Consider the following 90057-nt stretch of genomic DNA (forward strand, 5'->3'; position numbering starts at 1 on the left):
CGCCGTAATCGCCGGGGCGTCGGGCGCGGTCTCGGTGGCGGCTTCCGTCGCGGTGGGCGCGACTACCTGCGGCGCGGGCGTCGTGGCGAGCGGCGTAGGCGTGGGCGCGTTCGGCGTGCTGATGCTGTGCTCCGGCAGGTTGTCCAGCGCGGTGCCTGAAGCATAGGGCGAGACGTACATCAGCAGATCCATCGTGAGCGTGGCCTGCTGTTCGCTCTCGGTGATCGCCACGTTGCCAAACACGAGGCTTGGCGCAGACGCTTCCTTGATCCGCACCATGAACTGCATCAGGTACGTGACTTTGCCGGACACTTCAAGGCTGAAGGTGCGCACGCTGTAGGCCGTCGTTTCGACGACCTCGGCGGGCGGTTGAAGCTCCAGCTTGACGATCTCGACCTGGCTGTCTTTGGCGTAGACATACAGCTTGTCCAGCATGCTGTCGGCCTGGGCGGAGGTCAGAAACACGCTGCCTGCGTCCGCGAGCCGGTTGTCCATGCTGATCATTTGCGCGTTCAGCACTTCGGCTTCGCCCTGCCGCGCCGATGCGGTCGCCGTGACGGCGGCGCTGTTGGCCGCGATCTCCGTTTGCATGTCGCCGTGCGTCTGCCATTTGGGCATTACGGTCGTGATGCCAAACGCAGCCAGCCCGACGAGGATCGCGGCGATGAGCAGCAGGGGCAGCAGGTTGACCAGCTTGCTCCCAAGCGAAAACGAGCTTTCTTCGAAATCGTTCATGAGTCCCCGGATTTTAACTCGGCCAGTGCCACGAACTCGACGTACCGGACGCCCGGGTTCGGATTCGCCAGTGTGAACCGCGTGACGTTGGGCTGCGGCGTGGCCGTCATAGCGGCGTCGGTGGGGGCGGGGGTGATGTCCGGCGCGATGCTGACGGCCAGCGACTGCACGCTGACGCGGTCGAACAGGCCGGAGCTTTCAAGCCGGTTGACGTATGAGATGACGGTTGGCTCGGTCCAGGCCCGGCCTGCGATCACGATCTGCTGGCCGGTTTGCGACACGCTGAGGATGATCATGTAGTTTTCGTTGTAGTTCCCCAGGCTCGCCATCACCACCGGCCACACGACGTGGTTGTTCGTCAGGCTCGTCTGCACGGCGTCAATGGCGCTCGCGTCTTGCAGCTTCTGCGTGAGCGCCGCGCCGATCTCGCGCTCCTCCGCCGATTCGGGCGGCTCGTTGGCGAGCTGGAACTGGCTGGTTGCCAGATCGTTTTGCAGCGTCTGGTTGTCTTGCTCGATGGTCCTCGACAGCAAAAACAGCGGCACGAACAGCGCGGCGATGCTGAGCACGATCAGCCACTTGATGATCGTGCTCAGGTGACCGTTTTGTGCCTCTTCTTCGACCGGTTCGTCAATGGGTTGCGTCGGTAACGTCACCATACACCTCACGCCACGAATGGCGGGCTGATCAACACGGCGAGCAGAGCGCCGAGGCATAAGAATGGCGCGTACGGGATCCGGGTCTGAAGCTGGGCGCGTTTGGTGGCCAGCCAGAAGGCGATGAGCACGCCCGCCGAGCCGGTGCCCAGCAGCAGCGCCCACAGCACGCCCGGAAAACCAAACGTCACGCCGATGAACACGGCCAGCTTGACGTCTCCGCCCCCCAACTGGCCCGGCCTCAGCCACGCCGTCAGGAAAAAGATGGCGCCTGCCATAACGCCACCTAGCAGTATATTGAGAGCGTGGTCTGGCACAAGCAGCCAGTGCGCCGCGGCCCCGGCGGCGATGGCCGGATAGATGACCACGTTGAGGATCAGGCGATAGTTCCAGTCGATCAGGGCGATCAGCGCCAGCAGCGCGACCAGGACCATATAGGCCGCGCTCTCGCCCGTTAGCCCATAGCGGTGCCACAGGGCCGCGAACGCCGCGCCGCATCCCACCTCGACCGACGCGCGCAGCGCCAACTGTCCGCGCTGGCTGGCGGTGGGCCGGAGCCCAAGCCGGACGAGGGCGGGCCAGCCCAACGGGTGCGCCCCACGCGAGGCGAGTACAGGAGCCGCTGCGAAGCGCGGCAGCACATCGGCGGCCCAGCCAACCAGCCACCCGGCCAAAAATCCGAGCAAAAATGTCACGACGATCATGCGTGCCTCACGGCAAATGATAACGTGAAACGATATACGGAGGCGGAACGGACGGGGGCGAGTTAGGTCGTTCGCCCCTATATCGATAACGGTCAGGAGACGCGCAGCGTGCCCGGCAGCATAATGACGAATTCCGCGCCGGACTCTTCGAGATTGCGCGCGTGGATCGTTCCCCGGTGCGCCTCGACGGTCGTGCGGACGAATTCCAGCCCCAGGCCGATGCCCGCGCCGTCCTGCATCGACTTCTTGCGGCGGAAGACCTTGTCGAACAGGTGCGGCAGGTCTTCTTCGGGGATGCCCGGCCCCGTGTCGCACACGCGGATGAGCACCTCATTGGCGCCGAAGCTCAAGGTGACCGAAATGTGCGCGCCCAGCGGCGAATATTTTACGGCATTATCGATCAGGTGAAAGACGCTGTGGTAAAGGTGTGCGCCGCTGCCAAAAATCGAATAGGGCAGGCCAACCACCTGCGTTTGCAGCACCTGGAGTTTTTCGTCCGCAGCCGGGCGTTGATCGTCGGCGGCGCGCATGACGATCTCGACCAGATCGCACGGGTTGTGGTTAGTGGTGTGCGTCTCGGTGAGCTGCGTCACGGCCAGCAGTTGTTCCAGCAGGTGGTGCACGTCGTTGCTGGACGCGGTGATGTTTTCGGCCAGATAGAGGATGTCCTCGTCGTTTTGCCCGTAGGTGCTCAACATCCCCGTATAGCCGAGGATGGCGTTGAGCAGCGGCTTAAAATCGTAGGCCAGGGCATAGTTCAGCGCCGTCACGATCTTCGTGTAGCGGGTCAGCGCGCTGCTGGTCGATTGGAACAGCCGCGAGTTCTGCACGGCGACGGCGGTGAAATCCGCAATGGCGGTGATGACCTGCTTGTCGTTGCCGGAGAAGCGCTCGCCCTGTTGGTGATGCGCCGCCGTCAGCACGCCGAAGGTCACGCCGCCCAGCGTCAGCGGCAGGCACATCAGCGTCTCGACGAGATAACCGGTCTTCATCTTGACGCGCAGCTCGTCCGATTCGCGGTGCACGTTGAGCGGCTTGCCGGTCTGGATCACCTGGCCCACCAGCGAATCGGCCACCGAGAGCCGGAGTGCGTTCGGATCCTCGTTTTCGAGGCCGCAGCCGACTTCCAGGCACAGGTCGCCGTTTTGCTCATCGACGAGCCAGATCGCGGCTTCGTCGGCGCTGGTCAGCGACATGGTGAGCTGGACGGCCTGGTTGAGCACGTCTTTTGTGTCGAGCTGCGCGCCGATGGCTTTGAGCGCGTGCACGATCACGGTGGCGACGTCGTCGTTTTCGCGCGATTTGTGCATCTGCGCCGAGGGCCGCTCGATGATTCGTACGATGAATTCGAGCTTGCCGATCGTGAGCAGATCGCCGTTGGACAGGCTGTAGGGCGTGTTGACGCCGATCGAGCGCCCGTTGAGCCACGTGCCGTTGGTGCTGCCCAGGTCCACGATGTAAAGCCGCGATTCCGTCGGGCGCAGCATCGCGTGGCGGCGCGACACGCCGAGGTCGTCGGCGTCGTAGGGATCGAGCGACACGAATCCCGGCGTTTCTTCGCCGCGCCCCAGCACGATCTCGTCGTTGATATCCAGCCCGAAGCGCCGCGCGGGGTCGAAGACCAGATCGAAGCCCACGCGCCAGATCGGGCCGGAGCCCTCACCAAAGGCGATGTCGTGCGGGATCGGGCGGTACTCGATGCTGGGCTTGGACAGGTGTAGATTCCACAGGCGCTCCTGGCGAAGCTCAGTCGTAACCTGACGAACGACTTTATCGGATGCGTTTCCCATATCAGTGTTCCTCGTCCGCCGCGGCAGGCGCTTGTGTATTCAATAGACTTGATATCTGACCCGCAAAATTAACCAGGTCGGACGTATTGACGGTCGAGAGGTTTTCCAGCAGGGCGGCGTAGGGACTGTTGCTGCTGTCATCGTCGAACACGCTGGAGAGCAGATCCCGCATGTCCGCCGACACGCCATCTTCGTTATTTTCCTGATGGTCTTCCTCGGGCTTGGCTTCGGCGGTCCCAAAGCTGAGCTTGCTTCGGTCTTTGCCTTCGGCCCTCTTGGGCGCTTCGGGATCGGCAGCGCTGGCGGCGCTGGCAGCGGCGGCTGGAACGAACTGCTTTTGCTGTTCGGCCTGCTGCGCGGCGATCTGTGCGGCAGCGATCGCCCTGGCTTCTTCGCGCTGGACCCGTTCTGCTGCGCGCTGCGCTTTGCGGCGCGCCGTCGCCTTGCGCATGCTGGTTACTGCCCACAGCAGCAGCGCGAGGGTGAGCGGGGCTAACGCCGCGCCGACGCCCAGGAGAATGGTTTGGTCGTTGAGGATCATTTCAAATAACGATGACACGCTAGCCTCCCCCAACCGGCGGGCATCGCCCACCGGATTTTGCCTTACATGGTCAGGATGCCCGCCACCAGGGGCGGCACGACCAGGAAGCAAATGCCTGAGATAAAGATCGTGAGCGCCAGATAGAGCGCGCCCTTCAGTTTGAAGCCGCCGTCGCTGAGGATGGTGGCGGCTGCGCCGATGACGGCCAGCAGCAGGATCATGACGGTGGTGATCATGTTCAAAAATTGAAGCTCGGCGGGCGAAAACGACGCCATCGCCATGTTCATGCTCGCCTGCCCCTGGTTGGCCGCGTCACCGGTCGGCATCAGCGTTTTGATCACTTCGGCGAAGTTCAGCACGATCGACATCACGAAGACCATCAGGCCCGCGACCACGGCCTGCATGACGGTGGTGAGGCCCGCAAACGTCCCGGCCACCAGCCGCCGCTTCGCGCGAAGCTGTGCGGTCTTGGCGGTGAACAACGAGCACAGGAACCCGACGCGCTCCGGGTCGCCGCCCATTCGGATTGCGCCGTAAAAAATATCGGTGACCTCGCTGATCAGCTTGCTGCCGGATTCGACACCGAACTTCTTCCAGCAGATTTCCGGCTCGACCAGCGCTTGCAGACGCGTGCTCAGCCGCAAAATGTCCGGTTCCAGGGTTGGGAACGAGCTGAGGTCGATCAACGTCAGCGCCTGTTTCATCGTTGTGCCGCTGGACGTCGCCATGCCCCCTGCCGAACGCAGGAATGTGCTGAATTCCTCGTCCTTTTTGGTCGTCTTTTTGTCACTGATATAGCTTATGACGCCGACCGGAACGAGCATGGAGGCGACCAGGATCAAGATCCAGCCGATCGGCAGACCGACCAGATTGAGCACTGAGGCTCCGGCGAAGGCCAGCGGCCCCAACATGCGTGACAGGCTGAGCGCGCGCCGCTGCTCCGGCGAGCCATCCGCCGCCTTCACGGTCATCACTTCCTGGGGCGCGGACCGCCAGATGATCCAGGCCCCGAACCCCGCGATGACGACGCCGGTAGCGATCAGCATCGTCATGACCGTCGAGTCCATCGAGTAGATCATGGACGAGATCACCTGAATGATGACGATCAGCGCGACCGAAATGGTGATCGAGGTGAACGCGTTGGTCCACTGCTTCATCGCTTCGAGGTTGCGCTCGTACTTGTTTTGATAGTCCTCGGCCTGCACGTTCGCTTCGCGCGCCAAAAATTCGGCCATCGGCTCGCCGGAGCGCAGCGCGTCCGAAAAGCGAAGCAGGAAGCTTTTCATGTTCTCCGACTTGGCCTGCACGCCGATGCGGCGGCACGCTTCGGGGTAGTCGTAGCGGAACTCATCGACCAGCGTGTTGATGGCGACGAAATACTCGGCGGCTTTGGAGTGCGCCTGCGCCGCCACCTCGAACGTCTTGCTGCGCGACAGCCCGGCAGCGGCCATCGCAGACATGTAGGTTAGTTGGTAGAACAGGTCGAACGGCGGAACCACGCTAAAGGAGGTTTTGTCGCCGTGCTTCACAGAGGATTTGGAAGAACTCATCGAAATCCGTGACCCCCTTTTCTTTGTGGAGTTTTTCGAAGATGCGGGCGCGCCGCTTGACTTCGTCGTAAATGGACTTGCGCTTGTGCGGCGGGATGCCGCGCCGGATGGCGATCACCTGCTCCAGCAGGTAGCTGTTCATGTAACCGGGGAACTCGAACGTGTCCGTGGTCGGGTTCCACCGGAACGCTTCCAGAAACGAAAACGTCTCGGTCACCGGGTCGTAGCCGATGATCTCGTTCACGCTCAGCACGCGGCGGGCCATCTTGCCGTTGCTCAGGCGGACGGCTTGCTGGATCACCGCCAGATGCAGGTTGTCGATGTACGTCTTGGGGATGTTGATCGGCTCGCCGGTGAGACGCTGGATCAGCTTTTCGACCGAGTCGGCGTGGAACGTGGACATCACGCCGTGGCCGGTCTGCATGGCCTGGAACGCTACTACCGCTTCGATTGCGCGGATCTCACCGACGATGATGCGGTCGGGGCGCTGGCGGAGGGCCGCTTTAAGCAGCTCGAACATGCCCACTTCGCCGCCCTTGTTCTCCGCACCCATGCTGCGCGTCACTTCCTGGACCCAGTTCTTATGCGGCACGTGGACTTCGGGCGTGTCCTCGATGGTGACGATCTTGGCGTCGGGCTTCAAAAACGTGTTGATCGCGTTGAGCAGCGTCGTTTTACCGGAGGCCGTCGCCCCCACCACGAACAGGTTCAGCCCTTCTTCCAGCATCAGCGACAGGTACGCCGCGATCATGTAGTCGAGCGAGCCGAACCCGATCAGCTCCAGAACGCTGATCGGCGTGCCGCTGAATTTACGGATGGTGAAGTTGCTGCCGCGCTTGGAAATCTCGCGCCCGTAGACGATGTTGATACGCGAGCCGTCGGGCAGCACCGCGTCCACCAGCGGGTTGCGCACGGTGACCGGGTGTTTGATCCACTCGCCCAGCCACACGACAAAATCGTCCACTTCGTCATGGGTCGCAAAAACAATCGAGGACTGGACACTTTTGAACATTTTGTGCTCGACGAAGATGTGCCCCACGCCGCTGCAGCTAATATCTTCGATGAACGGGTCGAGCAGCAGCGGTTGGAGCACGCCCAGCCCCACCTTGTCGCGCAGAATGCGGTAGCGCACGCCCTCAAGTTCTTCGGGTGTTACACAAATTTTATCGGGACGGCGCGATCCGTTGGCCGGGCGGCGCTGCGTGGTGCAGAAATAATCGATCAGCTGAAGCAGGAGCTTGCGCTTTTCTTCTTTGTCTTCCAGCCGCCCGATTTCTTCCGCCCAGCCGATCAGCTTCTCATCGACCTGCGCGACGAGGTGATCGACGCTGACGACCGTCGTCGGCTCGATCGGGATGTAGTGGTTGCGCGCGCCGGTCGCGTCGGGATAAATGTGGACGTACAGCCCGTCCTTGATGGGGTAGATCAGGTTGGGCGGGTCCATTTGCCCCATGTTGCGGTTGGGCTTGGAGAAGTACTTCGGCATGCCGATCTCATCGATCGGAACCTGGCGCAAATATTCGGCCAGGAACGGCGACTGCTCGCAGGGCAGCCGCAGGTCGTGGGGCAGGCTGTCAAGAAACTCCTCGGTGACTCGTGGAGCGGTTTGTTGATCGTAGGCAAAAGGCAGTCCAGTTTGCGCCATTGATCGTTAGCCTCGCGCCTTGCTGATGGGAATAACGCGCATGCCCCAACCGGGCTCGACTTCAAACCCGACGATGGCGCCCGTGCTGCTGGCCGCACCCCGGATCTTGACGACTTGCAGCAGCTTCACCAGCCGCTGCCCGTCCTGTTCGGAGCGCAGCTGCAGGTGAGCGTCGCACATGGATCGGATCGGATTGATGAACTCCGAATCCATCGCGTCGGAATGCAGCACGATGATGATGGTTACGCCTTCGGATGTCAGGCGCTTGCAGCCCTCGAAGAAGCGGATGGTATTTTTTTCGTCGGTCGAGTGGATGATCGCGGAGGTGAACGAGTCCACCACGATCACGTCGCGCGATTTCTCCTTGTGCATCGCCTGGAGCAGCAGATTCGGCGCTTGATCGCCCAGCGCGCCCAGCTCGATCGGGTAGATGCGCAGCGCGCCCAGCAGCAGGTGATCGAGCACGTCCAGGTCGATGCTCTGCATCTGCTTGACGAGGCTCTTGACCGTGTTTTCGGTGGTGAAGACGGCGGCGCTGAAGCCGTCTTGCAGCGATCCCCAGGTGATCTGCTGCGCCAGCACCGATTTGCCGGACCCGGATCCGCCTTCGATCAGGTTCACGGAGTTGATCGGGAGGCCGCCGCCCAGCTTGCCGTCGAGTTCCTCGTTTCCAGACGAGATCACCGACTTATTTTTGGTTTTGGGTTGGTCGTCGCTCTCAGACATATCCGTGTCCTCGATGGTTACCGCAAAGTGGTTACCCCAGGCTTGGGCTGATGTTCAGCGTGTACGTCCCGATCCGGGTTTCCCCGTCGGTGATGGTGAACGAAAAGCTGTCCGCCGTTTCACCGGTCCGGGTGTAAATGAGCCGCCCCGCGTCAATATCGGCCTGGGTGAACGTGTGCAGGTTCAAATAACCTTGTTCCGGCTCGGTGGCGATCTTGTAGGTGAGCTGTTCCGGCGTGTTGTCTGCGTCGTTGGCTTGCAGCCACACGGACGTGATGACGCCCGCGTTCTCGCTGCCCACCGGGAAATCGGTCGCGCTGGGCGTGAAGGTGGGCGGCTCGCTGATGCCGATGTTGAAGGTCTGGCCTTCTACGGTGTCCTGCCCGTCGGTGACGCTGAACGTGAAGCTGCCGCCGCCGCTGCTGGTATGCGTGTACACGACCTTGCCCGCGTCGATATCGGCCTGTGTGAAGGTTTCGACGCTCAACGTGCCTTGCAGCGCGGACGTGTCGGTGACGGTGTACACGATCTCGTCGGGCGTTTCGTCGTCGGTGGCGCTGAGCAGATCGCCCGTGATCGTTTTGCGGCCCAGCGGCGCGACGGTCAGCGGCGAGGTGGTGACGGTGGGCGGCTTGTTCGCCTGGAAGTTGATCGTAATGCCGACGCCGTTGGCGGTCGCCAGCGCCACTTCGACCGGCGATCCCTGCACCGCTGGCGGGGATACCTTGATCCACAGGACCAGTTCTTCGCCGGGGTTCCACATGCCTGGATCGACGGATTCTTCCGCCCGATCAGAGGCGTCCAGGTAAATGTGCGCAGACCACGATTGCAGCGCGAGCAGATCCTGGGCCATTTCGGGATCGGCGTTGATGTTAAACGTGGTATCGAGCGTCAGGTACTGCACGCGCAGATTCCCGCTGTCGTAGCGCGCGATGACGTCCCACTGCTCGAAATCTGCCAGACGCACACTGCCGCTGTTGCGCAGGGTTACCTCGAACACGGTACGGTTACGCGTCGTTTTGGCCTCGACGAGTTCGAGGGCGGTGTGCATCCGGTCGGCCATCCGATCGCTGATCTCGCTCTGCGTCTGGCTGATCACTTCCTGCGACGCGATCGCCGCATGGCTCAGGCTCAACGCGCCAAAAAGCAGAACGAAGATGATGATGAAGGCCGAAAGAACGTTTTCCATCCCTTACAGGCTCCAGAAATACTCGCTGTCGATCCCATTGGGCATGGTGACCTTCAGGAACTGCTGACCGGCTTGCAGCGGAGCCTGGTGAATGGTGATCGCCAGGGTCGCCGTCGGTTCCCAGTCGGTCGCGTTGACGACCGTGGCGTCCCAATAGGTTCCTGTCGTCGATTCGCTGGCGTGCGGGATGCGCTTGAAATTGCCCTGCGGCCCGAAGAATATGTCCAACCGCTCGATCCCGGCGTAGGGGAGGCGCGTGTCGCCCACGTTTTTGACCCAGACGAACACCTCGATGACGCCGTTGCCGTTGGTGTCCTGTACCGCGCCGTTGGTCCATTCGGCGGCGGCGTGCACGATCGTGATCTGGCTGCGGAGCCGGTCGTTCTGCTGGTCCGCCATGTTCACGATGGCGTCGCCGCCCTCGACGATGGCGGGGTAGGCAACGTTGAACAGCATGACAGCCATGACCATGCTGATGACGATGAGCATGGCGGTCGTAATTGCCTTATCCATTCTTGTCCCTCCACGACGACGCAGCGCCTGAGTCCTGGATGCCTGCGATCAACCGGGCGATAAGGTTCGGGGTGACGCCTTCCTCGTCTTCCTGTGAGGTATCTGCGGGCTGTTGGGGAGAGCTTGTGGGCGCGGGCACATAGTCGCCGTTGTCGCCCGCCTCGACCATCGCGATCGTGACGAGTTGGAGCAGGGTGTCTTTGACGTGCTCCGAAATCCGTTTTTCCTGCGCGTACTGTTTGATCAGCATACAGGTATGGTCGGGACCCATCGAGTTCACGCGCTTGAGCGTCCATTCTTGAAGCTGCGTCAGGGTGGCCCAGTCCGCTTCGGTGATGGGGATGCCCTCATCCAGCGTCGGCGGCAGGTCGTCGTCCACGATAAAAGGCCGCGTATTGCTTGCGGACGAGCCGGTCTCGTAGTGATAGGACGCGGTAGAAGACGGGCGTCGTGGATTTTCCGGCGGGGTGACGAACCCGTCCGGGTCGGTGACGTTCCAGGCCGGGTTGCTGCTCGAACGTGCCGGGGCGTCCATGTGGATGTGGGTGGAATGGTGCGCTTCCGGTTCCGGTCGCCGGGAATAACGGGGCGCTTCCGGCTCGGTGTACCGCGAACCGTACGGGCGATCCGGCTCCGCGCGGCGCGGCGGTGGGGTTGGCTCCGGATCGGTATAGTAGGACTGTTCCTGCTGCCGCTGCCACGACGGTTTGGGCGTCTCCGGTTCTTCATAGCGCGGGCGTGTGGGCATCGGCTCGGGATCGGCGTACCGGGGTTGAGGCGGCAGCGGATCCGGCTCGGCATACCGGTGCTGCGGGGGCAACGGCTCCTGGGCCGCGTAACGCGGCGGGAGCGGCGGTTCTGGTTCTGGCTGTCGCGGGCTGTTGGCTGGCGCGGTGAGGTTGTCGAGCGTAACTTTGCGAATGACGGCGGGCGGGGGAGTCAGAATCTCCGGTTCTTCGGGTAGATCGATCGCCTGTTCCGGCTGCACCGGCACGGTGACGACCTGCGCGGCTGGTTTGGCGGGGGGTGAAGAAATCTCCGGGACGGCGGCGCTGTCCGCCCGTAGGGCAGGATATTTGTTGGTAAGGAGATGCTCCTGTATGTCTAACAGGGTTGCCTGGATTTGATTCTTGAGGATTTGTACTTCTTCTTCGAGCATTTGAACTCGGTGTTCCAGGTCCATCGCCTTACTTCCTTTGGTCGTACCGCTATCCCGGAGATATGAAAAATCGCCCCACCGGCACGGCCAAGTTCGGGTGGGGCGATTGTCCATCAGCTCTATTCAGAGCGTTAAGACCGTGATGAATTGGTTGTAGGCTTGGCCGTGCCTGATTTATTCGTTTTGTTTCGTAAGCTGCATAACCGGGATGGAAGGGGGTGACCGGCTGGTTAGGACCGGTCACCAGTTGTACCGTCGGTTAACTACCGGAGTTCCATCACCGTATCAAGCGCTGCGGGTGTAGTGCGGGTGATGTTGAGCACAGCTCCCGACGGGGGTTTGACTTCCAGGGTGAACTCGGTGTTGGCGGCCAGGCTCACGCCGGTGGGGATGGTCACGCTGATCTCGACCAGTTCACCATCTTCGAGCATGCTGTCGCCACCGGACGCTTCGTCGGAATTGTAGACCAGGAAGGTGGGCGTCCAGGTTGCAACTTCGTTGTTCGACGCGTCACGGTAGCTGATCACGACCTTCGAAGTGGTGCCCAGGTCAATCGCTTCGCCGCCCGAGGCCAGGGCCATCGTGAAGTCGACGCTGCTGACTGCCGAGCCGTCCGAGTTGGCGATGACAGCGCCCTTGACGGCCATCGAGGACTGCACGTTTTCGAGGCCCGAGTAGATGGCGGCCTCGCCCTTTTCCGTCGAAGACGAACCGGCGGACAGAATGGTGAAAGCGAAAACGGAAGCGACGACTACGAAGGCGATTAGGATAATAGCAGTTTCAAGGGCGGTCTGGCCGCTCTCATCGTTATGAAGGGTTTTGAAATTGAACATTGTTGGTCTCCTGTTAGTTGGCTTGCACACGGTAGTGTTTGCTGCACTCACTTATTAGGTTAGGACCGAAGAATTAAATGGGAATAAAAAACGGATCTAAAGCGTTATATTTCCTGAAATGTTCACAACTTTAAGACAATTTGAGCCGCTTATTATGTCCCAAGAGCCGCAGGAAAAACAGTGGATCGAGGCCCCTTCTTTGCGATCTGATGCTGAATTTACGGGGAAAATTGAGGCATTTCGGGAGGCCGGTACGGATCGCGCTCCCAAAACCGGGTGCGGTTGCTCGCAGTCACCGCGACACGATACTTCATTAATTTTTTGTTTATTTAGACCGCAAAACCGGGCTTTCGTGCGAAATTTGCGCGCGCAGACCAATGTCGAAGGACGCCGATTTTTAATCGCCTCGTTCCATCGAGGACGGCGGGCGGCGCTCTTGACAGCCCCTCTGATCTGTGTTAACTTGCATATGTTACCGATAACACACAATATTGTTTAGGTCGTTCAGGCGGCGGATGACATCCGGTCACTCGCTCGGCCAGAGGGTCGGGGACCTGCAATGAGCACAATCGCAGACGTAGCCAGGCGCGCGGGCGTTTCCAAGATGACGGTGTCCCGTGTGATCAACGATTCGGGATACATCAGCCAGGAGACACGCGAACGCGTCGAGCAGGCGATCTCAGAACTGGGATACATTCCGAACGCGCTCGCTCGCAGCCTCCGTTTTAAGCAAACCCGCACGATCGCGCTGATCCTTACCGACATCACCAACCCCTTCTTTACGACTCTGGCGCGCGGCGTCGAAGACGTGGCGAGCGAACAGGGGTTCAGCGTCATTTTCTGCAACACCGACGAATCCGAAAAAGAAGAAGCGGAATATATCAACGTCCTGCTGCAAAAGCAGGTCGATGGGCTGCTGCTGGTTCCCACCTCCTCCACCGAGGACGCGATCGCGCCCCTCCGCGAGCAGGGGCTGCCGTTCGTGCTGCTGGACCGCTACGTGCCCGGCACGCGGCTGGACAGCGTGCGCGGCGATTCGATCCACGGGGCCTATGCACTCATGCAGCATCTGCTGGATCTGGGCCACCGCCGCATTGCGGTGCTCAGCGGCCCCGCCGAAGTGACCACCTCCGTGGACCGCGTGGAAGGGGTCCGGCGGGCGGCGCACGATGCCGGGCTGGAACTCGATCTTTCGCAGGTCTATTACGGGCCGTTTTCGCTGGAGGGCGGGTACGCGATGGCGACGCAGGCCCTGGCCGCAGAGCCGCGCCCCACGGCAATTTATGCCATGAACAACTTCATCGCCATGAGCGCGCTGCGCGTCGCGCGGGAGATCGGGCTGCGCGTGCCGGAAGACCTGTCGGTGGTAACGTTCGACGATCTGCCCGCCGCGTTTGTGGCCGAGCCGTTCCTGACGGTGGCCGAGCAGCCCGCGTACGAGATGGGCCAGCAGGCCACGGCGCTGCTGCTCGATCGCCTGTCGAGCAAAGGCCCCACCGAGCCGATGGAAATCATCCTCCCGACGCGCCTGATTGTGCGTAAGTCGAGCGGGCCGGTTCCGGCCTGATGCGCCAGCAGCATAGACTGTTTCGTCGAGTCCAGGGTGTTGGATTTTTCGAGAGATATATTAAGGAGAACTTTTGATGTCTGACAATGCAGCTTCCCGGCCTTTTTCTCCTGCCGCCGACGGCGTCGATCCCGCCCAGGTGCCCACGCGCACGCTGCATACCGGCGCGCGCATCCCCGCTGTGGGATTGGGCACGTTTGGCTCGGACCGCTTCTCCGGCGAAGATATTGCACAGGCCGTGTTGGGCGCGATCGAAGTCGGCTACCGGCACATCGACTGCGCCTCGGTGTATGGCAACGAGCACCTGATCGGCCACTCGCTGCACGCGGCGATGGCGGGCGGCGTCAAGCGCGAAGACCTGTGGGTCACGTCGAAGGTGTGGAACGACATGCACGACGATGTGCTGCGCTCGTGCGAAAAGTCGCTGAAGGATTTGCAGCTCGACTACCTCGACCTTTATCTGGTGCACTGGCCGTTCCCCAACTTCCACGCGGTCGGTGTGGACGTGAGTTCGCGCGACCCCAACGCCAAGCCGTACATCCACGAGAACTATATGAAGACGTGGCGGCAGATGGAAGATCTGGTCAAGCGTGGGCTGGTGCGCCACATCGGCACGTCGAACATGACCGTGCCCAAGCTGAAACTCGTCCTGCGTGACGCGGAAATCAAGCCCGCCTGCAACGAGATGGAGCTGCACCCGCACTTCCAGCAGCCGGAGCTGTTCCAGTTTGCCGTCGATAACGGCATCGTGCCGATCGGCTTCTCGCCCATCGGCTCGCCCACTCGCCCCGACCGCGACCGCACCTCGGACGACACGGTGGACATCGAAGATCCGGTGATCGTGAAGATCGCGCAGGATCACGGCGTGCACCCGGCGGTGATCTGCATCAAGTGGGCGGTGCAGCGCGGGCAGGTCCCGATCCCCTTCTCGGTTCGCCGCAACGAATACCTGAGCAACCTGCGCTGCGCGGTGGAAGATCCGCTCTCGGATGCGGAAATGCAGGCCGTCGCGGGCATCGACCGCGACTGTCGCCTGATCAAAGGCCAAGTGTTCCTGTGGAAAGAAAACCAGCCCTGGGAAGACCTGTGGGATCCGACCGGTGAGATCACTCCGGCCTGACGCGCGGATCGTCTGCGTAGAGTCCGGCCAAAGAGGGGGGGATCCGTGGCGCATCGTTATCTCATAACCATTGACGTGGGTACGTCCAGTACCAAAACCGCGCTGTGGGACGAGGCAGGTCGCACGCTGGCCGATGCCTCGTCGGCCTACCCGCTGCGCCGCCCCGATCCGCTGTGGGCGGAGATCGAGGGCGCGACGTGGTGGGCGGCGGTATGCGCCACCGTGCGCGAGGTGATCGCGGCGGGCGGCGTCGATCCGCGTGACGTGGCGGGCATCGGCATCGATGCCGTCAGTTGGACGCTGATCCCCGTCGATCGCGCGATGAACGCGCTGGCCCCGGCGATGATCTGGCTCGACCGTCGCGCGGGCGCGGAAGCGGCCCAGCTTCAGGCGCTGCCTGAGGCCGACCGGCTGGTGAGCCTGAACGCCAACCCGCTCGATCCGGCTTACATCACGCCCAAGCTGCTGTGGCTGAAGGCGCACCGCCCGGACGTGTTCGACGCGGCGTACCGGTTCCTCGACGCGACCGGCTACATTGTCGGGCGCTTCACGGGCGAATTCGTGTGCGACACCACGCAGGCCTACGGCTATCACTTCTTCGACATGCGCCGCGACGTCTGGGATGCCGGTGCTGCCGGTACGATCGGCGTGCCGCTGGACAAGATGCCGCGCCTGTGCCCCAGCACGGAGATCGTCGGCGCGGTGACGGCGCAGGCCGCCGCCGATACGGGCCTCGCCGCCGGGATTCCGGTGCTGGCGGGCTGCCTCGATGCGGCCTCCGGCGCGCTGGGCGCGGGCCTGACGCGCCTGGGCCAGACCAACGAGCAGGGCGGACAGGCGGGCGGTATGGCCGTCAGTCTTGATCGCGTCGTGGTCGAGCCGCGCCTGATCTTTTCGCACCACGTCGTGCCGGGCCAGTACATCTTGCAGGCGGGCACGGTCGGCGGTGGATCGCTCGGCTGGTTCCGCGACACGCTCGGACAGGTGGAAGCCAGCGCGGGCGCGCTGTTGGGGCGCAGCCCGTTCGAGCTGTTTAGCCAGCAGGTCGATGCGGCCCCGGCGGGCGCGCACGGCCTGATCTTTCTGCCGTACATGGCGGGCGAGCGCACGCCGCTGTGGAGCAGCGTGGCGCGCGGCGTCTTTTTCGGCCTGTCCTACACCACCACGCGCGCGGATCTGCTGCGCGCGATCATGGAGGGCTGCGCCTTCGCCGTCTACGACAACTTGCAGATCGCGGAGGAGCACGGCGTCCACGTGACGGAATACCTCGGATCGGGTGGGGCGACGCAGAGCGCCGTCTGGTGCCAGATCAAGGCCGATATCTACGGGCGTCCGTTCATCGTGGCGCGGCGTGCCGACGGCGGCGAAGGCGGGCACAGCCTGGGCCTCTACGCGCTGACCGCGTTCGCCGTAGGGCTGGCCGACGACATCGGCGCGTGTGTGGAGCGCCTGCTGCCGCAGCGGCAGGTCTACGAGCCGTCGCCGGAGCATCACGCAATGTACGAAGACCTCTTTGGGGTCTATCGCAGTGTATCGCGCAAAGCATTGGATGATTTCGAGCGCCTGGACGCCATCGCGCGCAAGCACGGGCTGGCGGGGCAGGCGATCTGATCGCATGACGTGTGTGATAGGGACAAAGTGAACGACCATGAAAGCAGTCATTCTCGAAAATAAGGGTGTGATGACCTACCAGGACGCGCCTCAGCCGGAACCGGCACCGGGGCACGTGCTGTTGCAGGTCAAGGCCGCCTCGATCTGCGGCTCGGACATCAAGCGCTTTGCGGAAGGCCACCGCATGTACCCGCTGATCCTCGGCCACGAGGTCGCGGGCGTGATCAGCGCCGTGGGTGCAGACGTTGATCCGGCGCTGGTCGGCCAGCACGCCGCGATCATCCCGGTCGTGCCGTGCTTCGAGTGCGAGGAATGCGAGCGCGGCTATTATTCGGCCTGCCACAGCTATTCGTTCATCGGGTCGCGGCAGGCTGGCGGCTTCGCGGAGTACGTCGAGATCCCGACGCGCAACGCGCTGATCTTGCCCGACGATCTGCCGTTCGAGAAGGCGGCGCTCATCGAGCCGTCGACCGTGGCGCGGCACATGCTCGATCTGGGGAACTTCCAGGCGGGGCAGTCGGCGGTAGTGTTTGGCGCAGGCTCCATCGGCCTGATGACGGTCCAGTGGCTGCGCATCCTGGGCGCGAGCCTGATCGTCTGCACGGACATCAGCGACACCAACCTGGAGACGGCGCGCACGCTAGGCGCGCACGTCACGCTGAACCCGAAGTCGGCGGACGTGCCAAGCGAGATCCGCAAGCTGGCCGGGGATGGTGTGGACGCCGCATTCGAGGCGTCGGGATCGCCCCACGCGCTGCTGCAAACGATCGAGGTCGTGCGTCCGCGCGGCGTGGTGGTGCTGGGCGGCAACCAGCCGAAGGACGCCACCTTCCCGTCGGCGTTCATCGAGAACATGATGCGCAAAGAACTGACGCTCGTGGGCTGCTTCATGTCCTATTCCGCGCCGTTCCCCGGCCACGAATGGACCGACACCGTGAACGCGCTGCGCAGCGGTGCGCTGGACATGGACACCATGATCTCGCATCACTTCCCGCTGTCTGCCGCGCCGGACGTCTTCGCCAAGATCGCGTCGCACGAGCTGGCACACCGCAAGATCATCCTGCTGCCGGAAGCACAATAGCCCATACCGGCCTTGTTTGCGCGGGCAGTCAGGGCGCATAATACGCCCCGGTCAATGGGGCTGTGCCAGCGGGGCGCGGCGGTTCCCCTCCTACACGGGAGGGTATCACGATTGAGGACACGATGATTTTATGCGTCAACCCGAACGCGGCGATTGATAAAACCGTCATCGTTCGGTCCTTCCAGTTGGACGAGATTCACCGCCCGGAACAGGTCATGGCGTTTCCCGGCGGCAAGGGCTGCAACGTCGCTCGCGCGCTGAAGACGCTCGGCGACCAGCCGGTCGTGACGGGCTGGGTGGGCGGTTTCGCCGGGGGCTTTATCGAGGCGGGCCTGCGCCGCGAAGGGATCGAGACGGCGTTCGTGCAGACCGATTTCGAGTCGCGCACCTGCCTGTCGATCCTCGATCCCGATCGCAACACGCTGACCGAGATCTACGAGAAGGGCGAGCCGGTCCCGCCGGAGCAGGTCGAAGCGCTGAAGGTCCGCTTCCGCGAGGTCGTGGCGACGTGCGCGGCGGTGACCTTTTCGGGCAGTCTGCCCGCGGGCGTGCCCACCGACTTTTACGCGCAGTTGATCGCCATCGCGCGCGAAGCGGGCGTGCTGGTGCTGCTCGACAGCAGCGGGGACGCGCTGCGGCAGGGTGTCGCCGCCAAACCGGATCTGATCAAGCCGAACAAAAAGGAGTTCAGCGATCTGGCGCAGCGTCCGCTGACTAGCCTGAACGATTACGCGGCAGCGGCGGCGGACATTTCGGCGCACTACGGCGCGGTCGTGGTGCTGTCGATGGGGCCGGACGGCGCGCTGGCGGCCAAGGGGCGCGACGTGCTGCATGCCCGCCCACCGCAGGTGGACGCCAAAAGCGCAGTCGGGTCGGGCGACTGTATGCTGGCCGGACTGGCGTATGGGCTGACGCACGGCTTCACGCTGGGCGAAGCGATCCGGTACGGCGCGGCGGCGGGCACAGCCAACACGCTGCGCCTGGGCGCTGGGAACTTTGCGCTGGAAGATTTCGAGCGTATCCGCCCGACGGTCGAGATCGTGCATTACTAGCAATCTGACGGCGCAGGATAAACCGTGGTTTGTCCTGCGCCGTAGGGTGAAATCAAATGGTTTTTGGTAGATACTTATGCCTAAGGATATTTATGCTTCGCGCAGTGAGGCTCTAACCGGAGCGTGTTCCTTTGTTCTGAAGCCGGTCGGGCGCGGCGCTGCCGGGTTGGGCGCGCCTGAAGCCCATCGTTCCGTTCCTGGTCGGCATCTCTGCCGGGGCGTGCCCGGCGCGTGGCTCACATTGATTTGACACCGTATCAAACCTATGATATGTTACCGTTATCATGTTATCGGTATCACGTTATCATCAATAACCATTTGAGCATTGCTCGCTAATTTTTTGCACGCCGCTGCCCCCGATTTGGGCGCTTAGACTCAACACCCTGGCCGTGAAAACGGCCCAAATCGTCAACTTAGTTTATTGCTTCACAGAGGACATTTTATGACCGAACCTTTAGTGGTTATGGAAGGTGTCGAAAAGACCTTCCCTGGCGTGCATGCGCTTTCCGACTGCAAGTTCGAGCTGCTGCCGGGTGAAGTTCACGCGCTCGTCGGGGAAAACGGGGCCGGAAAATCGACGTTGATGAAGATCCTCTCCGGCGTCTACTCCAAAGATTCGGGCCGGATCCTGGTGCGGGACAAAGAAGTTGAAATTCACAATCCGCGCGCCGCGCAAAACCTGGGCATCTGCATGATCCATCAGGAACTCAACCTGATGCCCCACCTCACCATCGCTCAAAATATCTTCATCGGGCGCGAGCCGCGCCTAAGTGTGCCATTTATGCTCGACCAGAAGAAGATCAACGAGCAGTCGCGCGAGCTGCTGGAGCGGCTGCACCTGAAGCTCGATCCGCGTACGAAAGTCTCGGAGCTGACCGTTGCCAAGCAGCAGATGGTCGAGATCGCCAAGGCGCTGTCGTTCAATTCCGACGTGCTGATCATGGACGAGCCGACCGCCGCGCTGACCGAGTCCGAGATCGATGAGCTGTTCCGCATCATCGGCCAGCTGCGTGAGCACGGCGTGGGCATCGTCTACATCAGTCACCGCCTGGAAGAACTGGCGCGCATCGCGGACCGCGTGACGGTCATGCGCGATGGCCGCTACATCGACACGGTGGATATCGACAAGGTGACCATCGACCAGATCATCAGCATGATGGTCGGGCGCACGATTTACGAATCCTCGCCGCAGGTCCCCGAAAACGCCAGCGAAGACATCGTGCTGGAGGTGCGCAACCTTAACCGGGGGCGCACCCTGATCGACGTCAATTTCCAGATCAAGCGCGGCGAGATCGTCGGGTTTGCCGGGCTGATGGGCGCGGGGCGCACGGAAGTGGCGCGCGCCGTCTTTGGCGCGGACCCCATCGACTCCGGCGAGATCTACATCGAGGGACGGAAGGTTCACATCCATCACCCCCGCGACGCGGTGCAGCACGGCATCGGCTATCTGTCCGAAGACCGCAAGCGCTACGGGTTGACGCTCGATATGGACGTGGAAACTAACATCGTGCTGGCTTCGTTCCGCAAATTCCTCGACCGGATGGGGTTGGTCGATCGCTCGAAGATCCGCGCGGCGGCGTCGCACTACGTCGATGCGCTGACGATCAAGACGCCCAGCTTGCAGCAGCGGGTCAAGAACCTGTCGGGCGGCAACCAGCAGAAGCTGGTCATCGCCAAATGGCTGACCGCCGACACGCAGATCCTGATCTTTGACGAGCCGACGCGCGGCATCGACGTGGGCGCGAAGAGCGAAATCTACAAGCTGCTGAACGACTTGGCCCGGCAGGGGAAGTCCATTATCATGATTTCATCGGAGCTGCCGGAAATCCTGCGCATGAGTCACCGCGTGATCGTCATGTGCGAGGGACGCATCACCGGCGAGCTGCCCATTGAAGAAGCCACTCAAGAAAAAATTATGCAGTATGCCACCCAGCGCGGCGGCATCATGCACACCAACGGTTCCACTCCCATGAAGGCGTCAGCATAGGAAAACTAAAATGGATATTTCTGTTGCTCCCAAACAAAAGACCGCTCCTCGTTCGCTTTTTCATTCTGATGCCACCCGGCGACTGCTGGCCTTCGGCGCGCTGATCGTGCTGGTGGTGGCCTTTTCGATCGCGTCCGAGAACTTCTTTACGTTCAACAACATCAAGGGCATCTTGCTGGCGACCTCGGTCAACGGCATTTTGGCGATCGGCGTGACATTCGTGATTATCACGGGCGGCATCGACCTGTCCATCGGTACGGTGATGACGTTTTCGAGCGTGATGGCTGCCGTGGCGATTACGAATGAGGGCCTTCCGGTTGGCGTGGGTGTTGCGGTGGGCATCGGGACCGGCGCGCTGTGCGGCCTGATCAACGGCGTCGTCATCGCGCGGATGAAAGTGCCGCCGTTCATCACCACGCTGGGCATGATGTACATCGCCAAAGGTCTGGCCCTGATCATTTCTGAGCTGCGGCCCATCTACTTCACCGACTCGCCTGCGTTCCGCGAGATTGCGATGGGATCCATCCTCGGCTCCGTCATTCCTGAGTTCGACATTCCCAACGCGGTGTTGGTGATGTTCGGCGCGGCGCTGCTGGCCGGGTTTGTGCTGTCGTCAACGATTTTGGGCCGCTACACCTTCTCGATGGGCAGCAACGAGGAAGCCACCCGCCTGTCCGGTGTCAGCACAGTCCTCTGGAAAACCGCCGTTTATACGCTGGGCGGCGCGTTTGCCGGGCTGGGTGGCGTCGTCATGGCGTCCCGCCTGAATTCGGCGCAGCCCGCGCTGGGCCAGGGTTACGAGCTTGACGCGATCGCCGCCGTGGTGATTGGCGGCACGTCCCTCAGCGGTGGCGAGGGCAGCATCATGGGCACGATTATCGGCGCGTTCGTGATGAGTGTGCTGGTGAACGGCCTGCGTATTATGTCGGTTCCCCAGGAGTGGCAGACGGTCGTCACGGGCGCGATTCTGGTCGGCGCGGTCTACATGGACCTGATTCGCCGCCGCGCCGCGTAAGGTGTCGGGCACTCCGGTTAAATTAGAGCTTTTGTTGAGCGCTAGAAGCTGCGTATCGCCAGTGAAAGGAGGCCATCGGGGCGGTTTGGGGACGCCAAAGCAGCAAAGTTAGCACTCGCCGTTCGTAGGTCCGCGTTTAAACGAAGGACCCTAGACAAGCACAGCACATCAGCGCTTCGTTTTGGACCGCAGTAAACAAATAAGGGAGATTTGGCATGAAATCCACAAGACTGTTATCTGTTCTGTTCGCCCTGGTGCTGGCCCTGGGGATTTCCGTGGGTGTTGTGTACCCGCAAGGCCCCGATGAAACCCCCGCCGCGACTGAAGAGCCGGAAGGCCGCGTGCCGTACTGCACGGAAGACATCCGCGCGGAGCTTGAAGCCCAGGATATTTACATCCCCGTGATCTCCAAAGGCTTCCAGCACCAGTTCTGGCAGGCTGTGAAGAAGGGCGCTGAAATGGCTGCGGAAGACTGCGGCGTGACCATCACGTTCGAAGGTCCCGAGACCGAGGCGATGGTCGACAAGCAGTTGGAAATGCTGCAGACCGCTCTGGACAAGAACCCGGATGCGCTCGCGTTTGCCGCCCTGGACAGCAAGGCAGCCATCCCGCTGCTGGAGCGCGCCCAGGAAGAAGGCATCCCGGTGGTCGGTTTCGACTCCGGCGTTGACAGCGACATCCCCGTGACCACCGCTGCGACGGACAACGTGGCTGCTGCCGCGCTGGCCGCTGACATGATGGCCGAGCTGATCGGTGGCGAGGGTCAGGTTGCGGTGATCGCGCACGACCAGACCAGCCGCACCGGTATCGACCGCGTGGACGGCTTCAAGACCCGCATCGAAGAAGAATATCCCGACATCGAGATCGTGGACATCCAGTACGGCGCTGGTGACCAGCTCAAGTCCACCGACCTGGCGAACGCCATCATCTTGGCGCACCCGGATCTCAAGGGCTTCTTCGGCGCGAACGAAGGCTCGATCATCGGCGTGCTGAACGCGGTGACCGAACTGGGCATGGAAGGCGACATCGTGGTGATCGGTTACGACTCCGGCGTGCAGCAAATGGAAGCGATCCGCGCGGGCACGGAAGCGGGCGCCATCACCCAGGACCCGATCGGTATCGGCTACTACGCAGTTGAAGCGGCGGTCAAGGCGCTGCGCGGCGAAGAGCTGCCCGAAGTTATCGACACCGGCTTCCACTGGTACGATGCGACCAACATCGACGACGAAGACATCGCGGCGCTGCTGTACGAATAAGCCTCGAACTGTCTGACGTCTCAGACACCCGCGCCCCGGTCGCCTGATCGGGGCGACAACACACGGCCTCCCAGCAATTCGGGAGGCCGTGGCGTTTGTACGGCGTGTGCCGGAAAAAACGGTAGGGGCGTATTGCGATACGCCCCTGTTGTTTGCTTTGTTAGGTAGGGCAATTCATGAATTGCCCCTACGGATCCCTTTTCTTTTATCTCTTATACCGTCGTGTTCGGGCCGCGACGCAGATCCTGCCACGGACCGCCGTCGGTGAACCGTTCCGGCTCCAGCACCTTCGGGCGCGGATCTTCGGCCTGATCGAGCTGGAGCACCATCCAGCGCGGGTAGGGGATGCCGGGGTTGGACACGGCGTCCAGCTCGCGCAGATCCTCGTCGGTCAGCTTGAGGTCGGCGGCCTTGATGTTGTCGTCCAGGTGTTCCAGGCGGCGCGCGGCGATCAGCACGCTGCTGATCGCGGGCTGAGCCATCGCCCAGGCGATAGCGACCCGCGCCGGGGTCGCGCCGTGGCGGTCGGCGACCGCGTGCAGCGCATCCACCACGTCGTAGCCCAGCTCTTTGTCGAACGGCACAAACTGGCCCGCTTCGGCAAAGCGCGTTTCGGCGGGCGGCGGCTGGTTGCGGGAATATTTCCCTGCCAGGAAGCCCCCTGCCAACGTGCTCCACACCAGGATGCCCATGCCCGAATACTTGGCGAAGTCGATCCATTCGTGTTCCAGCCCGCGTCCGACCAGACTGTAATACATCTGGGCCGTCACGAACTTTTCGAGGTGCTGTTCGTGCTGGATACCGAGCGCCGTCGCGGCCTGCCACGCCATGTAGTTGCTCAGGCCGATATAGCGCACCTTGCCCTGGCGCACGAGATCGTCCAGCGCGCGCAGCGATTCTTCGAGCGGCGTGTTGGAGTCCCAGCCGTGAAGCTGGTACAGATCGACGTGATCGGTTTGCAGGCGGCGCAGGCTGGCCTCGATCTCGCGCATGATGTTGACGCGCGTCGCGCCGCTGTGGTTGAAGTTGGTATCGCTCATCGGCAGGCGGGCTTTGGTCGCCAGCACGATCTCGTCACGGATGCCCTTGATCGCGCTGCCGACGAGGATTTCGCTTTCGCCCCGGCTGTACACGTCGGCGGTGTCGATGAAGTTGATGCCGCGATCCAGGGCGAACTTGATCATGTCGTTGGTCGCCTGCTGGTCGAGGCGGCCCACGTTCATCGCCTCGCCGAACTGCATCGTACCCAGCCCCAGGGCGCTGACGATCAGCCCTGAACTGCCTAACCTTCGATATTCCATGATGTTTATCCCTTCGGCCCCAAAGAAGTAAATAATCTGAAGCCTACTGTAAGCCAGTCAAAGGGAATGCACAAGCCTTTGAGACGCCTGCCGCTCAGGACCCCGAACGCACGTAGTCCGCCAGCATCGCCAGTTCTCGCTGGTAGATGCGGCGCAACGCGATCGGCGTGAACCACCGGTCCAGGGTGGAGCCTACCTGAGTATCGGTTGCAATCGTCACACGGGCCTGCTCGCCATTGCCCTCCGGCTCTACGGTGAAGGTCGTGATGACGCCCGCGTTGGCATCCGTTTCGACCAGCACGCGGCCCGGCTCCGGCTCGCTGACGATCATCTGATAGGTGCGCTTGGACCCCATGATGTCCATTTGCACTTTGATGACGGTTCCCGCGCCTTTTCCACCTTCTTGAAGGATGAGCGAAGTGAAGTAGGGCCGGGGCAGAATGGCCGGGTGCCCGATCCGATAGTCGGCCAGGATCGTATAAACCATCTCCGGGCGTGCCGGGACAATTCCCGATACTTCGACATGAACGGTACTCATAATTCCTAGCTCCTTCTAACTGCTTTCCCGCCCGGTTCGATTGAATGCCGGGCATTATGCCTGATGGCTCATATATACACAGATCGGGTCAAAAGGGCGAACGCCGCAGAAACGTAAACCTCCCGGCTCTGAGGGGCAGAGCCGGGAGGTCGGGGCCGGTGATACTATCAGCGGGCCAGGTCAGTCAGCGGTGGCAGGTGCTTCTTGTTCTCCCCGTACTTTGGCGAGGATCTGGCGGTAGTTGAAGACTGCGAAGTCCACGCCAATGTATCCGGCAACTTTCCAGGCCACAATCAGCGCCAGGGCGACGACGAAGAGCATCGGGTTGGTGCTGGCGGAACCGGCCATCATGTAGTTCCAGTTCATCACGGCGCCGAACAGTGCGGCGATGCCCACGAACGCCCCGATGATAAGGGCGATACCGACCAGCAGCTCGCCGTAGACGACCAGTTTGGCAAACCAGGTGTAGGTGCCAGCGTCCAGCATGGACTGGATGAACGAGCGATACCAGTCGAAGGCGATGGGCGCGCGGCCCGTTTCAGGAATGGAGACGGCGTTGGTCCAGTAGCCCTTGAGGGCAACACCCGTCTGCGTCCATGCGGGGTCACTGATCTTGTGCTGGGCCGCTTCAATCCACTGCCAGCCGAGCCAGATGCGGATGGGCAGCCACAGCAGCGAAGCGCGACGATCGGTGAACAGACGTTGGAACAGCGACGGCCCTTCGAGTGCGTTAGTGCTGCGACGAGAAGCGGTAATCGTAGCCATGATCCTGTGTTCCTCCGTGAAAAGACGTTGTGTGCGTCTGAAGTCTGTGTGCTGGTGTTTGGTGTTCAACCTTCAATGTTGACACCAGTATAGAGCACCGGAGGGACACCTTGTAGCGGGGAAAACCCGCTTGCCGAGGGGCGAATGTCAGGGAAACCCTGACTGTTTTTCGCCTTACTGCTCGTCCAGCAGCCCGCGCGCCAGCGCGTCGCGCACGAGCTGCGCGCGCGTGCTCAGTCCGAGCTTTTCCATGCCGCGCGCCCGGTATGTTTCGACCGTTTTTACGCTCAGCGCCAGTTGATCCGCGATTTCGGTATTGGTGTAGCCCAGCGCCACCAGCCGCAGCACGTCCGCTTCGCGCTTGGACAGGGCATCCCACGGGTTGCCGCCGCTCTCGGTGGGCGTGACGCTGGCCGGTTCGTTCGCTTCCAGGTTGAGCAGCTTTTCCATCATCGCGGAGTGCACGTAAACTTCGCCGCGCATGACGGCGCGGATGGCGTTCAACAGCTCGCTGTCCACCGCCTTTTTGAGCACGTATCCGGCAGCGCCCAGCGCAAGCGCCTGTCGCAGATGGCTTTCGTCCTCGTGCATGGTCAGCACCAGCACGCGGCTGCTGGGCGCGACCTCCTTGATCGTGCGCAGCACTTCCAACCCGCCCAGCCCCGGCATCGTCAGGTCGAGCAGGATCAGGTCGGGCAGTAGATCCTCCGCCAGCGCCAGGGCGCGCGCGCCGTTGGAGGCTTCGCCCACGACGTTCAAATCGGGCTGCGCGTCGAGCAGCAGCTTGAGTCCGGCCCGCAGGATCGCGTGGTCGTCGGCGAGCAGAATACGTGTCACGTTAGCCTGGCTGTTGGTTGCCATGATCGGATGTTCCTTGAGCGGGTGAAAAGGCGGGGATCTCGACAAACAAGCTCGTGCCGTGCCCCGGCTCAGACTCAATTTTGAGCGTGCCGCCCAGCAGTTCGGCCCGCTCGCGGATGCCGAACAATCCCAGGTGCTCGCGGCTGCGCCGGTCCATGAGATCCGGCGACATGCCGATCCCATCGTCTTCGACGATCACCAGCGCCTTCGTGTCGCGTCGGTCGATCATCACGCTGACCGTGTGCGCCTGAGCGTGCCGCGCGACGTTGGTCAGGGCTTCCTGCACGATGCGGTACATGGTCGTTTCCACTTCGGACGAGAGCCGCTGCCCGTCGATGCCGTGAATGCTGAGATCGATCGTGAGGTTATAGCGTGCGCGGTAGTCCGCAACGGTCTGCCGGAGCGCGGCGGACAGTCCCAGATCGTCCAGCACGCTCGGGCGAAGCTGCCACGCCAGCCCGTGCACTTCTTCCAGCACGTCGCTCACCACCTGCCGCAGATCCTCGGTATGCTGGCGCAGATCCTCACCGCCGGACTGCTCCATCGCGTGCAGCCCGACCAGCAGCGAGGTCAACGACTGGCTGGTGCTGTCGTGCAGCTCCCGCGCGATCCGCCCCCGTTCCTCTTCCTGCGCGGCGATCACGCGGCTGACGTACTGCGCGCGCAGTTCTTCACGGGCGGCCCGTTCTTCTTCGGCCTGGGCGAGCGCCCCGGTCATGGCGTTGAACGAGACGGTCAGCCGCCCGATTTCGTCGTTGGCCCAGGGCGTGACGCGCTGGCTGAGATCCCCCCTGGCGACGGCCTGCGTCGCTTCGACCAGATTGCTGATCGGGCGGGTGATGATCCAGGTCAGAAACACCGCCGCGGCAATGCCCGCCAGCGACATGATCACGCTCGTCACGATAAGCTGGCGCGTGACGGTGCTAACCGCGTTTTGCAGCTTTGCGTCCGAAAGCCCCACGTGCACGGTGGCCGTGGAGCCATCCGCCAGCGTGAAGTGTTCCGAGACGTCCAGCACGTGCGCATCGCCAATGGTACGCCAAACCGAGATGTGGTGATCCCCCCCTGCCGACGGGTTGGCACCCAGCAGGTCGCGGGGTACGCTGCCGCTGCTACCCAACAATGTGCCATCTGCCGCCGTCACGAACAGGTACGCGACCTCCGTGTTATGGCGCGCGTCGGAATAGTGCGCTTTCGTTTCATCGACCAAAAAGTTCAGGTCGGCGCTTTGGCCCGCGTTCATCAGATTTTCGGCGCTGGTTGCCACGTGAGACGTGATCGAGGTGGCCTGTGTCCTCAGATCCTCGTGCAAGATCTGCGTCATCGAGCGGCGCACCTGGACCGTGACAAAAACGCTCAGCAGCAGCACGATGCCCAACACGATACCCAGCACTTTTGTTCGTACGCTAACCGCGCCGAAGATCGCCCAGAAACGCTGGAACGCGGACGAGCGAAGCACGTTGTCGATTGTCCCGGAGGAAGTCCGTTTCACGAGGGGCCGCGATTCTATACCTTCGACGCCGGTGAAGCGCCTGGGGTTGAGATCAACTTCATCTTTTTTATTTTAACGGTTTGGGGCGTGCTTTGCCATTCGGGGCGCGGCGATCAAAAAGCCCGCCACAGCGGGCGGGCTTCTGACAGCCGGAATGCAAGGTGAATCTTACGCGTCCAGATCCGCGATGAGCTGCTTGCCCTGCTTCATCACATCTGCGAGGCTGGCCTGGTCGGTGAGGAACAGCGAGGCCATGTCCTCGACGGCGGTCTGCGCTTCGGCAACACGCGGGTGGAACGGGCGCGCGGCCATGACGTTGGCTTCGCTGTAGCGGCCCATCGCCTCGACGATCACGTTGGGCTTGTCCGCGAAGTATTCCAGGATCGAGGTGCGCGGCATGACGAACCACGACTGGCCCTCGGCCAGCTTGGGCGCGTTTTCGGGCGAGGTCAGGAACTTGATCAGTTCCTTCGCGCCGTCGGGGTTGGGTGCGGACGCCGGAAGCGAGAAGCCCCAGCCGCCCCACCAGCTCTTGCTGCCCGCTGCGCCCGCCGGAGGCAGTTCGATCGCCATCTTGCTGGCGTCGAACCAGTCGGTGTTGCCTTCCGCGACGCTCTGGAAGAACGGCCACTGGCGCATGAAGGCCACCTTGTCGCCCATGTACAGCTCGTTCTGGGCGGTGTAGTCCTGGTTGAGCGCCGTCTCCGGGAAGATCTTGTGCGTGTGGATCATGTCGTAGAGGAACTGGAACGCTTCGGCGGTGCCCTCGTCGAAGTCGAAGACGCTGCCGCCCGACTGCGACGCGAGGTACGCGCAGTACACATACAGCAGGCCCGGCTTCACCAGACCGTCGGTCGTGCCCCAGACGCCGCTCGCGGAGTCGGTGAATTCCTTGCCCAGCTCGACCATCTCATCCCAGGTCGCCGGGCTGCTGACGCCCTTCTCCTCCAGCCAGTCCTTGCGGGTGAAGAAGTAGCCGATGGCGAACTCGTGCGGGACGCGGTAGCGCTGGTCCTCGTAGCTCAGGAACGTGTCGATCTGGCCCTGCATGCTCTCCGGGAAGTCGTCCCAGGTTTCCTGCGGGATGATGTCGTCCAGCGGCATGATCCAGCCCGCGCGGATGAACGTGGGGGAGCTGTCGTCCGCGTCGCTGATGACGTCTACGGGGCTGTTGCCCGCCGCGAACGCGGTGCTGTACTTGGTCAGCATGTCGTTGCCGCTGACCGGGCCGCCTTCGAGCTTGACCGTCAGGCCGGTGGCCGATTCGAAGTCCGGCAGGATGGCTTTGATCGCGTCGTGGGCGAATTCCTGGATGGCGAGCACGACCTCGTCCTGCGCGTGGACAACGCGCGGCGCGAAGATGCCCTGCTGTGCGATTTTGCCGCCGCTGACGGCTGCGCCTGCGATTGCCAGACTGGTGCCCTTAATGAATGTACGGCGAGAAAAACCCTTCTTAGCCATGTTGTTGCCTCTCCTGATGTCTAAGTTTCGGTAAGTATTGTCCGGCGCGAGCAATAGGGTGCGAACCGGCTCACTCGATGGGCATCCAGGGACCGGGCCGGAGGCCGCCTGGACGAACTACTCTTTGACGGTTGAGCAAGAAACGACGGATCGAATTTCGGAGCGTGTTTAGTACCTCCCATACTCGTACACGGTGTCGAACAAAGTCAGGATGTTATCGGCAGGGACGTCGTGCTGAATGTTATGTCCCGCCGCGAAGACGAAGCCGCCACCCGGCATAAAATCGTCGAGCAGGCGGCGCGCGGCATCACGTACCTCATCCGGCGTGCCGAACGGCAGCACGTGCTGTTGGTCGAAGCCGCCCCAAAACGTCAGGCGATCTCCGAACGCGCGCTTGAGCTGCTGGCGGTCACCCATACCCGCCGCCAGGGGCTGAACCGGATGCAGCGCGTCCACACCGCCGTCGATCAGGTGTGGAATCAACGGCACGACGCCGCCATCGGTGTGGTGCCAGATTTTTGCTTCCGTCCGGCTGTGGATGAAATCCCACAGCGCGCGATCGCGCGGCCAGACGATCCGGCAGTACAGATCCGGCGAGAGCAGCGGCCCCGCCTGCGCGCCGATATCGGAGCCTGTCATCACCACCGATACGTAAGGGCCAACTCGTTTGAGCGTCTCGTCCATCAGCGCCATCTGGTAATCCAGCACGGCATCTAACAGCGCGGCGGCGAACGCCGGATCGAGCACCAGATCCTCGAAAAACTGCACGAAGCCGCGCAGATACCACGCGAATTCGAACACGGAAGCGCACACGTTGGCGATCACGCCGTACCCGGTCGTCTCGTACAGGTCGCGCACGCGCGCTTCTAGCCCGGCGTAACGGGACGGATCGCGCGGGTCCGGCCACCGGAAGCGCGCAAGGTCGGCGGCGGATTCCGCCCCGGCCAGCGGGTGACCCACGAAATCGTAATACCACAGGCGGCCATCCGGCCCGTAGGCGGCTTTGCGCCGGATGCCGAACGCATCTTCGTACGTGTCGTCGTCCAGCTCGATATCCGCCCAGCCCGCCGGGGCGCTCAGGTGCGCATAGCGCGTATCGACGTGCAGTCGTTCCAGCAGCGCCTCGCCGGGCACGACCGCTTGCAGCACGCGATCCATCAGCCCAGCGTCGGGGCAAAAGCCCACCCGTTCCTCAAGCGCCGCGCTGGCCCCGGTCGTTAGCGTCGTGGCGATGCCGCCCAGATCGATCGGGACGCGATCCGGCTCGCGGTGGTTCAGGGCGGCGTTCAGCCGGTCGCGTGCGTTCATGAGGCGTAAACGCAGCGCTTGGCTTCGTCGGCAAAGGCGGCGATCAGGTCCGGATCGGCGTCGAAAAAGTGATCGGACGGGCTGAGAATATAGCCGCCGTGCGGCCCGGCCTGTTCGAAGCAGCGGCGGACTTCGGTGCGCGTTTCCTCCGGCGTGCAGTTCTGGAAGTAGTGACCCTGGTCGAAGCCGCCGATCATGCACACGCGCTCCCCGATGCGCTGCTTGGCCTCGGCCAGCCGCGTATCGCCGCCCATGTTCGGCGGGGTGAACGTCTCCATCGCGTCGGGACCCATGTCCGCGATGCGTTCCAGAATGGGCATCATGCCGCCGCAGGTATGGTAGACGATGCGCTGCCCGACGCTGTGCGCCAGATCGATCAGTTCCTTGTCGTAGGGCGCGACGAACTCATCGAACAGCTTGGGCGAGATCACGGTCGAGGACGCCGCGCCGCCGCCCAGCTCCAGCAGATCGTAGCGCGCGCCTTTCAGCGAGCGGATGAACGTCTTTTTGCGCTCCTGAAGGATGCCGATCAGCGCGTGAATCCACTCGGGATCGTCGTACGTCTCGTAGATGATGCGCTCCGTGCCGATCAGTTCGACCGCATCCTGCCAGCAGCCCGGCTGCCCGTAGATGTCGAAGTAGCAGATGTGGCCGCGTACCAGCCCGCGCTCGCCGAAGGCCTCCGCGCGCTGGTTGACCGCTTCCACGTCGCAGGTCGGATGCGTCACGAATTCCGCGATCAGGTCGATGTCGTTCTTTTCCTTGACCAGCGGCTCGACTACCCAGTCCGTGTATTCGTTGCCTTGCAGCACCATCGAAAGCGTGCCCTTGGGCGTGACGAAGTTGTAGCGCGTGGTCTTGTACTGGTCGTTCGGGATCGACTCCGGCTCGATGCGCCAGTTGTCCGAGACGACGCGGTGCGTGTGGTCCAGCGGGTGAATGAAGGTCTGGTTCGGATCGAAGTACTCGCCCTTGCTGGCGTCGGCCTTGTAGGGCACGGTCCACATCATCGCGTCCAGCCCGTAGCGATCGTAAAATGCCGGGTAGGGGATGCCGCCCATGTATTTGTCGAGAAAATAGAGCATGACGTGATGCGTCGTTGTCGGCAGGCGATCCGGCACGCCGCCCGTGAGGGCGGTCAGCATACGTTGGCGGGACGTCATTTCGGCCATCGATGCGTTTCCCTCCTACGCCGGAACCAGTTCCAGCGTGATCACTTCGCCGCCGCGCGCCTGGATGGTGGCGCGGCCTCCCGTCATTTTGAGCGTTTCCTGGCGCTCTCCGGCCATGTCGGTGCGATACGCTTCCGCGACCGGTATCCCGACGGTGACGGTCCCTTCGACCGGCTCGCGCGTGATGTTGTAGCAGCGCACGATCAGCGTATTGGCCTCGCTGCGGCGTACGGCGCTCAGGACCAGCTCCGGCGGATCGATCTGCACGAGGCTGAATGACGCGGGCAGACTCCCGCCGCGCGGCCACGGGATCGCCGTGACCCGTGCCGGGTCGTCGCGCGTGATGTTCATGTCGTGCAGTTCCAGCCCGGGATGCGTATCGGCGCGGCGGCCCAGGACCGGCGCGTTGTAATTCTGCGCGGCCTGGAACACGGCTCCCCAGCCGTCCGCGTGCGGCAGAATCGCGTAGTCGTACGCGTAGGGGCCAAAACACTGTGCGCCCGGCGTGGGGACCAGCGGCCCGGCGGCGATGCGCCGCACCCACAGGTCGTCGCGCGAGAGCCACCCGACCGCGCGCAGCAGCGTCAGCGCGATCGTGCCGTCTTCGGTCACCTCGACCGACGGCAGGCCCTTGTTCAGGATCGCCAGCCCGTGATCGCCGTCGCTCAGGTCGGTGAAAGTGCGCTGGTGCATGAGCGCGGTGGGATCCTCCACCCAGCCGGTCGAATCGGGCAGCTTGAGGTCGCGTGCGGCGACCATGAACGATTCATCCACGTGCGCCTGCTCGACGTGCAGCCCGGTCGGGAAGTTCACCGTCAGCTTGTGGTCGCGCGCCCGGTTATCGATCTCGGTGTGGATGAACACGCCCGGCTGCCCCGCATAAAGCCGCACTTCGCTGACGATGGGCAGCGGGACCGTTTCCCCGGCGCGGCGCGTGCGGTCGTCCGTCAGGCCGACGGGCAGATCCAGCGTGCGCTCGATGCGGAACGCCGCGCGGCACGGCCCCGCCTCGATGCGGGTGATCGCCGCGTTCGCGCCCACGGTCGAAATCGTCTGGCTGTGCTCGGGCAGGGGGCAGAAGCTGTACTCGTCGCCCGTGTCTTCCACGTCGAAGAAGTGATGCAGGCCGGTGTAGGTTTGGCCGGTCTGCTTGTCCAGCAGGTTCAGGCTGCCGTCCGGCTGAATGGCGACGGCCAGGAAGCTGTTTTCCATGCCGCGCTCGTAGCTTTCCAGGTCCGTACCGGGCGCGGCGGCTCCGGCGGCGGGCTGTGCGAACAGGCTCGTATAGCCCATCGCGGGCAGGTCGGCGGGCAGCAGCACGCGCACCACGTGCTTGCGGTTGGCCTTGAGCACTTCCATCCAGAAGCGCTCCTGGTCTTCGATCACCTGATGCGGCACCAGCGTACCGTCCGCTGCAACGATCTGGAATGCGTCTGCGATGGGATCGTCGTATTCGAACTCGATGGTCGCCTCGGCCACTTCGCGGCGCGCCCAGCCGAGCGGGTTGAACAGCAGCACCGGCACGCCGTTCTGCGCGCTCATGTCGGCCTGCCGTGCGATCTGCCGCAGGCTGTCGCGCACCAGGATGTCGGCGATCTGCCGCGACTGGCTGAAGCGGTACGCCATCTCGTGATGGACCTCGTCGATGCCGCTGCCGTACATGTCGTCGTGCGGGTGGTTGAGCAGCAGCCATTTCCAGGCGTGCGCGGCGAGGCCGGGTGTGCCTTCAGGGATGTCCGCGCCCGACAGCCACGCCAGCGCGGTCAGCGGTTCCATATAGCGTTCGAGCAGCGTTTCGCCCGCGTGGTTGGCCTGCTTGAGGTGGATGCGCGTGGAATAGACGCCCTGCAGAATCTCCGAATAGCGGCCCCAGCGGAATTCCCCCTCGAACGTGGGCAAATTCACGCCCGCGTCGCGCACGGCGGCCAGATGTTCCGCCAGCGTGCCGTGATGGATCGTCGTGTCGGGTAGGGCGGCGTTCGCGCGGCGGATTACTTCCGGCATACGCGGCTCGGCTTCGGCGTGGTCGATGCCGTTCATGAGCAAAATCGTGCCGGTGTTGGTCATCGGCTTCAGCTTATCGATGGCCTTTTCGATCTTCTCCTGCGCCAGATCTCCGTTGAACAACATCTGCGAGACGTCGCCCCAGTGGATGCCATAGCCCAGGTTCGTGACGTTGTGATAGCCCCACGGCATCAGCACGGCGGTGACCTGCGATCCGTCCGGCGCGCACCACTCGAACTCGGTGCCCAGGCGGTCGCCTTCCGCGCCCATGCCGCGCCAGAAGAACGCGTTATCCAGGCCGAAGCCGCGCAGAATCTGCGGAAGCTGCGCGATGTGCCCGAAGCCGTCCGGCACGTAGCCGATGCGCATCACGCCGCCGTAGGGTTCGCCCATTTTGTGGCCGAGCGCCAGGTTGCGGATCAGCGCTTCGGGGCTGACCAGGAACTCGTCGGCCAACACGTACCACGGCCCGACCTGAATGCGGCCCGACTGGCAGTAGGCTTGCAGGCGCGCGGCCTGTTCGGGGCGGATTTCGAGATAGTCTTCCAAAACGCTCATCTGGCCGTCAAGCATGAACACCCGGAAGTCGGGATCATCGTCGAGGGTATTCAACAAACGGTCGATGAGGCGGACGAGGCGGGCGCGGAATTCTTGAAATGTGACGTACCAGGCGCGGTCCCAATGGGTGTGGCTGACGAGCGTGGCGCGGTAGGTGGGCTGCACCATAAGGAACCCTCTCAGGTTTAAGTAACCCGGTGACCACGGTGCTCCGGTGCAAAAAGGGTCAGGCTCGCAAGAGGGCCGGAGCCGCCGGGCAGGGATAAAGAGCAGAAAAGCTGTCTATAAGAATGAAATCCAGCGCATCTTATTGTATAGACAAATTTAGTATAGTTCTGGGGGCTTGTCAAGAAGGGGCCGATCTCCGACCGTAACAGCGCGCGGAAGTTGCCTTCGACTGCTTTTCGATGGCGTTTGTTGACAGAACCATTAGATCCTCGCATAATGAAGTTGTATATACAATTTCGTTCTCTGGGTGTGTATCGTCCATTACGTACTTAGTTCACTGCGCTGCACGATGATGCACATCACTTTCATCCGTCCGGGCCCAAAGCGGGTTGCTCTCGCTGGTGTTTGGCCCGCAGAAGGATTTCTTAAATGTTTGACTGGTTTGACACTTCTGTCCTCACTTTGTTTAGTACGGTTGTCATCACCCGGTTCTGGCTTGTCGCTGCGCTGGCAGCGCTGATCCCGGCGTGGTGGGCGCGGCGCAAAAACTTTAGCGCCGGGCTGGTGTATGCGATCGCGGCGGGCGGTGCGATTGCCGCCAGCGAGATCGTCCATTCGCTGATTCCCGGCGCGACCCAGACGTTTGAGCGCGGCGAGACGCCCAGTGCGGCCTACACCATCTGGACCGATCCGAGTTTCCGTGCCGACTTCGGCCTCGTGTTGATCCTGGCCGTGCTCGCGCTGCTGGTTATGAAGGGCATCGCGCGGCTGCGCCAGGACGAAACGTCGGACGTGGTCAGCCGCTGGCGTACCAGCGCGGTCGGCAGTGCGGTCGTGTTGGCGCTGCCGCTGGTCGCGTGGGGCTGGGCCGTGGGCAAGCTGTTGTTTCAGGCCAGCTACGGCGACATCGTCCTGCCGCTGATCGGGTTTGCCGCGCTGATGGTCGTGGGCGGCGTGGTGACTGTCCGGCTGATCGGTTGGCAGCGCAATCTCGGCCTGCTGGTGCTCAGCGGCGTGGTGATCGCGCTGCAAGTGTGGTTCAACAGCACGCGCGGCCCCGCTTCTATGTTTGAATCGAACGGGTCCGTGCCGTTTTACATGCCGCTGATCCCGATCATCCTCGGCGCGCTCAGCGCCCCGCTGCTCGTGACGCGCTGGCGCAAACAGCAGATCGTGGCGCTGGGCTGGCAGGTGGGCGCGCTGGCCTGGACGACGGCGGCGGTCGGCTGGCTGGCGCGCTTCCTGGGCTTCTACGACTATCAAAACTCGTTCGCCTTCGACCTGGGCACGGTGCTCAATGCGCCCATTCGCGTGCTGACGGCCCTCAGCGCCTACTATTACGATCTCGTCCCGCGCGAGCTCGCAGACGACGTGAACGCGGCCAACGCGGGCAAGTGGGAATCGACGCTGGCCGTGTTGGCGGGCGCGCTGGTCCTACTGTGGGTGATGTGGCGTGCGGCGGCGCTGCCCGCCCGCTCGAAGCCGCGTACGCTGGCCGATACGCTGGAGCGGGTGCGGCACCCGCAGTTTTCGCTCAGCCAGCGGCGCTACGTGCTGGCGTTCTCGCTGATCCTGCCCGCGCTGGCGCTGCGCACCTTCACCACGTTTTACCCGTTTTTGCAGACGGTGGCGCTCAGCGTGCAGAAGTACAACCCGGCCTTCCCGCCGCGCCAGTACATCGCGCTGCGCAACTTCGAAAAGCTCTCCACCGACCTCGTCGTGCGCGAAAGCCTGGAATTCACCATCCTGTTCGTGTTCATCTCGACCTTCTTCCAGGTGGTGCTGGGGCTGGCGATCGCGCATCTGCTCAATGCCAACTTCAGCCTGCGCGGGTTTGCGCGCACGGTCAGCCTGATCCCGTGGGCCGTGCCCATGGTGGTCGCGGCGATCGGCTTCCGCTGGATGTTCGACGACCAGTTCGGCATGATCCCCGACCTGCTGCGCCGCCTGTTCAGCTACCAGGGCACGTGGCTGGTGGACCCCGAACACGCGCGCATGGCGGTGACCTTCGTCAACGTGTGGAAGAGCACGCCCTTCGCGGCGCTGCTGTTACTCGCCGGGCTGCAAGGTATTTCGGAAGATCTGTACGAGGCGGCAAAGGTGGACGGCGCGAACTGGATCGACTCGCTGCGCTTCATCACCGTGCCGATGCTGATGCCGATCATCGTGACGATCAGCATGTTCCTGCTGGTGTGGCAGCTCGCCGCGTTCGACCTGCCCTTCGCCATGACGGGCGGCGGGCCGGGCTTCTCGACCACGGTGCTCGCGCAGAAAATCTACCTGGAGATCAACTCGCTGAATTACAGCTATGCGGCGGCGGTCAGCATCGCGCTGGTCATCGTCGTGACGGTTATTGGCGGTCTGGGACTGGTCGCGCTGCGCCGGTCGGAAGTTTCAGCCTAGGAGGGCGGCGCTGCGATGACGACTCAACCCCTGGTCGAACGTGTGAATGGAATCGGGCGCGAGCGGCGCTCGTGGCTGGAACGCCACAGCGGCAAGATCGCCGTGTATCTCGCGCTCGTCGTGTTCGTAATCTTCATCTGCTTCCCGTTTTACTACATCGTGATGTCTTCCATCACGCCGCGCACGGATCTGTTCAACATTCCGCCGTCGTACTGGCCCAGCAGCCCCACGCTGGAAAATTACCGGCACATGATCAATGCCGTGCCGTTTTTGACCTACCTGCGCAACTCGCTGATTTTCGCGGTGGGATCGTCGGTGGTGTCGGTGATCGCCAGCGCGATGGCGGCCTATGCCCTGGCGCGCATCAAGTTCCCCGGCAGCAACATCGTTTATATGCTGCTGGTGATGTCCAGCGCGCTGCCGCAGATCGCCGTGCTCGTTCCCATGTTCGAGACGTTCCAGAGCTTCAGCCTGATCAACACGCACCAGGGCCTGATCATCCTGATGAGCAGCCTGCTCATGCCCTTCTCGATCCTGATCCTGGTGTCGTTCATCATGCAGATTCCGGTCGAGATCGAAGAGGCGGCGCTGATCGACGGCGCGAACATCGTGCAGGTGCTGACGCGCATGATGGTCCCGCTGCTGCTGCCCGCGCTCTCGACCATGACCATGATCAACTTCATCATCAGTTGGAACGAGCTGCTGTACCCGCTGGTGTTCGCCCAGCGCGATGTGACCAAGACGCTCAGCGTGGCGCTGGTCGAGCTGTCGTCGGATGCCTCGACTTACACGCGCCCGTGGGACATGCTCAGCGCGCTCAGCGTCTTCATGGTGATCCCGGTGCTGCTGCTGGTGCTGGCCGGGCAGCGCATGATCATCGCCGGGCTGTCGCGTGGGGCGGTGAAGTAGGCGAGGTTGGCGCGATGGCGGATCGTTTGACTTCACGCGAGCGCGTGCTCGCCGCTTTTGACCACACGGAGCCGGACCGCGTGCCCGCGTGGTTGGGCGCGTCGCCCGCGTTCCGTGCAAAAGCGGTGCGCGAGTTGGGGCTGTCCGATGACGAGAGCCTCTCCTACGCCGTGGGTGACGACTTCCGCCGCGTCTATGCGCGTTACGCCGGGCCGGACGAATTTTCGCCCGACAAGAATCTGCCGCCCGGCGTGACGTACCGCTCCGTGTTTGGTATCCTGCGCCACGGCTATGAGGGCGGCCAGCCGCTCTTTCACCCGCTGGCGAAGGCCGAAACCGTGGCCGACGTGGACGCCTATCCCTGGCCCGATCCGGCCTGGATGGACGTGTCGCAGATCCGGGCGGATGCGCAGCGTTGGGGCGGGCAGTACGCCATGCTCGGCGGGGAGTGGGCCCCGTTCTGGCACGACGCGATCGATCTGTTGGGCATGGAAAACCTGCTGATGAAAATGTTCGACGCGCCGGAGGTGGTCGAAGCGGTGCTGGCGCATACTGCCGCCTTTTACGCCGCCGTCAGCGAGCGCACTTTCGAGGCTGCCGGAGATGCGATCGACATCTTTTTCATCGGCAACGACTTCGGCTCGCGCAACGGCCCTTTGATCGGCGTGAAGCAGTTCGAGCAGTTCCTTTTGCCGCCGCTGCGCTCCCTCATCGACCTGGGACACCGGTATAATATGAGAGTACTGATGCACTGCTGCGGCGGGTTCGCGCCGCTCATCCCGTCCCTGATAGACGCCGGGCTGGACGGGCTTCAGGCGCTTCAGCCCAACTGCCGGGGCATGGACCCGGCGGCGCTCAAAGCCGAGTTTGGCCGCGACCTGCTGCTGATGGGCGCGATCAACACGCAGCTTTTGATCGAAGGCACGCCGGAGCAGGCGCGCGCCGAGACGCGCCGCATCCTTGAGATCATGATGCCCGGCGGCGGGTACGTGGCGTGCCCCAGTCACGACTATGTGCTGGGCGAGACGCCGGTCGATAATATCATGGCGGTTTACGAGACGATTCGCGCGTATGGGGACTATGGCTAAGACGTTTTTGAGTGGCAGCCTGTTCGGAGCCAATGGGGGCGACGGTTCATCTGTGTCGCCCTTTTTCCGGGTGATAATTTATAAGAATGAAATCACGAATATCATGAATTTAGCCAGAAAACCCGCCCATCCAGGTGGGCACGCCGAACCGGATCGCATGGAACTATCACAAGGTGAGGAGACAGCATCATGACGGAGCAGCACGAGCACATCACGATTGAGCAAAACGTAGAAATTTTGAAGCGTTATGCCTACCTGGAGCGCGCGTGTATGCGCACCCTGGCGGGCTGGCTGGCTGGCGTCCCGGAATGGGACGCGAAGAATCTGTTTGGGCTGCATATCTGGGAAAGCGCCGACGCCGCCAACGAGCTGCGCGCCCGCCTGCGCGAGCTGCGCAACTACCAGCCGGAGCGTAATCTCAGCCCCACGCTGGAACTGGTCTTTAAGGAACTCGATTACGCGCAGAACACGGCGGAGGTGATCGCCAGCGTGTACCTCGTGGTCAAGAAGGCGCTGCGCGACGCGTATCGCTCTCACCCGGACGCGACGTGGTCGGAGTTCGACAATCCCACGGTGAAGATCACCGAGAAGATTCTGCCCCAGGCCGAGCAGCAGGTGGAATGGGCTGAGGCGTTCTTCGAGGCGATCAAGCCCGACTATTCCGGCTGGGAAGCGTGGCAGGCCTACATCGCCGGGCTGCTGGAAGCCGACGGCGGCGTGACCGGGACCGGCCCCAAGCGCGAGCCGCCGCAGCGCCCGGCGGACGAGCGCCCGCTGCTGCTGCCGTGGGCGACCTGCCAGCGTATGCCCAACTGGCCGATCTTCGACCCGTCGGCGGACGTCCAGCCCGACCGCGAGCTTGAGCCGGAGGAGCACCGCATCTGGCGCTTCAAGCACTACGTCAACGAGATGACGGCCTCCGAGACGCTCGGCTCGATCCTGTGGATGACGCCCGAAATGGAATGGGAATACCAGCACAACGTCTCGCGCCACCTGTGGGACGAGATCCGGCACAGCCAGCTCGGCCAGTCGCGCGTGCAGCAGCTCGGCATGAAGGTCGAAGACGTGCCGCAGGTCGTGCAGATCTACAACGTCATGATGACCCTGCCCGCCGTGGAACAGTACGCGCTGCTGACGACGGTCATCGAGCCGAACGGCATGCCCGAAAAGCGCGCCAACCGCGAGCACTGGGAGGAAATGGATGACGAGATCTCGGCGGCGGCGGTCAGCTACGACTGGAGCGACGAGAACTTCCACGTGCGTTGGGGCCAGAAGTGGACGCCCGTGCTGCTCGAAACGTACCACTACGACGAATCGCCCGCGCAGATCAAGGAGCGCATGGAAGCCTGGCTGGTGGAAAACACGCCGGTCAAGATGCAGCAGAAGCACGCGCACGGCGAATATTAGACCCGCAATTTTGTTTCTCCGCAGGGGCGGGGCTTGCCCCCGCCCGCAGTCGGGCGGACGCATACCGGCCCCTGCGGAACCACTCCCCAACAACAGAAAAGAGTTACGCTGCGGAGGCACACTTCATCATGGCAAAAGCATTACCCACCTCGGCGAAGATGAACGAGCAGGCGCGTGTAGACAGCGCCTCGAAGATCCTGAAGCGCTTTTATGTGGCCGAGCGCACGCTGATGCGCACCCTCGGCGCGTGGTTCGTCGCCACGAGCCAGTGGGATCTCAAGCGCCAGCTTAGCGCGGATATGTGGCAGACCGCCCAGCACGCCGATGTGCTACGCACGCGCGTGTTGGAACTGCGCTACCCGCGCCGCGACGTCGATCGCAAGTACGACGCGCAGGTATTGGCGCTCATGGCGGAAGTCGCGAAAGCTGCCGGCACGCGGGAATTTATCGCGGGTGTGTATGACGTGGTGATCCCCGCGCTGGTGCAGAATTACGAGGCGTACGCCGCGCGCACGGACTGGCTGGACGACGCGCCGACCGTGTATCGCGTTCAGCACATTCTGATCGACAAGCAGATGCAAACCGCCGCCATGCGGTCCCTGCGCGAGCAGGTGTACGAGGGCGACGAGCCTGCGTCGGTCGAGCAGTGGCGCGACTACCTGCGGCAATATCTGGCCAGCATCGGCGGTTTCGATGGCCTGGGCGAAGTCAGCGATCCGCCGGAATCGCACCCCTGCGCCGGACGCCCCGCGTTCGACGTGCCGCGCACCGTGGAGCGCGATCCGCGCTGGCGGCCTGCGCTGTTCCACCTCCCGCACGAAAACAAGTACGATGCGGTGGGCCGCGAAGCCTGGAAGCGCATCGAGGCGCTGGATAAGCGCGTGGCGATGCAGGTCTGGTCCGCCATCAGTCACTTCAACGAAATCTGGGCGGCGGAAGTGCCCGCTTCTGTGATGTGGGATCTCGACAGCGAGCCGTGGGACTTCTACATGGATCTGGCGCGCTGGACCTGGGACGAGACGCGTCACAGCACGATGGGCTGGCGCGTGCTGGAAGGCTGGGGCTGGGACGTGCCGGATCTCGTGCCGTGGGCCAATGCGCTCTACAACTCGACCGGCAGCACCCCCGCGCGCCAGCGGTTGTCGCTGCTGCACTTCTACGAAGAAGGACTGCTGCGCTCCGGCACAAAGCAGATCGAGCTGAAGATCCTCGAATCGGCGCAGGACGATAACAGCTCGATGGATATGGACTACGACTGGGCCGACGAAGCGATCCACGTCAACTACGGCTATACGTGGCTCAAGCACCTGCTCGGCGACGACAAAGCCGGGCGCGACGAGCTGAAGCGCCTGACCGACGAGGCCCGCGCCAAACACGCCGACTTTGTGCTGGCGCACAAGGACGATCCGAATGCCTCGCTTGCGCCGTACTTCGAACGGCTGTACCCGGTCGTACAGGCCATGCTGACCGACGTTCCCGACGATGGGCTGGACGTCCATTGGGCCCCGGTCGCCGCCGACGAAGAGGTCCTCAAGGAGCTGTAACCGCGTGCCACTCGTAACCTTAGTCCAGACGGGCGTGAGCTTCGAAGCCGGAGACGACGAGACGATCATGGAAGCGGCGGAGCGGGCCGGGATTTTCATGGTCCATAGCTGCCTGAGCGGCACCTGCCGCTCGTGCATGACGCGCGTGATCAGTGGCGAGGTCGAGCACGACCCGGAATATCTCGATGATCTGAACATCGACGACTATGAGGTCGAAGAGGGCTACCGCCTGTTGTGCAGCGCCTTCGCCCGCACTGACGTCGAACTCGACAAATAACCGTATTGCCGGGAGGATGGCCCATGAAGCTGATGATCTTTCGCGCATTTTGGGGCATGACCGGATCGACTGCCGAGCAGATCGACCGCATCGCGGCGGCGGGGTATGACGGCGTGGAAGGCGCACCGCCGGATCCCAGCGAGATGCCGCGCGCCGAGTTTTTGGACCGCCTGCGCCAGCACAATCTGGCGCTGATCCTGGGCGCGCAGGTGGATTCGCGCGAGCAGATCGAGCCGGTCCTGATGCGGCTGGCGGAATATGGCCCGCTCAAAATCGATCTGCACAGCGGGCGCGATGCCATGTCGCGCGACGAGGGCTGTGCCTACTTCGAAGAGGCGCTGCGCGTCGAGCGCTCGATCGGCATCCCGGTCGCGCACGAGACGCATCGCGGGCGGCTGTTCTTCTCGCCCTGGGACACAGCGTATTATCTGCGCGCGTTCGAGAGCTTGAAGATCGTCGCGGACTACAGCCATTGGGTCAACGTCTGCGAGCGGCTGCCCTTCGACCAGACCGACGCGATGGACCTTGCGAATAACCGCGCGATCCACGTGCACGGGCGGGTGGGGTATGAGGAAGGGCCGCAGGTTCCCGATCCCGCCGCGCCCGAATATACCGAACATCTGGCGTGGCACGAGCAGCAGTGGCAGTCGATTCGCGGCTTCCGCCAGCAGGCGGGCGATGAGGTGTTCACCTTCACGCCCGAATACGGCCCGCCGCGTTACCTGCACACGCTGCCCTATACCGACGTGCCTGTCGCGGATCTGTGGCAGGTGTGCCTGTGGGCGGCGAATCGCGCCCGTCACACCCTGGCCTAGCGCCCATCGACCGCCACTTGCCGCCGTACCTCTCTCCGATCCCCTGGCAAGCCAACCGATAACCGTCACCGGGCGGGCTAAACAGCCCGCCCCCGGCCTCTGATTGCCCGGTTTTCTGATTTTGCACAAATATGTCTAGACGAGATCGGGTATTCTTGCGCTATAATGTCTATACAAGTACTTTGGCTTTTGTACATTAAAGAGAGATTCTTATGGCAGACGTGATCGAAATTGCGGTTCCCTTTGACGAAATCGAGGCGCGCCGCGAGCGCGTGGAGAAAGCGAAGCGGTTTGAAACCCCCGACCGCGTGCCCGTCATTCCCGCCGTGGCGCATCGCGTCATGATTCCCCGGACCGGTATCTCCTTTCGCGACTACTACCGCGATCCCGAAACGATGCTGCGCGCGCAGATCCTCGGCCAGAAGTGGCTGCTGGAAAACGTCCGCACCGATTCGCACAGCATCACGGGGGCGTGGGCCGGGGCCTGGACCGACTTTCAAAACACGTTCGAGGCGGGCAGCCTGGGTGTCGAGATCCATTTTCCCGATGACGACATCCCCTGGGTGGGCGAAGGCTGGGTGAAGGACGACGCCGATCTGCCCAAGCTGGAAGCCATCGACTATGTGCATACCGGCATCAACGCGCGGCAGGTCGAGTTTCGCCGCCGCATGATCGAAGTGGCCGACAAATACCCGGTACGCTTTCAGGGCGGCCCGGTGTTTTACCCCGGCGCGAACCCCTGGCTGACCAACACCAGCGACGGTCCGTTCGGCGTGACGGGCGACGTCATGGGGCAGGTCGAGGCATTCACCGCCGTGTACGAGCGGCCCGACTTCCTGCGCGAAGTGATGCGCATCGTCACCGGCAAGATGATCGAGTGGCTCGATTTTTGCGTGGACGAAATGGGCCTTGAGCGGCCCGTCAACTTCGCCTGGACGGACGATCTCGCGGTGTCGATGTCGGCAGAGAGCTTCCGCGAGTTCGCGCTGCCGTTCAACCAGCAGATGCGCTACCACTTCGACGGGCGCGCCAGCTTGCATATGTGCGGGCGCTCCGATCACCTGCTCGAAATCTTCCGCGACGACCTGAAGATCGATGAATTCCAGGGCTTTGGCTATCAGGTCAACCTCGACCGGGTGGCGGAGGTCATGGGCGGGCGCGTGGTGCTGATCGGCAACGTGAACCCGATGTTGATCCAGAGCGGCACACCCGACGACGTGCGCGAAGCGACGCGCCGCGTGATCGAAAAACTGAAGGACAGGCGCGGTCTGATCATTCAGGACGGCAGCAACATCCCGCCCGATGCGCCGCTCGAAAATGTGAACGCAATGATGGAAGCCGCCGAGCTGTACGGGCGGTACGACTGATTTGTCCCCGGCATTCTTCTCACAGGATGGATCTTTCTATGATACAGTTGGACGACACAACGCTTGAAAGAATAAATCGAAATAAAGCGTTTATGACGCGCGTATGGAACCTCGAAAACGACGAGCGACCCGGCTTCATCATCGGCTACGTCGGCCCGCGCATGAAGGGCGGCACGCCTGTGCCCAGCGCGATCTTCTCCACCGAGGGGCCGGATTCCGTGCGCGATCGCCTGCATGATCCCGAAAAGTTCTTGCAGGCCCAGCTTACCGAGATCCGCGCGCAGCTCCAGCTTCAGGGCGATTATGTGCCCTCGCTGTGCCCGGCGATCGGCGTGGTGGGCATCCCCTCCGCGTTCGGCGGCGAGGTGATCTGGTGGGATCACGACCTGCCCGCCGTGCGCCCTGCCATCGGGGACGATCCGATGGCCGTGTACGACCTGCCCAAGCCCTCGATCCGCGACGGCGAACTGGGCCGCATCCTCGACTATACGCGCTATTTTGCCGAGCAAACCGGCGGCCAGATCCCGATCCGCCTGGGCGACCTGCAAGGCCCGCTGGACAACGCCGCGCTGATCTTCGGCCATAACAACTTCCTGATGGCGACGCTCACCAATCCCGAGGAAGTGCATCACGTCATGGGCATGGTCACCGACCTGATGATCGAGTTCATCCACGCCCAGCGCGACGCCGCGCGTGAGTTCGGCGCGGATTTCGTGCCCAGCCTGCACCAGCCCTGGCTGCCGGACGGCTTTGCGGTGGGGGTGTCCAACGACGAGTGCGTGATGATGTCTTCCGACATGCACAAGGAATTTCACATCCCCTACCTCAACCGGCTGGCGGAGGAATTCGGCGGCATCTACCACCACTCTTGCGGCAAGTGGGTCCACCAGTTCCCCAGCCTGGAGGCGATCCACAACCTGCGCGGGCTGGAGTTCGGCGCGAGCGAAGCGACCTATGAGCCGGTGCTCGATCACTTCAACGGCAAGGTATTCACGTCCTGCCGGATCGGCTTGCAGCGCGATATGAAGTTCGACGGCATGGCCGACTTCGTGCGCAAGGTGCTGGCGAAAGCGAAGACGACGCGCGGCTTGTTCATCAACGTGGACGTGACCAACGGCATCGTGGGTGACGATTGGCCCGAAACGGATCTCGATGAGATCTATGCCCTGCTGGGAGCGAACTAACGATGGCGAACGTCCTACCTCACAACGCGCCGCAGGGCTTTGACTGGGTAACCCGCCTCAAAAGTTGGGATCTGGATGGTTCCGTGCTGCGCCTGACAGTCGATACGGCGGCAGGCGCGCAGGCCTCGCTGACCTTCCAGGCGCTGACGCCCGCGATCTGGCGCTTCACCTTCGTTCCGCCGGATGCCGAACCCGATCCGCCCACCCCGATCGTCGTCGCGGACAAGACGCCCGGCGTGTCGCTGTACGTCGAGCTGACGGATACCGGGATCGTCGTGCGCGGCCCGGCGCTGGCACTCGCCATCGACCGCGATCCCTGGATGATCCGCTGGCTGGATGCGGACGGGCGCGACATCGCGCGCGAAAACCCGTCCGACATCGACGGGCTGGGCCGCCCGTTCGTGCTGCCGCTGGGCTACGTGCGCGGCGCGGACGGCGTGACCGCCGTCACCGAGTCGCTGCACCTGCGCCCCGACGAGCACCTGTTCGGCCTGGGCGAAAAGTTCACCCCGCTAGATAAGGTGCAGCAGCGCATCGTCACCTGGACGCAGGACGCGTTCGGCTCCACCAGCGAGCGCTCGCACAAAAATATCCCGTTCCTGATCAGCACGCGCGGCTACGGCCTGCTGCTCGATACCGGCGCGCGCGTCACGTGGGATCTGGGCAACGTCTCGTGCCAGTCCTATACCATGACGCTGGACGCGCCCGCACTGGACGGGTATCTGATCTACGGCCCGACGCCCGCCGAGATTCTGGGCCATTACACCGCCCTGACCGGGCGCGCGCCGCTGCCGCCTAAGTGGTCGTTCGGGCTGTGGATGTCTGGCGCGGGCACGTACCGCGACCGGGCCGCGATGGAGGCGCTGGTCGCCGGGCTGGACGAGCACGACATCCCGGCGGACGTGATCCACGTCGATACGTGGTGGCTGCGCTGGCGGCAGTACTGCGACTTCCGCTGGGATGAAGAAGCGTTCCCCGATGTCAAGGGCTTCACGGATGCACTGCACGCAGCAGGTTATCACCTGACCGTGTGGGAGCACGCCTATATTTCCGTCGAGAGCGACCTGTACGCGGTGGGCGAGCGCGAAGGCTACTTCCTCAAGCGGCCCGATGGCTCCGTGTACGTCATCGACTACGGCCTGTCGCTGGCTCCCCGGCCCGACGGCATCGTGCGCGTGGCAACGCCGGAAACGTCGTGGAACGCGCCCGTGGCGATCATCGACATGTCTAACCCGGACGCGGTGCGCTGGTTCCAGGATCTGCACCGCCCCGCCATCGCCAGCGGCATCGACGCCTTCAAGACCGACTTTGGCGAAGACATCCCCGAAGACGCGGTGTTTTTCAACGGGCAGACGGGCCGCACCATGCACAACCTGTACCCGCTGCTTTATAACCAGGCCGTGACCGATGTCGTGCGCCAGGAACGCGGCTACGGCCTCGTCTGGGCGCGGTCGGGCACGGCGGGCAACCAGCGCTTCCCGGTCTGCTGGTCCGGCGATCCAGCGGCGGACTTCGACAGCCTCGCATGCACGGTGCGCGGCGGCCTGTCGATCGGGCTGTCCGGCGTGCCGTTCTGGAGCCACGACATCGGCGGCTACCGGGGCATGCCGTCGCCGCGCCTGTTCGTGCGCTGGGCGCAGTTCGGGCTGATGAGTTCCCACAGCCGGATGCACGGCGACAGCCCGCGCGAGCCGTGGTATTTTGGGCCGGAAGCGACCGAGATCATCCGCCGCTACGTCAAGCTGCGCTACGCGCTGTTCCCCTATCTCTACAGCCTCGCGCACGAGGCGCACCGCACCGGCCTCCCGGTGATCCGCGCCATGCCGCTGGCTTTCCCCGGCGATCCGAGCGCGGTCGGCCAGGATCTCCAGTACATGCTCGGCCCGTCGCTGCTGGTCGCGCCCGTGGTGGATGACTCGGACGCGCGCGCTGTTTACCTGCCCGCCGGAACGTGGATCGATTACTGGACCGGGCAGGCGATCGAAGGCCCGGCGCATATCGTCGTGAAAGCGCCGCTGGATACGCTGCCGCTGTTCGTGCGTGGCGGCGCGGCGATCCCGATGATGCCGCCTGCCAGCCGCATCCCTGCAGGGCGCATCGACCCGCTGATCGTGGCGGTATACCCGCACGGCAGCAGCAGCTATACGCTGTTGGAAGATGAGGGCGAAACGGCGCTGCGCTACGAGGAGCACGACGGTACGCGCATCTTCACGCTGCACGGCGACCAGCCGCGCGCGGTGATCGTGCGGCCCGTGGGCTTCGGCCCGCTGAGCGACGTCCGCGTGGTAGTCAACGGCCAGCCTGTCGAGGTCGATCTGCATCTGCACCCAGACGGGATCGAGATCCACCTGGACGGTGTGCGGGAGGCGGAGATCCGGCTGTAGCGGAAAGATCGGGTTGATGGGGAAGGGCGGCGCGATGCCTGCGAGGTTATGCGCCGTCCTTTTTATGTCAGTAGGCGGCGCTGTCGAGCGTGGCTTCGTCGATTTCCGCGCCGCACGAGTTGCGGATGATCAGGCGGGTGGGCAGGATGATCTGCTGCCACGTGGTCGCCGTGCCGTTGATGCGCCGCACCAGCGCTTCGACCGCCTGATAGCCCATTTCCTGCGCGGGCTGCTCGACGGTCGTCAGCGGCACGTCCAGGTGCATGGTGAAGTCCAGGTTGTCGAACCCGACCACGGCCAGATCCTCCGGGATGCGCAGCCCCAGCTCGCGGGCAGACTTGTAAACCGCCAGCGCCAACTGGTCGTTGACGGCAAACACGGCGGTAACGCCCGGCGAGCGGGAAAGAAACTCGCGCAGCGGCTCGACCGCGACGCTCGGATAGCCCTCGACCTCGCACGTCAGGACCGGTTCGTAGGGCAGGCCGGACTCGACCAGCGCCTGCCGGTATCCCGCCGCGCGCTGTTCCAGGCTGATCGACGGATCGCGCCACGAGACAAGGCCGATGCGCTCGTGCCCCAGCCCGATCAGGTGCTGCACGGCGCGCAGCGCTCCGCCGAAGTGGTCGGACATCACGTAATCGGTGGGCAGGCCGCGCAGATAGCGATCCACCAGCACCAGCGGATAGCCGGAACGCACCATGCGTTCGATGCCATCGGTTTTGAGCGAATTGACCGGGTAGAGGATGATGCCTGCGAGCTGCTGGTTGACCAGATCTTCCAGCACTTTGTTCTGGCGTTCGAGGTTGTTTTCCGCGTGCTTGAACGTGATCGAAAGATCGTGCTCGGTCGCTGCGCGCTCCGCGCCTAACAGGATGGTCGAGACAAACGAGTCGCGCACGTAGGGCACGACCAGCCCGATCTGGTTGGTGACCAGTCCATTTTCGGTCTGCTGCGTTTCGCCCCAAATGACGAACGTGCCACGACCCTGTTCGCGCCGCACGAAGCCCTCGGCTTCCAGCTTCGCTAGCGCCTGCCGGACGGTCCCCCGCGCGACGCCAAACTCGATGCACAGATCCGGCTCGGCGGCCAGATTCGAGCCCGGCGGAAAGTCTCCGTTGAGGATCTGGCGCATCAGAATTTCGCTCACCTGCAAGTAGAGCGGGATACCGTTGTCACGTTGTAGGGGAGCGTTCATCAGAGCCTCGTCTCACACGGTCGAATAAGCATCATAAATAACTATTAATACCACCACTAGACCAACCTTCTAATTCTGCGAGAAATCGGGCGGATGTCAAGTATTAAAAGTAATAGCCGTGGCTACGATTTTCCTTATCGCGCGGCTACCAGTGCGGAGCAGTGCCCCAGGTGGCGGGCATTTGTTGTCTATTGAAATTTGTTATTGTCTATACAAATTATTGTCTGCCAATTTTAGACGCTTGTCAAATATGTTCTGAACGGCTTCTTAAGGTCGTTGTAAGGGGCTGTCTGGCAAAAACATAACGAAATTCCCCTGGATCGAGAGCTAATCTTGACGGGGGTACGAAGTTGACTTATAGTTGAACGTAAGATGTATAAACAAGTTTGGCCCAGAATGTCTAAACAAATTGCGGCGATTCGGTTCTGAACCGCCGATCCTGCGCCCCGACTGCTGACTGCGTTAGGATCACAATGCATTTTTACAGTTTTGATTTGAACGATCCGATTTTTGATCTGGGGGGATTTCGCCTGAGTCTTCAGGTGATCACCCTGGAAAACGTCTATGGCCTCGATCCGTCCGGTATCTCCACGGCGGATAACGGCCAGGTCTGGCGTATGCAGTGCATCGGGCTGCGCTGGGCGGGCGGCCAGCAAACCGCGCCCGGCCAGATCGAGCTGACGGCCCGGCGTGAGGGGCCCGACCGGCTGCGCCTGAGCGTCCGCGCCACCGCGCCCCATAAGATCCGCGCCATCAAAATCATCCTGCGCGACCTGTCCGAGCTTCAGGTCCTCGATCCGCTGGACGCGCCGCAGGCCGTCCCGGCGGATGGCATCATCGAGCGCTACCCCAATAAGCTCCGTCTGCCCCTGCTGCTCGCGTCGGACGGCGCGGGAACGCTCGGCGCGCGGTGCGAAGATCCCCAGGCGCGCGCCAAGCGGTTCGCGCTCTACGCCGAGCGTATGGGGGCGCTGGCGGGCTGCTGGGCGATGGAGCTGATCCACGAAGAGGACGCGCGCCACTTCGACACCACGCTGGCCGCGCCGGACTGGATCGTGGCACGCGGCGTGACGCCCGACGCGTTCCGCGCCGAACAGCTTGCCTACAGCGAGTCGACGCTGGGCCTCGTCCCCTGGGAGCAGCGCACCGACGTGCCGGACTGGGCGCGCGATCTGCGGCTGTGCCTGACGCTGCACGGCATGCACTGGTCGGGCTACGTCTTCAATACCTACGACGACATGCGCCGGATCATCGACTTCGTGTGTGAGCGGATGGACGGGCGGCACGTGCTCGCCTATCTGCCCGGCTGGGAAGGTCGCTACTACTGGCAGTACGGCGACTTCCGGCCCGAGCCGCTGTTGGGCGGCGAAGACGGGTTCGCGCGGCTGTGCGACGCGGCAGCGGCACGCGGCGTGCACGTCATGCCGATGTTCGGCGGCAACTGCGCCAACGCCTGGGACCCCAATTTCCACACCTTTGGCCCCTCCTCTTATATGAAATCCCCTACCCGCAACGTGTTCCACGGCAACCAGCCCGATTGGGATCTCAGCCGTGCGCACGACACGGGCTGGCAGGCATGGCTCAATCCCGGCGCGCCCGCGTGGCAGCGCGAATTGAGCGAGCAAATCCTGGGGCTGATCGCGCGCCACGGCTTCGACGGCGTGTTTTTGGATACGGTCGAAGTGTGGACCAACGATCCCGATTTTAACCTGCGTGAAGGCTACCGCCAGCTTGTCAACCGGCTGCGTGCGGATCATCCCGATCTGCTCGTGGCGGGGGAGGACTGGTGGGACGGCCTGCTCGGTATCTTCCCGCTGTTTCAGCGGTCCGGCCCGTGGCGGCAGGTCCCGGAGTGGGTGGGCCGCTATGCGCGCCTGTTCGGGCATATCTGTGAAGGCGATCCGAACCGGGGCAGCACCGGGGTGTTCGAATCGGGCTGCGCGACCTACGTGCCGCTGCCGGATCGCGTCCCCTATCTGGCGACGATCGCGTTCGTGGATGGCACATTGGAAGGGTCCCGCGCTGAACTTGAGCGCGTCGTGAATACTGTCCGGGCCCGGTGACACGCGACTGCCCATGTGGCTCTGCCACTTAAGCAACATCGCCCGCGCGTCAGTTTAGGCTGCTGAAAGGAGGCCTATCCGAATCCACCGCCCTTCGCATCCCTGAAAGTTGTTCTTCTAGAAACGCGTTTCTTTGCAAGTCAAGCTCAAGACGGAGGATTACATGTACGCTCGGAAATGGTCATTGATTTACCTCAGCGTGATGATGATCGTCGTCATGCTGGTGGGCATTGCGTCGGCTGGCATCACCAGCAAGCATGCCTTCGCGCAGGACAAGGTCAAGATCACGCTCGGGTCGTGGGACGATGAAAACGGCAACGTGCGGCATCAGGCCGCTGTGGATGAGTTCATGGCCGAAAACCCCGACATCGAGGTTGAGATTCTGCCCAACCCCGGTGGCGACTGGCACAGCAAGGTTCTGACCTGGATCGCGGCGGGCGAACTGCCGGATGTGTACATGGCAGACTCCAGCTACGTGCCGCTGTACGTTGAAGCGGGCGGCCTCGCGGACCTGCGTCCGTACGTCGAAGGCGAAAGCGGCTTCGATCCCAGCGAAGTCTTCTATCAGAGTGTGTACGAAAACGGCTTCTACCAGGGCGATCCCTACGTGCTGGCGAAGGACTACAGCACGGTTGCGATCTATGCCAACAAGAAGCTGTTTGATGCCGCCGGTATCGACCTGCCCGAAGAAGGCTGGACCTACGACGATCTGCTCGACATCGCCATGCAGTTGACGGTGGACGCCAACGGCAACAACGCGGCCAGCCCGGACTTCGATCCTGAAAACGTCGCCCAGTACGGGATGGACAACCGTGGTGGTTGGTGGCGCAGCTTCCAGAGCACCGTCTACTCCTTCGGCTCGCACACCATTGCGGACGACGGCAGCACCTTCGACGGCTACATGAACAGCCCCGAAACGATCGAAGCGCTCCAGTGGATGAGCGACGCGATCAACGTCTACCACGTTGCCCCGACCTCCGACTGGATCCAGGCGCTCCCCAGTGGCGTGATGCCGCTCTTCCTGGAAGGCCAGATTGCGATGGTCTTCGGTATGGGTCCGTGGTATCAGGACATGCTCGAAGAGCAGCCCGGTTTTGAATACGCGATCCTGCCCATGCCCACCGGCCCCGGTGGTCATCACGGCGCGGTCTGCTGGGCAGGTTTCGGCATGGCCCCCACCAGCGAGCACCCCGATGAAGCGTGGCTGCTGCTGAAGGCCCTCGGCACGGAAATCGGCCAGCGCCAGTACAGCCAGCACGCGCTGTCCTCCATGCCTGCGATGATGGAAGGCAAGACCGACGATCCGTTCTGGTCAACCTTCATCAAGGAAGTGGAATACCTCGACTCGCTCGACGACCTGAAGAGCCCCTACTATCTCCAGTGCATTGGCGACCCGGCCTTCACCGCGGTGATCTTCGGTGACGACGGCGCTGATCTGGACATCGCAGACTACATGAACAACACGGTCGTGCCCGAGCTGGACGAGTGCCTCCAAACGGCCTCGGTGGGCGCTGAGTAACCCTCTCTTTCGTACCGGATCGGGGGCGCTGCGTGCAGCGCCCCCGACTCACGTGTTTAGGCGGTAATGCGCCACTGATCTACGTCCTCCGCTTTGGCTGCCCGCAACCGGGATGGCGCTGTGACTGCCGGAGGAGAGGCCGAAGAAAGGCTAGTCTATGAGTGTGCGAAGTGTCGCTTCTACCCGAACGTCCCGGTTCAGTCCGGCGACGCGCGAGGCGCTCACCTTCTACGCGATGGTTTCCCCCTGGATCATCGGGTTCCTGGTGTTTGTCGCCTATCCGTCGCTGCGGTCGCTCTATTTGTCGTTCACGCACTATCTGGTCGGGCGCGATCCGTCCTGGGCGGGATTCGACAACTTTTCGCGCATGGCGCACGATGCCAACTTCTGGCAATCGATGAAAGTGACCGGCCTGTACGTCCTGGGCAGCGTGCCCGGCAGCACGATCATTGCCATTGCAGTGGCGATGCTGCTGGCGCAAAACATCCGGGGCGTCAGCGTATGGCGCACCATCTATTTCCTCCCCTCGGTGGTCAGCCCCGTGGCGGTGGCCGTGCTGTGGTTCTACGTTTTCAACCCCGAATACGGCCTGATCAATACGCTGCTCGACTACATCGGCATCAACGGGCCGGGCTGGATCTTCGATAAGGACTGGGCGCTGCTCACCGTCGTATTCATGAGTTGGTGGACGGTAGGTGGCCAGATTGTGATCTATCTTGCCGGGCTGAAAGGGATTCCAAAGGAACTGTACGAAGCGGTATCGGTGGACGGCGGCGGGCCGTGGGCCAAGTTCCGCCACATTACCATTCCCATGCTCAGCCCGACCATCTTCTTTAACGTGGTGCTGGCCCTGATCGGCGCATTCCAGATCTTCGAAGGCCCGTGGATTCTCACCAGAGGTGGGCCGGACGACGCCACATTGACCTATATGCTCAACCTGTACAAGCAGGCGTTCGAGTTCGGTAATTTCGGGTACGCGTCGGCGTTGGCCTGGATGCTGTTCGTCATCATCATGGTCTTTACGCTGCTGGTGTTCCGGTCGTCGTCTCTGTGGGTTTATTACGAAGCTGAGCGGAAGTGAGCCATGACTACAGGTTCGACTGAAAAGACTCAGCGTCCCTCCACGGGAATCGGCAAGCCGCCGTCGCTCCGCCTGTCGATGTCAACCGGGCACGTGCTGGGCAAGATCGTCAGCTACACGATTCTCGTGCTGGGCGCGGTGGTCATGATTTTCCCGCTGTTCTGGATGCTGACCGCCAGCTTCAAGCCGGAATGGCAGATCCTGACCACGCCGCCGATCTGGATCCCCTCCGAGTGGGAGCAGGTGCGTGCGGGTGATACGACCAAGCAGTTCCCGATGTGGTACGCGACCACGCCGGATGGCAACAAGACGACTGTCTTTGAGATCGGCACGCGACGTTATACGTCCGTCGCGGACGTGACCCGGATCGAGGGCCTCGTCTCCGTCCCGTCCGGCGATCTGACCGACGCGAAGCCCACGACCGTAGACGGCGTGGCGCTGAATGTCCGCACGTGGAAGTCGCCGGATGGCGAGCGTAAGGTCGTCGCGCTGGCGCGGGACGGGGATAACCTCGTCGTCGTGCCGGTCGAGTCGCTCGAAGGGCTGTCCGAGCGCCGCCCGCTGGACGAAGTGAACTCCCGTGATCGGGCCAACGTCGAAATTGACGACGTGCGCTATACGGGCCGTGCAGCGGACGAGGAAGGCGGCGTGCTGGTCCAGGTGGGGCCGGAAACGCAGCTTGACGTCGTTGCCCCGCGCGAAGTGGCCGAAGCCGCATTCCTGGCCGACGAAGACGCCCCGATCGATCCCGAGTTTTTCCCCATCGGTGATACGGAGCTGGAGCTGTACCGGCTCAAGGATCACCCCGAAGACGAATGGTACGTGCTGCTCAGCCTGGAAACGTGGCAGCCGATCATCAATCTGGACGAGCTGCAAGGCAAGAGCTTTATGGTGACCGCCGACCGGCTGGCCGGTAACGCCGCGCCGCGCATCTTCGGGGATCTGTCGCTGCCCGTGGATGTCGTCACGCTGGACGACGGCAGCACGCAGGAAGTGATCGTGGTCGATCACCTCGAAGACCGCTATCTCGTGCTGCCTTTCGATTCGCTGGACACGCTGCGGCTGGTTCCGGTCAGCAGCAACCTGGGCGATCCGTTCATCCAGCGCGTGAACGAAGTCCCGATCCGTTACATCGACGACTACCAGGACGCCAGCGAGCAGGTGAGCGTGGCGCTCATCGGAGATCGCCAGACGAAAGCGCTGGTTGCGCCGCAGTCGTCCATCGCCAACGTGTTCGACGTGCAGAGCCGCTCTCTAAAGCGCGTATTGCACTTCCGTCTGCGTTACGAAAACTACACCGAGGCGCTGTCGAAGAATCTGGGCGGCGCGACCTTCTTCACGTTCTTTAAGAACTCGGCCATCGTCGTGGCGCTCAATCTGGTCGGCCACTACTTCTCGGTGATCCTGGTCGCCTACGCGTTCGCGCGGCTGCGCGCGCCGGGCAAGAACATCCTGTTCATGGTGCTGCTATCGACCATGATGCTGCCGTTCCCGGTGCTGCTGATTCCGACCTACGAGATCTTCAACTCGTTTGGCATGCTCAACACGCTGTGGCCGCTGTTTATCCGGTCGTTCTTCGGCAACGCCTTCCTGATCTTCCTGCTGCGCCAGTTCTTCATGAGCATCCCGCGCGAGCTGGAAGAGGCCGCCGTGATCGACGGCGCGAACACGTTGCAAGTGCTGTGGAGCGTGATCTTGCCCCTCAGCAAGCCCGCGCTGGCGACGATCGGCATCTTCACCTTCTGGTGGAACTGGAACGCGTTCCTTGAGCCGTTCGTGTACATCAACAGCGTCAAGAACTTCACGGTGTCGCTGGGTCTGGCGTTCTTCAAGGGCCAGTATGTCTACAACTTCCACTGGTTGATGGCCGCCGGAATGGTGGCGATCATCCCGATGATCCTGATCTTCTTCTTCGCCCAGCGGTACTTCATCGAAGGTATCCAGATGTCCGGGCTGAAGGGGTAGAATCGAGCATGGCGTTTGCGTAGGGGCGTATCGCAATACGCCCCTACACGAAACCCCGTATCCCCTGGCCGGGGAACGTGGCGGGTGTTTACCCGTAGGGGCAATTCATGAATTGCCAAATCCCCGGTTCTTATGTGTCTCCCCTCTCCAATCCGATTGGAGAGGGGCCGGGGGTGAGGTTTGGCGGTTCAACTTAATGGCTTGAGTGGGTGATGATGGCGAAAAAACAACGTTCGGAACCGGATGTGTTGTTTGCCGGGCGTGCGCCGGGCGTGCTGGCGGTGGTGATGCTGCTGTCGGCGGTGGGACTGGCGTATGAAGTGGCGCTCACCCGGCTGTTCTCCCTGATGTTCGAATACCATTACGTGTTCCTCATCGTGTCGATCTCCGTGGCCGGGCTGGGCGTCGGCGCGGCGCTGGCGACCCTCTTTCTGCGCCAGCGCGACACCCCGCTCGACTGGTCCGATCTGGCGAATGGCACGCTGCTGATCGCGCTGCTGCTGGTTGGCACGATGGCCGTGCTGCTCACCCTTTCCTCGGCCAGCCTGAAGATCGTCGCGCTGACGGCGGCGGTGCTGCCGTTCATCGGCATCGGCTTCGTCAATTCGGCGCTGTTCGCGCGCTTCGCGGAAGCAGGCGGCACGCTTTACGCGGCGGATCTGCTCGGTGGCGCGGTGGGCATTGCCGCCGTGCTGGGGCTGGTGACGTGGCTGGGCGCGTTCGTCACGTTGGGCGCGCTGGGCGTAGTCTGCGCGCTGGCCGCGCTGATCCTGGCCTGGATCGGCGGTGCGCGCAGGCTGCAAACGGGCGCGGCAGGCGCGGCGGCGGTGCTGGCGGTTCTGCTGGCGTTGAACGCCTGGGGCAATTGGCTGGCGTTTTCACCCGCCGATCTGGACGACACCCCGCCGGACAAAACCATGATGACCGTGCTTCAGGACCCGGATGCGCGCCTCGTGGAAACGCAGTGGAGTCCCTTTGCGCGGCTCGACGTGGTCGAAACGAGCGACGAGGCCGTGCGCTACGTCTTCACCGACGCGGGCGCGGGCAGCATCATGGTCGGCTACGACGGCGACGATCAGGACGTGGCGTGGCTGAAGAACGAGATCGCCTACCTGCCGTTCACCATCGCGCCCGAAGCAACACAGAACGTGCTGATCCTGGGATCGGGCGCGGGCAAAGACGTGCTGATGGCGCACCTCACCGGGGCGGAGTCGATCACGGCGGTCGAGATCAATCCGCAGATGATCGACCTCACGCGCGACTACGGCAGCTACAACGGCGACATCTACGATCTGCCCGGCGTGCGGACCGTGGCGATGGATGGCCGCAACTTCGTGGATCGCACGGGCGAGCAGTTCGACCTGATCTACGCTAACCTCGTGTACAGCCAGGCCGCCACGCCCGGCACGTCCGCGCTGGCCGAAAACTACGTCTACACGCAGGAAGCCCTGCACAGCTATTGGGATCGCCTCAGCGACGATGGGCGCATCGCGTTCGTGGCGCACCACGGCATCGAAGGCATGCGGCTGGTGGTCGGTGCGCTGCAAATGCTTCAGGACGAGGGCTACTCGCTTCAGGAAGCGTTGGAGCACGTCGCGCTGGCCTCGCTGACCTACGGCGACGCGCAGGCCAAAACCAGCGTCGTGATCGTCATGCGCCAGCCCTGGTCCGGTGATCTCGTCAACCAGTTCGTGACCGCCGCGCACAACCGCCAGACGGGCGTGCTGTACATCCCGATCTACCAGGAAACGGGCTTCGACGCGCTGGAACTGGGCGCGATGACGCTCGATGAGTTTATCCGGGACAACCAGGAAGAAGGCTACGACTACACCCCGACGACCGACAACTGGCCGTTTTTCTACCAGTATCAGGAGGGCCTGCCCGCGCAGGTCAGCGATCTGCTGTTCATCAGCCTGATCCTGGCGGGCGCGTACCTGTCGTGGGCGATTTTCTTCTTCGTCCGGCGCGACGGCGGCCAGTGGAAGCGCGCCGCGATCACGCCCTATTTCGCGCTGCTCGGCGCGGCGTTCCTGCTGGTCGAGACGCCGCTGATCCAGCGCTTTAACCTGCTGCTGGGCCAGCCGTCGTCGTCGCTGATCGTCGTGATCGGCGCGTTGCTGGCGGGCGGCGGTCTGGGCAGTTTTCTCAGCAGCCGCCTGGGGTTGATGCGCCTGCCGCGTTTCGCGCCGCTGGCGGCGTTGGGCGTGGCGGTGCTGGTCGCGCTGTCGCTGGTGATCTATCCCGCCCTGATCGACGCGGCGCTGCCGTGGTCGTTCGGTGCACGGGTCGCCGTCACGGTGATCGCGCTGCTGCCGCTCGGCCTGTTGATGGGCGTGCCGTTCCCCAGCGGGCTGCGCGTGGCGAGCGCCGCGGATCCGCGCGGCGTCTCCGCATTCTGGGGCGCAAATGCGATCCTGTCCGTAGTGGGCACGGCCCTGGCGATGGCGCTGGCGGTCAAGTTCGGCTTCGCCGTGACACTGCTGACCGGCGCGGTGCTCTACGCGCTGGCGGCGCTGCTGGCCTACGTCACGTGGCCGCGCGTGCTGGCACGCTAAATGAGCGTATGTGGTAGGGGCGTGGCTATACGCCCCTACGAAACCCCCAACTCTCGCTTGTCTCCCCTCTCCAATCGGATTGGAGAGGGGCCGGGGGTGAGGTGCTTTTTAACCATTCCCTTTTTATCCCTGATCTGAATCCAAAGTGAGCCAGAATACGATGCGCCAATGGCAGAATGAGCTTGCAGAAGTGCTCGCCCTGGACGGCGAGTGGACGTTCCGCCTGGAAGACGAATCCGGTCCGATCACCGTGCCCGGTGCGTGGGAAGCGCAGGGCTATGCCCGCCGCGCCGAGGGGCCCGCGTTTTACGAACGTACGGTGACCATCCCGGCGGCATGGACCGGGCATCGTGTGCAACTTCAGTTCGACGCGGCGAGCTACCACGCCGAGGTCGCAGTGAACGGGGTCGTCGTCGGCACGCATACCGGCTCGTGGACGGCGTTCGCGTTTGATGTGACCGGCGTGATTCATCCCGGCGAGACGAACACTATTGCCGTGACCGTGATCAAGCCCGGCGGCTCGTTCGGCCTGCGTGAGTCGCTGGCCGGGTTCCTGCCCGATGTCGCGCTGATGTTCGGCGGGCTGTGGCAGTCCGTGCGGCTGGTCGCGTTCTCTGGCCCCGCGTTGAGCAGCGTTATGGTGCAGGCCAGCGCTGCCGCGCAGACGATCACCGTGGAAGCGGACGCGCACGACGCCGCCGGACTGGATGCCGCGCTCGATGTGATCGGGCCGGACGGTACACACATCGCACGCTGGCAGAGCGCGCTCGACGGCGACCGCGTGCAGGCGGCGATCCCGCTGGACGCAATTCGCTCCTGGTCGCCGGACGATCCCGCGCGGTATACGGTCGAGATCGCATTGGTCGGGCCAGATGGGATGCCGCAGGCCCGCGCCCGTCGCGTGACGGGCTTCCGCGCCCTGGATCACCAGGAGCAGCTGCTGCGCCTGAACGGCACGCCGGTTTGTCTGCGCGGCGCGCTGAGCTGGGGCTGGTATCCCGATCTGCTGTGTCCCGCGCCGGACGACGCCACCATCCGCGACGAGTTTCGTCGCGTGCGCTCGCTCGGCTACAACATGGTCAAGCTGTGCCTGTTCGTGCCGTCGCCGCGCTATTTCGAGATCGCGGACGAAGAAGGCGTGCTGCTCTGGCTCGAACTCCCGCTGTGGCTGCCGGAAATGACGCCGCACCTGCGCGCCCAGGGGCCTATCGAGTACGCGGACATCGCCGCGCAGGTCCACCATCACCCATCCATCGTGATCTACAGCCTCGGCTGCGAGTTGGAACGCCACGTGGACGCGGAGTGGATCGCAGAATTGAACGCGGTCGTGCGCGGGCAGGTGAGTGACGTGCTCGTGTGCGACAACAGCGGCTCCGGCGAAGCGTACGGCCTGGAAGGCGATCTCGCAGATTTCTACGACTACCACTTTTACGCCGATCTCCAGTTCTTCCGCCCGCTGGTGCAGCACTTCCACCGCGATTGGCGGCCCTCGCGTCCGTGGATCTTCGGGGAGTTTTGTGACATGGACGAGTACCGCCGCCCGGACACACTCGCCGCACAGTTCGGCGGGGCGCTGCCGTGGTGGGCGACGGAGCAGAACCCGATCCACCCGATCAGCAAGCTCGCTTACAGCCAGCAGGTTGAGCGTATGGCCGCGCTCGATCTGGACGTGGACGGCGCGGCGCTCGAAAAACTCTCGCGCCAGCAGGCGCTTGCGGTGCGTAAGTTCGTGCTGGAAGCCGTGCGCGCCGCGGATGGCATGGGCGGCTACGTGGTGACTGGGCTGCGCAATACGCCGCTGTCGACGTCGGCCATGTTCGACGACGCGGGCCAGCCGAAGGTCGATCCGGCGGCGTTCCGGCGCTTCAACGCCGATACCGTGCTCGCGTTGGGACGCGGGCGGGCGCGCCAGTGGACGCGCGGCGGCGATCGTCCTGCCCCGGGGGAGCCGTACAACTTCGCCGCCGGGAGCCGGGTCGCGTTGCATGTCATCCTGTCGCACGCGGGCGATTCGCTGCGGTTGAGCGATCTGCGCTGGCACGTGGCCGGGCCGGACGGCGGCACGATCGCAGAAGGTGTGCAGACACTTAGCGGGGTGTTCGAGGCCGGACGTCCGCGCGGGGTGGCGCAGATCGCCTTCGGTGCGCCGGAGACCGCCGATCCGCTGACGCTGCACCTGCGCGTCGCGCTCGACACGGATCGCGGCCCGGTCGAAAACGCGTGGCCGTTGTGGATCTTCCCCGCGGTGGCGGCCTGGCCGGATGGCCTCGCGCTCTACGATCCCGCCGGAAAGCTGGCCATGTTGGACGATCTCGCGGCGTCGGCGGCGCGCATCGACGCGCCCGCGCCGGACTACCGCGCCATCGTGTCGAGCGCCCTGGACGGCGATCTGCGCGCTTATCTGCGTGAGGGCGGGCGCGTGCTGTTGGTGCAGCAGGGCGACCGTCCGCTGCCTGCCGTGGCGGTCCCATTCTGGCGCGAGTCGCTCAAGCTGCTCGCGGATCACCCGGTGATGAACGTGTTCCCGCACGACGGTTACGCGGACGTGCAGTTTTACGGGCTAGCGACGGATTGGGCCTTCGAGACGGACGCGCTGCGCGCTGCTCTGCCGGACGCCACCGCGATCCGCCCACTGATGCGCCGCCTGGATGCGCGTCTGTTTACGCTGGGCGAGTACCTGTTCGAGGCGGAAGTTGGGCGCGGGCGGCTGATCGCGTCCACGCTGCGCTTCCACGGCGGCCTGGGCGACCAGCCCGTCAGCCTAGGCAGTAATCTCGCCGGGCGCTGGCTGCTGGCGCGTTTGATCGCATCGCTGCTGTGACTAAAGGAATGATGATGGACCTCAAATTTGGCGTAATTTCGCCCCAGGACTGGGGCCTGCCCGTGACCGCCGATCCGTCTGCGGACGTGATCGCGGCGCTTGGTGCGTCCGAAGCGGATCTGGCTGCGCGCGCGCGCCACGCGACCGAAACGTGGCTGCCGCAGATGTTCGACGCGCAGACCGGCGCGTTTTACGGCTATTTCTCCGTGCGGGATGGCTACCGCGAGCCGCCGCAGACCTCCAACCTGATCGCGCCGTGGCAGCTCATGGCGGCCTACGACCGCACCGGGAACGCGGGTCTGCTCGACATGGCGCGGCAGTCGGCGGAGTGGTTCTACACGCACCACGTCACCGATCACCCGATGGCGGTGGTGGCGGGCGGCGTGCGCGACGGCGTGGCGACCGATCACCTGTGGACCAAGTTCGCTGGGGAAGAGATCGTCACTTGCCTGGGGCTGCACGCGCGCACCGGGGAACCGCGCTGGCTGGATCGGGCCGTGCAGGGTGGGCGCTACCTGATCCAGGCGCGGCGGCACGGTTTCGCCCCGCGCTACGAGCTGTCGAGCGGGCGCTGGCTGGCGCTCGGCTGGGATTCGTGGGGTCGCGCGGCGGAAGCGGCGGCGCTGCTGTGGCAGGCCCTCGGTGATGCGCGCTGGCTGGACGAAGCAGTCGCCTGGGGCGAGCATGGGCTGGCGATCCAGGCGGCGAACGGCACGTTTTACCTGATCGACGGCGAGTATTACAACACCGATCTCGCCGCCGACGAGCTGCGCGCGCTGACGTTTCTGTACGAGGCGACCGGGCGCGAGCCGTTCCTGATGGCCGCGCGGCGCTTCGCGGATTGGCACCTCGTGCAGCAAACGGACGCGGGCGCATGGCCGCTGACCATCGACGCCGACGGTAACGTGGTCATGCCGATCGTCGGCCCCGGCGACGTGCCGAACATCGCCGGGGCGCTGCTGCGGCTGCACGCCGTCACGCACGACACGGCCTATCTCGACGCAGCGGTGCGCGCCATGCGCTATTCCCTCTCGCAGCAGGTCACGCCGGACGGCAACCACCCCTACCGCGACGATCCGCGCGCGCAGTGGGGCTTCTGGTCGTGGGACCCCTACTACGACTACACGCTCTCCCCCGATCAGGCCACGCACCACGCGCGCGGCATGTGGTTCCTGATCGACTACCTGCGCGCGGAGGCTGCCCGTTCATGACTGCCGTCACCCTCCGCAACCGGCGCATCTGGCTGGGCGACGAACCGCACGCGCTGCTCAGCGGCGAGGTGCACTTCTGGCGGCTCGATCCGCTGCGCTGGCGCGACGTGCTGCGTCAGGTGCGCGCGCTGGGCCTGGACCAGATCGCGTCCTACGTCTGCTGGGACTATCACCAGACCGGCGCGGGCGCGTTCGACTTCACCGGGCGGACCGCGCCGCAGCGCAATCTCACCGGCTTTCTGGACGAGGTCGCTGTGCAGGGTCTGCACCTGCTGATCCGCCCTGGCCCGTACATCTACAGCGAATGGGCCAACGGCGGTCTCCCGGCGGACGCGGCGCGCGTGCACCGGCTCCATCCCGACTATCGCGCGGCGGCGGGGGAGTACATCGCCGCCGTGTGTGAGGCCATCCGGCCCTACCTTGCCACGCGCGGCGGCCCGATCTGGCTGGTGCAGGCCGAAAACGAGCCGGATCCCTGGCCGCACATCTACGAGGCACAGTTGGGACTGGGCAGCACGCCGGGCCCCTTCCACGACTTCCTGCGCGCGCTCTATGCGGGCGACCTTGACGCGCTCAACGTGGCATGGGAAACAGCCTACACCGCGTTTGAACAGGCGCGCGCCGTCACCGCTCCCGGCCTGGAGGCGCGCGGCTACACGAATCGTTACCTGGATTTCGTGCGCTTCCGGCACTGGTGCACGGCGGAGGCAGTGCGCTGGACTGCCGCGCAGTTCCGCGCGGGCGGGATCGACGTGCCGCTGCTGGCGAACGTCTACACCACCAACGGCATCCAGAACTGGCGCGAACTGGAATCGATCTGCGACGTCGCCGGGCCGGACGCGTACCCCACCGCCGGGTTCCGCGCGCCGGACGAGCACCGGACCTTCCTGCACACGCTGGTCTATACCTGCGCGTACTCGGCTCTGCCGTGCATCCCGGAGCTTCAGGCGGGCATCTGGGACGGCGGGCAGTATGCGGCGGGCGCGATCACGCCCAACCACTACACGCTGACGGCCCTTTCCGCGCTGATGGCGGGCATCGTCGGCTGGAACTGGTACATGCTGGTCAGCCGCGACAACTGGCTGATGAGCCCCATCAGCGAGCTGGGCCACACACGCCCCAACCTCTACGCGGCCTTCGCGGAGATCGTGCGGCTGTTCCGCGCCATCGATCCCCCCGCGTTGGAACGGCTCGCCTCGGCGGCGGTGACGGTCGATCCGCTGCACCAGACGGCGCGCCTGCCCGACCGGAGCAGTGATGTGTTGCGCGCGCTCTACGACGCGGATATCACGCTGGACGCCTTCGATGTCGAGGCGGGCGAACAGACCGCGCCGCTGCTGTTTTACGCGGGCGGAGCATGGCTGAGCGCCGCCGGGCAGGATCGCCTGTTGGAGTTCGTGCGCGGCGGCGGGACGCTGGTGCTGTTCCAGGAGCAGCCACGCCAGGACGACACCCTCCGGCCTCTTTTGCGCTTCGATCTGCCGCTGCCCACGGCGATCCTCGGCGCGGCGGCCCCGCAGCGCCTGGCGATCCGCCTGGGCGACTGGGCCGTGAGCCTGAGCAGTCCCGCGTTTTTCGTGTACGGCGACGTGCCCGGCGAGCCAATCACCGCTGAGCGCATCGCGGACGAGATCCCGACCGGGGACGAGCTGGCCGTGCACGTGAGTCTGCCCGTCGGCCTGACGTATACCATCGGCTGGCGGCAGGGGATCGGCGCGGGGCAGATCGTGGTCCTTGGCGTGCAGCCGTCGCCCGATCTGGTCGCGGCGCTGCACGCGTGGCTGAATGTGCCGATCCCCTGCCGCGCGCGGACCGAACACGTGCACACGGCGCTGTTCCGCCGCGGCGAGACGTTCGTGCTGATCGCCGTCAACCTGAGCGACGAGGCGCGCCACGCGGTCGTGGATCTGGACCGCGCGCGGTTCGCGCCGGGACCGTGGGCGGTACGCGACCTGCGTACGGATGAGGTCAGCGTGACACATATCCGCCTGTCCGGCGCAGTGACGCTGCACCTGCCGCCCCGCGACGGCACGATTCTAACCCTTGAGCCTGCCTGATACGCTGCGAATAGGAGCAGATACAATGAGTCAAGAGCTTGTAACGCCCACCGACGGCATGGTCATCACGCAGGATACGCGCTTTGCGCCGGGCGTGTACCCGCTGCCCAACGGCATCACCATCGGCGCGGACGGCGTCACGGTCGAAGGCGAGGGCGCGATGATGGTCAGCGGGACGCGCACGGGCGTCGGCGTAACGCTGGACGGTCGCCGCGACGTGACGCTGCGCGGCCTGTCGATCTCCGGCTACTACAACGGCGTCCGCGCCGATCACTGCCGGAACGTCACGGTCGAAGCCGTGCGCGTGCGCGAAACGGCGGAGGTAGATGGCATCACCACGTTTTTGTACCTGTGGACGCCGGTCGAAGACGCCTACGGCGGCGCGATCCTGTTCCACGACGTGCAGGGCGGGGCCGTGCGCGGCTGCGACCTGCAGCACCAGATGAACGGCATCATGCTCTACGACTGCGGCGGCCTCACGGTCGAGCGCAACAACGCCTCGTTCAACAGCGGTTGGGGCGTGTATCTCTCCGCGTCGAGCGACAACGTGATCCAGGACAACCAGCTCGACTTCTGCAACCGCGTGTTTCGCCGCCCGGACGGGACCGTGCGTGTTGAGGCGGACTCCGCCGGGATCGTGCTGGTGTACAGCTCGTCGCGCAACCAGTTCCTGCGCAACAGCTGCCTGTGCGGCGGCGACGGCATCTTCGTCGCGGGCTACGATCACAAGGGCCACCAGGGGCCGTGCAACGACAACCTGTTCGAGGACAACGACTGCCGCCTCAGCCCCAACAACGCGATCGAATCTACCTTTTCGCGCGGCAACATCTTCCGCCGCAACGATTGCAGCCGCTCCAACTTCGGCATGTGGATGGGCTACTCGTGGGATAACGTGATCGAGGACAACACCATCGAGTTCAGCCGTTGGGCGGGCATCGCCATCGAGCACGGCTTTAACTTCACCATCCGCAACAACCGCATCCGGCTCAACAATGAGGGCATCCGCCTGTGGACGCGCGGCGGCGGCGTGCTGCCCTACTGGCCGGGGCACGAGGTGTGTTACGCCTTCGCCATCGAGGATAATCTGTTCGAGTCCAACCGCACGGCGTTCCACGGTTACACGGGCGAGGAGGCGGAGGGCGTGCAGTGCCGCGACTTCACGCTGCGCGGCAACACGATCCGCGACAACCGGATCGGCGTGCGCTTCGCGGAGGTGCACGGCTGCGCGGTGGAGGGCAACACCTTCGACGCAAACCTGGACGTCGCTGTGCTGCTCGAAGACGATCCCGGCGTGACGGTGGGCGACAACACGTACACGGCCAACGGCGAGGACGTGCGCCGCGCCGCGCGCAAGCACGATTTCCAGAAAAACCTGTAGGGTACCGTAATTCGTAGGGGCGTATCGCAATAGCCCCTACAGATCCCGTAGATTGTGCCTATCTCCCCTCTCCAATCCGATTGGAGAGGGGCCGGGGGTGAGGTGCTCTGTGTCCCGCGATTATCCCTGCGTCGCGGGCGTGAACTCCGTCTCGTCCAGGATCAGCGGCTCGCCCGCGCGCAGGATCTGCCGCCCGGCAGGCGTGATCACCGGGATGGGGCCGTCCGCCGTGCTCAGCGTGATGCGCCCGCCTTCCACCACGACGTAGACGCGCTGCCCGTGCCAGACCAGCTTGAACGCCACGCGCGTCCACTGCTCCGGCAGGCGCGGCGCGCCCAGGAAGCGCACGCCGTCTTCATCGAGCGCGGCCTGGCAGAAGCCGTGCACCACCGCGATCCACGCACCGCCCATCGCTGCCGTATGCACTCCCAGGTTCCAATGCGGCCCGCTGCCTTCCAGGTCGAGCATGGCCGTCTGCATGAAGTAGCGGTGCGCCCATTCCGTGCGCCCGATATCCGCCGCCACCAGCGCATACGCCATCGGGCTGAGGCTCGAATCGTGCGCGGTGCGCGGCTCGTAATACTCCCAGTTGGCGCGTTTGACCGCCTGCGAATAGCGCTCGCGCAGCAAATAGAGCAGCAGCACGACATCCGCCTGTTTGATCGCCTGCGTGCTCTGGAACGGTCCCAGCGGCCCGCCGGGGTGCCGGTCGGGGTGATCCAGCCGGGCGCGCACCACGTCCGGCGGCGCGTCCTCCAGCCGGAAATAGCCGTCGAACTGCTCGATCAGCCCTGTCGCCGGGTCCGGTTCGGGCACGTAGAGCCGCGTGGCGATGTCCTGCCAGCGCGCCATCTCCACCTCGCTCAAGTCGAGATCTGCGCGCATCCGTGCCGCGCTTTCGGGATCGGCTTCTTCGGCGCGGTCGAGCAGGTCGAGCGCGAGATCGAGGCTGGCCTGCGCGGTGGCGTTGGTGTAGGCGTCGTCGTCCACGCGCTCGTGATACTCGTCCGGCCCCAGCACCGTCAGCAAATGGTAGCGGCCCTGCGCATCCTTGTTCATGCGCGAGGCGAAGAAGCGCGCCACTTCGCACACGATCGGCAGCCCGTCCGCCAGCAGAAAGTCGAGATCGCCCGTCGCGTCCACATACGCGCGCACGGCGTAGGCGATGTCGGCGGAAATGTGGATCTGCTCGTCCGCGAAGTAGCTGCGCGTCTTTTCGCCCGTGAACGGATCGTCGAAGACGTACAACGCGCACGTCTCGTCGCCCGTTTCCTGGCTCTGCCACGCATAATACGCGCCCGCGTACCCCAACCCGCGCGCCTTGCGCCGCGCGCCGTCTAGCGTATACGTGCGGTAGACGAGGCTGCGCCGCGCGTACCCCGGCTGCGTGGCGGTGAAGAACGGCAGCACGTACATCTCGTAATCCCAGAAGATCGATCCCCAATAATCCTGCCCTTGCAGCCCGCGTGCGGAGATGCTCACTCGTTCGTCGTGGGGCGCGTTCGCCAGCAGGTGGAACAGGCAGAAGCGCAGCGCCGCCTGCGCCTCACCGTCCCCCTCGATCACCACGTCCGAATCGGCCCACAGCGCCGCCCAGCGATCCGCGTGCGTCTCGCGGACCGCCTCGTAGCCTGCTGCCCGCGCCTCGTCCAGTTCCGCCCGGCAGTGCGCGTCGAGATCGCCGGACGTGAAGCGGCTGTCGTACACTGCGACGAACTTGTCCAGCGTCACCGGTTGATCCGCACGCAGGGTGAATCGGTAGGCCGCGGCGCACTGGGAGCCGGCCGTTTCCCCGGTCAGCGATCCGCCGTCCATGCCATGCTGGGTGTGCGCCGCCATCACCACGACCTCATAGACCGGCTCGATGGTTAGCGCGCGCGCCAGCAGGTCGGCGTTGTGCGCCTCCACTTCGACCGCGCGGAAGTGCCCCTCAGCGAAGCGGTTGGATACGCCCGCATCGATCTTGGAATCGAGTGTCACGGCGCAGTCGCCGCTGGCGCTCAGCGTCCACCGGATCGCCCCCAGGTGCAGCCGGTCCATGCTCACCAGCCGCTCGCTGTGCAGCGTCACACCAATTCCGCTCGCGGTCTGCCACGCGATCTCCTGCAGCAGCAGGCCCCGGCGCATATCCAGCGTGCGCGTATAGTGCGCCGCGTTCGCCAGATCCAGCGTTTCGCCGTCCACGCTCAGTGTCATCGGCGTCCACGCGGGCAGGTTGATGATTTCGCGCTTCAGAACGTCGCCGTCGGGCGTGTCGTAAATGCCGTTGATGTGATGCCCGACGATGCCGGGCACGTCCAGCGCGGCCCATTCGGGCGCGCCGCGCGAACTCATGTAGCCGTTCGCCAGCGCGAACACCGTCGCCTTGCGCACCTCGTCGCCGGGCGTGTACGGCGCGGTGTCGATCAGGGTGAAGCCGTCATCCGTAAAGGTATAGATCGGGGGCATGGGACCTCAAAACCTGGGTGGCAAAAGGATGTCTGATCGCGGCGACAGGTGCACCGCCACGTCCGCCGATCATAGCGCGGCGAACGCAGATAGCAAGATGCTAAGAGGCCGGGAAGGGCGGTCGTACGGCTAAAATTGGTCTAGATCTCCGGGGGCGGAAACGAGGGGGACACAGGCGCAAAAAAGGCGGGTCTCAGGCCCGCCCCGTTGTTTGCACGCGGATGGCTCTACTTTGACGGTGAATGCTCCGCGCCGTCGTCCGGCGCGAAACGACCGGGCCGCTGTTTGAACGCATAACTCTTGAACTGGTCGGTGTGCGTCTTGGACCACAGCGTCACGTCGCGGTCGAGGTACCCCGCCCGCCCGATCATGTGCGCCGAGACGGGCGACGTGATCAGCATGAAGATGATGATCGCAAACGCTTTGGCGATCGCCGCGCTCTCGTCGAAGTGAATCATGCAGGCGATCATCAGCGAGCCGATGCCGATCGTGCCCGCTTTGGTCGTCATCGACATGCGCAGGAACAGGTCCGGCATCCGCAAGATACCCAGCCCCGCGATCAGGCAGAACACCGTGCCGATCAGCAGGAACAGGTAGGTCAGCACGTCTCGAAGGATCGGCATCCAGTCCACGTCAGGTTTTCCTCACTTCGATGTAATACGCGAACGCGATGGTTCCCAGGAACGAGGTCAGCGCCACGACCGCGACCACGTCCAGCAGCACCGCTTCGTCGGTGACGATGGCGAACAGCGCGATGATGCTGATCGTCAGCGCGGAGACGAGGTCCATCGCCACCACGCGGTCGGCCAGACTCGGCCCGATCAGCAGGCGGTAGAACGCCATGACGAGGCCCGCGACCAGCGCGGTAAACGTGACCATCACCAGCAGGTTATCGAGCGTCATTCGAATAACTCCTGCACGCGCTTTTCGAACCCCTGTTTGATCGAGCGCTGGAATTCCTCCACGTCGTCCACGTACATGCCGTGTACGTATAGCGTCTTTTTGTCCTCGGAAATCTCCAGCGAGAGCGTGCCCGGCGTCAGCGTGATCAGGTTCGCCAGGATCGTGATCTCCAGGTCTCGTTTCAGGTCCAGCGGCACGGCGACGATCGCCGGGCGCATGTACAGCCTGGGCGTGATAACCTCGTACGCCACGTGCAGGTTGGCGATCAGCAGCTCCCACAGGAAGTACAGCACGAAGTAGATCGCCTGCCACACCTTTTTGACGTACGACCCGCTGCCGACGGCGTCGCGCAGCAGGACCAGCAGGAAAAACGCCAGCCCCAGGCCGAAGAAAAAATTGGTCTCGTTGAACGTCCCGGTCAGGAAGGTCCAGGTGAGCGCCAGGGCGATGTTGAGCAGCAGAAATTTCATCGCGGTTAACTCCCCAGCACGGCGGCGAGATAGTCGGACGGATCGAGAAGCTGCTCGGCGGCGCGCTGCACCAGGTGGAAGACTGGCTCGGCAGCGATCCCCAGCGCAACGGTGATCAGCGCCAGCGTGATGACCGGCACGAGCATGAACCAGATCGAGCGCGGATCGCCGTCCGGCGCGCTGTCGGGTTCGGCCCCTTCCGGCTGCTCCTTGAGGAACGCCTCGTTCCAGATCTTGATCATGGAATACAGCGTCCACAGGCTGACGAACAGCGCTGCCGCCACGATCAGGTAATCCTTCGCTTCCAGCCCGGCCCGCACCAGCATGAACTTGCCCCAAAAGCCGGAAAGCGGTGGCAGCCCGGCCAGCGACAGCGCCGGAACCAGGAACAACATGCCCAGCGCGGGCTGCGTCCGGTAGAGGCCGCCCAGTTTCTTGAGGTCGTAGGTGCGTTTCAGCCGGTTGACCACGCCGCTGATCAGGAACAGGTTCGTCTTGGCGACGATGTTGTGCACCATGAAATAGATCGCCCCGGCCAGCGCCAGCGACGAGAACAGCCCCAGCCCCATCAGCATGTAGCCGATCTGGCTGACGATGTGGAACGCCAGCAGGCTGCGCAGGTCGTACTGCGCCACCGCGCCGAACACGCCCGTGATCATTGTCAGCGCGGCGACGACCAGGATAAGCTGGTGTACGCCGTCCATGCCCTGCACGAAGATCAGCGTGAAGACACGGATCAGCGCGTACACGCCCACCTTCGTCAGCAGCGCGGCGAAGATGGCCGAGACGGAGATCGGCGGGGTGTGGTACGACACCGGCAGCCAGAAGAACAGCGGGAAGATCGCCGCCTTGATGCCGAACGCGACCAGCATCATCATCGCCAGCGCCAGCACGATGCCCTGCTGTTCGACCAGCGGGGTCTGCTGGTGCAGGTCGGCCATGTTCAGCGTGCCGGTGATCGCATAGAGCATGCCCGCCGCCAGCAGGAAGATGGTCGAGGAGAGCAGGTTGATCGTCACGTACTGAATCGAGCTGGCGAGCTGCGCGCTTTCGCCGCCGAGCGCCAGCAGCACGAACGAGCTGATCAGCAGCACCTCGAACCACACGTACAGGTTGAAGATGTCGCCGGTCAAAAACGCGCCGCAGACGCCCATCAGCATGATGCTGAACAGCGGGTAATAGCCGAAGCGCTCGCGCGGATGGTCCATGCTGCTCAGTGAGTAGAGGATCACCAGGAAGCCCATCAGCCCGGTGATCAGCACCATGATTGCGCTGAACAGGTCCGCCACCAGCGTGATGCCGAACGGCGCGGCCAGCCGCCCATCTGCGTCGCCTGGATGCCGTCTTCGGAGATGGTGAGCAGCAGCACGATGCCGGTGACCAGCAGCGCGCCCATGCCCACCAGCGTGATCCGCTGCTGCCACGCGACGTGGTTCCACAGCAGCAGGCCGAGGATCGCGGTGCCGAAGGGAATGACGATTGGGAGTACGAGTAGAAGGTCCATGGCCGTCGCTTATGCCTGCTGCGTGCTGAGCACGTCAAAATCGTCCACGTGGGTGATGCGGTGCGCGCGTTTGATCAGCACGATGGCGAACGCCTGCACGCCGAAGCCGATCACGATCGCGGTCAAAATGAGCGCCTGCGGCAGCGGATCGCTGTACGGCTGCGTGAGCGTATCCGCGCTATGCTCGATCAGCGGCGGCGCGTTGCGCGTCAGGCGGCCCACCACGAAGATCACGAGGTTCGAGGCGTGCCCCAGCAGCGACAGGCCCAGGATCAGCTTGAACAGGCTGCGCCGTAAGATCATGTATACGCCAGCGCCATACAGGACGCCGATGACGATGGCCAGGACGATTTCCACGGCTATGCCTCCTGTTCCTCTTCCATCAAAGAGAAGATGACGAGCAGCACCACGCCGATCACGACCGTATACACGCCCGTGTCGAACAGCAGCGGCGTGCTCAGCTTGCCCACGCCCGGATATTCCGTTTCGCCCCACTGCGAGACGAGGAATCCGCCGTCCAGCACCAGCCCCAACAGGCCGCTGACCAGCGCCATCGCCAATCCCGTGCCGATCAGCACGCGCGGATCGACCCGCACCGTGCGCCGCGCCGATTCCACGCCGTTGGCGATCGCGTAGATGGAGAACGCCGATGCCGCGATCAGCCCGCCGACGAAGCCGCCGCCGGGCTGCTGGTGGCCGCCCAGCAGCAGGTAAATCGAAAACATCAACTGGAGCGGGACCAGATACCGAATAGCTGTTTGGAGAATCAGCGACCGCATTAGCGCCCCCGTTCCTCTTCTTCCATAGGCTCCGGCAGGCGTTCCTCGCCGGGCTTGGGTTTGTTCAGGTTCAAGCGCAGCAGCGCGAAGACGCCGATCGCTGCGACCGATAGCACCGTGATCTCGCCCATCGTGTCGAAGCCGCGGAAGTCCACCAGGATCACGTTCACCACGTTATGCCCGTGCGCGGCGAGGTAGCTCATCCTGGCGAAGTACGGCGACAGCCGCGACTCCATCGGCACGGTCAGCACGACCAACGTCAGCACCGTCATCGTCACGCCGACCACTACCGCCAGCACGGCATCCATGCGTCGCGCGGACGTGCTCGAAAGCTGCTTGAGCTTGGGTAGGCGGTAGATGACCACCACGAACAGGATCACCGTCAGCGTTTCGATGGCGAACTGCGTCATGGCGAGGTCCGGCGCGCCGTACAGGATATAAATCAGCGTGACGCCGTAGCCGACCACGCCCAACGTGGCTGCTGCCGAGAGCCGCTTGTTGAGCTGCGTGACGGTCAGCGCGGCAGCGATGATCACGCCCGCGATGATCAGCTCGTAGATGCGCACGCCGGAGCTGTGCAGCAGGTTGTCGAACTCGATTTGTGTGGCGAAGACGTAGCCCAGCGCCGCCACCAGCGTGATCATGATCACGCGGATGTACTGGCGCAGGTAGGCCGTCAGGATCACGCGGCTGCCCGCCGTGGCGGCGTCCACCGTGCCGTGAATCGCTTCGGAATATAGGCGGCTCGGCGCGATGGCGGCGCTTGCGCGGCCCAGCGGGGCGACCGCTCCGCGCAGCCGGGGCGCACCGACGTAGAGCGCCAGCCCGCCCAGGATCGTGACGCCGCTGAGCGCCAGCATCGTCGTGAAGCCGTGCCACAGCGCCAGATGCAGATGCACCTCCTCGCCGTGCACCGCCTCCACCATGCGTTCCAGCACCGGCTCGTAGGCCGTCAGCGCCACGCCGATCGCCAGTCCGAGCGCGCCCAGGATCAGCGGCGCGGCCCACATCGTCACAGAGACCTCATGCGGCGCGTGAGGCGATTTCAGCTTGCCCCAGAACGGGCGGATCGCGGCCAACCCCGCCGCCGTGACGTTGAACAGGTTGCCCACCAGCGCGACCGCCGTCATCAGCGCGATCCAGCCGTCAGTGTCGTGCAGATGCAGCGTGCCCTCGTAGATCAGTTCCTTTGCCGTGAAGCCGAGCAGGGGCGGCAGTCCGGCCATCGAGAGCGCCGCCAGCGCCGCCGCTGCCGCTGTCATGGGCATGGCGCGCCGCAGCCCGCCGAGGTCGCCGATCTCGCGCGTGCCCGTGCCGTGATCGACGCTGCCCGCCACCATGAACAGCGCGCCCTTATACAGCGCGTGCACCAGCAGGAACATCAGCGCGGCGGTGATCGTTTCTTCCGTGCCCAGCCCCAGCAAAAACGTCATGATGCCCAGCGCGCTGACCGTGCTGTAGGCCAGAATCTGCTTGAGATCCGTCTTCTGCCACGCGAGCCAACCGCCCAGCAGCATCGTCGCCGCGCCCGCCGCCGTGACCAGGACGTGCCATTCGTCCGTGCCGCCCAACGCCGGGTACAGCCGCGCCATCAAATAGATGCCCGCGTTGACCATCGTCGCGCTGTGCAGGTAGGCCGAAACGGGCGCGGGAGCTTCCATCGCCCCAGGCAGCCAGAAATGGAACGGGAACTGTGCGGACTTGGTGAACGCGCCCAGCAGGATCAGCACCAGCGCGGCGGTATACCGGCTGTCGGCCTGAATCGCGCCGCTCCGCCCGACCATCTCAGAGATCTCCCACGTGCCCGCGCTCAACGAGAGCAGAACCAGCCCGGCCAGCATGAACAGGCCCCCGGCGCTGGTGACGATGAGCGCCTGGCGGGCCGCTTCGCGCGCGGCGGCTTTTTCGCTGTAGAAGCCGATGAGCACGTACGACGTGAAGCTGGTGAGTTCCCAGAAGATGAACAGCAGGATGATGCTATCGGCCAGCACGACGCCCAGCATCGACGCCATGAACAGCGTGATGACCGTGTAGAAGCGCCCGGTGTACGGGTGGCCGTGCAGGTACGCGCCGCCGTACAGAAACACCAGCGTGCCGATGCCGGTGATGATCAGCGCGAAGACCAGCCCCAGCCCGTCTGTGCGGAAGGTCAGGTTGACGTCCAGGCTGGGAACCCAGTCGATCGCTGCCGTGACGATCTCCCCATCAGCGATCCGGCCCAGCAGACTGGCGAAATAGATAAATAACGAGAGGGGAAGCAGCGCGACGATCCAGCCTGTTTTTTCGCGTGCGAGCCGGTAGAGCAGGGGAACTGCGGGCGCAGCCGCAAACCCAGAGATGACAGCCAGCGACATGGTTTAGCCAACTCCTTCTTACTTTGCAGCAGCGCCGTGCCAGAACATTCCGGCTGCCGGATAGCCGCATACCTTCCACCCGTGCCGCGATTGGAAGGATCACTCAAACCGCTGTGTGTGCCGCGACCTGTTGGAGTGCCATCGGGGCTGCGGGTCCGGTGCAGGCTGATGGCGGTTGTGGTGACCGGTCTTCCGCACGGGCCGCGTGGCCCGAAATTACCGATCTTTTATCGTGCGCTGTTAGACGCTCCATTGTAGGTAGGTCGCTCAGGCTCTACATCATTGTTTTTCCTAGAAATATTATATTTATTTTTAGGCATGTTGCCCAGCATATGAATTGGTTTAACGAAATTTATTCTGGCAGTTGAAATGGTAATTCAATGTTAAAGATTTATTTTATTCCAATTTTTGTGCATGTTGCCTTAAATACGCCGTTGCAACTTCGTCCAAGCCAACCATTTTGGGTGACACAAATATCTCTTATTCTAGGGCACAGTGCACTTCGCCCATAAGGAGGAACGGACATGGTTTCGCTGCGGAACATGAGGGAACGTCTGCACGCGCACCACTTTCTGGAACGCTTGGTCATCAGGACGCTGGCAATTTTTGCCCTATATGTTCTGGTGACCTCCATCATGCCAACGACTGCGTTTGGCCAAGGGCCGGATGTCCCTGACGCTACCATCCCGGTGAACACTGTTTGGACCCTGGTCGCCGCTTTCCTGGTCTTCTTTATGCAGGCGGGCTTTCTGGCCCTCGAAGCTGGCGTGTGCCGTCCGCGTGAGACGGTCAACCTCCTGCTGGAAGACTTCATCGACGTTGCACTGACTGGCCTGGTCTTTTATCTGTTCGGATTCGCCTTCATGTTTGGTGAGGGCGGCAAGTTCATCGGTACGACGGGCTTTGCTCTCACCGGCCTGGGGGGGTGGGATCAAACCTACGTAAGCGCAGGATACGATTTTGGTGTGCCCCTTGGCGCCTTTTGGCTCTTCCAGTTCGCGTTTGCTTCGACCGCTGCGACCATTGCTTCCGGCGCGATGATCGGGCGGACCGGTTTCTGGGCAAACCTGGCCTACACCACCCTGGTGAGCGGCCTCATTTATCCGATTGTCGGCCATTGGCTCTGGCATCCGCAGGGCTGGCTGGCGACACGCGGCGCGCTTGACTTCGCGGGCAGCACGGTTGTGCACACCGTGGGCGGCTGTGTCGCTATCGCAGGGGTGATCGTGCTCGGGCCGCGCCTGGGCCGCAAGTTCGCCAAAGACGGTGGCGGGCCTATGCCCTACCACAACTACCCTCTGATCACGCTGGGCACGTTGATCCTGTGGTTTGGCTGGTTCGGCTTCAACCCGGGCAGCACGCTTAGCGGCATGAATACCTCAGCGATTTCGCTGATCGCGTTCAACACGAATCTCGCTGCCTGCACGGGGGCGCTGGCCGCCATGTTCCTGGCCTGGGCACAGACCAAAAAGTGGGATCTGGCCTATACGTGCAACGGCGCGCTGGCAGGGCTGGTTGCCATCACCGCACCCTGCGCGTTCGTTTCGCCCGCTTCCTCGGCGATCATCGGTCTTGTTGCGGGCGTCATTGTCGTACTGGTCATCCAGGCCGAGGAGCGGCTGGGCCTTGATGACGTTGTGACGGCTTTCCCGGTGCACGGCGCAAACGGCATTTGGGGCACCCTGGCAATTGGGCTTTTTGCCGAAAAAGGCTACCAGTTTACGCTGGCTCCCGAGTCGCAGGTTGACGGTCTGTTGTTCGGCGGGGGTCTCAGCCAGCTCGGTGATCAGCTTGTCGCCAGTGCGTCAGGTGTGATCTTTGTCTTCGGCATCTTTATGGCCTTCTTCCTGCTTCTGAAGGCTGTCGGAGTGCTCCGCGTTCCGGCGGCAGTCGAGATCGAAGGGGTGGATCTGGTTTTGCACGGGGTTCCGGCGTACGGTGGCATGCTCGTTGATTCCAACGACGGCACGCCCACCAGCATGGCGGAAAGCCCCGGCCCGCTAAAGGTTGGTCCCGCCGCATCGGGGGCTGATTGACATTAGAGGTGATACCCTAGCACAGATTGGCGAACACCTGACTCGGGGGATTGCAGGGCGGGACTTGCGCCGTCGCGTAGAGGGCGCAGGCCCTGCCTTACAACCAGGGGGGACCGCCGGGCTGTGTTAGAGCAAGCTGACAAGCCAATCTAAGGAGAGTACGATGAAATACCGCAGAATCCTGAGAACGTTGCTCGTCTTTGTGATCGCTATGACCGCCGCGAATGCCTTCGTGAAAGTCACCTTTGCTCAGGGAGATGATGGTCTTGAAGAGCTGACGCGCAATCTTGATACGGTCTGGCTGCTTATCACAGCGTTCCTGGTGTTCTGGATGCAGGCTGGATTCGCACTCGTCGAGGCCGGTTTTACTCGCAGCAAGAACATCACGAATATCCTGATGAAGAACCTGTTTGACTTCGTCATCGGGACCCTGGCCTTCTGGGCCGTCGGTTTCTCGCTCATGTTCGGTGGTTCGGGCAGCTTCGTTGGCGGCAGCGAATGGTGGTTCCTGAGCGATATTCCCGATATTTATCCGGGTCTGACCGTACCGTTCTACGCGTTCTTCTTCTTCCAGCTCGTCTTCGCCGCAACTGCCGCCACGATCGTGTCGGGCGCGATGGCCGAGCGCACGGAATTCAAGGGCTATCTGATCTACAGCGCGGTGATTTCGCTGGTTATTTATCCGATTGTCGGTCACTGGATCTGGGGCGGCGGTTGGCTCGCCACCCGTGACACGGCTTTCCACGACTTCGCAGGCTCCACGGTCGTGCACTCGACGGGCGGCTGGCTGGCGCTGATGGGTGCGATTACGCTTGGTCCGCGCCTCGGTCGCTTCGGCAAAGACGCCAAGCCGATGCCTGGTCACAGCATGACCATGGCAACGCTTGGTACGTTTATCCTGTGGTTGGGCTGGTTCGGGTTCAACCCCGGCAGCCAGCTCAATGCGGATGCGGCCAGCATCTCGCTGGTGACGGTCAACACCAACACCGCTGCGGCGGCAGGCGCGCTGACGGCGCTGCTGATCGGCTGGTTCCTGCAGGGCAAAGCTCAGCTTGGTTGGGGCCTGAACGGTGCGCTGGCGGGTCTGGTCGGTATCACCGCCCCCTGCGCGGTCGTGACGCCGTTTGAGTCGATCATCATCGGCGCGGTGGCGGCGGTCGTGATGTACGCGGTCGTGGTCGGCCTTGAGAAGATCGGCATCGACGATCCGGTGGGCGCGGTCGGCGTGCACGCTGGCGGCGGTGTCTGGGGCACGCTGGCGGTGGGTCTGTTCGCCAACACCGAATCGGTCTCCGGCCTGTTCCACGGCGGTGGCGCGGATCAGCTCATCACGCAGATCATCGGCATCGCAGCCGTCGCGGTCTTCGTCGTCATCTGCGGCGTGATCCTGTTCAACGCGCTGAAGGCGATCAAGTGGCTGCGCGTCAGCAAAGAAGGCGAGCTGATGGGCCTGGACCTGCACGAGCACGGGATGCAGGCATATCCCGAATTCGTGAGCGGCGACTAATTCGCTCCTTCGAGGCCCCCGGTCTTGACCGGGGACTCTCTTTCACAGCCTGAAAACGCCGAGGGCGGTGATCGCAATCACCGCCCTCGTGTTTTGTCGTTATCCGGTACGCCCCATGGGCGATCCGCTTATTTCTTGTTCAGGCACGCCCACCCGCTGCCGCGTTCGGTGTTGACCCACAGCGGCAGGCTGAGGTAATCGTACGTCTCCGTGCGCCAGCCCGGACCCTGCGCGATCTCGCCCGTCAGCAGGTGACGCCACTCGCCCGCGGGCAGGTAGTAGGTGACTTCCCCGCTCGGCTTGAAGACCGGCGCGACCAGCAGCGCCGGGCCGAGCATGTACTGTGTGTCCAGCGGACGGCAGGTGAGGTCGTCGGGGAATTCGAGCACCATCGCGCGCATCATTGGCCAGCCGTGCTCGTGCGCTTCCCGCGCCACGTCGAGCAGGTAGGGTATGATCTCGTTCTTGCGGTGGTTGAAGAAGCGCAGCACGTCGATGGAGTTGTCTCCGAACAGCCACGGCATACGCGCGCTGTCGCTGCCGTGCAGGCGGCTGTGCGACGAGAACAGCCCGAACGCCACCCAGCGGTTGTAGAGGTCCGCCGTAGCGGTGCTGGTGAAGCCGCTGATGTCGTGGCTCCAGTAACCGAAGCCCGACAGGCCCAGCGACAGCCCGCCGCGCAGCGTTTCGGCCATGGAGGGATACGTCGCCAGATTGTCGCCGCCCCAGTGCACGGGGAACTTCTGGTTGCCGCACGTCGCGGACCGCGCGAACACCACCGCCTGATCTTCGCCCTTCACCCGCTGAAGCAGGTCGAAGACGGTCTGGTTGTACAGGTACGTGTAGTAATTGTGCATCCGCTCGGGGTCCGAGCCGTCGAAGTAGGCCACATCGGTGGGGATACGCTCGCCAAAGTCGGTCTTGAATGCGTCCACGCCCATGTCGAGCAGCGCTTCGAGCTTGCTCGCGTACCACGCGCACGCGTCGGGATTGGTGAAGTCCACAAACCCGATGCCGGGCTGCCACTGATCGACCTGGCACACGCTGCCGTCCGGCGCGTGCAGCAGGTAGCCCGCCGCCATGCCTTCGTCGAATAGCGGCGACGCTTCCGCGATGTAAGGGTTGATCCACAGGCAGATCTTGATGCCCTTCGCCTTGAGGCGCGCAAGCATCCCGGCGGGATCGGGGAAGTTGCGCTCGTCCCACAAAAAGCTGCACCACGTCAGCTCGCGCATCCAGAAACAGTCGAAGTGGAAGACGCGGATCGGGATATCCAGTTCTTCCATGCGCTCGATGTTGTTCAGAATGTCCTGTTCGTTGTAGTTGGTGGTGAACGACGTGGACAGCCACAGCCCGAACGACCATTCCGGCAGCGTCGCCGGGCGTCCGCTCAGGGCGGTGTACTGGTCCAGCGCATCTTTGATCGTCGGCCCGCCGAACAGGTAATAGTCCAGGCTGTGCCCTTCGACGCTGAACTGCGTGCGCTCCACGTGGTGCGACGCGACCTCGAACGACACGAGGCCGGGGTTGTTCACCAGCACGCCGTAGCCCTGGCTGGTGACGTAAAACGGCACGTTTTTGTACGCGTATTCCGACGTTGTGCCGCCATCCGCGTTCCAGATATCGACGACCTGCCCGTTTTTGACGAACGGCCCGAAGTGCTCGCCCAGGCCGTACACCGTCTCGCCCACCTGCAAGCTGAGCTGCTCGCGGATGTACGTCTTGTCGTTCTGGCTAAACAGGCCCGCCGCCTTCAGCTCGCTGGCGGTCATCGGCTGGCCGCCGCGCAAAAAGTTTAGCTGCCACTCGCCGCTGGTCGGCACTTCGACCGACAGATCGCCGCTGCGCAGCCATGCGTGTGTCTCGTCGCGCCCGATCTCCGCCGCTTCGTTCGCCAGTGAATAATCCAGATCGAACACGGGCAGCTTCGGGCGCTGGCCCTTGAAGTGCGTGTACTGCACGCGGATCACGTTTGGCAGCGGCGAGGTGAAGCGCACGGTGATGATCGCCCCATCCAGAAAGTCGCTGCGGGTTTCGACCTTACGATAGTAGGTAGTCACGGTTAGCGCGCCGGGCTCCGTTTGCACATCGGCGACACTCACCGGATAAATGGCTTTTGTACCGGGCAGCAGCCGCCAGTACCCCTCGTCAAACTTCATTCACCGATTCTCCTTCATAACACGAGTTATAACCGGCCAGCGCGCCATCTTGCGGACCGCCGGAACATTGTAGCAGGTTCTCGCCGTTTTACGCGGCGTTGTTACTTGATGCTGCCCGCCGTGACGCCGCGTGTCAGCGTGCGCTGGAACAGCAGGAAAAACACGATGCATGGCAGCAGGCCGAGCAGCGCGGACGCGCTCGACGTGGTGGCGTCCATGTTGAACTGCCCCTGGAGCACGGCGATCGCCAGCGGCACCGTCTGGTTCGAGGTCGAAACCAGCAGGATCATCGGCAGGAAGAATTCGTTCCAGGTCCAGATGAAGAAGAACACGAACAGCACCTGGAGCGTGGGCATGCTGATCGGCGCGACGATGCGGAACAGCAGCTGCACCTTGTTGCAGCCGTCGATCAGCGCCGCTTCCAGGATCTCGCGCGGGAAGGTCGTCAGCACCGAGGTCAGCAGGTACGTGCCGAACGCGCTTTGAATCACTGTCATGACCAGGATCACCGAGATCCGGTTGTTGTAGATGCCGAAGTACTTGGCGAAGTAGTACAGCGGGTAGGCCAGCGCCTCCTGAGGCAGCGTGTTCGCCATCAGGAAGAAGACCAGGAACGCCACCCGCCCGCGCACGCGGCCCACGCCCAGCGCGAACGCGTTCAGCAGCGACAGCACGATCCCCATCACCGCCACGGAGACGGCGATCACCGTGCTGTTATAGAGCTTGTTGGTGAAGTCTACGCGGTTCCAGAAATCGACGATGCCCTGCGTGTAGAGGCCGCCCGGCAAACTGAGTGGGCCGCTGTTCGCGTATTCGACCGGCGTCTTGAAGGCGTTGATGATCACGATGGCGAACGGGAACAGCATGACCACCATCAGCGCCAGCAGGAAGACCAGCGCCAGGATTTTGCCCAGCGGGAACTGCGACGGACGCCGTACGGCGGTCCTGGGGAGATCAGAACTGATCGACGTCATGTTAGATCGCCTCCTTCAGTTCCTGCCGCGACTGCGCGCTGATGAACAGCACCGTCAGCAGAATAATGATTGCGGTCATGATGGTTGAGATAGTCGCGCCATAGCCCACGTTGGCCTTCTCGAAGAAGTTCTGGTAGGCGAAGTACGACGGCACGATCGTTGCCCGGCCCGGGCCGCCGCGCGTCAGTACGAAGATCTGCGCGAAGATCTTCAGCGAGTGGATCAGCGTCATCAACACGACGACGAAAATTTCGGGCCGGATCTGGTGGATGGTGATCTTGGTGAACTTCTGCATCCAGTTCGCGCCGTCCACCGAGGCGGCCTCGTAAATGTCGGGATCGACGCGCTGCAGCGCCGCCATGAAGATCACCAGCGGATAGCCTAACTGGAACCACACCATGATCCCCATCACGGAATACATCGCCGTGTCGGCGCTGCCCAGCCAGTTGCGCCCCTCCAAACCGATCCCGGTCAGAATCCAGTTGAGCACGCCCCATTTGGGCTGGAGAATCCAGCGCCACACCACGCCCGCGATCGCTACGGGCAAGATCTGCGGCAGGTAATACGTGGCGCGGAAGAAGCTGGCGACGCCCTTGCCCAGCTTGTTAGCGACATAATCGTACAAGAAGGCAGACAGCAGCAGCCCGGCGATGGTCGGAATGATCGTCATGGCGACGATGACATACAGGTTGTTCTTGAACGACGCCCAGAACGTCTCGTCGTGCATCGCCTTGTCGTAGTTATCCAGCCCGATCCAGGTGGGCGAAGTGATGCCGTTCCACTTGGTGAAGCTGATGCCGACGTTCATCATGAACGGCAAAATGATGATGAGCAGCAGCGCCAGCGCACCTGGAACCAGGAACGGCCAGTAGCCCTTCGTAAGCGGTGATCCCTTGGATGTCATGACCGTGGTCCTTGTGAAGGCGGTGCTCCCAGTGCCCTGAGAGCACCGCCTTTAAATATTAGATCGTGCGAAGATGGAACGGTGCGGACCGTCTTAGCCGAGGTCGAGCGAATCGCGGTATTCGAAGTACGGATCGGCGATGAAGTCGAGCATCTCGTCCGGCGACATCGTACCGGCGATCAGTTCCTGCACGCCGGAGACCAGCACGTCGTAGTAACCGGGCGCGGGCCAGTCCGGGTAGAAGGCGATGCCGTCATCAGCGATGATCGTGTTGAAGTTGGCGATCAGTTCCTGGATCTTGGGATCTTCGATCTGTTCCAGGTCGGCGTTGATCGGGATGCCGCCTTCGTTGCCGAGGATCGACTGGATCTCGGGCGAGAGCGTGATGTCGATGAAGTCGTAGGCCAGGTCTTTGTTCTTGGCGTTGGTCGGGACGATCCAGATGTTGCCGCCCGAACCGGCGTTCAGCGCGTTGCCGGGGAACAGGAACGTGCTCCACTCGAAGCTCGTGATTTCTTCCATGAAGCGGCCATACCACCAGCTGCCGGAGATCATCATCGGGAAGTCGCCGTTTTCAAACGAGACGCCCATATCTTCCGCCGGAAGACCGGTCGCGTCTTCGCTGATGTAGCCCTTGCTCACCCAGTCGGCCATCTTTTCCGCGCCGAAGGTGAAGGCCGCGTCGTGGAAGTCCACGTCGCCCTGGTAGAGCTGGTAAGCGTTCACCCAGTCACGGTCGGCCTGGCTCAAAACCAGTTCGTAGAAGATCTGCTGCGCGGGATATTCGGTCGCGCCGACGGCCAGCGGGGTGATGCCCGCGTCCACGAACGTCTGCATCGCGGCTTCGAACTCATCGAGGGTGGTGGGAACTTCCACGCCGTTCGCTGCGAACATGTCCTGGTTGTAGTAGACCATGACGTATTCGCCGTAGTTGGTCACGCCGTACCAGGGGCCGGAGCCCATGATGCCGTTTTCGTAGCGGCTGGTGGTTTGCAGGCTCGGGCTGAGGATCTGGTCCCACCCGCGCTCAACGGCCACGTCGGTCAGGTCGGTCAGCAGGCCCTGCTGCGACAGGAAACCGGCGGTGGCGTTGCCCTTGTTGTATTCCATCACGTCCGGCGCTTCGTCGGAGTTGAGGATCATCGGGGCCGTCTGGCGGATTTCTTCAAAGCCGCGGCTCTCGAACTCAACCTTGACGTCCGGGTGGGTTTCTTCGAACTTCGCAATCGCGGCGTCCCAGGCCTTGCCCATCGCGCCGGTAGGGGATTCATAGTGCCACAGCTTGAGGGTGCGCTGGTCCTGCGCCTGGGCCGTGGATGAAACCTGCGGCGCGACGACCATGATCACTGCCGCGGCGACCAGAAGTAAGCTCAGCATTTTCTTGCGCATGTCAAGTCTCCTTGATTAGAGAGAGGATCACTAATTACCTAAAACAACTTACTGACCTGCGGTACTCGATAGCCCTCCTTTCGCTGAGCATGTCATCAGCGTATGCGTGGTGTCCTTTCTCGGGATGAGTTGGTTCTTTGGCGGGCAGGGATCGTCGGGCTTGGCCCGGTGCTGCTCCGCACGACCAGACGGCACGGGATCAGGGCCTGAGGATCGGCCTCGGTCCGGCCTTCGAGTTGGTGAATGAGAAGTTCAACGCCCCGGCGGCCCATGTCGGTCGTCATGGGTTCCAGCGCCGTCAGCGGCGGGATGATCATCTCGGCCATGCCTGCCGCCGAAACGACCACGACCAGCGAGAAATCGTCCGGCACGGACCATCCCCGCTCGGCGATGGCCTGCAAGATGCCTGGTACGGCGCGCTCGTTCATGCTGATGATGGCGGTCAGGTCCGGGTGCGCTTCGATCAGCGCGTTAAACGCGTCGTAACCCGCGTTCAGGCTGGTGCGGCACAACTGCGAGACGCCGTTCAGCTCGCGTTCCTGCGTGATCTGCTCGAACGCGGCCTGCGTGCGCACGACCGGGCCATAGCCCGCGCTGAACGCCGATTCGGACTGGTTCACGAACGCGATCGCGTGGTGCCCCAGCCCGGCCAGATGATCGATCGCATCCTGCATGGTCTGGTGGAAATCGATGTCCACGTAGCCCATGCCGTCCACGTCGTCGCAGCGCCCGATCATGCTGAACGGGAAACCCACTTCGCGCAGCATGGCGACGCGCTTATCGTGCCGGTGCACTTCCATCAGCACCACGCCATCGACCAGCCCCTGCTGCGTGAGCTGCGTCAACTCCGGCAGATCGTGCATGTCGTAGGCCCACAGCACGAGGCTGTACTGGTTTTCTTTGGCGGCGTTGGCCGCGCTGGTCACGAACTCGAACTCGGTGAAGCCCAGTCCGCGCTCTGAATTGGGGAACAGGAGGGCGATGATGCGGCTGCGTTTGCTCGCCAACCCGCGGGCCAGGGCGTGAGGCTTGTACCCAAGCTCGTCGATGGCTGCGAAGATGCGTTGGCGTGTTTCTTCAGAAATGGGGCGCGTTCCGTTGAGGGCATAGGACACGGTGCTTACGGCAACGCCAGCGCGTTTTGCGACGTCGGTCATGGTGGGCATGAGGAGCCTCGAAGACTGAAGACTAGTTGTGAATCGAAACGTATAGTCGAAACGCATAGTCGAAGCGTTTCGATAATATCGTGCCACAACTTGACCGCCCTTGTCAAGAGGGTTCGCCCAAACAGTTTCGAGCGGCCAGGTTTCAGTGGTCAGCCAACGCGAAAAGAAAAAGCCGGGGTCCTGAGCGATTTTGCCCTTCGTAGGGGCAGGGCTTGCTCCGCCCGTTTTCCCCTTCCCTCGTGCAAGCGAAGGAAAAAACAATACCCAGGGCGGGTTACAAACCCGCCCCTACAAAACCCTGCCGAGAACTTCCTATCTCCCCTCTCCAACTTGATTGGAGAGGGGCCGGGGGTGAGGTGTGTTTCCCCACAAAAAAACGCCCGCCGCCGTTCATCCGGCGCGGGCGTTTCATGGTCAAAACAGCGCTTACCGTCAGCGCGCCAGCCAGCCGCCGTCTACGGGCACGATGGCGCCATTCATGTACGCGCCCGCCTCCGAAGCCAGCAGGATCACGATGCCCTTCAGGTCGGCGGGCGTGCCCCACCGCCCCGCCGGGATGCGCCCCAGGATCGACTCGCTGCGAGCGGCGTCGGCTCGCAGGGGCGCGGTGTTGTCGGTCGCCATATAGCCCGGCGCGATGGCGTTCACGTTGATGTTGTATCCGGCCCACTCATTCGCCAGCGCGCGGGTCAGGCCCGCGATCCCGCTCTTGGACGCCGTGTAGGACGGCACCAGGATGCCGCCCTGGAATGACAGCATCGAGGCGACGTTGATCACCTTGCCGCCGCCCTGCTCGCGCATGACGCGCGCCGCCGCTTGCGTCAGGAAGAAGGCCGCGCGCAGGTTGATGTCCATCACCGCGTTCCAGTCTTCTTCGCTGAAGTCCATCGCCGGGGTGCGCCGGATGATGCCCGCGTTGTTGACCAGGATGTCCAGCCGTCCCAGCCCGTCCACGACCTGCTGCACGCAGCCGCGCAGATCAGCCGCCGACGCGGCCAGCAGGTCCACCGACAGGTTCAAGAAGTGGCGGCCCAGCGCCTCGACCAGCGCGCAGGTTTCGTCACAATCCGGCGTGCGGTCCAGCCCGGCGATGTCGGCTCCGGCCTCGGCCAGCGCGACGGCCATGCCCTGACCCAATCCGCGGCTGGCGCCTGTCACCAGCGCGACTTTTCCGTGTAGATCGAACAGTTCCAGCCCCATTAGATTCGTCTCTCGCTCTCTACAGCAGGCTGTCCATTGCCACGGGGTCCATGTCGGAGAAGGTCTGGTTTTCGCCCGCCATCGCCCAGATGAACGCGTAATTGCCCGTGCCCACGCCCGCATGGATCGACCAGCTTGGTGAGATCACGGCCTGCCGGTTGCGCACGACGAGGTGCCGCGTCTCCGACGGCTCGCCCATCAGGTGAAAGACCACATTGTTATCGGCAACGTCGAAATAGAAGTAGACCTCCATGCGCCGGACGTGCGTATGGGCGGGCATGGTGTTCCACATGTTGTTGGGTTCCAGCAGCGTGACGCCCATGACAAGCTGGCAGCTTTTTGCGCCGTCGGGATGGATGTACTTGTAGATCGTGCGCTCGTTGGAATGGCTGATGTCGCCCAGGTGCTGCGGCGTCGCATCGCTGATCGGGATGTGTGTGGTGGGGTAGCTCGCGTGCGCGGGCATGCTGCTCAGGTAAAAGTACGCGGGCTGCGCCGCGTCGTCGCTGGCGAAGCTGACCTCCTGCGCCCCTTTGCCCACATACAGCCCGTCCAGGCGCTGCATGGTGTAGCGCCGGCCGTCCACCGTCACCGACCCGGGACCGCCCACATTCACCACGCCCAGCTCGCGCCGCTCCAGGAAGTAGGCCGCGCCCAGTTCCTTCGGATCGCCCGCCAGCGTCAGCGCGCCGTTCGTGGGGCACGCGCCGCCCGTGATCACGCGGTCGATGTGGCTGTAGACCAGATTGATCGCGCCTTCGCTGAACAGGTTGTCAATCAGAAACTCGCTGCGGAGCTGGTCGGTCGTAAAGGTCCGCACGTGCTCCGGGTGGAAGGGATACCGAATTTCCATAACGTAAAGCTCCTTTTATGTGCGCTCAGTCTGCCGTGACAGACGTGGAAAACAGATCTAAGTGGCGGTCGAAGTGGCGCTTGAGCACCGCGTCATAGCGATCCTCGTGGGCGCGCAGCAGGGCGCGCAGCGCGTCGCCGTACTGGTCGAGCACGGACCCAAACGTGACGTGCAGCACCTGCCGCGCGTCGAACTGGTCCAACAGGCCGGGCAGCGCCCCGTCGCTCAGATCGGCGGTCGGGGGGACGCGCTCCAACTGCGCGGAGACGTGATAGGTGGCGCGGTCCGTCTCGTAGCGCGCGCGGGAAAAGTCGAGCACCTCGCGGAAGGCCGCCGGATCGATCTCCGCCCAGACGCGCAGCGCTTCCAGATAGCTCGTGCCCGCCGTTTTCAGGTGCACCGATCCGTGCGCGTGCCGCACCGCCAGCGGGTACACGCTGAACTTATCCGAGCCGGAATGCAGGCTGAGCTTATAGCCGCCGAAGACGTGCATCACGGCGGCGTGTCCGGCCAGATTGGCGTCCAGCGCGGCCAGATCGCCAATATAGTCTACACCCTTCTCGAACCGTCCGACGAAGCGCGGCGCGAGGCTGACCCACACGATCCCCAGGCGGCGCATCTCGGCGGCGATGTAGTAGTGCTCGTGGATGGTGCTGGGCGTGTCCGTCTCGTCGATCGACACTTCGAAGTCGAACGGCTTGCTGCCCATTTGCTTGCTCAGGTGCGCGGCCATACGCTTGACGTGCGCCACCGCCGCGCCGTATTTTGCCGCCGCCCGCAGCAGCGTTTCTTCGTCGAAGGTCAGCGCTTGCGTGCCCAGGTCGATCGTCCGGCTCATAAGGCGCGCTTCCAGGTCGGCCAGGGAGGTTTCAAGTTCCGCCCACGGCAGCGCCGCGACCTTCTCGCGCAGCACGGCGACCGGATCAGCGTTGGCCGCGTTGTCTACGTAGTCGCTCGGATCGACCGTGAAGAACGAGTAGCCCGCCTGCACGAACGGCGCGATGTCTTCCGGGCGCTTCAGGTGATCGGCGTCCGCGCCCCAATCCTCGCGCCAGCCCGCCTGGAACGCACCCCACATGGCGTCGTCGATCACTTCCTGCGGCGTGCGGCCCGTGCGGGCGTTTTCGCGCACGGACTGCTGCGCGAAGATCGGCGCAATGCCCGTGCCCGCGACGGCCTGGACGTGGCCCGGCGTGGCGAGTCCCAGGCGATCCCCGAAGCCCGCCGACGTACGCAGCCCCAGCGGAACCGGATTCAGCCACGGCAGCCGGGCGCGCAGCGCGGCGGCGTTAAACGGCGTCAGCGGAAAGAGCGTCACGCCTTCGCCCGCCGCCTGTCCGCCCTCGAAGCCGTTGGTCTCGCCTTGCACGGCGAGCCACTTCTGGCCGCTGGCCGGGTCGCGCACGAGGCTGTACGTGGTGCCGGGCTGCTCCACGACGGAAGCGGGATAAGCGGGCAGTCCGTGAAGGGTGTCGGGTGTCACGGTCGTTTACTCCTCTGATCGATACCACGATAACGGGAAAACAGCGGCATTACACAACAGGCGCAGCCTGGATCGCGGCAAAACCGGCAGGCGCGGGATGGAACGAACCGGCGTGGCGGCGGGGCACAGCACTGGAATGGTCGAGTCATCGTAAAATCTTTCGGTCGGGCGCTGCGCCTGCCGCCGGTCAACCCGGCAGAAGGAGAGGTTTGAACGCCGCCTGAGAATGAAGTATATTGATCGCGCGGATAACACCCGGCGCGCCATGTAAATTGCGCCGATGTTAGCGCTAACTCATTTATCAGTGTAGTCTGTTTTTGCCTGCTGTCAACCGCACTCACTGCCAGGGGATCGCCATGACCCGGCGTCGCACACGCATCACGCTAGACGACGTTGCCCGCGAGGCGGGCGTGTCCACAATGACCGTTTCGCGCGTCATCAACAATTCGGGCCGCATCAGCGACGCCACGCGCGAGCGCGTGCGCGAAGTGATCGCGCGGCTCGATTATCGCCCCAGCCGCGCCGCGCGGGCGCTGGTCACCAGCCGCACGATGATGATCGCCGCCGTCGTGCCGGACATCACTAACCCCTACTTTTCCGAGATCGTGCAGGGCATCGAGAGTGTCGCCTGGGAGCAGGGCTACAGCGTGCTGCTGGTCAACACCGACGAGACGCTCTCGCGCGAGCGGGCCGCGTTGGGCCAGCTCGAAGACTCGACCGTGGACGGCCTGATCGTGTGCAGTCCTCGCCTGCCCGACGACGAGCTGAATTCGCTGCTGGCGCGCCATCGTTTCGTCGTGACGACCAACCGCATTGTGCCCGAACATCTCGCCAGCGTGGTCATTGCCCACGACGATCTGCTCCAGCGCGCGCTGCGGGGCGTCGATCATCTGGTGGCGTCCGGCAGGCGGCGCATCGCGTATTTCCCGCTGCGGCGCACGCATGGCGTTGAACCGGCGGATTACCTCGCGGGGCTGGAGGCGCGCGGCCTGGAAGCGGATCCCGCATGGTGCGTCGTCTGTGCGCCCACCTGGGAGGCCGGATACGCCGCCGGGAAGGCTCTGCTCCTTGAGCACCCGGAACTCGACGCGGCGGTCGGCGGCAACGACCTAGTCGCGCTGGGTGTGATGCGCGCCGCGCTGGAACTGGGGCGGCGCATTCCCGACGATCTGGCTATCGTCGGTGGCGACGACATCCTGCTCGCCAGCCAGGTGACGCCCTCGCTGACCACGTTCCGCGTGCTCAAGGTAGAGACGGGCCAGATGGCGGCGCAGTTGCTGTTCAAACGCATGGCGGGCGACACGCGCTACCGCGAGCACCGCTTCACCGAGGAGTTCATCCGCCGCGACAGCGCGCCCTAGCGGGCTAGAAGCAGCAGTTAGCAGTTAGCCACAAGCGACAAGTCGCTCCCAGGTTTTCCGTAGAATGGGCTTGGTCCGCCCGCTGCCCGCCTACACGATCGCGCGAAATGCACCTCACCCCTGGCTCCTCTCCAATCCGATTGGAGAGGGGAAAAGGGGCCGGGGGTTAAGGGGTGAGGTGAGCCTGACCCTACGCCGGAGCTTTCTAACCGTTACCACCGATCGTCCGACTCCCTTTGGGTAAACTGACCGTTGTTTGGCTCCCGCAGAAATGGTAATCATTAACTCAGTGACGGCGATAACCGGACAAGGATGTATGGATACGTTCAACAGCGCACGGCTCGCTCTGGAAGATGGGAGCGTCTGGCCTGGGACCGCCTTCGGCGCGACCGGGACGCAGCCCGGCGAGGTGGTGTTCAACACCAGCCTCACCGGCTATCAAGAGATCCTCACCGACCCGAGTTATGCGGGGCAGATCGTCGTAATGACCGCCCCGCAAATCGGCAACACCGGCATCAATTTGGACGATCACGAAGCCCGCCAAGCCTTTTTGAGCGGGCTTGTTGTTCGTGATCTCAGTCCGCGCGTCTCCAACTGGCGATCCAGCGCGACCCTGCCGGACTGGTTGGCCGCGCAGGGGCGCATCGGCATCAGCGGCATCGACACGCGCGCGCTCACCCGCCGCCTGCGGTCGGGCGGCACGCTCAAGGGCATGATCAGCACCGACGCGGCGCTGTCGGACGCGGATCTCGTCGAGCAGGCGCGCCGCTGGCCGGGCCTGGACGGCGTCGATCTGGTGCAGGCCGTGTCCTGCGTGGAGCTGTACAACTGGACCGAGCCTGCCGATCCGCAGTGGGAGACGGCGCGCGTGGAGGCGGCTCCGGCGCGGTTCCACGTCGTCGCCTACGACTTCGGCATCAAGCAGAACATCCTGCGGCGGCTGGCGGCGGCAGGCTGCCGCGTGACGGTCGTGCCCGCGCTGACCC

The 90057-nt window shown here is 63.5% G+C and carries 67 protein-coding genes and 2 pseudogenes; 31 read left to right on the forward strand and 38 right to left on the reverse strand.

The window, feature by feature from the left end; translation table 11 throughout:
- The 12 genes and pseudogenes from V7116_RS03090 to V7116_RS03145 all read right to left on the reverse strand — a co-directional run.
- Positions 1-735, reverse strand: a pseudogene (locus V7116_RS03090) (hypothetical protein); the annotation flags it as partial.
- Positions 732-1391 (reverse strand): PilN domain-containing protein, encoded by a 660-nt coding sequence (locus V7116_RS03095; protein WP_324390317.1) that lies wholly within the window; start codon positions 1389-1391, stop codon positions 732-734. The gene V7116_RS03095 and the pseudogene V7116_RS03090, both read right to left, overlap by 4 nt.
- An 8-nt stretch (positions 1392-1399) precedes the next feature.
- On the reverse strand, positions 1400-2095 hold the full coding sequence (locus V7116_RS03100; protein ID WP_324390319.1) for an A24 family peptidase: 696 nt from the start codon (positions 2093-2095) through the stop codon (positions 1400-1402).
- Positions 2096-2187: 92 nt separating this feature from the next.
- The gene (locus tag V7116_RS03105) at positions 2188-3885 is read right to left on the reverse strand and encodes an ATP-binding protein (protein ID WP_324390320.1); all 1698 of its coding nucleotides are present in this window, start codon (positions 3883-3885) and stop codon (positions 2188-2190) included.
- A gap of 1 nt (position 3886) precedes the next feature.
- A complete protein-coding gene (locus tag V7116_RS03110) occupies positions 3887-4444 on the reverse strand; it encodes a hypothetical protein (protein ID WP_324390322.1) in 558 nt (185 codons plus the stop codon).
- A 44-nt stretch (positions 4445-4488) separates the two neighbouring features.
- Complete coding sequence (locus V7116_RS03115; RefSeq protein WP_324390324.1) at positions 4489-5976, reverse strand: type II secretion system F family protein; 1488 nt, start codon at positions 5974-5976, stop codon at positions 4489-4491.
- Positions 5927-7621 carry a type II/IV secretion system ATPase subunit gene (locus V7116_RS03120; protein ID WP_324390326.1) on the reverse strand — a complete coding sequence of 565 codons (1695 nt, stop codon included), beginning with the start codon at positions 7619-7621 and terminating at the stop codon, positions 5927-5929. The genes V7116_RS03115 and V7116_RS03120 overlap by 50 nt, the downstream gene beginning before the upstream one ends.
- A gap of 6 nt (positions 7622-7627) precedes the next feature.
- Positions 7628-8347: an ATPase domain-containing protein gene (locus V7116_RS03125; RefSeq protein WP_324390328.1), complete on the reverse strand. Its 720-nt coding sequence runs from the start codon at positions 8345-8347 to the stop codon at positions 7628-7630.
- Between the two features lie 31 nt (positions 8348-8378).
- Entirely contained in the window at positions 8379-9536 is a 1158-nt protein-coding gene (locus tag V7116_RS03130; RefSeq protein WP_324390330.1) for a cadherin-like domain-containing protein, read from the reverse strand.
- 3 nt (positions 9537-9539) lie between these two features.
- Positions 9540-10049: a hypothetical protein gene (locus V7116_RS03135; RefSeq protein ID WP_324390332.1), complete on the reverse strand. Its 510-nt coding sequence runs from the start codon at positions 10047-10049 to the stop codon at positions 9540-9542.
- Complete coding sequence (locus V7116_RS03140) at positions 10042-11232, reverse strand: hypothetical protein (RefSeq protein WP_324390334.1); 1191 nt, start codon at positions 11230-11232, stop codon at positions 10042-10044. Before V7116_RS03140 ends, V7116_RS03135 begins: the two co-directional genes overlap by 8 nt.
- Before the next feature lie 239 nt (positions 11233-11471).
- Positions 11472-12041: an archaellin/type IV pilin N-terminal domain-containing protein gene (locus tag V7116_RS03145; protein ID WP_324390336.1), complete on the reverse strand. Its 570-nt coding sequence runs from the start codon at positions 12039-12041 to the stop codon at positions 11472-11474.
- A gap of 559 nt (positions 12042-12600) precedes the next feature.
- On the opposite strand from V7116_RS03145, the gene V7116_RS03150 reads away from it, so the two are divergent.
- From V7116_RS03150 to V7116_RS03185, 8 genes are all read left to right on the forward strand, one after another.
- The gene (locus V7116_RS03150; RefSeq protein ID WP_324390338.1) at positions 12601-13608 is read left to right on the forward strand and encodes a LacI family DNA-binding transcriptional regulator; all 1008 of its coding nucleotides are present in this window, start codon (positions 12601-12603) and stop codon (positions 13606-13608) included.
- 76 nt (positions 13609-13684) lie between these two features.
- Entirely contained in the window at positions 13685-14728 is a 1044-nt protein-coding gene (locus V7116_RS03155) for an aldo/keto reductase (RefSeq protein ID WP_324390340.1), read from the forward strand.
- 45 nt (positions 14729-14773) lie between these two features.
- A complete protein-coding gene (locus V7116_RS03160; protein ID WP_324390342.1) occupies positions 14774-16339 on the forward strand; it encodes a xylulokinase in 1566 nt (521 codons plus the stop codon).
- Positions 16340-16376: 37 nt separating this feature from the next.
- Positions 16377-17420 carry a galactitol-1-phosphate 5-dehydrogenase gene (locus tag V7116_RS03165; protein WP_324390344.1) on the forward strand — a complete coding sequence of 348 codons (1044 nt, stop codon included), beginning with the start codon at positions 16377-16379 and terminating at the stop codon, positions 17418-17420.
- A 122-nt stretch (positions 17421-17542) separates the two neighbouring features.
- A complete protein-coding gene (locus V7116_RS03170; protein ID WP_324390345.1) occupies positions 17543-18472 on the forward strand; it encodes a 1-phosphofructokinase family hexose kinase in 930 nt (309 codons plus the stop codon).
- A gap of 442 nt (positions 18473-18914) precedes the next feature.
- Positions 18915-20459, forward strand: coding sequence for a sugar ABC transporter ATP-binding protein (locus tag V7116_RS03175; protein WP_324390348.1), 1545 nt, complete (start codon positions 18915-18917; stop codon positions 20457-20459).
- 10 nt (positions 20460-20469) lie between these two features.
- The gene (locus tag V7116_RS03180) at positions 20470-21474 is read left to right on the forward strand and encodes an ABC transporter permease (protein ID WP_324390350.1); all 1005 of its coding nucleotides are present in this window, start codon (positions 20470-20472) and stop codon (positions 21472-21474) included.
- A gap of 215 nt (positions 21475-21689) precedes the next feature.
- A complete protein-coding gene (locus V7116_RS03185; protein WP_324390352.1) occupies positions 21690-22730 on the forward strand; it encodes an ABC transporter substrate-binding protein in 1041 nt (346 codons plus the stop codon).
- 212 nt (positions 22731-22942) lie between these two features.
- Here the strand turns inward: V7116_RS03185 and V7116_RS03190 are convergent, their stop codons facing one another.
- The 9 genes from V7116_RS03190 to V7116_RS03230 all read right to left on the reverse strand — a co-directional run bounded on the left by V7116_RS03190 (position 22943) and on the right by V7116_RS03230 (position 34358).
- Positions 22943-24031 carry an aldo/keto reductase gene (locus V7116_RS03190; protein WP_324390354.1) on the reverse strand — a complete coding sequence of 363 codons (1089 nt, stop codon included), beginning with the start codon at positions 24029-24031 and terminating at the stop codon, positions 22943-22945.
- 94 nt (positions 24032-24125) lie between these two features.
- Complete coding sequence (locus V7116_RS03195) at positions 24126-24569, reverse strand: SRPBCC family protein (RefSeq protein ID WP_324390356.1); 444 nt, start codon at positions 24567-24569, stop codon at positions 24126-24128.
- Positions 24570-24749: 180 nt separating this feature from the next.
- On the reverse strand, positions 24750-25334 hold the full coding sequence (locus V7116_RS03200; protein ID WP_324390358.1) for a DoxX family membrane protein: 585 nt from the start codon (positions 25332-25334) through the stop codon (positions 24750-24752).
- Between the two features lie 174 nt (positions 25335-25508).
- Entirely contained in the window at positions 25509-26195 is a 687-nt protein-coding gene (locus V7116_RS03205) for a response regulator transcription factor (protein ID WP_324390360.1), read from the reverse strand.
- Positions 26173-27654 carry a HAMP domain-containing sensor histidine kinase gene (locus V7116_RS03210; protein WP_324390362.1) on the reverse strand — a complete coding sequence of 494 codons (1482 nt, stop codon included), beginning with the start codon at positions 27652-27654 and terminating at the stop codon, positions 26173-26175. The genes V7116_RS03205 and V7116_RS03210 overlap by 23 nt, the downstream gene beginning before the upstream one ends.
- A gap of 201 nt (positions 27655-27855) precedes the next feature.
- Positions 27856-29148 (reverse strand): ABC transporter substrate-binding protein, encoded by a 1293-nt coding sequence (locus V7116_RS03215; RefSeq protein WP_324390364.1) that lies wholly within the window; start codon positions 29146-29148, stop codon positions 27856-27858.
- Positions 29149-29316: 168 nt separating this feature from the next.
- Positions 29317-30456, reverse strand: a complete 1140-nt coding sequence (locus tag V7116_RS03220; protein WP_324390366.1) for a uroporphyrinogen decarboxylase family protein — start codon at positions 30454-30456, stop codon at positions 29317-29319.
- Entirely contained in the window at positions 30453-31628 is a 1176-nt protein-coding gene (locus V7116_RS03225; RefSeq protein WP_324390368.1) for a uroporphyrinogen decarboxylase family protein, read from the reverse strand. The genes V7116_RS03220 and V7116_RS03225 overlap by 4 nt, the downstream gene beginning before the upstream one ends.
- A 15-nt stretch (positions 31629-31643) precedes the next feature.
- Entirely contained in the window at positions 31644-34358 is a 2715-nt protein-coding gene (locus V7116_RS03230) for an alpha-mannosidase (RefSeq protein WP_324390370.1), read from the reverse strand.
- A gap of 429 nt (positions 34359-34787) precedes the next feature.
- On the opposite strand from V7116_RS03230, the gene V7116_RS03235 reads away from it, so the two are divergent.
- The 10 genes from V7116_RS03235 to V7116_RS03280 all read left to right on the forward strand — a co-directional run bounded on the left by V7116_RS03235 (position 34788) and on the right by V7116_RS03280 (position 47736).
- Positions 34788-36761, forward strand: coding sequence for a carbohydrate ABC transporter permease (locus V7116_RS03235; protein WP_324390372.1), 1974 nt, complete (start codon positions 34788-34790; stop codon positions 36759-36761).
- A gap of 15 nt (positions 36762-36776) precedes the next feature.
- Positions 36777-37670: a carbohydrate ABC transporter permease gene (locus V7116_RS03240; protein WP_324390374.1), complete on the forward strand. Its 894-nt coding sequence runs from the start codon at positions 36777-36779 to the stop codon at positions 37668-37670.
- Positions 37671-37684: 14 nt separating this feature from the next.
- Entirely contained in the window at positions 37685-38758 is a 1074-nt protein-coding gene (locus V7116_RS03245; RefSeq protein WP_324390376.1) for a uroporphyrinogen decarboxylase family protein, read from the forward strand.
- Positions 38759-38947: 189 nt separating this feature from the next.
- The gene (locus V7116_RS03250; protein ID WP_324390378.1) at positions 38948-40165 is read left to right on the forward strand and encodes a DUF455 family protein; all 1218 of its coding nucleotides are present in this window, start codon (positions 38948-38950) and stop codon (positions 40163-40165) included.
- Between the two features lie 128 nt (positions 40166-40293).
- The gene (locus V7116_RS03255) at positions 40294-41709 is read left to right on the forward strand and encodes a DUF455 family protein (protein ID WP_324390380.1); all 1416 of its coding nucleotides are present in this window, start codon (positions 40294-40296) and stop codon (positions 41707-41709) included.
- Between the two features lie 4 nt (positions 41710-41713).
- Positions 41714-41986, forward strand: a complete 273-nt coding sequence (locus V7116_RS03260; RefSeq protein WP_324390382.1) for a 2Fe-2S iron-sulfur cluster-binding protein — start codon at positions 41714-41716, stop codon at positions 41984-41986.
- 23 nt (positions 41987-42009) lie between these two features.
- Positions 42010-42801: a sugar phosphate isomerase/epimerase family protein gene (locus V7116_RS03265; protein WP_324390384.1), complete on the forward strand. Its 792-nt coding sequence runs from the start codon at positions 42010-42012 to the stop codon at positions 42799-42801.
- 212 nt (positions 42802-43013) lie between these two features.
- Positions 43014-44168 carry a uroporphyrinogen decarboxylase family protein gene (locus V7116_RS03270; protein ID WP_324390386.1) on the forward strand — a complete coding sequence of 385 codons (1155 nt, stop codon included), beginning with the start codon at positions 43014-43016 and terminating at the stop codon, positions 44166-44168.
- A gap of 92 nt (positions 44169-44260) precedes the next feature.
- Positions 44261-45352: a uroporphyrinogen decarboxylase family protein gene (locus V7116_RS03275; protein WP_324390389.1), complete on the forward strand. Its 1092-nt coding sequence runs from the start codon at positions 44261-44263 to the stop codon at positions 45350-45352.
- A 2-nt stretch (positions 45353-45354) separates the two neighbouring features.
- Positions 45355-47736: a TIM-barrel domain-containing protein gene (locus tag V7116_RS03280; RefSeq protein ID WP_324390390.1), complete on the forward strand. Its 2382-nt coding sequence runs from the start codon at positions 45355-45357 to the stop codon at positions 47734-47736.
- A gap of 67 nt (positions 47737-47803) precedes the next feature.
- Here V7116_RS03280 and V7116_RS03285 read toward each other — a convergent pair whose 3' ends face one another.
- Positions 47804-48931 carry a GntR family transcriptional regulator gene (locus V7116_RS03285; protein WP_324390392.1) on the reverse strand — a complete coding sequence of 376 codons (1128 nt, stop codon included), beginning with the start codon at positions 48929-48931 and terminating at the stop codon, positions 47804-47806.
- Between the two features lie 473 nt (positions 48932-49404).
- On the opposite strand from V7116_RS03285, the gene V7116_RS03290 reads away from it, so the two are divergent.
- The 9 genes from V7116_RS03290 to V7116_RS03330 all read left to right on the forward strand — a co-directional run bounded on the left by V7116_RS03290 (position 49405) and on the right by V7116_RS03330 (position 65581).
- A complete protein-coding gene (locus V7116_RS03290; protein ID WP_324390394.1) occupies positions 49405-50994 on the forward strand; it encodes an endo alpha-1,4 polygalactosaminidase in 1590 nt (529 codons plus the stop codon).
- 163 nt (positions 50995-51157) lie between these two features.
- Complete coding sequence (locus V7116_RS03295; RefSeq protein ID WP_324390396.1) at positions 51158-52513, forward strand: ABC transporter substrate-binding protein; 1356 nt, start codon at positions 51158-51160, stop codon at positions 52511-52513.
- A 157-nt stretch (positions 52514-52670) separates the two neighbouring features.
- The gene (locus tag V7116_RS03300) at positions 52671-53594 is read left to right on the forward strand and encodes a carbohydrate ABC transporter permease (RefSeq protein WP_324390398.1); all 924 of its coding nucleotides are present in this window, start codon (positions 52671-52673) and stop codon (positions 53592-53594) included.
- A 3-nt stretch (positions 53595-53597) separates the two neighbouring features.
- A complete protein-coding gene (locus V7116_RS03305; protein ID WP_324390400.1) occupies positions 53598-55559 on the forward strand; it encodes a carbohydrate ABC transporter permease in 1962 nt (653 codons plus the stop codon).
- Positions 55560-55774: 215 nt separating this feature from the next.
- A complete protein-coding gene (locus V7116_RS03310; protein ID WP_324390402.1) occupies positions 55775-58114 on the forward strand; it encodes a hypothetical protein in 2340 nt (779 codons plus the stop codon).
- A 160-nt stretch (positions 58115-58274) separates the two neighbouring features.
- Complete coding sequence (locus tag V7116_RS03315) at positions 58275-60935, forward strand: glycoside hydrolase family 2 protein (RefSeq protein ID WP_324390403.1); 2661 nt, start codon at positions 58275-58277, stop codon at positions 60933-60935.
- Positions 60936-60949: 14 nt separating this feature from the next.
- Positions 60950-62146 (forward strand): hypothetical protein, encoded by a 1197-nt coding sequence (locus tag V7116_RS03320; protein WP_324390406.1) that lies wholly within the window; start codon positions 60950-60952, stop codon positions 62144-62146.
- The gene (locus V7116_RS03325) at positions 62143-64203 is read left to right on the forward strand and encodes a beta-galactosidase (protein WP_324390408.1); all 2061 of its coding nucleotides are present in this window, start codon (positions 62143-62145) and stop codon (positions 64201-64203) included. The genes V7116_RS03320 and V7116_RS03325 overlap by 4 nt, the downstream gene beginning before the upstream one ends.
- Positions 64204-64228: 25 nt before the next feature.
- The gene (locus V7116_RS03330; RefSeq protein WP_324390410.1) at positions 64229-65581 is read left to right on the forward strand and encodes a right-handed parallel beta-helix repeat-containing protein; all 1353 of its coding nucleotides are present in this window, start codon (positions 64229-64231) and stop codon (positions 65579-65581) included.
- Positions 65582-65701: 120 nt separating this feature from the next.
- On the opposite strand, the gene V7116_RS03335 is transcribed toward V7116_RS03330, so the two are convergent.
- The 8 genes and pseudogenes from V7116_RS03335 to V7116_RS03375 all read right to left on the reverse strand — a co-directional run bounded on the left by V7116_RS03335 (position 65702) and on the right by V7116_RS03375 (position 74039).
- Positions 65702-68029, reverse strand: a complete 2328-nt coding sequence (locus tag V7116_RS03335) for a glycoside hydrolase family 65 protein (protein WP_324390412.1) — start codon at positions 68027-68029, stop codon at positions 65702-65704.
- Positions 68030-68256: 227 nt separating this feature from the next.
- Positions 68257-68652 carry a monovalent cation/H(+) antiporter subunit G gene (gene mnhG / locus V7116_RS03340; RefSeq protein ID WP_324390455.1) on the reverse strand — a complete coding sequence of 132 codons (396 nt, stop codon included), beginning with the start codon at positions 68650-68652 and terminating at the stop codon, positions 68257-68259.
- Positions 68653-68662: 10 nt separating this feature from the next.
- On the reverse strand, positions 68663-68932 hold the full coding sequence (locus V7116_RS03345; protein ID WP_324390414.1) for a monovalent cation/H+ antiporter complex subunit F: 270 nt from the start codon (positions 68930-68932) through the stop codon (positions 68663-68665).
- A complete protein-coding gene (locus tag V7116_RS03350) occupies positions 68929-69402 on the reverse strand; it encodes a Na+/H+ antiporter subunit E (protein WP_324390416.1) in 474 nt (157 codons plus the stop codon). The genes V7116_RS03345 and V7116_RS03350 overlap by 4 nt, the downstream gene beginning before the upstream one ends.
- A 5-nt stretch (positions 69403-69407) precedes the next feature.
- Positions 69408-70906: pseudogene (locus V7116_RS03355) on the reverse strand (Na+/H+ antiporter subunit D).
- A 9-nt stretch (positions 70907-70915) separates the two neighbouring features.
- Positions 70916-71263 carry a Na+/H+ antiporter subunit C gene (locus tag V7116_RS03365; protein ID WP_324390422.1) on the reverse strand — a complete coding sequence of 116 codons (348 nt, stop codon included), beginning with the start codon at positions 71261-71263 and terminating at the stop codon, positions 70916-70918.
- Between the two features lie 2 nt (positions 71264-71265).
- A complete protein-coding gene (locus tag V7116_RS03370) occupies positions 71266-71685 on the reverse strand; it encodes a Na+/H+ antiporter subunit B (RefSeq protein ID WP_324390424.1) in 420 nt (139 codons plus the stop codon).
- Positions 71685-74039: a putative monovalent cation/H+ antiporter subunit A gene (locus tag V7116_RS03375; RefSeq protein ID WP_324390426.1), complete on the reverse strand. Its 2355-nt coding sequence runs from the start codon at positions 74037-74039 to the stop codon at positions 71685-71687. Before V7116_RS03375 ends, V7116_RS03370 begins: the two co-directional genes overlap by 1 nt.
- Before the next feature lie 524 nt (positions 74040-74563).
- On the opposite strand from V7116_RS03375, the gene V7116_RS03380 reads away from it, so the two are divergent.
- A complete protein-coding gene (locus V7116_RS03380; protein ID WP_324390428.1) occupies positions 74564-76075 on the forward strand; it encodes an ammonium transporter in 1512 nt (503 codons plus the stop codon).
- A 163-nt stretch (positions 76076-76238) separates the two neighbouring features.
- Entirely contained in the window at positions 76239-77582 is a 1344-nt protein-coding gene (locus V7116_RS03385) for an ammonium transporter (RefSeq protein WP_324390430.1), read from the forward strand.
- 128 nt (positions 77583-77710) lie between these two features.
- Here the strand turns inward: V7116_RS03385 and yicI are convergent, their stop codons facing one another.
- From yicI to V7116_RS03425, 8 genes are all read right to left on the reverse strand, one after another.
- On the reverse strand, positions 77711-79741 hold the full coding sequence (yicI, locus tag V7116_RS03390) for an alpha-xylosidase (protein ID WP_324390432.1): 2031 nt from the start codon (positions 79739-79741) through the stop codon (positions 77711-77713).
- Between the two features lie 101 nt (positions 79742-79842).
- Positions 79843-80715, reverse strand: a complete 873-nt coding sequence (locus V7116_RS03395; protein WP_324390434.1) for a carbohydrate ABC transporter permease — start codon at positions 80713-80715, stop codon at positions 79843-79845.
- Position 80716: 1 nt separating this feature from the next.
- Positions 80717-81619 (reverse strand): carbohydrate ABC transporter permease, encoded by a 903-nt coding sequence (locus tag V7116_RS03400; RefSeq protein ID WP_324390436.1) that lies wholly within the window; start codon positions 81617-81619, stop codon positions 80717-80719.
- 93 nt (positions 81620-81712) lie between these two features.
- Positions 81713-83008, reverse strand: a complete 1296-nt coding sequence (locus V7116_RS03405) for an ABC transporter substrate-binding protein (protein ID WP_324390438.1) — start codon at positions 83006-83008, stop codon at positions 81713-81715.
- 95 nt (positions 83009-83103) lie between these two features.
- Positions 83104-84165, reverse strand: a complete 1062-nt coding sequence (locus tag V7116_RS03410; RefSeq protein WP_324390440.1) for a LacI family DNA-binding transcriptional regulator — start codon at positions 84163-84165, stop codon at positions 83104-83106.
- Between the two features lie 441 nt (positions 84166-84606).
- Positions 84607-85374 carry a 2-dehydro-3-deoxy-D-gluconate 5-dehydrogenase KduD gene (gene kduD, locus V7116_RS03415; protein ID WP_324390442.1) on the reverse strand — a complete coding sequence of 256 codons (768 nt, stop codon included), beginning with the start codon at positions 85372-85374 and terminating at the stop codon, positions 84607-84609.
- Positions 85375-85393: 19 nt separating this feature from the next.
- Positions 85394-86227: a 5-dehydro-4-deoxy-D-glucuronate isomerase gene (gene kduI / locus V7116_RS03420; RefSeq protein ID WP_324390444.1), complete on the reverse strand. Its 834-nt coding sequence runs from the start codon at positions 86225-86227 to the stop codon at positions 85394-85396.
- A 25-nt stretch (positions 86228-86252) separates the two neighbouring features.
- Positions 86253-87710, reverse strand: a complete 1458-nt coding sequence (locus tag V7116_RS03425; protein WP_324390446.1) for a tagaturonate epimerase family protein — start codon at positions 87708-87710, stop codon at positions 86253-86255.
- A 356-nt stretch (positions 87711-88066) separates the two neighbouring features.
- Between V7116_RS03425 and V7116_RS03430 the strand changes: the two genes are divergently transcribed.
- On the forward strand, positions 88067-89071 hold the full coding sequence (locus V7116_RS03430; protein WP_324390448.1) for a LacI family DNA-binding transcriptional regulator: 1005 nt from the start codon (positions 88067-88069) through the stop codon (positions 89069-89071).
- A 316-nt stretch (positions 89072-89387) separates the two neighbouring features.
- Positions 89388-90057: carbamoyl-phosphate synthase domain-containing protein (locus V7116_RS03435; protein ID WP_324390450.1), on the forward strand; the 670-nt coding region annotated here is incomplete at its 3' end.

This window comes from Aggregatilinea sp. (assembly GCF_036822615.1).
Lineage (GTDB): Bacteria > Chloroflexota > Anaerolineae > Aggregatilineales > Aggregatilineaceae > Aggregatilinea.

Bases quoted from the DNA above. Each gene is read 5' to 3' on its own strand.
- V7116_RS03315 (WP_324390403.1), top strand. From the start codon at position 58,275: ATGCGCCAATGGCAGAATGAGCTTGCAGAAGTGCTCGCCCTGGACGGC.
- V7116_RS03105 (WP_324390320.1), bottom strand. From the start codon at position 3,885: ATGGGAAACGCATCCGATAAAGTCGTTCGTCAGGTTACGACTGAGCTT.
- V7116_RS03140 (WP_324390334.1), bottom strand. From the start codon at position 11,232: ATGGACCTGGAACACCGAGTTCAAATGCTCGAAGAAGAAGTACAAATC.
- V7116_RS03295 (WP_324390396.1), top strand. From the start codon at position 51,158: ATGTACGCTCGGAAATGGTCATTGATTTACCTCAGCGTGATGATGATC.
- V7116_RS03245 (WP_324390376.1), top strand. From the start codon at position 37,685: ATGGCGGATCGTTTGACTTCACGCGAGCGCGTGCTCGCCGCTTTTGAC.
- V7116_RS03305 (WP_324390400.1), top strand. From the start codon at position 53,598: ATGACTACAGGTTCGACTGAAAAGACTCAGCGTCCCTCCACGGGAATC.
- V7116_RS03395 (WP_324390434.1), bottom strand. From the start codon at position 80,715: ATGACGTCGATCAGTTCTGATCTCCCCAGGACCGCCGTACGGCGTCCG.
- V7116_RS03100 (WP_324390319.1), bottom strand. From the start codon at position 2,095: ATGATCGTCGTGACATTTTTGCTCGGATTTTTGGCCGGGTGGCTGGTT.
- V7116_RS03280 (WP_324390390.1), top strand. From the start codon at position 45,355: ATGGCGAACGTCCTACCTCACAACGCGCCGCAGGGCTTTGACTGGGTA.
- V7116_RS03375 (WP_324390426.1), bottom strand. From the start codon at position 74,039: ATGTCGCTGGCTGTCATCTCTGGGTTTGCGGCTGCGCCCGCAGTTCCC.
- V7116_RS03285 (WP_324390392.1), bottom strand. From the start codon at position 48,931: ATGAACGCTCCCCTACAACGTGACAACGGTATCCCGCTCTACTTGCAG.
- kduD (WP_324390442.1), bottom strand. From the start codon at position 85,374: ATGGGGCTGGAACTGTTCGATCTACACGGAAAAGTCGCGCTGGTGACA.
- V7116_RS03165 (WP_324390344.1), top strand. From the start codon at position 16,377: ATGAAAGCAGTCATTCTCGAAAATAAGGGTGTGATGACCTACCAGGAC.
- V7116_RS03250 (WP_324390378.1), top strand. From the start codon at position 38,948: ATGACGGAGCAGCACGAGCACATCACGATTGAGCAAAACGTAGAAATT.
- V7116_RS03215 (WP_324390364.1), bottom strand. From the start codon at position 29,148: ATGGCTAAGAAGGGTTTTTCTCGCCGTACATTCATTAAGGGCACCAGT.
- V7116_RS03240 (WP_324390374.1), top strand. From the start codon at position 36,777: ATGACGACTCAACCCCTGGTCGAACGTGTGAATGGAATCGGGCGCGAG.
- V7116_RS03235 (WP_324390372.1), top strand. From the start codon at position 34,788: ATGTTTGACTGGTTTGACACTTCTGTCCTCACTTTGTTTAGTACGGTT.
- V7116_RS03325 (WP_324390408.1), top strand. From the start codon at position 62,143: ATGACTGCCGTCACCCTCCGCAACCGGCGCATCTGGCTGGGCGACGAA.
- V7116_RS03150 (WP_324390338.1), top strand. From the start codon at position 12,601: ATGAGCACAATCGCAGACGTAGCCAGGCGCGCGGGCGTTTCCAAGATG.
- V7116_RS03290 (WP_324390394.1), top strand. From the start codon at position 49,405: ATGCATTTTTACAGTTTTGATTTGAACGATCCGATTTTTGATCTGGGG.
- V7116_RS03270 (WP_324390386.1), top strand. From the start codon at position 43,014: ATGGCAGACGTGATCGAAATTGCGGTTCCCTTTGACGAAATCGAGGCG.
- V7116_RS03370 (WP_324390424.1), bottom strand. From the start codon at position 71,685: ATGCGGTCGCTGATTCTCCAAACAGCTATTCGGTATCTGGTCCCGCTC.
- V7116_RS03175 (WP_324390348.1), top strand. From the start codon at position 18,915: ATGACCGAACCTTTAGTGGTTATGGAAGGTGTCGAAAAGACCTTCCCT.
- V7116_RS03265 (WP_324390384.1), top strand. From the start codon at position 42,010: ATGAAGCTGATGATCTTTCGCGCATTTTGGGGCATGACCGGATCGACT.
- V7116_RS03400 (WP_324390436.1), bottom strand. From the start codon at position 81,619: ATGACATCCAAGGGATCACCGCTTACGAAGGGCTACTGGCCGTTCCTG.
- V7116_RS03230 (WP_324390370.1), bottom strand. From the start codon at position 34,358: ATGGTGCAGCCCACCTACCGCGCCACGCTCGTCAGCCACACCCATTGG.
- V7116_RS03335 (WP_324390412.1), bottom strand. From the start codon at position 68,029: ATGCCCCCGATCTATACCTTTACGGATGACGGCTTCACCCTGATCGAC.
- V7116_RS03255 (WP_324390380.1), top strand. From the start codon at position 40,294: ATGGCAAAAGCATTACCCACCTCGGCGAAGATGAACGAGCAGGCGCGT.
- V7116_RS03220 (WP_324390366.1), bottom strand. From the start codon at position 30,456: ATGAACGCACGCGACCGGCTGAACGCCGCCCTGAACCACCGCGAGCCG.
- V7116_RS03310 (WP_324390402.1), top strand. From the start codon at position 55,775: ATGGCGAAAAAACAACGTTCGGAACCGGATGTGTTGTTTGCCGGGCGT.
- V7116_RS03380 (WP_324390428.1), top strand. From the start codon at position 74,564: ATGGTTTCGCTGCGGAACATGAGGGAACGTCTGCACGCGCACCACTTT.
- V7116_RS03155 (WP_324390340.1), top strand. From the start codon at position 13,685: ATGTCTGACAATGCAGCTTCCCGGCCTTTTTCTCCTGCCGCCGACGGC.
- V7116_RS03225 (WP_324390368.1), bottom strand. From the start codon at position 31,628: ATGGCCGAAATGACGTCCCGCCAACGTATGCTGACCGCCCTCACGGGC.
- V7116_RS03430 (WP_324390448.1), top strand. From the start codon at position 88,067: ATGACCCGGCGTCGCACACGCATCACGCTAGACGACGTTGCCCGCGAG.
- V7116_RS03120 (WP_324390326.1), bottom strand. From the start codon at position 7,621: ATGGCGCAAACTGGACTGCCTTTTGCCTACGATCAACAAACCGCTCCA.
- V7116_RS03385 (WP_324390430.1), top strand. From the start codon at position 76,239: ATGAAATACCGCAGAATCCTGAGAACGTTGCTCGTCTTTGTGATCGCT.
- V7116_RS03130 (WP_324390330.1), bottom strand. From the start codon at position 9,536: ATGGAAAACGTTCTTTCGGCCTTCATCATCATCTTCGTTCTGCTTTTT.
- V7116_RS03300 (WP_324390398.1), top strand. From the start codon at position 52,671: ATGAGTGTGCGAAGTGTCGCTTCTACCCGAACGTCCCGGTTCAGTCCG.
- V7116_RS03320 (WP_324390406.1), top strand. From the start codon at position 60,950: ATGGACCTCAAATTTGGCGTAATTTCGCCCCAGGACTGGGGCCTGCCC.
- V7116_RS03345 (WP_324390414.1), bottom strand. From the start codon at position 68,932: ATGACGCTCGATAACCTGCTGGTGATGGTCACGTTTACCGCGCTGGTC.
- V7116_RS03195 (WP_324390356.1), bottom strand. From the start codon at position 24,569: ATGAGTACCGTTCATGTCGAAGTATCGGGAATTGTCCCGGCACGCCCG.
- mnhG (WP_324390455.1), bottom strand. From the start codon at position 68,652: ATGCCGATCCTTCGAGACGTGCTGACCTACCTGTTCCTGCTGATCGGC.
- V7116_RS03350 (WP_324390416.1), bottom strand. From the start codon at position 69,402: ATGAAATTTCTGCTGCTCAACATCGCCCTGGCGCTCACCTGGACCTTC.
- V7116_RS03185 (WP_324390352.1), top strand. From the start codon at position 21,690: ATGAAATCCACAAGACTGTTATCTGTTCTGTTCGCCCTGGTGCTGGCC.
- V7116_RS03135 (WP_324390332.1), bottom strand. From the start codon at position 10,049: ATGGATAAGGCAATTACGACCGCCATGCTCATCGTCATCAGCATGGTC.
- kduI (WP_324390444.1), bottom strand. From the start codon at position 86,227: ATGGAAATTCGGTATCCCTTCCACCCGGAGCACGTGCGGACCTTTACG.
- yicI (WP_324390432.1), bottom strand. From the start codon at position 79,741: ATGAAGTTTGACGAGGGGTACTGGCGGCTGCTGCCCGGTACAAAAGCC.
- V7116_RS03125 (WP_324390328.1), bottom strand. From the start codon at position 8,347: ATGTCTGAGAGCGACGACCAACCCAAAACCAAAAATAAGTCGGTGATC.
- V7116_RS03405 (WP_324390438.1), bottom strand. From the start codon at position 83,008: ATGCGCAAGAAAATGCTGAGCTTACTTCTGGTCGCCGCGGCAGTGATC.
- V7116_RS03180 (WP_324390350.1), top strand. From the start codon at position 20,470: ATGGATATTTCTGTTGCTCCCAAACAAAAGACCGCTCCTCGTTCGCTT.
- V7116_RS03190 (WP_324390354.1), bottom strand. From the start codon at position 24,031: ATGGAATATCGAAGGTTAGGCAGTTCAGGGCTGATCGTCAGCGCCCTG.
- V7116_RS03145 (WP_324390336.1), bottom strand. From the start codon at position 12,041: ATGTTCAATTTCAAAACCCTTCATAACGATGAGAGCGGCCAGACCGCC.
- V7116_RS03410 (WP_324390440.1), bottom strand. From the start codon at position 84,165: ATGACCGACGTCGCAAAACGCGCTGGCGTTGCCGTAAGCACCGTGTCC.
- V7116_RS03330 (WP_324390410.1), top strand. From the start codon at position 64,229: ATGAGTCAAGAGCTTGTAACGCCCACCGACGGCATGGTCATCACGCAG.
- V7116_RS03275 (WP_324390389.1), top strand. From the start codon at position 44,261: ATGACGCGCGTATGGAACCTCGAAAACGACGAGCGACCCGGCTTCATC.
- V7116_RS03205 (WP_324390360.1), bottom strand. From the start codon at position 26,195: ATGGCAACCAACAGCCAGGCTAACGTGACACGTATTCTGCTCGCCGAC.
- V7116_RS03115 (WP_324390324.1), bottom strand. From the start codon at position 5,976: ATGAGTTCTTCCAAATCCTCTGTGAAGCACGGCGACAAAACCTCCTTT.
- V7116_RS03200 (WP_324390358.1), bottom strand. From the start codon at position 25,334: ATGGCTACGATTACCGCTTCTCGTCGCAGCACTAACGCACTCGAAGGG.
- V7116_RS03170 (WP_324390345.1), top strand. From the start codon at position 17,543: ATGATTTTATGCGTCAACCCGAACGCGGCGATTGATAAAACCGTCATC.